The following is a 94,475-nucleotide window of genomic DNA, read 5'->3' as shown; positions in this document are numbered from 1 at the left end:
CAACAAGGTACCGACAGGGACCCCCGTGGTACCCGGCCCCGGCCAACAGCCACCCGACCCATTCGACCCACCCGGAACATGCGGCCTCCCGACAGGACACCGCACCCCCGGCGACACACTCACCGACAGCGACCCACCAGCCGACGGCCTCACCGACCCCGACGCACTCGGCGACGGCACCGCCGTCACCGACCCAGAAACACTCGGCGTCGGACGCGCGACGCTCGCCCCCTGCTGGTCAGCGTCCCCGCTCGCAGTGAACGCGAGGCTCAGCGCCACGACTCCGGAAACCACCGCCAGGCCGGCAACGGACAGCGCGACAAGGGTCCTGACCCGCCGTACGACCATGCGTGTCCCCTCTTTGGCCCGGTCGCGCCGGTCAGGTCCGGTCCCGAGCGTCTCGGTGACCAATCGTGCCCGACGGTGGGCTCGAGCGCTGACGGGAATCCGGCCATCCAATTGCTGCGAGTGGTGCCGGTCTCCGGCCGAATGCGTGATCGCCCAGGGGGATCGGCGATCGGTATCATGGCCAGGCGGTCTGCCCGAGACACCTTTGTGTCCAGGAAACCTGTGCGCGGGGCTGGAGCCGGTTGCAGACAACAGACAGCATTGCCGAGGCGCTGGCATACGCGAGGAGGCCCACGATCGCCACCAGCAAGGGCTTGCAGGTCCGGGTCGGCGACCGACTCGGCATCGTTCCGCGGGCCGATCGGCAGCCACGGGCGACGTGCCGCGACCAGTGGGTCGGCTGATGCGCGTCCTGTATTCGTTCCCGACCCGCCTCGGGGCATCGGGCATCGGCACGACGGCCTGGCACCAGGTGGCGGGCCTTGCCGAGCATGGCGCGGAGGTGACGGTCGTGTGTGCCACCAACGAACGCGCTCTGCCGCCCGGGGTCCGGGTCCTGGAGACACTGCGCCTTGCCGGTGTGAAGATCCCGTTCCGGGTGCTCGGCTTCATGCGAGCGGTCACGCTGCACGACCGCCGGACCGCGGCCATCCTGCGCCGGATGCGACAGGAGATCGACGTCGTCCATTGCTGGCCGATCCGTTCCGAGCAGACGCTCGCAGCCGCGCGCCGGTTCGGGATCCGAACTGTGCTGGAGCGTCCGAACGCGCACACGGCGTTCGCCTTCGACGCCGTGGAGCAGGTCTGCCGGGAACTCGGCATAGCGGTCGACCCTTCGAGCCCGCACGCTCGCCGAGCCGAGAAACTGGCGTACGAGGAACGCGAGTACAAGCTGGCGGACCGGCTGCTGTGCCCCTCCGACTTCGTGGCGGACACCTTCCGCGACGCCGGCGTGGCCCCGAGCCGGCTCCTGCGGCACCGGTACGGGTTTGACCTGGCGCGCTACGGCCCAGCGGGCCGGGTCGACGTGGACCGTCCCTTCACCGTCGGATTCGTCGGGCGCGGCGAGCCACGCAAGGGCCTGCACCACGCGCTGCGGGCATGGTTGCGCTCCGGCGCGGCCGAAGCGGGCGGACGATTCCTGATCGCGGGCGCGATAGAGCCGGGTTACCGGGCCGTGCTCGCGCCGCTCCTCGCCCACGAGAGCGTCGAAGAGCGCGGCCACGTCGCCGACCCGGCCAGCTTGATGCGCTCCTGCGACGTCCTGGTCCTTCCGTCGGTCGAGGAGGGCAGTGCTCTGGTGACGTATGAGGCGCGCGCCTGTGGATGCGTCCTCGTCGTATCGGACCGAACCGGGGCTGTGTGTGAAGACGAGGTCGACGGCCTCGTGCACCCCGCGGGCGACATCGAGACGCTCACCGCTCACCTGCGCTCACTCGCTGAGGACCGCGAGCGCCTTGAGCGACTTCGCGCCGCCAGCCTCAGGGGCGCACCCGACCTGACCTGGTCCGCCGCAGGTCGAGTCCTTCTGAACGCCTACTCGAAGGCGTTGAACGGCTAGTGCTCTGACCACAAACGTTGGCCGGGTTGGCCGGGGTTGGGGAAAGTGTCGTAGGGGTGGTGTTGGCTTCGGTTCGTGCCTCGCCGTCGGGATCCCGCCGCCCCGCGGGTCGTGCACCGCACCGCGCGCGTCGCGTTGCGGGTGACGGCTGGGCAGCGGCGGCGGTGTTTCGGGTTGCTGCGCTCGGCCGGTGATGTGTGGGCGTGTGTGTTGGAGGTCAACGCCTGGCGGCGCCGCCGCCGGGACGTATCCCTGTCCGGTTATCAGCAGTTGTGCCGGGAGCTGTCCGCGTCCGGGCCGGGCACGTTCGCCGAACTGGACTCCACGGGTGCCAGGTCGGTGTTGCGCCGGTTCTCCGATGCGTGGTTCGCCGCGGCGAAACGCCGCAGCGCCGGTGACGTGTTGGTGCGGTTCCCGCGTCGTCGGCGGGGGTTGGTGCCGGTGCGCTGGTATCACGGCACATTCACCCTCGACGGCCGCCAAGTGCGGATCCCCACCGCGAAAGGCACCCCGCAGCTGTGGGTGCGGCTGGCGCGCGACGTGCCGTATCCGGTCGAGCAGGTCCGGTCGATCACCCTGCTGTGTGAAGGCGGCCGGCTGTTCCTCGACGTGACCGCCGAGGTGCCGGTGACGGTCTATCCGCCCGGTGAGCAACCGGATCCTGGCAGGGTGGCCGGGGTGGACCTGGGGATCATCCACCCCTACGCCGTGGCCGGCCCCGACGGCGAGGGGTTGCTGGTGTCCGGGCGGGCGATCCGCGCCGAACACCGCATGCACCTGGCCGACACCAAGGCCCGGCGCCGTGCCGTATCGCGTCGGGCACCCCGGCCAGGGCAGAAGGGGTCGCGACGGTGGCGGCAGTACCGGCGTCGGACACGGCTGGTGGAGGGCCGGCACCGGCGCAGGATCCGTCAGGCCCAACACGAAGCCGCGCGCAGCGTCGTGTCCTGGGCGGTCCGGCAACGGATGGGTGTCCTGCACGTCGGTGACCCTCGCGGGGTGCTGGACCTGCCTGCGGGGCGGCGGCACAACCTGCGGCTACGGCAGTGGCAGATCGGCCGGCTCCTGCAGGTCCTCACCGACAAGGCCACCCTCGCCGGGATCACCGTCCGGCTGGTCGACGAACGAGGCACCTCCTCCACCTGCCCCGCCTGCCACCGCCGGGTACCGAAACCCCGCGGCAGGACCCTGTCCTGCCCGCACTGCGCATTCTCCGGCCACCGCGACCTCGTCGCGGCGGCCAGCATCGCCACCCGTGCCCCGGGCGGCGGATCCACCACCCCGGCAGCCGTTGTGCTGCCGGAGGTGGTCACGCACCGTCGAGCCGGCCGGCACCTGCCCGGTGCTGGCCGGTCCCGGCGTGACCCCCGCCGCCCACCCTGGGTGGCGCGAGGATCAGTTGGCCCGCGGAGGCCCGCCCCACCACCCGGTAGGGAGTCGCTCGCCCAAAAGGCGAGGATCCACAACACCCACCGCAAACCCGGTGAACGTTAGTGGACACCGCACTAGCTTGTGCCGCCGTCCCTGATGGCAGATCGATTCGCCGTCGGCGCGGAGCACCTCGGGTCCCGGAGTGCCGGGCACCCGGCGCCGCCCGGCTTGCTGCCTACTGGGGCCCGTAAACCTCGTCTTCAATGGTCTCCCGCGTGGCCCGCTTCGCCGCGTCCCACGGGGTTGACCGGATGCTGGCGGCGACGGTGGCGGGGAAGGGCCGGCCCGGCTGGACGGCCTCGCTCAGCGCATCGGCCAGACCACGGGCCGTCGGTGACGCCCAGCGCACGTACGGGTTGTCCATGCTCGTCTTCGCGTACTGGGACTCGGACACGACCGGAATGACGCCGCACGCCAACATCTCGTCGGGCACCAGCGACAGGTTGGTCAGCGAGATCGCAATCCCGCCGGCGCACCGGTTGTACAGCTCGCTCAGCTTCGCAGGGCTGATGACGCCGTGGTTTGTCGCCGGAAACGGCATGGTGACGGTGGGGTCGCCGAAAATGTGGATCTGTTGCTCCGGGTGACGGCGGTGGAACTCCCGCAGCGCGAGCACGCCGAGCATGAAGCCGCGGCGGGCACTGTCCCGCTTGGCGTAGAACACCACTCCGGTCCGCGGGGCGGGGTTGGTCAGCCGGTAGATGTCCGTATCACAGCCGAACTCGGCCACCCGCGCCTCGACTCCGAAGCGGTCTCGAAGAAGGTCCGCGAGCATCGGACCGACCGTGATGGATCGGAAGCCGAATCGATAGGTGTCCTCGGCCAGAACGTAGTGGGCGCCCGCCGGGTAGAACCATGGCTCGAAGTCCTGGATGAAGTAGAGCCGCCGGGTGGGCGGAGTGGGATGTGAGGCCAGCACGTGCGCCGTCTCCCACCCCGACGCGACGTACGCGTCCAGCGGGGCGAGGCCCGAAGCGACCGCTCGTACCTCGGCCCGCATGCCCGGCCAGTTCTCCCGGATCACCCGCTCGTGCCGGACAAGTTCACCGGAGTAGACATCGTGGATGTAGAGCACACATGTGTGACCGGCCGCCTCCATCCCCTCCACCATGCGGAACAGGGTGGTGTGCCCTCCGGAGCCTCGGCCGGGGGGCGTGCAGATCCAGCCGACCGTGAGCGGCGTGCCGGGGGCCGGGCGCTGTTGCGGGCTCGCGAGGTTCAGCCCTCGGGAGTCGGTGAGGTGGTCGAGATCCAGCAGGCCGTCCAGGTCCGACGCGCCGAGCCGCTGATAGGCCACCCGCGCCGCCCGCTGAGCGAGTCCGCGCAGCCCGGAGCGGCGCAGCACTCGCCAGACCTCGCGTTGGCGGGCCGAGGTGAGACGGACAGTCATATGCTCAGGATCCCCAACCGACGGGCCAGCCGAAGCGACCGATCAAAGACGAACAGACCAGCGACAAAGCTGACGAGGCACAGACCGGCCAGGATCGCGATCGACCAGCCCGGCGAGAGGCCGCCGGGCGGGGGATCGGTCATGAGGAGCTGGCGCTCGGCGCTGATGACGTACGAGTGCGGCACCAGGTAGCTGAGCCACCGGATCCAGACCGGCAGGACGTCGATCGGGAACAGAGCTCCGCCCAGCACCGCGGCGGCCAGGCTGTAGAGCGCGACCACGGGCTCGCCACGCTTGAAGAGCAGGATGAAGCTCGCGGCGAACGAGCCGAGTGCGTTGCACGCCACGATGCCCAGGAAGAGCACCAGCAGGGCCGCCGGTACGGCGGTCAGCTTGATCGGTGCGCCGAGCAGGCAGCCCGTCGCGACCATGACACAGGCCAGGACCGCACCTGTGAAGCTGCGCCAGATGTTCATCGCCACCGGAATCAGCGCCCACGGCACGGGTTCCACCAGGTACGTCTCGAGAGTTCCGCGCTCCATGGCGAAGTTGAGTCGGCTGGTGAGGCCGACCAGGGCGTCCTGAAGCCCGGCGATCACGGCCGTTCCGATGAGCATCATCATGAACAGCTGGTTGCTTATCTCCAGGAAGGTGCTCTGGAAGTAGTAGAGCAGGACCGGGAAGACCACCGACAGGTACCGCAGGATGGTCGACGCGGGGAACATCCGCTCCTCGACAAGGTCGATGCGGATGTAACCCTCCAGGGTGTCCAGCACCTTGCGGCCTCGGCTACGGTTTCGTGCCGTGACCGGGTATGCCAGGCTCATCGCGCATCTCCTCGCTGGTAAACCTGAGCTATCAAGTCGCGCAACGGCATCGGAATCTCCCGCACGTGCCGGATTGAGTTGGCCAGCGGCCCAAGTTGCGCCAGCACCGCGCCGACCCGGTCAGATCCCGTTGGGCGGCATCGGACAGTCACGCCGTCCACGTCGACCGGAATGCCTTGTGCGAGCAGGCCGTCCGCGATCAGGTGGGCGGTCGGGGAGTCGTCGAGCACGAGCTCCAGTTCCGGGCGTTCCCACTCGCGGCGCAGGCTGTCGAGGTCGCCGGAGTATCTCATTCTGCCACTGTCGAGCAGCAGCGCCTTTGACCGCAGCGCTTCGATCTCTTCGAGCCGGTGCGACGAGATCAACACGGCCAGCCGCTCCTGTTTGACCAGGTCCATGATCAGGGTGAGCAACCCGTGCGCGGCGATGGGATCCACCGCGCCGGTCGGCTCGTCGAGAATCAGCGCTCGGGGACCCGGCAGCAACGCGCGGGCGAGCCGGAGCCGCGCCCGCATGCCGGCGGAGAGGCCGGCCACCACAGAGTCGGTCTGGGCCGTGAGGTTGACGATTTCCAGCACGTACGGGATTCGCTCGGCGAGTTCGTTCCTCGGCATGCCCTGCAGGCGCCCATGCAACTGCAGGTTCTCCCGGGAGGTAGCCCGCATGAGCAGGCTGCGGTCCTCGGACGGCATCCACCCGATCACCTGGCGGACCTGTTCCGAATGCCGGCCGACGTCAAACCCCAGGACGGTACCCTGTCCGCCGGTGGCGGTGGTCAGGCCGACGATGATCCGGAACATGGTGGTCTTGCCTGCGCCGTTGGGACCCACGATCGCGCAGATCTCGCCGGCGCGGACCACCAGGTCGACGCCGTCCAGGGCCTTGACGGGCTTCTGCAGGTGGGAGCGGGCGAAGAGCCGCATCCAGGGCGGAGTCGGCTCGTACAGCTTGGTGAGTCCCGACAGGACAATGACGTCGTCGCTGTCGTCCGGCGCCCCGTGGTGTGCCGTGGTCATCAGCATGCCCCCGCCCCTACCTCGATACCCGTCCGCCGCCACCGCCGCCACCGCAGATGGCCGACGGCCCGATCGCGCAGCGCCAGCACGTGAGCCGGCACGAGTGGTCCTTTCCCTCGTCGCGCCCGCGCCACCAGGGTTTCGTACGAACGCCGGAGTCCGAAGGTGCGCGACTCCGGGCAGATCTGTTCTGCGAAGGCGACCAGGCGGGCCAGGACCTCGGCCTCCATCTCAGTCGGGCGGTCGCCCTGGTAGTAGGCCTGCAGGGCGATGAAGAGCGCCTCACGCGCCACCCCGCGGCGGGCGGCGGACCGCAGCCGCGCGACGTCGGCCAGCCGATCACCGTCCTCGTCGAACAGCACACCGAACGCAAGGTTGCGCTCGGTCAGATCGCGCAGGGCTCCCGGGTAGAGCTCCTTGTGCATGTTCTCGCCGTGCTGGCGGTAGTAGGCCAGATCCACCCCGTTGACTCGCCCGATCGAGCCCCGGGTGGCGGTGCGCAGCCACATCAGGAAGTCGGCGGCGTGCGGCAGCCGGGCGTCGTAACCGACGAGATCCTGGAGTGTCTTGGTGCGCATCACCGCCTCAGGCGTGTAGATCGGATTGCTGACGTGCCTGCACAGCAGGCCGAGCCACTCCTGGCCGGACCAGATCGACCAGGAGCGCGGGGAGACGCGGGCGGCCGGCGGCTCGTTGGAGAAGGACCGCGTGAAACCGTAGACGAGGCCGACCTCCGGATGTGCCTGCATCAGCGCGGTGGCATTGGCCAGCCCGCGTGGGGCGAGCATGTCGTCAGCGGAGAGCAACAACGCGTACTCGCCGGTGGCGCACGCCAGACCCTCGTTGTACGTGGCGATGTGGCGCTGGTTGACCTCGTGCACGACGATCCGTACCCGGCCGTCTTCGGCGGCGATCCGTCTGGCGATATCGGCGCTGTCGTCGGGCGACGCATCATCGATGATCAGGACATCGACGTCGACGTCCTCCTGCTCAAGGACGCTACGCACGCAGGTTTGCAGGAAATGCCCGTACTTGTAGCAAGGGATGACCACCGAAACGGTCGGCCGGGACCGCAGCGGCTGCGGTGCGGATTTGATCATTCGTTGTCAGCCAATCCAGCTCGGGCGAGCGCCTTCGGGCGCGAGCAGATACTAGCCTTTTGGAATGCACACCACGTCCTCCCAATAGGTGTGTTCGGACGACGACGATGGGAAGCGCCCTGGGCCCGTAGTTGTTGTCCGCTCCGCCCGTCGGTATGCATGGCGGCACCATCGTATGGCTGAAACCGAGTGCCGCCGGTATCAGCGAGTACTGCCCGACACTGGCGCGGTTGGACGGCGAGGTGCGTGGTACGGAAAGCAGGTTGCCGATGGCGAGAAATGCGTGTCGGATAGCAGACAATCTGCCGCGGCAGCCGAATCACTACTCGCCGCGCCTGGCCCGCCTAGTCAGATTGGAGATATTCGGACTGCCGACGTACGTACGACGTCCGAACGGTTCGTAGGGGATGGCTGAAGCGCCATACCGCTCCGCACAATCCGCTCATGAGCGCGAGCGTGAAGGCGAAGGTGGAGAAGCCCAGGGAGTCGAACGTCGCTGATACAACGATCGACGTCACCAGGGCGGAGATGAGCGCTGCGCAGAGGTGGCGATCCGCGGGACGCGTCGATCGACGCAGCGCGATGCTGGCCAACGTTATGCCGGTGACATGCAGCGCAGCGAACGCGGCAGCACCGACGATGCCGCAGGTGACCAGCGAGTACAGCCACTGACTGTCGAGGATCAGGTAGAGGTCCGGGATCAGCGTTCCTGGGCCGCGACCGAGCCAGGGGCGCTCGGAGAACCATTGGGCCACGTAGGCGTAGTCATCGGTACGGCCGGTGATGCTTGGATCATTCTCGGCCGTGGCGAACATGGACTTGAGCGTGCCGAGCAGGCCCGGCTTGACCACCATGAGTGCCGCGACGACGGCGCCGCCGACAATCAGCACGTTGTACCGGGTCCGCCAATCCCACGCGGCGAGGAACATGACGGCGATCGCGATGCCGAGCGCCAGGACACCAGTGCGGGAGATGGCGAACGGGATGGCGGCCGTCACGAGCACGCCGACGATCCCTGCCGCCAGTCGCGCGTTGCGGGTCGGGGCGAACCTCGCGAAGTGGATCGCGAACGGGACCGCCATCGCCATCACCGTGCTGAATTCGATGTAGTGGGTGGCTGTGCCGGCAACCCGGAACAGGCCACCGGCGCCGCGCGGCTGAAAATCGGCCACGTCGCTCTTCAACTGCAGTCCCGGGAAGGTCATGTACGCGACGATGTTGACTTTCAGGCTGGCCTGGAGCAACCCGACGACAGCCATGAAACCGGCCGACCAGAGGTAGACGCGCAGGACACCGTTGAGTCGTTCCCAGTTGGGGATGCCGTCCGCGGCCATCAGCACAACCCCGAGGAACTGAACCGTCACGATCAGCGTGAAGTCCTGTCCGTTCGCCTCGAGGGTGGTCAGCCCGCGCGCCAATCCGGCAAGGTACGACAGCAGGATCGACACCAGGTACGCGAACACCACCCAGCGCATCGGCTGTGGACCGACCATCACCAGGCGAGGGTTGAGCCGCGTCGTCAACCACCAGCACCACAAGGCAAAGGCCGTGAGGAGGGCCGGCCGCCCGGCGTACGTCAGTTCGGGCACGATCAGGGGTGCCGGCAGGCAGTACAGCAGGCACACCATCATGCTCATCACGGTCGCCGGGTCGACCACCGTCCGTCGACGACGGGTCGTGTAGGTGTGCCCCGTGAGCAGCGACGGTTCAAGGTCGACCGGGTGAAGCGCGGTAGCGCTCACCGGCCACGATCTCGCATGTCCTGTTCGGCCCAACGGTCGGCCGGCCGCGGCAGAATGATGGTTTCCTCAACCGCTGGCGGTCGAGCCACGGCGTTTCCGGTCGACTCCGCCGTCCGCTGGCCGTCGGCCCGCCGTGCGCCGTACACCGACCCGGGGCCGTCGCTGATCGTCCGCGGCGGCTGCTGACTGTAACGGGTGGAGTCCTCTCGGTCATCGCCGTCTGACAGCGGCGGTGTGGACCGTGGGGAAGCCGCGTTGGCGGGTGCGTCCTCCCGCTTTTCGTCCGACTGGGCCGGCTTCTGGTCACCCCGCTTCGCATGCTGGCTGCGGCGCCAGCGGAGCAGCGCATCGAGGCTGATCGTCCCCGCCGCGGTCAGCAGCAGCCCCACGCCCACGGTCACGATGAGGGCGCGCTTGGTCTTCGAGGTCACGGTCTCGACGTCGCTGCCGTCGGTCAGCGTCTGCGTGCCGATCTTGTCTTCGGCCAGCACGCCGTAGCGGTCCTGCTGCGCCTCGACGTCGGCCTCGAGATCCTTGATGACCTCCCGCACGGTGGCGGTGGCCTTGGTCGGCGTCTCCGCCACCGCCTCGACGATGAAGATCGGGGAGCGCTCATCCAGCTGAACCAGGACGCTGTCCGACAGACCCGCGTCCTTCAAGCTCGCCAGCGTCTTCTGGTTGACCACGTTGAGGATGGCCGCCTGGCAGAGCGCGTTGAACCCGAGATCGAGCCAGGGATTCTTGGGTCGGGGCTTGCCGGCGGGCTTTGAGGTTGAGGCAGCGGGGCCCGGAGCCGGGATCAGCACCACGTGACCTGTGGCGCGGTAGTCGGGCTTGACGGACTGCCCGACCAGCGCCGAGATGAGGATCGTCGCGAGCAGGATCGGCAGAGCGATGTACCACCGCCGGAAAAGCAGACGGGTCAGGTCCCAGAGATCCATCAAGGTCCTTCGACATTAATCGACCGATCATCCGTCGGTGGAAGTAGGGGGAGCTGGTGCGGCAGCTAGCGCCAGTATCCGGTCGCGTCTCACTGCTCTGCAAGCATGTGGTGGACGACGGGGGAAATCCTGTGCGGCGCGGCGGTCACGCCTCCGCCGATCGGGTGGCAACGCGCCGGCAGGTGGGCGCCGAACGACCGCGTTCGTCGCGTGGTCGGGGATTTCCGGCTGCCGGGTGTCGCTCATCGCACCACCGCCGGCGACCAGGCGTTCCGCACGAGCAGTTGTGCCGAGCCACTGCCGTCCGCCGGGACCTGCCAGATGTCGCTGGTCGCGGTGCCCTCCGCCGAACGGGGCAGGCCATAGATGAGGTGGTCGCTGTCGAGCCACTCGACCTGGTCGTCCACGCTGCGGGTCTCGGCGAGCAGCGTCTCGGCGCCGGTCGCGAGATTGTAGGTGGCCAGCCGCCAGCGGCCCGGGGGCAGGTCGCCGTGCTTCTTGAAGGCGATGCGGGTCCGGTCCGGCGACAGCGACGGGCATTCGGCGTCCTCCCGCAGTGCGGTGACCCGACGCGCGGCGAGGCTTCCCTCGACGAGCCAGGTCTTCCCGCCCGAGGCGGCGGTGGCGTAAAAGCGATCGTCGTCGGCGAAGGTCACCCCCCACAGGTTCCTGTCTGCCGCAGTAACCACCTTGCCGTCGACGTCGAGTTCGAACCGCTCGAGGTCACCGAGCACTTCGCCCTCGACCCGGCTGACCACGGTGCGGGTGGAGAAGTGCCCCGGGTTGGCGTACGAGTCCCCGAAGACGAACGTGGTGGTCGCCACCAGCGATCCGTCCCGGGACAGCCGGGCCCGGCTCGGTGTGCCGACCAGCGGCAGATCGCGCCGGGGTGCCCAGTCGGCGTCGAGCAACTGTGCGCGGTAGGTGGTCACCAGGCCCCGGTCGGCGGCGAGGCAGATCGCCTCGTCCCTGGTCGCGTAGACCCGCTCGCAGGACGCCCGGGTGACCGCGCGTGGCCCGGTCGGCGCCGCGAGCGGGACCACCGCCACCCGGCCGTAGTCGGCCCCCAGGGCGGTGTTCCGGAAGACCAGGTGTGGCACGCTGCGTACCGTGGCTAGGTCGCCGTGGGTGGGAGCCCCCGCCGCCGCCTGCGCCGTCGTCTGGTCCTGCCGGACCCGCCAGACATAGCTGCCCGCGCCGGCGACGGCGGCCAGCAGCACGACCGCCAGTGTTGCCAGCCGCGCCCGTGGGCCGAGCCCGCCCACCCAGTCGCTCATGTCGGCACTCCGTTGGGTACGGCTTCGGTGGGGGTGGGCGCGGCCGGGCGGTCGATGCCGCGCAGTAGCCAGGCGGCGACGGGTACGGCGCCGGCCAGCAGGGCAGCGAACAGCAGCAACGCCTGGCGCGGCCCCTGCACGCTCCACAGCAGCCCGAAGAGGACGGACGCGCCGAACCGGGCCAGCACCACCATGGTCTGGGCGGCGGCGATGCCGCTACCCCGCGCACCGGCTACCACCAGCCGACTCACAAGGGCCGCGAGCACGCCGTCGGTGGCGGCGTAGAAGGTGCCGAGCAGCAGCAGGACGATGAGCGTGAGGCCCACGCCACCGCCTGGCAGCGCCCCGACCAGATAGCTGCCCAGCAACGCCAGGTGACCGGCGACGAGCACCCGGCCGCGGCCGACCCGATCGGCCAGCCGCCCCAGGGGCACGGCCAGGGTCAGATAGGCGACGTTGGTTCCCACGTAGAGCAGCGGGAAGTAGCGGGCGGCGAAAGCGTCCCGGTCTTGAAGGGACAGATAGAGGAAGCCATCGCCGATCGTCAACAGGCCCAGCAGGGCGGCGGCCAGCAGCGGTCGCCGCAGGTTCCGTCCAGCGACTTCCGCGATCACCCGCCGCAGACCGGCGCGGGCTGTGCCGGCTGCGGTCGGCAGGTCGGGCACGAACAGCACCAGCACCGCAACCCCGGCGACCGCGAAGGCGAAAGAGACGACGAAGACGGAGTCGTAGCTGCCCGGCACGGCCGCGAGCAGGGCGAAGGCGACCAGCGGACCGATGGCGGCGCCGGTGGTGTCCAGCGTCCGGTGTACGCCGAACGCCCGCCCCAGCACGTCGGGCTGCGACGCCGCGGCGATCAGAGCGTCCCGGGGCGCGGTGCGCAGGCCCTTGCCCAACCGGTCCGCGGTTATCACGGCGGTGATCGCCGCGAAGCCCGCTGCCGGTAGCATGGCCAGGCGGCTGAGCGCGGATGCGCCGTACCCCGCCGCCGCCACCCATTTCGGTCGCTGGCCGCGGTCGGCGGCGTAGCCCCCGGCGACCCGGACCAGGGCGCTGACGCCCTGGTAGATGCCGTCCAGGAAGCCGTACGCGATGGGGCTCAGGCCGACCACGGCGGTGAGGTAGAGCGGCAGGACCGACGCCACCATCTCCGACGACACATCGGTGAGCAGGCTGACCGTGCCGAGCAGCACGACGGTTCCGGAGACGCGGCGCACGGCGATGCGGGGCCGCTTCGGGCCGTCATGGCCCGGCCGGTCCCGCAGCGTCACGTACATGTCTCCACCTCCCGGCCCGTTGCGGCGGGCGGTCCGCCGCCACCGGCCGGATCCTTTCGCGCCGGCCGTCCCATCCTCCGCGACCCGTCAGCCGGCCAGCGCGGCGGCCAGGGCCGCCACCACTGCCTCCTGTTGGTCGGTGGTGATCTGCGGGAAGATGGGCAGCGAGAGCAGCTCCGGCGCGATCCGCTCCGCGTGCGGGAACGCCCCCTCGGCGTAGCCGAGGCCGGCGAAGGCCGGCGTCCGGTGCACCGGCACGGGGTAGTGGATCGCCGCCCCGACGCCGGCCGCGTTGAGCCGTGCCAACACCCGGTCCCGTCGGGCCGGGGTGCGGTCGCCCGCGATCCGGACACAGTAGATGTGCCAGACGTGCTCGTTGCCCGGCAGGGTCACCGGCCGGATCACGTCGACCGGCTCCAGCAGCGCGTCGTACCGGGCCGCCGCGGACCGGCGCAGCGTGTTCGAGTTGGCCAGCCGGGCCAGCTTGGCGCGGAGGACCACCGCCTGGAGGCCGTCCAGCCGGCTGTTCACGCCGATGAGGTCGTGCACGTACTTCTTCAGGCCGCCGTGGCTGCCCAGGGTGCGGACCGCCGCGGCGAGGTCGGCGTCGGCAGTCACCACCGCGCCCGCGTCGCCGTACGCCCCCAGGTTCTTGCCAGGGTAGAAGCTCGTGGCGGCGATGCCATCGACACCGGCGCCGCGCCCGTGTCGGGTGGCACCCTGACACTGCGCGGCGTCCTCGACGATCGCGATGTCGCGCCCGGCCAGGCCGGCCCGCAGTCGCTCCACCGGCGCGAGCTGGCCGTAGAGGTGTACCGGGATGATCGCCCGGGTCGCCGGTGTGATCGCGGCGAGCGCCGCATCGACGTCGATCAGGTACGAGTCGGGTTCGCAGTCGACCAGCACCGGTCGCGCGCCGGCCCGGGCGACCGCCTCGGCCGTGGCGATGAAGGTGTTCGTCGGCAGGATCACCTCGGCTCCGGGCCCGACGCCGACGGCGCGCAGCGCCAGCTCGAGCGCGTCGGTGCCGTTGGCCACGCCGACGCAGTGCGGTACGCCGCTGAACGCGGCGTACTCCCGTTCGAACGCGGCCACCTCGGCGCCGCCGATGAAGGCGGTGTCGGCGATGACCCGCTTGAAGCCGGCTTCCACCTCCTCCGCGACCTCCGCGTGCGCGGCGGCGAGATCGACGAGCGGAATTCCCGGCATGACTAGCTCCCCACCAGCTTCGACATGGTCAATTCCTCGAACGGCGGCGCCGGCGTGTCGGCGGCGCGCAGTCGGCGGGCCGGGTTGCCGGCCCAGATCTCGCCGGGCGGTACGTCACGCAGCACCACGGAACCCATTCCGACCAGCGACCACTCGCCGACCGTCACACCCTCGCGGATCAGCGCCCCCGCGCCGACGTACGCGCCGCGGCGCAGCACCGCGCCGCCGCCGAGGCGGACACCGGAGGCGATGGTCGCGTGGTCGTACACCCGGTCGTCGTGGGTCAGGACGGCGTGCGGCATGACCGCGACATGCTCGCCCACGGTCACGTCCGCGGTGAGCACCACGCCGGCGAGCAGCACCGTGCCGGGACCGACCGAGCTACCGGCGCCGACGTCGGCGCTGGGATGGACGATCGTGGCGTACCGGTCGGTCGGTAGGGCGAGGCGCTCGACGATCCGCTGCCGCGCCACATAGTTGCGCGGATTGCCGACGCAGACGACGGCTGCCGTCTCCCGCATCTCGGTCAGCCGGTCGATCCCGCCGAGGATCGGCAGGCCGGCCCGCTCGGTGCCGTGCAGTGCGGGGTCGTCGTCGAGGAACCCGCGCAGCCGCCAGGTCGGCCGGGCATCGTTGATCGCGCGTACCGCCGCCGCGGTCTCCCGCGCGAATCCACCCGCCCCGACGATGACCAGGTCGCGCATCAGCTGACCAGTTTGCGCAGCACGCCGACGATGTGGTTCTGGTCGTCCTCGGTCAGCGCGTGGTGTAGCGGCAGGATCAGCGTGTCGCGGGTGAGCCGCTCGGTCACCGGCAGCGGCGCGGGCGTCACGTCCGCGTACGCCGGCTCCAGGTGGGCGGCCATGATGCCGCGCCGGGCCGACACGCCGGTCGCGGCCAGTTCCGCGAGCACCTCGTCGCGGCCCACTCCGTACTCCCGGTTGATCAGTACCCAGAACGACTGGAAGTTGGTCTCGCCGTATTCGGGGTCGCGGACCGGCACCAGGCCCTCGATGTCCGCGAGCAGTTCGTGGTAGCGCGCCGCGAGCGCCCGCCGGTGGGTCACCAGCTCCTCGAGCCGGCCGAGCTGCACCAGCCCGATCGCCGCCTGGATGTCGGTCATCCGGTAGTTGAAGGCGGTCTCCAGATATGCCTCCAGCACAGGCTGGGCGCTGGCGTGACGGTCGGCCGCGGAGACGTTCATCCCGTGTTCGCGCAACCGCCGGAGCCGGGCGACCCACTCCGGATTGTCCACGGTGAGCATGCCGCCCTCGCCCGTCGTCAGCAGCTTCCGCGGATGGAACGACCATGCCGAGATCGTCGAGCCGGAGCCGACCGGCCGCCCGTACGCCGTCGAGCCGGCGGCGCAGGCCGCATCCTCGATCAGCGGCAGCCCCCAGCGGCTCGCGGCGTCCCGCAGCGCGGCGACGTCGAACGGCACGCCGCCCTGGTGGACCGCGATTACCGCCCGCGTCCGGGACGTGCGTACGGCGTCGACCGTCGCCACCGTCAGGTTCCCCGTGCTGAGATCGACATCGGCGAAAACCGAGGTAGCCCCGACGTAGCGGACCGCGTTGGCGGTGGCGATGAACGACAGCGACGGGACGATCACCTCGTCACCGGGCTCCACCCCGACCGAGATGAGCGCGAGGTGCAGCGCCGCCGTGCACGAGCTGACCGCGACGCCGTGGGCCGCGCCGACGCCAGTGGCGAACGCGGCCTCGAACGCCGCGACCCGAGGGCCCTGGGCAACCCACCCCGAGCGGACGGCGTCCGCTGCGGCGAGGGCCTCCTCCTCGCCGAGCGCGGGCAGCATCACCGGGATGCGGCGGGGTGGCACCTCGGTGGTCACCGCGCCCCCTGGGACTCGCCGCCGGCGGGCTGCTCCGTCCGCCACCACTCGACCAGCTCCTGTAGGCCGTCCCGCAGGCCGATCTCCGCGCGGAAGCCGAGTGCCTCCGCAGCGGCGGAGGTGTCGGCGAGCCGCCGGGTGACTGAGTTGACCTTCCGCGCCGGGCCGTACTCCAGGGACAGGTCGCACTTCATCACTGAGAGAAGAGTGCGGGCGAGCTCCTCGAGGCTGGTCTCCACCGCGCTGGCGACGTTGAACACCTCGTCGGTGCTGGTGGACTCGGCGGCCAGGATGTTGGCCCGGGCGATGTCGACCACGTGGACGAAGTCCATCGTCTGGGTGCCGTCGCCGAGAATCAGCGGAGGGAGGCCTGCGCCGATGCGCTCCATCCAGCGGATGAGCACCTCCGTGTACAGCCCGTGGATGTCCATGCGCTGGCCGTACACATTGAAGTAACGCAGCGCAACGTAGTCGAGCCCGTACATGCCGTGGAAGCTGCGCAACATGCCCTCGTTGAACGCCTTCGCTGCGCCGTAGAACGTGTCGTTGTTGTACGGGTGGTGCCGTTCAGTGGTGGGGAACTCCTCGGCCAGCCCGTATACCGACGCCGACGACGAGGCGACCACCTTGCGGACGCCCTCGGCGGCCGCCGCCTCCAGCACGTTGAACGTGCCGTCGACGAGCACCTCATTGGCCAGCCGTGGCTCCTCGGCGCACTGCGTGATCCGGATGGCGGCAAGGTGGAACACCAGGTCCTTGCCCCGGCTGACCTCGCGGACGAGGTCCGCATCGCGGATGTCCCCCTCCACCACGCGCACCGGACCCTTCTGCAGAGCCCACCGCAGGTTTTCGCGCCGGCCGCGTACGAAGTTGTCGAGTACGACGACCTCGCTGGCACCGCTGTGCACGAGCAGGTCGACCACATGGGAGCCGATCGTGCCGGCTCCGCCCGTCACCAGGGCACGCGCATTCTTGACCGAAACCGCCGCACTCATCGTTCGGACTCTCCTTCCAGATTAACCATCACGCCGCCTTTGGCGAGACTGTGCGAGGCTGCCTGCAGGATCTGCAGCACCCGCAGGCCGGATCGGCCGTCGGTGAGCGCGGGCGACCCGGTGCGGATGGCGCGCGCGTACTCCTCGACCATGGTGCGCAGCGCCTCGCGCTCAGTCAGTGCCGGAGCCACCATGTCCCCCGAGCGGTACGACACCAGCATGTCGCGGCGCTCCTCGGCGCCGAGATCGTCAGGCGTCGCCACGTCGACGCCCCGATCGAAGATCGCCAGCCGCTGGCTGGGGTTCAGGTCGTCCCACACCAGGGTGCGCTTGGATCCACCGATGATGGCGGAGCGGATCTTGACCGGGGAGAGCCAGTTGACGTGGATGTGCGCTATCGCACCAGTGTTGAGCTGGAGCGTGAGGTATGCGACGCAACTGCGGCCGGCGCCGATGCCGTCGACGCCATGCGCGGCGACGGCCACCGGCACGACATCCGGCGGCAGCACGAAGTCCAGGATGGACAGGTCGTGCGGCGCCAGGTCCCAGATCACGTCGATGTCGCGCTGGACCAGACCGAGATTGATGCGAACCGAGTCGAGGTAGTACAGCTCGCCCAGATCGCCCGAATGCAGCAGCTCGCGGATGCGGAGGACCGCCGGGGTGTAGCAGTAGGTGTGGTCGCACATGAGGGTAAGCCCGCGCCGGTCGGCCTCCTCGACGAGTTGGCGGCCCTCGTCGTACGTGGCCGCGAGCGGCTTTTCCACCAGCACGTGCCTGCCGGCGCGCAGCGCGGCCAGTGCCACCGGTAGGTGGGTGCCGGCCGGGGTGGCGATCGCGACGGCCTGCACCGCTTCATCGGCCAGCACCGTGTCGAGGTCGTCGGTGACCTGCACGGTCGAGTAGTCGCCGAGCACGCGGCGGCCCCGTTCGACGTCCAGGTCACACAGCCAGCGGAGGCGGAAGGCGGTGGATCCTTGGAAGTTGCGAACCAGGTTGGGGCCCCAGTAACCGGCGCCGACCACGGCGATCCCGATGGGTTTGTCGGAGACGGCAGGTGAAGAAATCACGGCAGTCCGTTCGTCTACGGCGGTTCGTGGTAGGCGACCAGGGGGCCGAAGTCGACATCGAGTGGCGCCCGTTGACCTGATCCGCCGGAAAGCTACAGGCGGGTTTATTGCCCGGACAGCACAGTGTCGGATATCGGCGGGCGACTGCCGGGGAATCGGTACCTTCGGCCCACGTGCACCGGCTGTCGGTCGCGCTTTCTCCAACCGACGGTGCATAACACCAGCCGCCTTCACGGCGGCCGGCAGCCTGCGCTCGTTCCTGCAGTTACGGGAACCAAACTCGCGAAGAGGAATGAGAGATGATCGATTCTGCCGAGCCGCGCGGAGACGACGTGTTCGTCGCGCCCGGCGCTGATGTCGATGTACGCGCGACCATTCAGGCAGGCACCAAGATGTGATCGGCCGGGCCGAAGTGTCGCGTCGACACGGTGCAGCAGGGTGGAGCTCCGTGGAGCGGCACGTGAGCTGGTGGCGCACGGGCGGGGCGACCTACCTGTGCGCGGGTGGCCCGGGGCCGGGGCTCTACCGTTCGGGCTGGCTGAGGTGAACTTTGGCGTCCTCATAGCTGGCGCTGCCGGCCGGCTCGGCCGGGGCGTAGACGAGGTTCAGCACACCGGTCCTGAAGGTCTGCGACGAGATCAGGGCGAACGGGATTGGCGGGTCGCCCTCGTCGAACAGCCGCATGCCCTTACGGACGGCGATCGGATGCACCAGCAGGTGCAGCTCGTCCAGCAGCCCCGCAGCCAGCAACTGGCGGACAACGGCGATCGAGCCGCTCATCCCGATGGTGCCGTCAGCGGGCTCGTTCTTCAACGCGGTGACGGCCTCGATGAAGTCGCCCCGCAGTTGTTCGGAGTTCCGCCAGGTGAACTCGAGCTGCTGGTGCGACACGACGATCTTGCGGGCGTCGCCGAGCGCCTTGGCGAAAGGGGGCGTCCTCCCCACCGGCCGCTTCCCGCTCGGGCCAGGCCCCGGCGAAGCTGTCGTAGGTCTTGCGACCGAACAGCATGGTGTCGGCCGCACCGAGGGTGGCGTCCACGGCAGCACCCATCTCCTCGTTGAAATACGGGAAATGCCACTGGTCGGGCGCCTCGACGACGCCGTCGAGCGAGATGAACAGACCTGCGATGATCTTCTTCATGTTGCTTCTCCCACTCAGTCGCTGAACGTTCCGTCATTCACCAGAGGGGACCGGGGCCTTCGCCGAGCATATTGGTATTCGCCGCGGGTGCGCGGAAGCCACTGTGGAAGCTGGTCGCGTACCAAGTCAAGCAGTCCCTCACGCAGCTCACAGCGCGGGTGTACCGTTCCTCACCGGGTGGGCCGGCGGGCGCCCTTGAGGCGGCGGCCCAGCTCCCGGGCGATCTCCCGGTTGGCGTCCCGCTCGGCGATGGCCTGCCGCTTGTCGTACGACTTGCGGCCCCGGGCCAGGCCCAGCTCGACCTTTGCCCAGCCGTCGGCGAAGTACATCGACAGCGGCACCAGGGTCAGACCGCCGCCCTCGCGCAGCTTCTCCAGGATCCGGGCGATCTCCACCCGGTGCAGCAGCAGCTTGCGGGTGCGCCGGGGCTGGTGGTTGGTCCAGGTGCCGTAGCCGTACTCGGCGATGTGCAGGCCGTACAGCATGATCTCGCCGTCGCGCTCCTGGGCGAACGCGTCGACCAGCGACACCCGCCCCTCGCGCAGCGACTTGACCTCGGTGCCGGCCAGCACGATCCCCGCCTCGTAGGTCTTGAGGATCGTGTAGTCGTGGCGCGCCTTCTTGTTGGAGGCGACGAGCTTGCGCTCCGTGTCCCTGGACACCTCACCTCCTGCGATCCGCGCTGGCCGCTGCCGGCGTACACCCTATCCGACCTCGGGCGATGCCCAGGCGGTCGTGAGCAGCAGCAGCGCCGCGATGTAGGTCGCCATCACCAGCAGCCCCTGACCGGGCAGCGTGACGCCGGCCGCGCCCAGCCCGATCAGCAGGTCCGAGCCGAGGAAGAGCGCGCCGCCGATCGCCGCCCGCCGGGACACCCCGGCAGCGGCGGCGGCCATCAGGGACAGCGCCAGGCTGTAGCCGAGCACCGGCAGCCGCAGCGGCCCCAGCGCGCCCCACAGCAGCGCGTTGGCCACCGCCCAGAGCGCCAGGTACGCCACCACGGCCGGGACCGGCGGCCGGCGGCGCCGGAGGAACGCGGTCAGGAAGCAGAGCTGGGTGCCGAGGAAGCAGCCCATGCCGACCAGGAACGCCGTCCGCCCCGGCACCAGCAGCGCCACGTCCCCGGCGGTGGCGAAGACCAGCCCGACCGCCACCGGATCGACCCGCCGGCGGACGCTCCACAGGTACGCCAGCAGCAGCGGCGCCAGCAGCGGCTTGGCCAGCCACTGCACCGCGGTCAGGTCGAACGCGACGCCGACCAGCTCGACGGCGGCGACGACCCCGAACGCCCGGAGCCAGCGCCGCGTCACCGGGCCGGCTGCCAGCCGGGCCGGCCGAGCACGTACCCGAGCTGGTGTCGCCAGGACGTGGCCGCCCGGGCGTCGGCCCAGATCGAGGCGTACTCGTGGGTGGCCACCCGCAGCGGGTTGTAGGTGGTGATGTTCTTGGTGAGCCCGTACCGGACGGTGGCGCGTTCCGGCTCGAAGCTGCCGAAGAGCCGGTCCCAGATGATCAGGATGCCGGCGTAGTTGCGGTCCAGGTACTCCGCGTTGGCGCCGTGATGGACCCGGTGGTGCGACGGGGTGTTGAAGATCCACTCGATCGGCCGGGGCAGCACGGTGATCCGCTCGGTGTGCAGGAAGAACTGGTAGAGCAGGCTGACCGACTGCTGGAGGAAGATCATCCACGGCGGGATGCCGAGCAGGGCCAGGGGCAGCCAGAACGGCAGGGAGGTCATCGGCGTCCAACTCTGCCGCAGGGCCGTGGAGAGGTTGAAGAAGACGCTGGAGTGGTGCACCACGTGGCTCGCCCAGAGCAGGCGCACCTCGTGGTGCAGCCGATGGAACCAGTAGTAGGCCAGGTCGTCGGCGAAGAAGAGCAACGCCCAGGTCCACCAGTGGCCGGGGGAGAGGTGGACCGGCGCGAGCGTCCAGAGGGCGGCGTAGAGCCCGACGGTGGCCAGCTTCCACGGGAAGCCGATCACCTGGCTGCCGAAGCCCATGGAGAGGCTGGTGGTGGTGTCGCGCAGCTCGTAGCCGCGTTCGTCGTCGTCCGGCGCGAACCGGTAGGAGAGGGCCTCGACGATGATGAGCAGCAGGAACGCCGGGACGGCGTAGAGCACGGCGGGGATCATGCTCGGGATTCCCTTCCGGACGGGGTGGTGAGGGTGGTGACCGGGGCGGTCAGCAGGGATCGGGCGTGCCGGGCGGCGGCCGCGCCCTGGCCGGCGGCGATGGCCGCGGCGAGCCGACGGTGGCCGGCGATGTCGAGCAGCTCGGCGGCCCGGCCGTCCGGCGGGACGTCGCCCACGGCGAGCGTGCCGGCCACCAGGCTGTTGAAGGCCAGCAGGTAGGCGGTGTTGCCGGAGCCGCTGACGATCAGCCGCCACATGGCGATGTTGGCCGCGGCCATCCGCGGCAGGTCGGGGGCGAGCGCGGCGTACTCCTCGGCGGCCCGGACCACCGCGGCCGTGGCGGCCGGGTCGCCGCGCTCGGCACAGATCCGGGCCGCGTCCGTCCCGACGCAGGCCCGCATCTCCAGCATGTCGCGGACCAGCGTCTCCACCGGCAGTACGTCTCCCGACTGGGTCAGCGACAGCGCCAGGTCCAGCCCGGCGTGCACCCGCCAGTCCAGCACCCGGGTCGCGCCGCCCTGGCTGACCCGGACCAGCCCGAGCTGCTGCAACCGGCGCAGCGCCTCCCGGACGGCGTGCCGGTTGACCTCGAACGCGGCGGCCAGCTCCCGCTCGCCGGGGAGCGTCTCCTCCGGCTGGTAGCGACCGCTGACGATGGCGTCGCGGAGCTGGCCGAAGACGTGGTCGGAGACCGAGGACCGGGGTACGGGGGCGAAGGCCATGGCCAGCAGTGTGACCCCGAACACATCAACCCGCCAACTGGTTGTACCAGACCGTTTGGCCGCCACCCTCCGCCGCGCACGCGGGCACGGCTCGTATCCTTTCGCCGGAAGGTCCGCACGGAGGAAGGGAGTCGGTGTGAGCGACCGGGTTGAGACGTTGGAGTTCCAGGCCGAGGCCCGTCAGCTGCTCCAGCTGATGGTCCACTCGATCTACTCGAACAAGGACGTCTTCCTGCGCGAACTCATCTCGAACGCGTCGGACGCGCTGGACAAGCTCCGGCTGGAGTCACTGGTTGACAAGGACCTCGCGGTCGACACCGCCGACCTGCACATCGAGATCGAGGTCGACAAGGACGCCCGTACGCTCACCGTGCGGGACAACGGCGTCGGCATGACTCGCGACGAGGTGATCCGGCTGATCGGCACGATCGCCAAGTCCGGTACCGCCGAGCTGGTGCGCAAGCTGCGCGAGTCGAAGGACGCCAACGCCTCGCAGGAGCTGATCGGCCAGTTCGGCGTGGGCTTCTACGCCACCTTCATGGTCGCCGACAAGGTCACCCTGCTGACCCGTCGGGCGGGGGAGAGCGGCGGCACCCGCTGGGAGTCCAGCGGCGAGGGAACGTACTCGGTCGAGGCGGTCGACGAGGCACCGCAGGGCACCTCGGTCACCCTGCACCTCAAGCCGGTCGACACCGAGGACAACCTGCACGACTACACCGCCGAGTGGACGGTCCGGGAGATCGTCAAGCGGTACTCCGACTTCATCGCCTGGCCGATCCGGATGAGCGTGGAGCGGCCGGGTGAGGACGGCGCGACCACCCGCGAGACGCAGACCCTCAACTCGATGAAGGCGCTCTGGGCCCGGTCCCGGGACGAGGTCGACGAGGCCGAGTACCACGAGTTCTACAAGCACGTCAGCCACGACTGGGCCGACCCGCTCGAGACCATCCACATGCGCGGCGAGGGCACCTTCGAGTACGAGGCGCTGCTCTTCCTGCCCTCGCACGCGCCGCTGGACCTGTTCTCCCCGCAGGGCCGCCGGGGCGTCCAGCTCTACGTCAAGCGCGTCTTCATCATGGAAGACTGCGACGCGCTCATGCCCAACTACCTGCGCTTCGTCAAGGGCGTGGTGGACGCCCACGACCTGTCGCTGAACATCTCCCGGGAGATCCTCCAGCAGGACCGGCAGATCCGCGCCGTCCGCCGCCGCCTGGTCAGGAAGGTCCTCGCCACCCTCAAGGAGATGCCGGCCGAGTCGTACCGCGCCTTCTGGACCGAGTTCGGCGCGGTGGTCAAGGAGGGGCTGCTCGAGGACGCCGACAACACCGAGGCCCTGCTGGACCTGGTGCGGGTCGCCTCCACCGACGACCCGGCCGAGCTGACCACCCTGCGCGACTACGTGGCGCGGATGAAGGACGGCCAGTCCGAGATCTACCTGGCAACCGGCGAGTCCCGGAGCACCATCGAGAACTCGCCGCACCTGGAGGCGTTCCGCGCCAAGGGCTACGAGGTGCTGATCCTCACCGACCCCGTCGATGAGGTGTGGGTCGAGCGGGTCGGCCAGTACGACGGCAAGGCCCTGCGCTCGGTCGCCAAGGGCCAGGTCGACCTGGAGACCGACGAGGAGAAGGCGCAGGCCGAGGCGGAGCGGAAGGACTACGCCGAGCTGCTGACCTGGCTGACCGGCGCCCTCGCCGACAGCGTCAAGGAGGTCCGGCTCTCCTCCCGGCTGACCACCTCGCCGGTCTGCGTGGTCGGCGACGCGCACGACATGACCCCGACGCTGGAGAAGATGTACCGGGCGATGGGGCAGGAGGTGCCGCGGGTCAAGCGGATCCTGGAGCTGAACCCGAACCACCCGCTCGTCACCGGGCTGCGCATGGCCCACGAGCAGGGCGCCGACCCGGAGGCCCTGACCGAGACCGCCGAGCTGCTGTACGGCATGGCGCTGCTCGCCGAGGGTGGGGAGCTGGCCGACCCGTCCCGGTTCACCCGGATCCTCGCCGACCGGCTCGCCCGGACGCTGTAAAGGTCTGCCGTCGGCCGCGGCGCCCGCGCCGCGGCCGACGGACGGCCGCTACCCGCGGGTCAGTCGCTCCAGGTGCGCCGCTTCCTGGGCCGACGGCTCACCCGGCTCGCTGCGGAGCAGTCGCCACCGGGACGTCCTTCCATCAGGGCCGACCAGTTCGCCGCGGGCGAGGGCCCGGTCGATGTCGTGCCGCACGCCCGGTTCGAGGTGCGGCTCGGTGGCGAAGAGGATCCGCAGGCGCACCTCGTCGCCGCACCGCTCCGCCCGGGTGTGATGCGGCGCGACGGGGCAGGGCGGTTCGTGTTCCCAGTGGCCGCACAATCCGGCCGTGATGGCGGCCCCCGGGGCGGCCGGGTCGTCGTCCGGCGCCATGTCGAGGACCGCCTGGTGGGCGAATCCCTGTCGCATGCCGCCATTGTGCGCCCGCCCGCCCCGCGCGCGGCGGATCCACGGGGGGATCCGCCGCGTCGGCGGTCAGGGCAGCTCGGGATAGAGCGCGGCCACCCCGCCGGACAGGCCGGCGAGCACCCGCCGGGAGGTCTCGTCGGCGACGATCTCGTACCGGTCGGCCTCCAGCCCGTCGACGGCGATCCGGGCGATCTCGGCCGGGTCGGACTTCGGCCCGGACACCCGGGCCGTCATGTCGGTGTCCATGTAACCGACGTGCAGGCCGGCGAGCCGGACACCCCGGTCGGCGAGCTGCGCCCGCAACGCGTTGGTCAGCGACCACTCGGCGGACTTAGCCGCGCTGTAGGCCCCCACCTGCGGGAAGCTCACCCAGGACAGGGCGGAGAGGATGTTCAGGATCGTCCCGCCGCTGTTGGCGGCGATCCTCGGCGCGAACGCCCGCACCATCGACAGGGTGCCGAAGTAGTGGGTCTCCATCTCCAGCCGGATCGTCGCCAGGTCGGCGTCGAGCAGGTCCGCCCCGGTGCTGATCCCGGCGTTGTTGATCAGCAGCGTGACGTCGCCGGCCAGCTCGGCGGCGGCGGCCACCGAGCCCGGGTCGGTGATGTCCAGCCGGACCGGGGTGACGCCGGCCAGATCGACGCTGTCGGGATTGCGGGCACCGGCGTACACGGTGGCGCCCCGCGCCACCAGCTCGGCGGCGAGGTGGCGGCCGAAGCCACGGTTGGCCCCGGTGACGAGCGCCGTGCGTCCAGCGATCTTCATGTCCAGCTCCTGGTTCCTTCGAGGGGGTGTGTCGACGGGCGACCGGGTCAGGCGCGCAGCAGCCCCGGGCCCGGGAGGACGTCGATCTCGCCGGGCGGCACGTCGTGCCCCGCCTCGCAGCGCAGCCGCGCGTGCACGGCGGCGCCGCAGTCGTGGTGCGCCACGCGGACCGACGGGCCGGCCTCGTCGGCGGCCCAGGCGTCCCCCCACTGCCGCAGCGCGGTGAGCACCGGCAGCAGCTCCTGTCCCTTGCGGGTCAGCAGGTACTCGTCCCGGGTGCGCTGCCCCGGCTGGCGGTAGGGGCGCCGTTCGAGCAGGCCGTCGGCGACGAGTTCCTTCAGCCGCGCGGCGGCGACCGGCTCGCTGATGCCGACCCGCCGCGCGAAGTCGTCGAAGCGGCGGGTGCCGAACGACGCCTCGCGCAGCAGCAGCAGGGTGGACCGGTTCCCGACCGCCTCGACCGCCCGGGCGATGGAGCAGTTGCTGGTCAGCCAGGCGTCGCGCTGCGCGAGGAGGTCCGTCATGCCGGTGACGCTACTCGGCTGACTTAGGAAAACAAAAGTCAGCTATCTCACGTCGACCGGCGGGTGCCATCGGGAATGCCGGGCGGCTCCGCGCCGGCGGCCCTCACACCTGCCCGGCGTAGTAGCCGTACCGGGCCAGACGTGCCCGGCCGGCGCTGGCGGAGGCGTCGGGCGGTCGGACTCGTCCCACAGGCTCCGGTCGGTCAGCCGACCCCCGGATCCGGGGTGGCGGTGACGGCGAGGGTGCTCGCGCCGCCGGCCTCGACCACCTCGCGCTGCTCCTCGACGGCCTTCGCGCGGCTGCCGGGCTCGGCGCGTTCGGCGGCGACCAGCTCCCGCACGGCGGGCGCGACCTCCTGCGCGAAGAGCTGGACGGCGGTGGGGTCGTCGGCGCCGAGGATGAACGCGGACGTGCCGTGATCGAGGGCGAGACCGGCCAGCTCCTCCACCCACTGCTCCGGTGGCCCGACGAGGAAGCCGGAGGGGGACGGGGTGAACCGTCCGGAGAGGTTGAGCAGCCGCCGGACCGACCGGGGATCCCGCCTGGCCGCCTCCGCGCCCTCGTCGACCAGCGCGTTGAGCTCGGCCAGCTCCGCGGGGCCTTTGGGCAGGTACGCCAGCGACGGCAGCCAGCCGTCCGCCGCCCGCCCGACCAGCCGCAGCATCCGCGGCTTGTACGCGCCGACCCAGATCCCCACCTCGTGCGCCGGCGCGGGCCCGCGCTTCGCGCCGACCACCCGGTAGTGCTCCCCGTCGACGCGGACCATGCCCCGCCGGTCGGCGGCCCAGACCTCCCGGATGACGCGGATCGCCTCGTCCAGCGCGTCCACCGCCTGGCCGGGCGTGAGCCGGCGTCCCCCGGCGGCCTCGATCGCCTCCCAGAACGCGCCGGCGCCGAGGCCCAGCTCGACCCGACCGCCGGTGAGCAGGTCCAGGCTGGCCACGCTGCGGGCCAGCACCACCGGCTGGCGCAGCGGCAGGTTCAGCACGTTGCCGGCGAGCCGGATCCGATTGGTCGCCGCCGCCAGGTACGACATCAGCGTCCAGGTGTCCAAATGGCCCGGCTGGTACGGGTGGTCCTGGAAGGTGGCGAGGTCCAGCCCGACCTGCTCGCAGAGCTTGGCGAGGGCGACCACCCCCGCCGGGTCCTCGGCGGTGGGCGTGAGGAAGCCGCCGAAGATGAGCTCGTGCCCGTAGTCCGCCATTGTCCGCCCCGCCAGCTGTTCCGATCCCATGCCGCGTGTCGGTGAACCCGCCGCCGACCCCAGTCACCGTAACCTGGGGCGGCAGGGGACGTGCAGCGGTGGCGGTGAATCGGCAGGACCCTGTGCAGCTCCGGCCATCCAGCGATGTTAATCGATATCTGGGAGGCGCGTGCTCGCCACCGCCAAGCACTTGCAGGGCACCCGGGCCGCGGTCGGTCCGACCACGACGGTCACCTACCGCCGGCGCGGCACTGGCATCGACCGCAGCTACCGGGTCGCGATCGCGGTGGTCGGCGAGACCCCGTACGCGGAGGGACGGGGCGACCGGACCGGCAGCATGAGCCTGGACCGGGAGGACCTACGGACGATCTCGACGCTGCGCAACGCGGGCATGCCGGTGATCGTGGTCCTGGTCTCCGGCCGCCCGCTGGACATCGCCGCCGACCTGCCCCGCTGGGACGCGCTGCTGGCGTCCTGGTTGCCCGGTACCGAGGGCGGCGGGGTCGCCGACGTCCTCTTCGGCGTCACCAAGCCGACCGGCAAACCGCCGGTGACCTGGATGAACTCGGTCAGCCAGCAGCCCGTCGACCCGGTACTGAAGGAGCCTGTGGAGGCCGTCGGGCACCGGCGGGCGGGCTCCCTATTGCACCTTGGGGCATCTCGCAACTCGGAATCCCGCGCCTTCGCTCGGCCGGGTGAAGAACTTCACAAGAAGTGGGCGATCGTCCGAAACCGTTCCTAACGTCGTATGTGTTCGCGATCGCGGACACCACGGGCCGGCAACGCCTAATCCCGCCGCCGGCCCGGTGGTACCTGGACCTCAGGCGGGAGCGGGGGACCCACATGTTCCTCGGTGCTCGACACCTCGGGGTGAAGCCGCCAACCGGCGGCCGGGCTCCTCGGCCCGAACCCGACAGCTCACCTCGTCGGCGTGGAGGAAACCAAACATGGCAACTGAACACACCGCACGACACCGCCGGACCAGCCAGCGTCGGATCGCCGTAGGGGCGCTCGTCGTCGGCGCGGCCACCGGCGCCGCCGCGATCCTCGGCCCGGTCACTCCGGCCAGCGCGGCCAGCGTGAACTGGGACGCCGTCGCCCAGTGCGAGTCCGGCGGCAACTGGCACATCAACACCGGCAACGGCTACTACGGCGGCCTGCAGTTCTCCAAGAGCACCTGGAGCGGCTACGGCGGCCAGAAGTACGCCAGCCGGGCCGACCTGGCCAGCCGCGGCGAGCAGATCGCCATCGCCGAGAAGGTCCTCGACGGGCAGGGCATCGGCGCCTGGCCGGTCTGCGGCAAGAAGGGCGGCTCGACCAAGCACTACTCGTCCAAGTCGGACTCCCGAACGACCAAGAAGTCCCGCTCGGACTCCGGCTCGAAGTCGAAGGCCGCCTCGTCGGAGCGGTCCTCGCGCGGCGACCAGCCGGCCACCCGCAGCCACCGGCGTACCGCGCCGGCCGTCGGCGGCTCGGGCACCTACCTGGTGAAGCCGGGCGACACGCTGTCGATGATCGCCGACGTGAAGGACCTGGCCGGTGGCTGGCACGCGCTGTACGAGCGCAACAAGCGCGTGGTCGGCGACAACCCGGGCCTCATCTTCCCGGGTCAGCAGCTGCGCCTGCGCTGACGTACCACCGGGGAACGCCCGGCCGGTGCGCCGGCCGGGCGTTCCCCGTCCGGCACTTGCGTGGACCTTGCGACGGTGCGTGCGGCGGGCCGGGTCGCGGATTGCTATCGTCACGGTGCTCTGAAGGACGTGAAGAAAGCGCGGCTATGACCAACGAACCGTTCACCGCAGCCGCGACCCTCGATGAGTTCCTGACCCGGACGCAGCAGGCGTTGTCCGTCATGCGCTCCCGGCCCGCCGCGCACGCCGACGACGATGCGGACGAACTGCTCCGCGCCGACGGCACGGCGGCCGACGGGCTGGTGCGGGCCGTGGTGGTCCAGGGTGGGCGGCTGGAGTCCGTCACCGTCGACCCGGGGCTGTCGGCGCAGGGCATCGAGGCGGTCTGCGCGCACATCGTGGTGGCCGTCAACGCCGCCCTCGCCGACCTCGAGGCCCAGGTCAGCGCTTCGGCGCAGGCCGACGTGGACGCCCTGGCCGCCCGGCTGGGCGGTCTTCAGGAGCAGTCGAGGCGGCAGGTGGAGCTGTTCAGCCAGGCGATGGAGAGTGCCGCCGCCCGGTTGGGCGGCGGCCGGACGGGCTGACCCGCGTCGGTCGGTCGGCCGGCGTGCGTCGGGTCGGCGAAATGTCGGTGCCCCCCGTTCACGATCCTGGCATGGAGAAACCGCGGATCGTGACGGCCGAGCAGTGGCGGCAGGAGCGCAACGAGCTGCTCGAGGCCGAGAAGGAAGCCACCCGGGCGCTGGACGCGCTCGCCGCGCGGCGTCGCCGCCTGCCAATGGTCAGGTTCGCCAACGGGTCTACCGCACCCAGGCGCGGGGGGTGGACCGCCTGCAGTTCGTCAACAACGTCCTCGACCTCGCCCCGTACGGCCGCCAGGAGGACTGGGAGGAGACTCCCCGCCCGGCTGGCCGCAGCACACCACCTACGGCTGACACGGCGCAGCGGCCGGTCGTCGGGAGGACGACGACCGGCCGCTGCGTCTTCGGTCAGCTCAGGGTGAGCGCGGTGTCGTCGACGACGAAGGAGGTCTGCAGGGAGCTGTCCTCCACGCCGCTGAACGAGATGGTGGCGGTGGTGCCGGCCAGCGACGAGACGTCGAAGGACTTCAGGACGTAGCCGGCGGCGGCGTTCACGTTGGAGTACGTCGCCAGGGTGGTGCTGCCGGCCTTGACGGTCAGCTTGTCGTACGCGGTCGAGCCGGACTCGGCCGTGTCGATGTGCAGGTAGAAGGAGAGCGTGGCCCGGCATCCGGCCGGGATGCTCACCGACTGCGACAGCGTGTCGGTGTGGGTCGTGCCGTACCCGTCGAGCCACGCCTTGTACGAACCGCCGTGCGCGGCCTGGCCGGTCGAGTTGGTGATGACGCCCGAGGTGGCGGTCCAGCTCACCGCGCCGGACTCGAAGCCCGGGTTGGCCAGCTTCTGACCCGAGCAGCTGCCGGTGGGCGGCGGGGTGGTGGTGCCGCTGCACGTCGGGTCGCCGGACTGGGCCGGCACGCTGACCGCGTCCCAGGCGGCCTTGACCGTGTTGAACTCGGTGCAGCCGGTCGGGTAGAGGTTCTTGGCCGCCTGCAGCGTCCAGGTGCGGTACTTCAGGTACGACGAGGACGTCGTCTTGAGCAGCATCGCGTTGTACATGATCTTGATGGCCTTCTGGATGTCCAGGCCGGTCACGCTGCTGCCGTTGCAGGTCGTGCTGGCCGGCTGGCCGTTGGTCGGGCTGCTGCCGTTGGCCAGCAGGTAGAACCAGTGGTTGCCGGGGCCGGCCGCCGCGTGCACCTCGGTGGTCGGGATGCTGCTGGAGTAGCAGTTGGGGTCACCCAGCGCCGACGGGTTGTACATGTTGCGGATCGGACCGCTGCCGACCAGGTTGATCTTCTCGCCGACCAGGAAGTCGGGAGCGTCGTAGGTGGAGGGCTCGTTGGCGAACCACTCGGTCGCCGCGCCGAAGGTGTCGGCGACGAACTCCTGGGTCCCGTTGCCGGAGATGCCACCCGGGGTGTGGTCGTCGATGCCGTGGCCGATCTCGTGGGCGAGCACGTCCATCGAACCGATCCACTGACCGGCGGTGTTCTTGCCGATCTGGACCTGGGTGCCGTCGTAGTAGGCGTTCTGGTCGTTCAGGCCGACCCGGATCGGCCACGCCCCGCCGGCGCCGTCGGCGCCGTTGCGGCCGAGCCACTGGGAGAGCATCTTGTGCTCCGTCTGGGCGCCGAAGAGCGCGTCGACGCAGCCGGTCTCCTTGCTGGTGGCGGTGCCGTTGCCCCAGACGTCGTCCGAGCCGGAGAACGTCGTGTTGGTCGCGGCGTCCTGGCAGCTCAGGTTCGTGACGCCAGGGTCCTTCATCGAGTACGTGCTACCTGACAGCGTGGTGTTGAGGGTCAGCGGGCTCGGCCCGTTCCACGCGCCGGTGCCGCTGCCGTGCACGACGTGCTCCTGCTTGCGCAGCACCTTGCCGGTGAGGGCGTCCACGTCCACGGTGAGCCGGCTCGGGCCGTCCGCGGTGGTGCCCCGGACAGTGGTCTCCCAGGCCAGGGCGGGCTTGCTGTCGAGGGTGTAGACGACCAGCGTGGTGCCCTCGACGTTGGTCACGGTCTTCAGCTGGCCGCGGGCGGTCTTCTCCGCGGCGGTAGCCTTGAGCTTCGGCGTCGTGGCGAGGCTGCCGATGCTCTGCTGCTGGGCGACGGAGGCGTACTTCAGGTTGCCTGCGGAGTCGGTCGCCAGGACGAAGTCGCCGCCGGTCACCGGCAGGCCCTTGTAGGTACGCTCGTAGGGCACGTACTGGGTGCCCTCGGAGGTGATGACGGGCTTCTGGACGAACGCCTCGTCGGAGCTGGCGTGCAGGTACTGCGGGCGGCTGGCGACCAGCGCGCTGGCCGAGTTGGCGGCGAGCATGCGGGCCTGGGCGGCGTCGGGGGCGGGGCTGGGGGGCGCGGCCTGTACGGCCACGGCGGTGCCGGCGGCGACCAGGCCGGCCGCGGCCGCGCCGGAGAGCGCGACGAGGCGGGGTGAGAGCTTCAAGGGGGTCTGCTCCTGTTCCTAGGCGACGCGCGGAGCCCGGTAGGGGCGCGCGTCGCGGTCAAGCTGCGGGACGGGCGATGGTGGTCTCCGGAGCTGCCGGCGTGCCCCGGATCGACTGACCGACCATCCTGAGTCACCGGGGGTCAGTGACTCGTGGCAGCACGATCACATGGACAGGGGTGCAGATCAATGGGTGACCGAGGCAACCGTCTTGTTCCGGTCGCCCGGGCGACATCGGCAATTCAGGAAGCCATGATCTTCAATAGCCACTGATCAGCCCTTATGTTCTGCGCGGCGGAGGAAGGCGCGTCCGACTTGCGTTTAATGCCGCTATCCGCGCACCGTGCGTCTTCGCCCTCCTCTGATGGTGCCGCCCGCCCCGCCCCGTACGGGTCGTCGTTCCCTGCCGAATGGACCTTGATCATCCGCTGTCCCGGCGGACGCTCTAGTCGTTCGGGCGACGTCACGCGGAGATTTCCGGCCCGTGACGGCGGCGCGGTCCTGCCGCCGAGGTCACCGTCCCGCCCGGCTAATCTGCGGTCCGCGGATCAGCAGCGGGCGGGGGCGGCATGTCGCACGGGCGGATGCACGACGGCGAAGTCGCCACGGACGAGGCACTGGTCCGTCGGCTGATCGCGGCGCAGTTCCCGCAGTGGGCCCGGTTGCCCGTCGAGCGGATCAGTTCCGCCGGCACCAACAACGCCATCTACCGCCTCGGTCCGGAGCTCGCGGTTCGGCTGCCCCGGATCGCGGACGCGATCGAGCAGGTCGAGTTCGAGTACGCCTGGCTGCCCCGCCTCGCCCCGTACTCGCCGGTCGCCGTGCCGGAGCCGGTCGCGCTGGGTCAACCCGCCGAGGGCTACCCGTGGCGCTGGGCGGTCAACCGCTGGGTCGACGGCCGGACCGCGGTGGAGGACGACGCTGACCGCCCCGGCTTCGCGGTCGACCTCGGCGAATTCGTCGCCGCCCTGCGCAGGGCCGACGTCACCGGCGGCCGGCCGGGCTACCGCAGCGGATCGCTGCGCACCCGGGACGCGTACGTGCGGGAGTGGACCACCGCGGCGCGCGACGTCGTCGACACCGGCGCGGTCCTCGCCGCCTGGGAGGAGGCGCTCGCCGCGCCGGCGTGGGACGGCCCGCCGGTCTGGACCCACGGGGATCTCCTCACCGGCAACGTGCTGGTCCGGGACGGGCGGTTGGCCGGCGTCATCGACTTCGGCGCCGCCGGTGTCGGCGACCCCGCCTGCGACGCCATCCCCGCCTGGGCCGTCCTCTCCGCCGGCACCCGGGACGCCTTCCGGGCGGCGGCCGGGTTCGACGACGCGACGTGGGCCCGCGGGCGCGGCTGGGCGCTCACCTTCGTCGCCGGACTGACCTACTACCGGGAGACCAACCCGGTGATGGCCGGCATTGCGCGGCGTGCCATCGACGCGGTGCTGGCCACGCCGGCCTGAGCGGGCGCCGGCACCGGCGTCCCGTCAGGACGCCCGCCCGAAGGCCCTGGCCAGCGCGGTGACGAGCGCCGACGGATCGACGGCGACCGGGCGGTCGCTGACCTGACCGTCGCCGAGCTCCACCACCCGCCACCGTCCGTCGGCGTGCCGGGCCAGGTCCACTGTGGCGAACGGCAGGTCGAGCGGGGCGATCAGTGGGGCGAGGAAGCCCGGGTCGAGCTGATCGGCCAGCGCGACGTCGGGGGTGTCCGGATGCGGGCCGACGAGCGCGCACCCGCCGTCGATCCACCAGGTGCGCACCTCGGCGCCGGTGAACCGCTCGAACCGGCGCAGCACGAAGCCGCCGGTGAAGTCGTCCTCGCGCAACTCCAGCAGGCGGGCGGCGACGCGCCATGCGGCATCGCCGTCGGCGAGGTCCGGGATGAACGCCGCCTCGTGCCAGTGATGCTTGGCCGATTTCGTCCAGTCGCGCAGCACCGCCGGCCCGCCCCCGAGCGCCCGCCGGGCCGCATCGAACGCGGCCCGGCCCGCCCCGGTGGTCCAGACCGACTCGGGCGTGACGCTCCGTAACGCCTCGTACCAACCGGGCAGCTCGTGGGCGCGGCGGTACTGCTCCGGCGTCGTCCACAGCCGTACGTTCCGGGCGGCCAGGGCGTCCGCGAGGTCGGCGTACCGGTCGGCCGGCAACATCCATCCCCGGTAGACCGCGATCCCGGAGGTTCGTACGGCCGCGACCGCCCGCGCCGGGTCCTGACCGGAAACGAGCAGATCGTGGTCCACCACGGCGACCGGTATCCCGGCCCCCCGGGCGGCCTCGGCCTCTGCGGCGAAATGGTCGTCCGGGCGGCGCGGCCGCAACGCGTCGGCGGGGAACAGCAGCATCACCTCGCTCATGCTGCCGGACCGCCGCCATCACCAGCTCGACCGGATGGGATCGCCAGTCGTGCGGACCGCCGCCAGCTCAGCCGATCGGACCTGGTGATCCGCGAGCGACCGGAGGCGGGCGAACGAGACGGATCCGGTGCTGGAGCATGAAGCGGCCCGATCGCTGAGATCCCGCCCCACCAACCCATGGGGAGTCGTTTGCCCAACAAGCGAGGATCCACAACACCCACCGGAAACCCGGTGAGCGTCAGTGGACACCGCACTATGCTCCCGCCGTGTTCCGAAATCTCCTCAATCGTGGTCCGGAGTCCGTCGAGCCGGCCGCAGACCTCGACCCGGCCCTCGACGACCACGACCTGCGGGCCGCCCGCGACAAGGCGCTTAGCGGCGACTGGCAGGCCGCCCGGGACGTGGTCGAGGCCGCTGGCTCCGAGTGGGAACGCCGTGGGCGCCGGGTGTCGGCGCTGAGCGTGGCCGCCACGGACGACGGGGCCTGGCTCGACGCCTGGCGTGCGGCGATTCCGGACGACCCGGCGGCTGCGGCGATCTGGGCGTCGACCCTCGCGGAACGGGCGAGCCGCGCGCGCGGTGCGGCCCTGGCGGCCGACACCACCCGGGAACAGTTCGTCGGCTTCGCCGAGCTGTCGGCCCAGGCTGCAGCGGCGGGACGGCGGGCGATCACGCTGGCGCCGCACGACCCGGTGCCCTGGGTCGACGTGCTGTGGGCCATGTTCTCCGGCGGCCGCCGTCGGCACCAGGAGTTCGCCGAGGCGCTCGCCGAGGTCCGGCGCCGGGACCGGTTCAACTTCGCGGCGCACCTGGCGGCGGTGAGTTTCCACTGCGAGAAGTGGTTCGGCTCGCACGAGGACATGTTCGGGCTGGCCCGGGCGACCGGCGCCGCCGCGCCGCCCGGCGCCGCCGTGACCATGCTTCCGGTGTTCGCCCACTTCGAGTACGCGATGCGCGAGTTCAGCTGGGGCACGCCGACCCCGAAGGGTCTGCTCGCCTGCCGCCGGTACTTCCAGCGCCCCGAGGTGCAGCGGGAGCTCGACGCGTGCGTGGCGAAGTGGCGGGCGGCCGGGCCGCCCGCCCACGCCGACGCGATGGTGTGCCGCAACTGGATCGCCCTCGCCTATGCGCTCTCCGACCGTCGCGCCGAGGCGAAGGCGGTCTTCGACGAGATCGGCCCGTACGTCGCGAGCCCCGCCTGGTCCTACTTCTTCGGTGGCCGCAAGCACGGCTTCCTGTGGAACTGGCGGTGGGCCAACCGGCTGCGCTGAGGCCGGCGCCCCGCGGTCATCGTCACTGCGGCCCCTTGGTGCGGGACGGCGACAGGCTCGGCGAGGGGCGCGGCGACGGTGACCGCGAGGGCGGTCCGGTCGGCTTGCCGCTCGGGCTCGGGCTCGCGCTGCCGCAGGGCGCCGGGCCGCAGGTCGGTCGGGCGCTCGGCGTCGGCTGGACCGTCGGCGTCGGGGACGCGGCGGTCGGCTTCGGCGTCTCCGGGGGCGCCGGTGACGGGGTGTCGCCCGGGAACTCCGGGGTGCCGAACCGGTACTTGTCCGGGTCGAGCTTCAGCGCGGCCGTGGCCTGCTCCATGAACTGCCGCCAGATCGGCCCCGCGCCGGTGGCGCCGAACACCTGGTAGCTGCCGTCCTTCGTGCGCAGCGGCTTGCCGTCGGTGGTGCCGAGCCACACCGCGCCGGCCAGCGCCCCGGTGTAGCCGACCATCCAGGTGTGCACGTTCTGGGTGGTGCTCTGGCCGGCCTGCCAGGTCCCGGTCTTGCCGGCCGCATCCCAGCCGTTGTCCAGCTTGGCCGCCTTCACCCGGCTCAACGTCCAGTCGAGCTGGTTGACCGCCTCCTTGTCGAGCCCCACGTCGGTCTGCACCAGCCGCTCCTCGAACAGGCGATCGTCACCCTTGGTGACCGTCCGAACAAAGTGCTGCTCGGCCCGCTTCCCGCCGGCGGCGAACGTCGCCATCCCGTTGGCGTGGTCCTGCACGGCGATGCCGTACTGGCCGATGCCGACCTCGGTGGAGAACCGTCCCGCCACCTCCTCGGCCGGCTGGCCGCGCAGCTCGACCCGCTGCGACCGCGGGTTGCCCTTCTCGGTTGCCCACATCGAGTCGACGCCGGCCCGGGTGGCCATGTCGATCACCTTCGCCTTGCCGAGCTTCTCGGTCAGCTCGAAGTAGGTGACGTTGAGCGAGGCCACGGTGGCCTCCCACAGCGCGCAGTCCGGCTGGCACGGCGCGTGCTCGGCGTTGCGGATCGGGCCGGCGGGGCTGGTCTTGGTACGGCCCGACTCGGGGAACTCCTTGGTCTCCGGCGAGTCGAAGTGCTGCTTCACGGAGACCTTGTCGCGGACGGCGGCGGCCAGGTCGTACACCTTGAACGACGATCCCGGCGGGTGCTGGCCGAAGCCGCGGGCCGCCCCGTTCTCGTCGTAGTACCACCCGGCGTAGTCGGCGCCGCCGCCGTCGTTGCCGCCGTAGTAGCCCAGCACCCGGCCGGTGCCCGGCTCCACCGCCACCAGCGCGGCCTGCCAGTTCTTCGGCTGGCCGCGGACCGCCTCCGGCGCGCTGTCGCGCCGGATGTCGGCGGCCGCCTCGGCGGCGTCCTGGACCCGCTTGTCGATGGTGGTGACGATCTTGAACCCGCCGTTGCGGATGAAGTCGGCCGGCTTGTCCTTGAACGCATCGGTCTGCCGCAGCTCGCTGAGCACGTGGTTGACCACCAGACCGGTCGGTCGGTCCAGGCCCGACCGGCCGGCGTTAGGGTCGATCGGCTTCACGTCGTCGGGGTAGGCCAGGTTCGTCGCGTCCGCCGCCGACAGGTAGCCCAGCTTCACCATCCCGTCGCGGATGTAGTTCCACCGGTCGATCGAGTTCTGCCTAGCCTTCGCGTTGCGCCGCGGGTCGTAGCCGGGCGTGCCCTCGGGGTCGTTCGGGTCGGCCTCCGGCTGCTTCACCATCGCGCAGAGCACCATCGCCTCCGCGGGGGTCAGCTGATTGGCCGCGGGCGCGTCCCGGCTCACCGTCTTGCCGAAGTACGTCTGCGCGGCCGCCTCGATGCCGTACGCGCCCCGCCCGAACGGCACCGTGTTCAGGTAGAAGCCGAGGATCTCCTCCTTGGAGTACTTGTCGTCGAGTTTCCAGGCGATGACCGCCTCGCGGAGCTTCCGCGAATAGGTGACGCCGTTGAGGTCGGCGGCCACCCGTGCGTACTGCTGGGTGATCGTCGACGCGCCCTGCCGCTGGCCGCCGGTCACGTTCGACCAGGCGGCGCGGAGCACGCCGGAGAAGTCGATGCCCTTGTTGGTCCAGAAGCTGCGGTCCTCGGCCGCCACGATCGCCTGCTTGGCGGAGTCGTTCATCTGCCCGTACGGCACGATCGTCCGGTTCTCCGCGCCCAGCGTCGCCATTTTCGTACGGCCGTCGGCGTAGTAGACCGTGGTCGACTCCGGCAACTTGAGGTCGGTGGGGGTCGGCACGCTGTCGAAGTAGTAGCCGCCGGCCACCAGTCCGGAGCCGCCGAGCAGCGCGAACACGGCCAGGAAGATCAGAATGCGGCTGCGCCGACGCTTCCGTCCCGCGGGGGCGACCCGCGCTCCGGAACCGTCGGCGGCGTTGTAGTTGTCATCGTTAGGAAGCACCCGCACCCGATACCCTCCGACTGGTCGGCCGAATCGTGAGCCCGTTCGGGGTGCCACGCTATCAACGCCCCGTGCTCTACCGAGGGGGGTCGCCCGGTCACAGAGCGCGGCCGATCGGAATCGGGCGCGTCGGGTCCGGGCAGGAGTGGAAGTTCGCCCCGCTGGGTACCAGGGCGGCCATGAGCTCCAGCACGGTAGACAGCCCTACGGCCGACCCAGCCACCGCCCGGTCGGTGGGCACCGTCGCGGTCGTCGCCCACCTGAACAAGACCCTAGGCGGCGGCCTCGACGAGCTGCGCGCCAGCCTGGTCGCCGCCGGCGTCGGGCAGCTCCTCTGGTACGAGGTGCCGAAGAGCCGCAAGGCGCCGAAGCAGGTCCGCCGGGCGCTGAAGGAGGGCGCCGACCTGCTCCTCGTCTGGGGCGGGGACGGCATGGTGCAGCGCTGCGCCGACACCCTGGCCGGTACGGACGTCCCGATGGGCATCCTGCCCGCCGGCACGGCCAACCTCTTCGCCACCAACCTCGGCATTCCCGCCGACCTGCCCGAGGCGGTCCGGATCGCGCTGCACGGCCGACGCCGCGCGCTCGACCTCGGCCGCCTCAACGGCGAGCATTTCGCGGTGATGGCGGGCGCCGGCTTCGACGGGGACCTGATCCGGGACGCCGACCGGAAGCTCAAGGGCCGGCTGGGCCGGGCCGCGTACGTCTGGACCGGGCTGCGGCACGTCCGCGGCGAACTGGTGCGCACCCGCATCCGGGTCGACGGCGCCGATTGGTTCGACGGCGACGCGAGCTGCGTGCTCTTCGGCAACGTCGGCACGATCACCGGCGGCATCCCGGCCTTCGACAACGCCCGCCCCGACGACGGCGCCCTGGAGATCGGGGTGTCCACCGCGAGCGGCGCCGTCGACTGGGCCCGCACCCTGGGCCGGATGGCGGCCGGGCGGTCCGAGGAGTCACCGTTCGTGCGGATCACCCGCGGCCGCAAGGTGACGGTCCGCTTCGCGGCGCCGAAGATGTACGAGCTGGACGGGGGCGCCCGGACCACGGCGAAGCGGCTGAAGGTGAAGGTCGTGCCCGGCGCCCTGACGGTCTGCTGCCCCGATCGCCCGGCCTGAGCCGCCGCTGCCCGGGCCCGAGTACGGCCGGCCGCGGCGCGCGGGCAGGATGGCCGGCATGGACGACGAGACACGCGGCTACCTGGCCGAGTTGGTCGACCGGGCGCGGGGCATCCTCGGCGACGACCTGGTCGGTGCGTACGCGGCCGGCTCGGTGGGCATGGACGCGTACCAGCCGGGGCGCAGCGACGTGGACGTGGCGCTGGTCGTCGCGCGGACGCCGACCGGGTCGACGAAGCGGACGCTGGTGGACCGGCTGCGGCACGAGGCGCTGCCCTGCCCGGCGCGCGGCCTGGAACTGGTCGTCTACCGGCGCGACGTGGCCGCCGCCGGCACCCCCGAACCCGGGTTCGAGGTCGAGCTGAACACCGGCCCGGCCATGCCGTTCCGCGCCACGTACGCCCCGGCCGACCGGCCGGCCGCCGACGGACACTTCTGGTACGCCCTGGACCGCAGCATCCTGCACCAGTCCGGCCTGGCCCTGGTCGGGCCGCCCGCCGCCGAGGCCTTCGCCGACCTGGCCCCGGGCGAGCTGCGGCGGCTGCTGGCCGAGGCGCTGGCCTGGTGGCTGACGCTGCCGACCCCAGCCGGCGACGGCCCGGCGCCCGGCGCGGAGGACGCGGTGCTGGGCGCCTGTCGCTCGCTGGTGAAGGTCCGCGCCGGGCGCTGGCTGTCCAAGGTGGACGCCGGGCGTCGGCTGCTGGACCGGGGGGAGCACGGCGACCTGATCGGACGGTCGATCGCGGCCCGCCGGGGCGGCCCGCCGCCCAGCGGCCCCGAGGCGCGGGCCTTCCAGCGGCAAGCCCTCGCCGAGGTGGTGGCGGACGGCACGCATTGACGCCGATGGCGAGGCACCGGCCAAGTTCACCGGCAGCCTCTACCTCGCCTACGGGGGCAAGCCGCTGCCGGAATGCGTCGACTACGCCACCTCGATGCAGCGCGCCGCCGCGCCGTACGTGCAGACCGTCGCGCCCCACGGCGCGGGCGTCACGGCCGGCATGCTCGGGTTCATGTTCTGGGCGGCCGAACGCCCCTCGACCCAGGGCGTCGGCACCGTACCGCCGAACACCTGCGAGGGCGGGGCCGGCGCCGGGGCGACCGCGCTGTTGGTCCCGGTGCCGATGCCCGCCCTGCGGCAGAACTGACCGGCGGACCGCCCGGACCTCACCGCACGACGCGGGCCCCGGTCGGGCGGCAGCGGTTCGATACCGGGTCCAGGCGGGGGCACGCTCGACTTCGGGCAGCCGATCGCGATCATGCTGCTCGGCATCGTCAACCCGTTTGTCCGGCCCGGCTGCGGGTAGCCGGGCCGGAGAGATCGGCACCGACGGCGGGGAGGGGCCGTGGCACGGTACGCGGACGAGGTGGTCGCGCTGGCCGCGCCACTGACGGACGCGGGGGACCTCGACGTCCTCCTGGACCGGATCGGCGACGCCCGGGTGGTGATGCTGGGCGAGGCGACCCATGGCACCCACGAGTTCTACCGCTGGCGGGCGGACCTGACCCGGCGCCTGATCGCCGAGCGGGGCTTCTCGTTCGTCGCCGTGGAGGGGGACTGGCCGGACTGCGACCGGGTCGACCGCAGCGTCCGCTGCCGCGCCGACGCGCCGGAGGACCCGTACCACGCGCTCGCCGCGTTCGAGCGCTGGCCGACCTGGATGTGGGCCAACGAGGAGGTCGTCGACTTCTGTCGCTGGTTGCGCGGACACAACACCAGCGCCGATCCGGAGCATCGGGTCGGCTTCCACGGGTTGGACGTCTACTCGCTCTGGGAGTCGCTGCGGGAGATTCTGGTCTGGTTGCGGGAGCGGGAACCAGGGCTGGTGCCGGCGGCGTTGGCCGCGTACCGCTGCTTCGAGCCGTACCGGGAGGACCCGCAGGAGTACGCGATGGCCACCCGGCTGGTGCCGACCAGCTGCGAGAACGAGGTCGTCGACCTGCTGGTCGTGCTCCGGGCCACGGTTGGCGGCCCCGCGCGGGCCGACGGTGATCCGGGGTCGCGCTTCGCCGCCCGGCAGAACGCCGAGGTGGTCGTCGGCGCGGAACGCTACTACCGGGCGATGGTCGCCGGTGGGCGGCAGTCGTGGAACGTTCGGGACCGGCACATGGACGAGACCCTGGACCGTCTCCTCGGCCACTACGGCCCCGGCTCGAAGGGCGTGGTGTGGGCCCACAACACCCATGTCGGTGATGCCCGGGCCACTGACATGGTGGACGCCGGAGAAATCAACATCGGTCAGTTGGCCCGCGAGCGGTACGGCGCCGACCAGGTGGTGCTGGTCGGCTTCGGCACCCACCACGGCACCGTCGTCGCGGGCGGTGCCTGGGGCGCGCCGACCGAGTTGATGCCGGTGCCGCCGGCGATGACCGGCACCCTGGAGGACGTGCTGCACCGGTCGGCCCCGGAGCGGGCGCTCTTCGTGTTCCCTCGGGGCGACCGGCCCGACCTGCTCTCCGACGAGCTGGACCATCGGGCGATCGGGGTGGTCTACCACCCGGAGCGGGAACGGCTGGGCAACTACGTGCCGACCGTGCTGGGCGACCGGTACGACGCCTTCTGCTGGTTCGACGCCACTCAAGGGGTGCGGCCCCTGCCCACCGGCCGGGCCGGCGTACGGGAGCCGGAGACCTTCCCCTCCGGGCTCTGAGACCTCCCAGAACTGACCAAAGTGCTCAAGCTGCCGAGATTGTCGCCCGCGCCGATTCTGCACGAAGACGGGCCGTGACCGGCGGCAACGCCGGTCACGGCCCATCTTCTCAGGCGCGCCCGAAGGGAGCTCGCGCCTTTGATCAGTAGACCGTCACGCCGTACGCGCTCGCGGCCTCGGGGACGGGCTGGTAGAACGTCGTGCCACCGGACCGGCAGTCGCCACTGCCGCCGGAGGTGATGCCGAGCGCCTTGGTGCCGTCGTAGAGCGGGCCGCCGGAGTCGCCGGGCTCGGCACAGACGGTGGTCTGGATCATGCCCTTGACGGTGCCGCTGCCGGTGTACCGGACGGTCACGTTCAGCGCGGTGACGGTGCCGCTGTGGGTGCCGGTGGTCGACCCGGTGCGCTTCACCGCCTCACCGACGAACGCGTTGGCGGCGGTGTAGCCGCCGGGGTGAGTCAACGAGGTGTTGTCGTACCGGACCAGCGCGTAGTCGTTGCCCGGGAAGCTGGAGCCGATGGTCGGGCCGATGAGGGTGGTGTGGCTGGAGTTGGTGTACCACGTATTGGCCACGTCGCCGCAGTGGCCGGCGGTCAGGAAGTAGTAGACGCCGGACTTGACCGCGTTGAAGCCGAGCGAGCAGCGGTAGCCCCCGCCGTAGATGGCGTTGCCGGCGGAGAGCAGCGGGCGGAAGGTCCCGGACGCCCGGTCGACCCGGATCGCGCCGGCGTTGCGGCCGGCGGTCTTCGTGATCGTCGAGAGTTCCGCGGCGGAGACCGTGTCGTCGGCGGTCACCACCACCCGACCCGACTCCACGCGCCAGGCGATGCCCCCGACGCCCGAGGCGGCGACGGCGTGGTCGGCTTGGGAGAGCTGGCTGGCGCTCCAGCTCGGCGGGGCGGCCGAGGCGGCGCCGGGCGCGGTGAACGCGCTGGCGGCGACGAGGCCGACGGTGGCGGCGAGCAGGGGGGTGAACCGGCCGGGGGTGCGTCGGATTCTCACGGTCTCCTCCTTGGAGGCGGCGGGCGACCGGTGCGGACGGGCCCGTGAGGCGTCGCCGTGGTCCGGGCTCGGGGTGTTGACCTCGGCGAACGTGGTAGCGGCGAGTATCCACCAGGGTCGATCAGTCTGCAAGGGGTCCGCCGGCGACGGCCGGTCCGCCGCTAGGGTGTCAGCGGGGGAGGTATGCCATGACGTTGCAGTTGACCGGGGCCGCGCGCCGGCCCGTCCGCGCCACCGACGGGCGCCTCCGGTGAGCCGGACCGCCGACCCGGACCTGGCCGCGCTCGAAGCGGCGCTCCCCGGCGCCGTGGCGACCCGGGCGGCGGACCGGCTGCGGCTGGCCCACGACGCGTCGCACTACCTGCTGCATCCCCGCGCGGTGGTGACCCCGGCCGACGCCGGGCAGGTCGCGGCGCTGCTGCGGCACGGCCGTCGCACCGGGACGCCGCTGACCTTCCGCTCCGGCGGGACCAGCCTCAGCGGGCAGGCGGTCACCGACCAGCTGCTCGTCGACACCCGTCGGCACTTCCGCGAGCTGGCGGTCCTCGACGACGGCCGACGGGTCCGGGTGCAGCCCGGGGTAGTGCTGCGCCAGGTGAACAACCGGCTCGCCCCGTACGGCCGCAAGCTCGGCCCCGACCCGGCCAGCGAGTCCGCCTGCACGATCGGTGGCGTCGTCGCCAACAACTCCAGCGGGATGACCTGCGGCACGGAGTTCAACACCTACCGGACGCTGGAGTCGCTGCTGCTGGTGCTGCCCGGCGGGACCATCCTGGACACCGGCGTCCCGGACGCCGACGAGCGGCTGCGGGCCACCGAGCCGGAGCTGCACGCGGGCCTGCTGCGGCTGCGCGACCGGGTCCGCGGCAACCCCGACTCGGTCCGCCGCGTCCGGGCCCAGTACGCCATGAAGAACACCATGGGCTACGGGGTGAACGCCTTCCTCGACCACGACACTCCCAGCGACCTGCTGACCCGGCTCGTCGTCGGCAGCGAGGGCACCCTCGCCTTCGTCGCGGCGGCGACCTTCCGCACCGTACCGGTGCACCGGCACGCCGCGACCGGCCTGCTCGTCTTCGACAGCCTGGCCCGGGCGATGGCCGCGATGCCGGCGCTGGTCGCCGCCGGCCCGGCGGCGATTGAGCTGCTCGACGCCGCCGCGCTGCGGGTCGCGCAGCTCGACCCGCAGGCGGACGCCGCGCTGCGCGGCCTCGCCGTCCGGGAGCACGCCGCCCTGCTGGTCGAGTGGCAGGAGGCGGACCCCGATGCGCTCGCCGACCGGGTGGCGGCGGCCCGACCGGTGCTCGCCGACCTGCCGCTGTCCGCCCCGGCCCGGCTCAGCGGCGAGGCGGCGGCCCGGGCGGCGCTCTGGCACATCCGCAAGGGCCTCTACGCGGCCGTCGCCGGCGCTCGGCCCTCCGGCACCACCGCCCTGCTGGAGGACATCGCCGTACCGGTGGACGCCCTCGCCGACACCTGCGTCGAACTCGCCGACCTCTTCGCCCGGCACCGCTACGAGGAGAGCGTCATCTTCGGGCACGCCAAGGACGGCAACCTGCACTTCATGCTCAACGAGCGGTTCTCCGGCGGCGAGGCGCCGGAGCGGTACGCGGCGTTCACCGAGGAGATGGTGGACGCCGTCCTGGCCCACGGCGGCACTCTCAAGGCCGAGCACGGCACCGGCCGGGTGATGGCGCCGTACGTCCGCCGGCAGTTCGGCGACGAGCTCTACGAGGTCATGCGCGAGCTGAAGACGCTCTGTGACCCCGACGGCGTGCTCAACCCCGGGGTGCTGCTCAGCGGCGACCCCGACATCCACCTGCGCCACCTGAAGACCGTGCCGACCGTCGAACCCGAGGTGGACCGCTGCGTCGAGTGCGGCTACTGCGAGCCGGTCTGCCCCAGCCGGGATCTCACCACCATACCCCGGCAGCGCATCGTGCTGCGCCGGGAGATCGCCGCCGCGCGCGCCGGCGGCGACGAACGGCTCGCCCGCGAGCTGGAAGACGACTACGGCTACGACGCGGTGGACACCTGCGCCGTGGACGGCATGTGCGCCACCGCGTGCCCGGTCCTGATCAACACCGGTGACCTGGTGAAACGGCTGCGTGCCGAGCGGAACGGCGGCCTCGCCCAGACCGGCTGGCGGGGCGCCGCCGCCCGCTGGGGCACCGCCACCCGCGGTATGGCCCGCGGTCTGGACCTGGCCGCCGGCCTGCCATCCGCGCTGCCCGAGACGGTCACCCGGGCCGCCCGGGCCGTCCTCGGCGCCGAGCGGGTCCCGCAGTGGCGGCGCGACCTGCCCCGGGGCGGCGACGTCCGGCGCGCCCACCCGGTCACCGACCCGGACGCGGTGTTCGTCCCGTCCTGCCTGGGCACCCTGTTCGCCCCCGCCGAGGGCGGCCCGGGGGTGGCGGCCGCGCTGCTGACCCTCGCCGAGCGCGCCGGGGTCCGTTTGCTCGTCCCCGACGGGATCGCCGGCGTCTGCTGCGGCACGCCCTGGTCCTCCAAGGGCCTCACCGCCGGCTACCAGGCGGTCCGCGACCGGGTGCCGCCCGCGCTGCGGGAGGCCAGCCACGGCGGGACGCTGCCCGTGGTCAGCGACGCCGCGTCCTGCACAGAGGGCTTCGCGAAGCTGGTCGCCGACGGCGGCGACGCCGTCGCGGTGGTCGACGCCGTCGCGTACGCCGCCACCGAGCTGCTGCCCCGGCTGACCGTCCGGCGCCGGCTCGCCTCCCTCGCCCTGCACCCGACATGCTCGTCCACCCGGCTGGGGCTCGACGAGGCGCTGCGGACCGTGGCCCGGGCGGTCGCCGACGAGGTGGGGGTGCCCGACGGCTGGCAGTGCTGCGGCTTCGCCGGCGACCGGGGCCTGCTGCACCCCGAGCTGACCGCCGCCGCCACCCGGGCCGAGGCCGGCGCGGTGTCGGAGCGGCACTTCGACGGGTACGCCGCGGTCAACCGCACCTGCGAGATCGGGATGGCCCGGGCGACCGGTCAGCCGTACCGGCACCTGCTCGAACTCCTCGAGGAGGCGACCCGCTGACGGGCGTCGCCGGTCGGCGGCAGCTCAGAGCGGCCGGGTCAGCTCCGCGATGATCTCGGCCGCCGGGGCGGCCCGGGCGGCCCGCCAGCCGGTGCCGGCCCACAGGTGCAGCCGGTCGGCGTCACCGGCCTCGGCCGCAGCCTTCCCCAGCGGCCGGGTCAGGGGGGGCAGCGCCGGGTAGCCCAGCGGCGCGTCCGCCTCGTACCGGTCGATGAAGTCGTTGCGCAGCCCCCGCGCCGGTCGTCCGGTGAACGCCCGGGTGACCACCGTCCGGTCCCGCCGGGGGTCGGTGAGCGCCTCCCGGTGGGTACGGCACGCGCCGCTCTCGTCGGCCCGTAGCAGCAGCGTGCCGACCAGCACGGCGGTGGCGCCCGCGGTGAGTGCCGCTCGGACGTCCTCGCCACCGCCCACGCCGCCCGCGGCGAGGACGGGCAGCCCGGTGCGGGCGCCGACCAGGCCGACCAGCTCGGCCAGCGGCCGCACCGGCGGCGGGGAGGCCGGGGTGAAGGTGCCGTAGTGGCCGCCGGCGTGTCCGCTCTGGGCGACCAGCCCGTCCACCCCGAGGTCCGCCGCGGCGGCGGCCTCCGCCGGATCGGTGACCGTCACCAGCACCCGGCTCCCGGCCAGCCGCAGGTCGCGGACCACGGCTGCGGACGGCAGCCCGAAGGTGAAGCTGACCACCGGCACCGGATCGCGGACCAGCAGCGCGATCTTCTCCGCCCAGTGGTCGTCGTCCTCGGTCCGCGGGGCCGCCGCCAGGTCCAGCCCGTACGGCCGGCCCTCTTGGGCGATGCGGGCGGCGTAGCGGCGGAACTCCGCGTCGTCGACCGGCACCGGGGCCGGCGCGAACACATTGACGCCGAACGGCAGGCCGGTGGCCCGCGCCGCGGCGATCTCGTCCGCCGTCACCTGGGGCGGTTGGTAGCCGGCCGCCAGGAAGGCGAACGCACCGCACGACCCCACCGCCGCGACCAGCCGGCTGGTGGTGGGTCCGCCCGCCATCGGCGCCGCGACCACCGGCACGTCCACCCCGAGCAGTGCTATCCGTTCCCGGTCCACCCACCCAGTCTGCCCTGCTGGCCGGCGGGCAGGGGTACCGCCGGCACGTGGACGACGCTGTAGGCAGATCCGGCCCGGCCGGCTGATACCCGGCGTCGACCGATGCCGCCGGTCTATGTTGCAGGGGACGGCCGACACGCCGCGGCAGCTGCCGGGCGGCGGCCAGGGCAGCCGGGGCATCGGGTCGGGTACCGGGGCCGCGACGCGGAGGTGAGGCACGGATGTCCACAGCAACGCCGCCGGCGCGACCGCTCACCGGGCGGGTCGCCGTGGTGACGGGCGCGGCGCGGGGCGTCGGCCGGGCCGCAGCCGTCGCCCTGGCGCAGGCCGGGGCCGACGTGGTCGGCATCGATGTCGCCGGCCCGGTCAGCTCCATCCTCGACTACCCGCCCGCCACGGCGGAGGACCTCGCCGAGACCGGCCGGCGGGTGACCGGTGCCGGCGCCCGGTGGCGGGAACACGTCGTCGACCAGCGGGACATCTCCGCCGTCCGGGCGGCGGCGGCCGCCGCCGAGCAGGCCTGGGGCGGCGTGGACGTCGTCTTCGCCAACGCCGGCATCCAGGCGTTCCGGCCGCTGCTGGAGATGGCCGACGCCGACTGGCACGACCAGATCGACGTGAACCTGACCGGCACGGCGAACGTGCTGCGCGCGTTCGCCCCGCTGCTGGTCCGGCGCGGAGGAGGCCGGATCATCCTCACGTCCTCCACCCAGGGGCAGCACGGCACGAAGAACGGCGCGGCATACTCCGCGTCGAAGTGGGGGATCATCGGGCTGATGAAGTCCGCCGCGCTGGAACTGGGCGGACACGGGATCACGGTGAACGCGGTGATCCCCGGCCTCGTCGACACCGTGCTGACCCGGCACGAGGACCGGTACGCCCAGGCGATCACCGAGGGCGGGCGGACGCCCTCCGGCGACGTCGGCGAGGACGAGGGGACCGCGATCGACCTGCTCCGCGCGAAGACGCCGCTCGGCGTCCCGTGGGTGCAGCCGTCGGAGGTGGCGCCGCTGGTGGTGTTCCTCGCCTCGGACCAGGCCCGGATGGTCAGCGGCACCTCGTTCGCCGCGACCGGCGGCGACAGCGCCCACGTGACCGCCTGACCGGCGGGTCAGCCGGCCTGGGTGGCGAGGGCCGGTTGATGTGCCGCCGCCGGGGCGGGCGCTTCCGCCCGCCCCGGCGTCATGAGCGCTGCGTCACCGTTTCGCCTGCTGCTTCGCCATCTGCTTCGCCATCTGCGGATCCTCGCCCTTGCCGACCTGGTTGAGTGCCTTGCGCAACTCGCCCTCGGTCATCTTGGAGTTGCCCTCGATGCCCTTGTCGTGGGCCTGCTGACGCAGCTCGTGAAGTTGCTCCCGACCTGACATGGTCACCTCCGTGGTACTCGATCCGGAGCCCCACGCTTACCCGCCACAGCGGCGAACCAACGCGGCGGAGCCGGCCGGGTCACCCGGCGGCGACCGAGGCCAGGTAGCGGTCGGCGGCCTCCGGGGTCATGAACCAGTCAAAGAAGTCGTTCGGGTCGCTGAAGCCGTTGGCGAACCGGCGGGCGATCGCCGGATTGCCGGCGGCGGCCCCCAGGATCTGCTGCACGTGCGGCGGCAGCGGCTGCAACATCGCGTTGGTCCAGCCGGTGACCGCCTGGCCGACCCCGGCCCAGAACCGCTCGAAGGTCTGCGCCATCCACTCCCGGTCGAACGGCTGGTCGTCGCGCTCCAGAATGGATCCCAGGTATGAGTGGGCGCACTTCGCGGCGGTGTTGCTGCCCTGGCCGGTGATCGGGTCGTTGGCCACCACCACGTCCGCCATGCCCAGCACCACACCGCCCGAGGGAAGTTCCGCGACCGGGCGGCGCACGGTCGGGGTGTACCGGCCGGACAGGGTGGCCCGCCCGTCGGTCAGCTCGACGTCGAGGCACCGCTCGTAGATCCACGGCGTGTAGCGACGCGCCAGGTCGAGGGTCAGCTTGAGGTGCTCGGCGGGGTCCCGCCGCTCGGTCCACAGGTCCAGCGGCCCGTCGGGCACCGCCTCCCAGAACAGGATCTCGCACGGTCCGGAGCGGGTGAGGGCGGGAATGACGAACAGTTCGCCCAGGCCCGGCACGGCGTTGAAGCTGACGTGCGGCGCCGGCCACAGCGGGTCCGGGGTCATCCCGTGCACGTAGGCGACGGCCAGCCCCCGCTGCGGGGCGCGGTACACCGACCGCTGCGGGTCCCGGTCGAAGCACCCCACCAGGTCGCCCTTACCGGCGGCGACGACGGTCAGGTCGTACCGGCCGAGCCGGGTCAGCCCGTCCAGGTCGGCGGTGGTCACCCCCTGGTAGTGCACCGTCCCGCCCCGCTGCTCGAACAGCTCCAGCCAGCTGGCCATCTTCAACCGCTGGTCGGTGCTCTGCGCCGGCTCGTCCAGCGGACAGGGGATCCGCAGCGCCCGCTCACCGGGCGGGGCGGACAACGACACGTGCAGGCCGTCGATCCGGGGCGCCTGCTCCTGCCACAGGTCCAGTCCGTACCGGCGCTCGGTCCGCAGCGCGGCGCCGAACATCGCCTGGGTGCTCATCACCCAGCCCTGGCGGATCTCGTCCGGCGTGCGGGCCGACATGACGGTGACGTCATAGCCCTCGGCGAGCAGGCTCAGGCCGAGCTGCAGCCCGGACTGCCCGGCCCCGACGATAAGGATCTTGCGCATGGGTTCCTCCAGGTTGGGCTATCGGGCCGCGAGCGCGCCCGCGGCGGGTCGGGTGGTGCGGGCCATGGTGTGATCCACGACCGCCAGCAGCGCCCGGGCCACCGAGGACGGGTCGCGGGCGTCGCAGGCGATCAGCGGTACGCCGGCGGGCAGCGCGAGCGCGTCGCGGACGTCCTCCAGCGGGTGGTGCAGCACCCCGTCGAACAGGTTCACGCAGACCACGAATGGCAGGTCGCTGTCCTGCTCGAAGTAGTTGACCGCCGGGAACGACGCCGCCAGGTTCCGGGTGTCGGCGAGCACCAGCGCGCCGACCGCCCCCCGACACAGGTCGTCCCACATCGGCCAGAAACGCGGCTGGCCGGGCGTGCCGAACAGGTACAGCACCAGGTCCGCGCCGATGGTCAACCGGCCGAAGTCCATCGCCACGGTCGTGGTGGTCTTGTCGATGCCCGGGTCGAGCCGGTCGACCGGCTCGCTGGCCGCCGTCATCCAGGCCTCGGTGTTGATCGGCGGGATCTCCGAGATGGACCGGACGCAGGTCGTCTTGCCGACGCCGAAGCCACCGGCGATGACGATCTTCGCCGACGTCAGCAGGGGATTGTCAGGCAAGTCGGCGGAGGCCATCGCGCAGTCTCTCCAGGAGGCGGAAGTCGAGGGTGGGGGTGTCGGCGTGGATCTGCAGTCGGTCGGTGGCGGCGAGGTCGTCGACGACCACCCGGGTCACCCCGAGCGACATCCCGCACACCGCGGACAGTTCGGCCACCGACCGGGCGCGGCGGGCGTGCTCGTACAGGGACCGGGCCTCCGGCAGCAGACCCGAGGCGAAGGCGGCGTCGTAGTACGGCACCGACACCAGGGTGTGCACCAGCAGTGGTTGGCGGGTGCGGGTGCGACCGGAGGTCAGCACGTATGGCCGCACCTTCCAGTACGTCATCGGCATGGTCAGCCTCCTCGGCTCCGTCGGGTCAGCGCGGCTGGCTGGCGGTCATTCGATGCAGCTCGTGCCGGACCTGCGGAGTCAGGGCGTGCCACACCGCGCCGACGAACTGGGTCATCCGGTAGGAGACGACCCGCAGGTCGCAACCGGGTGCGGCGGCGACCGCCAGGCCCGCCGACTCGCCGACCCGCATGAAGAGCAGGTGCCCGCGGGGCAGCCGGACGGTCAGGTACTCGGAGGCGCCGAGGTCCAGCAGCGAGGCGCTGCGGTCGGCCATGCTCAGCAGGCCGGCGGTCAGCGCGGCGAGCTGGTCGCCGAGGTCCCGGGTGACGTCCCGGGAGGCGGCGAGCTGGAGGCCGTCCAGCGACACGATGAGGGCGTGCGTGACACCCGGTACGTCGTCGGCGAACTGGCGGACCAGCCAGGCGCAGTCCGGCAGCCCGTGCGCCGGGGCGGCCGCGCCGTTGCCGTTGCCGGGGAAACCGTGGGTCATCGCAGCTGTCCTTCGTCGGTGTTCGGGGTTGTCTGGGCCTCGTCGACACCGGCGGCGAAGGCCGCCGTCTCGTCCGGCCAGGCCTCAGGAGGTGATCCGGCCTCGGGCGGCCCGGGCCGGTGCGGGGCCGCGGTGCCGGGCCGGTGCGCCGTGGCGGTGGGGTTCTCGACGCGCACGCTCTCGGCGACCCGGCGGGGCAGCCCGCCCCCCGTCGTCGGTCGGGTCTCGTCCGGCCGGTCGGTGGGCTGGCCGCCGATGGTGGCGAGGCGGACGGTGGGCGCGTGCGTGCTCTCCTGGGCCGGGGTCATCTGCGTACTCCATTGGTGGACCCGGCCCCCTTCGGCCGGCGGCGGGGGCGGCCAGGCCGCCGGTGGCGCGGACCCGGCCGGTCCGGTGACGTCCGGCCCCGCCGCGGCGGTGTTCTCGCAGAGCAGCGCGCCGGGGACGAGGACCGTCGCGGTCGTCCCGCCCGAGGGCCGGTTGGTGAGGGTGACCCGTAGGTGGTGGGCGACGGCCAGGTGGGCCACGACGGCGAGGCCCAGGTGGGCCGCGGGGTCCAGGGTGACCGGCGTGAGCGGGCGGCCGGCGAGCAGGGCGTTGAGGGTGGGCAGCTGGTCGGGGTGGATGCCGACGCCGGCGTCCTCGACCCGCAACAGGACGCTGCCGTCCTCGGTGATGTACGCCGACACGATCACCGACGAGGTGGGCGGGGAGAAGCGGGTGGCGTTGTCCAGCAGTTCGGTCAGCACCCGGATCACGTCGTCGGCGGCGAACTCGACCACCGCCAGGTCCACGACATGCCCCACCCGGATGCGCGGGTAGTACTCCACCGCCGAGGCGGCGGCCCGGACGACGTCGACCAGGGTCACGGTCTGCGGGTCGGCGTCCTCGACCCGGCGGCCCAGCAGGACCTGGAGGTTCTCCGCGTGCCGTCGGATGCGGGTGTTCGCGTGGTCGATGCGGTAGAGCCGCTCCAGGCGTTCCGGGTCCTGCTCGTCGGCCTCCACCGCCTCCAGGTGGGAGCCCATCTGGTACGCCGAGGCGAGGATCCGCATCGCGAACTGTTCGCAGATCGCCGGCCACGGGCCGGCCGGGGGTTCCTCGGGCGGTGGGGGAGGCGGCGGGGGTGTCTCCTGTGGTGCGACGGCCCACTGGGCGACCGTGGGATCAAGCCAGCGCGCCGCTCGCTGGCGCCAGGTCATGCGACGTCGACCCGCCAACTGAACTGGGGTGATATCGGCGTTTCTCACGAAAATACCGACCTGTCAGTAATCACCGGCTGTGGCATGGTGCAGCAGTCAACCACCGTCTTGTGCCGATAGCAACGGTCAAGGTCAACTTAGGATAGTTTTCACACCCGTCCCGGCACCGTCGCGTGCGGTCCGCGCCCACCCGTCGCCTGGCTCTCACGGATGCTTCATCGGCCTGGGCCGCCGAAACGCAACAGTCGGACGCGTCCGGGACCGGCGGCGCCCCGGGATCCGCCCGGCGGGCCCGGATGTGACGTCGGCCGCCCGAGCCCGGCGCGGTGGCCGCGCCTCAGCCCGGGTCGGGCAGGTCGAGTTGCACGGTGGCGATCTCCCACGCCCGTAGCGGCAGCCGGACCAGGTTGTCGGCGTCGACCGGCAACGGCTCGCCCGCCCGGCCGACCAGGTCGGCCCGCCACGCGCCGCGTACACCGCGGCCGGCCCCGATGACGGCCCTGGTGTCCCGCGCGGCCACCATCCGCAACTCGACCCGGCCGTCCCGGTCCCGGACGCTGGTCAGCAAAACGCCGTCCCCGTCGACCGTCAGGCCGGTCACCGGCGCCGGCAGCCCGCCGGAGGGCTCGCCGGCGCCCGGAAAGTCCAACAGCTCGTGCCGGTACGCCTCGGCCGCCGCCAGCACCCCGGCGGAGTCCCAGTCGCCCCGGAACGGCAGCACCGCCAAGTCGACGCTGCGCTCGCCCCGACACTGGGCCAGCGGCGTGGGAAGCTGCGGGCCGGCGGGTTCGTCCCGCAGGGCGTGCCGGTTGCGGGACAGCATCCCGATCGCCCGCAGGACGGTGACGGCGAGTTCCCGGCCGGAGTCGGTCAGCTCGTACTCGGTCGGCTGGGTCAGCAGGACGGCGAGCGACCCCTCGGCGCCCCCGGCGGCGACGAACCCGGAGGCGGGGAACGTCGGCAGCGGCACCTCACCGCCGCCGCCCTCGGCGGTCAACCCGCGTTCGACGACCGCGAACTGGCCCTCCGCGTAGGACGAGCGGGCCGGTGCCGGCAGTGGCAGGTGCAGGCGGACCCGGTGGTCGTCGCAGCGGTTGTCGAAGCTCAGCCGCAGCCGGGCGAAGGGCTCACCGGCCCGCAGCTCCACCCGGGTGGTCACGGTGACCGCCTCCCGGTCGACCCGGCGCGAGCCCGCGTCCACGTCGGCGCCGACCGGCCAGCGGTACTCGCGGACCACGTCGAGGACGGCGACCACCGGGCCGTCGTGCACCACGACGGTCCGCACCGCGCGCGGCTTGTCGACCAGCTCGTCCGCGGCCGGCGGGGCGTAGTTGTAGCTGTCGCCCACGTCGCCGCCGTCGACGAGCCGCGCCAAGCCGTCCACGCTCAGGCCGTCCGGTGTGGACAGCCGCAGCGTGCCGTCCTCGGCCACCTCGACGCGGAGCAGGCCGTTGTCGACGGCCCGGTCGACGACCGTCACCGACGGCGTTCCGGCCTCCGCCGGTCCAGGCGCGGCGCCGCTCGCCCGCGCCGTCGGGCCGTCCGCGGGCAGCGCCACCGGGCGGACCGCGGCGAGACCGAGCGCCGGCACCTCGACCAGCGCGGCGACGGTCAGCCGCGGGGCGGCGACGATCCGCACCCGCCACCGGTCCGGGCCGCCCTCGGCGGCGAGCGCCAGCCGTACGTCCTCGACGTCGAAGGTCGGGTCGCCGTGCCGGGCCACCTCGAAGGTGAGGGTGGCGTCGTCGGGCGACACCGACCAGGCGGTGATCTCCTGCCCGTACAGCTCGCGCCCGTGCACCCGGGTGAGCACCGCCGGCAGGTCGGCCGCCGGCACCAGGTCGTCGGCGAGCAGCGTCCGAGCCCGGTCGAGGACCTGGGCGGGCGCGACCCGGCCGTCGGCGCCGACCAGCCCGACCGGCCCGTCCGCGGGCGCCTCGACCTCCAGGCGGACCAGGGCGGTCCGGGCCGCCGGGGTCGGGTTGAACAGCAGGTGCCCGTCGCGCGGCACCGCGCCGGCCAGCCGCGCCCCCACCAGGTCGCAGACCGCCCGGCCGAGCTGGTCCGCCTCGGCCAGCCGGGCGGCCACCTGCTCGGCGGTCTCGTCGCAGCCGCACCCGGTCACCGAGTCGTGGCAGCTCGCGTCGATCAGGCGGGTCCAGGCCATGTCGAGGAACCGCTGCACCGACGGGTCGTGGAAGAGCGCGGCCAGGGGTTCGGCGTACCGCTCGACCCGCCGCTCCGCGCGGCCCATCGCCTGCTTCAGGTGGGCGCGTACGGAGATCACGCCGGGCAGGATGTTCGCCCGGGCGTGTGAGCGCAGCTCCCCGGTGACGGTGGGCAGGCCGTCCACCGTGGTCGGTTGGGTGGCGAAGTACTCCGCGAGGGTGCCGAGCCGCAGGTGCACCCCGTCGACGCCGGCGGCGGCGAGGAGGTCCGGGGCGTCCGGCGCGGGCGCGGCGTGGTCGGCGCCGTACATCGCCAGGATCGGGGTGTCGTCGCCGTCGGGCCGCCAGCCGCGCAGTCGCTCGGCCAGGTCGGTCGCCCGGCGGGTGACCAGGCGCGGGTCGTCCATCAGCCCGGCGGCGTTGCCGTACCCGCCGGGCAGGTACTCCGTGCGGACCGTGGTGCCGTCCGGCGCCCGCCAGGCGAACGCGTGGGACCGGACCCGGTCCGGTACGCCCCGGAACACGCAGGCGTGGGCCAGCCCGGCCCCGGCCAGCAGCTGCGGCATCTGCGCGATGTGGCCGAACATGTCCGGCAGGTAGCCGACCGGCATCGCCCCGCCCAGCGCCGCGCTGCGGGCCAGCCCGCGTTCCAGGTTGCGGACGATGTTCTCCCCGGAGCAGAGGAACTCGTCGAGCAGGATCTGCCACGGCCCGACGGCCAGCCGCCCGGCCCGCACCAGCGCGACCACCTGCTCCCGGCGCTCCGGCCGGACCTCCAGGTAGTCGTCGACCGCGGCGAGCTGCCCGTCCAGGGTGAACCGCTGGCGTTCGTCCTGCGCCATCCGGTCGAACACCTCGTCGAGCAGGGCCACCAGCCGCAGCCGGAACCGTTGGAACGGCTCGTACCACTCGCGGTCCCAGTGGGTGTGCGGCACCACGATGATCTCGGTCGGTCGGTCCATCAGCTCGCCGCCTCTCCGCCGATCGCCGCCCCGGTCAGCTCCCCGTAGCGGCGTACCACCTGTTGGCTGGTCCGTAGGTCGGCCGCGCCCTCGGCGATGCCGGTCAGCGGGGGCGCGCCCGCGGTCACCATCGCGTGGAAGGCGACCAGCTCCTGCTCGAAGGCCTCGGTCACGGACCGGAACACCGTCCGCCGTTCGCCGCCGCCGTGCCGGTCCACCGCGGTCAGCGTGGTCGGCGCGTTGAGCAGGTACGGCGACGGGAAGACCAGCTCCAGCGCACCCCGGGCGTGGTGCAGCGTCACGGTTTCCCGGTAGGCCGGGCAGTCCGGCAGGTTGAGCCACCGGATGCCGTACCGGCCGCCGGCGGGCAGCCGGCCGGAGATCTCCACCGACGGCTCGGCCGGCCCGTCGGGCGCCAGCGGCCAGGTCACGACGTGGTCGACCGTGGCCGGCGCGCCGGTGAACAGCCGCAGCAGCGACAGGTCGTGCGAGACGCTGTTGATCAGGATCTGGTAGAGCGTGCGCGCCCCGGCGTCCCCGCCGACCGCCGCGTCGAGCAGCCGCTCGTCGGCCTCCCGCAGCCGGGCCAGCTCCGCGGCGGGCACGTCCCGCGGCGCGGGTGGCAGGTGGGCGAACGCGAGCTGCCGGTCCCCGGCGGCGTGCAGGACGGTCACCTCGACCGCGTGCACCGCCGCCGGGCCGCCGATCTCGTCGAGCAGCCGGGCGGCCTCGACCACCGCCGGGTCGTACTGCTTCATGTAGCCGACCATCAGCGCCGCGCCGGAGCCGGCCAGCCGGTCGGCCTCGGCGACGGTGTAGGCGAGCGGCTTCTCGCAGAGCACCGGCAGGCCCCGGCCCAGCGCCGCGGCGGCGAGTGCGCCGTGCGAGCCGGAGGTCGCCAGCAGCACCGCGTCGGAGCCGCCACCGGCCAGCATGGTCGCCGCGTCCGCGTACCGCCGGGCCGGCTCGACCCCGTAGCGGTCGCCGAGCTCCGCCAGCCGGGACGGGGACAGGTCGCTGAGCGCGACGATGTCGAACAGGTCGGCCCGTCGCCGCAGCAGCGGCAGGTGCACCGTACGGGCGATGACGCCCAGCCCGGCCACCGCGATCCTCACCCGCTTGCCCGCCTCGGTCATCGCAGCGCCTGCGCCAGCCACCGCCGGCTGCCGTGCTGGTCGGCGCGGATCCGGTCCAGGTCCCGGCCCTGTGCCGGCGCGTCCTGCTCGATCACCAGCCAGCCGGCGTAGCCGATCTCGTCGAGGCCGCGCAGCACCCCGGCGAGGTCGACGTCGCCGCTGCCCAGGGCGCAGAAGCCGCCGGCGGCGACCACCTCGGCCAGGCCGCCCCCGGCGTCGCGGACCCGCCGGTGCGCGGCCAGGTCGCCGTCCTTCAGGTGCACCTGGCCGATCCGGCCGGACCACTTGTGGACGGCCGCGACCGGGTCGCCGCCGGCCAGCAGCAGGTGCCCGGTGTCCAGGCAGACCGCGACGTCGGTCAGTTCCAGCAGCCGGTCGGCCTCCGCCTCGGTCTCCACGTCGGTGCCCAGGTGGTAGTGGAACACCGGTTCCAGGCCGTGGTCCCGGCAGCGGTCGACGGCCCGCTGCACCCGGGCGGCGAAGTCCGGCCAGGCGCTGGCCGGCAGCGCGGAGGCCAGGTCCGGTGGGGTGCCGGGGCGGGCCATCCGGGCCGGGTTGCCGGGGCAGGCGAGGGTGGGCCGGGGCGCGAAGCGGGGATCGTCGACCGGCGCGGCGGTGAACACCGCCAACGCCGCGTCGAGCTGGGCGAGGTCGTCGGCGAACCCGTCCGGATCGGCGAAGCGCAGGTCGACCCAGCCGCCGGCGAGCCCGATCCCGGCCCCGGTGAGCCGCCGGGCCAGCGCCTCGCCGGTCCCGAGATAGCCGATCGGCCCGGAGTCCACGCCGGTGTAGCCGTCCGCGGCCAGCGCCGCGAGCAGCTCGTCCGGACCGACGAACGGGTCGGTCGCCTGGTAGATGCCGTAGTTGACCGGGGCTCCGGCCACTCTGGTGCGTTCGGTCAGCGGCACAGTGCGATCACCTCCATGCGGTGGGACTCCAGGACGTGCAGACCGTCGGCGGCCGGCAGCAGGCACCGGTCCCCGCGGACCACCCGGTGGCGGCCGTCCGGGTAGCCGAGCAGCGCGCCGTCCGCGTCGAGCGCCAGCAGTTCGTCGCCGAGCCGCAGCAGCAGGGGCGCGTCGGGGCCGGCGGAGACGGCCGTACGGCCGGCGGCCAGCGCGTCGCGGACCGCCGCCTCGTCGGTCGGGTCGCCGTCGACGAGCACCCAGGTGGTCGGCGCTCCGGGCGGCGCGTCCGCGCCGGGCCGGTGGAAGTCGCTGCCGCCGACGGGTACGACGTCCGGCCGCCACGCCTGCGCCCACGCCAGCGGAGCTCCCCAGGTGCGGTCCCACCAGCCGGAGTGCCACACCTCCACCAGCCGGGTGCGGGTGGTCACCGGCTGCCGCCAGGCGCAGTCCCCGCCCAGGGGATGGTTGACCGACAGCAGCCCGCCCGCCCGCTCCGCCGCGGCGAGCCAGTGGTCGGCGGGTTCCCGGAAGTCGATCCAGCCCACCGGGCCGAACACGTTGGCGTGCCCCCGGTCGGTGGTCACCTCCTGCCCGGGCACCAGGGTGATGCCGTACCGGCGGGCCGACCCGGGCAGCCAGGGATGGTGGCTGACCGTGTTGTGGTCGGTGACGGCGAGGAAGTCCAGGCCCCGGGAGACGGCGAGCGCGGCCAGCTCGTCGATGGTCTGCGCGCCGTCGCTGTGCACGGTGTGGGCGTGGAGGTCCCCGGCGAGCCAGCGCCGGCCGTCGACGTCCGGCACCGCCGGTCGGGGCGGGCGGTCCGGCCGGGGCGGCGCGACGGGCGTGGGTCCGGGTACCGGTGAGGTGGCGCTGGTGGTGGCGGTGACCTCGAATTCGAGGCCGTCAGGCGGGATCCGGTGCAGCCGGAGCAGCACCTGCCACTCGCCGGGCTCCAGCTCGCCGGGCAGGTACCCGGGGGTGGCCCGGTCGGCGGCGATGGTGAAGCCGTCCCGGGCCCCGCCCGACCAGCCGCGGAAGCCGGCCGGCCCGACGCAGCCGAGGTCCAGCACGCCGGCCGCGCGCGGGTAGTCCAGTCGTACGGTGAGCGCGGCGGTGCCCGGCGCGACGGTCACCGGCAGGGCCCGCAGCACGTCCTCCGCGCGGTCCCGCAGCGTCCACCTGCCCCGGTGCGTGACCATGGCTCAGGCGTCCGCCCCGACCCCGGTACGCGGCGCCGGCAGCGGTGGTGCCGTCGCGCCGCCGACCAGTTCGCCGTCGCGGTAGACCAGTGAGCGGCCGGGCCGGGGCACCACCCAGCCGGTGTCGCCGGGCTCCGGTTCCCGCCCCTCGGGCCCGACGACCTGCACGCTGGTCGTCGTGTCGTCCTCGGCGGGCACGTCCAGCGACACCAGGGAGAAGCTGCCGAGGTTCTCCACCACGACGACCTGGCCGGTGAGCGCGCCGGGGACCGGGTCGGGGGAGTGGTCGAGATATTCGGGGCGGATCCCGTAGACCACGGTCTCCCCGTCGGTCAGCGCGCCGCGGGCGTCCTCGGGCGCCGGCAGCCGTACCCCGGCGACGGCGAGTTCGTCGCCGTGCACGCGGGCCGGGACCAGGTTCATCGGGGTCGAGCCGATGAACCCGGCGACGAAGGTGTTGGCCGGGCGGCGGAACACCTCGGTGGGGGTGCCGACCTGCCGGATCCGGCCGCCCTCCATCACCGCGATCCGGTCGGCCAGGGCCAGCGCCTCGGCCTGGTCGTGGGTGACGAAGACGGTGGTGACGCCGAGCTCGCGTTGCAGCCGCTTGAGGAAGGTCCGCGCCTCCAGCCGCAGCCGGGCGTCCAGGTTGGACAGCGGCTCGTCGAGCAGGAAGACCTGCGGGTGGCAGGCCATCGCCCGGGCCAGCGCGACCCGCTGCTGCTGGCCGCCGGAGAGCTGCCCGGGCCTGCGGTCCAGCAGCGCCGACAGGCCCAGCTCGTCGGCGGTGGCCGCGGCCTTGTCCTGCCGGGCCGCCTTGCCGACCTTCTTGATCCGCAGCGGGTACGCGATGTTGTCCCGCACGGTCATGTGCGGGAAGAGCGCGTAGTCCTGGAAGACCATCGCCACGTCCCGCTGGCCGGGCGGCAGGTTCGTCACGGCGCGGTCGCCGATGCGTACGCTGCCGCCGGAGGCGAGTTCCAGCCCGGCGATGGTGCGCAGCAGCGTGGTCTTGCCGCAGCCGGAGGGACCGAGCAGGGCGAAGAACTCGCCGTCGGCGATCTCCAGGTCGAGGGCGTCCAGGGCGCGTACCCCGTTGGGGTAGACCTTGGTCAGCTCGCGCAGGGTGATGGCGGACATCAGCGCTTGATCCCTCCATGGAAGCGGAATCCGTACCTGCTGCTGACGAAGACGAACATCAGCGCCACCGGCAGCGAGTAGAGCAGTGAGAAGGTGGAGAGCAGCCGCAGGTCGGCCTGGCCGCCCTCGGTGTAGAGGGTGTACATGATCACCGCGGCGGGCGCCTTGTCCGGACCGCGCAGCAGCAGGAACGGCACCAGGAAGTTGCCCCACACGTTCGCCACCGCCCACACCCCGACGGTGGCCAGCCCGGGCCGGACGACCGGCACCACGATGTGCCGCATGATCTGCAGTGGGCTGGCGCCGAACACCCGCGCGGACTCCTCGTACGACGTGGGTGTGGCGTCCATGAAGTCCTTGAGGATGAAGATCGCCGCCGGCAGCAGGCCGCCGGTGAGGATCAGGATGACCCCGAGTCGGGAGTCGATCAGGTGGAGCCGGAAGGCCAGCTCGAACAGCGGCACCATGGTGGCCGTGCCGGTCACGATCGACGAGAGCAGCAGCAGCCCGTACAGCAGCGCGTCACGCCCCGGTACCCGGACCCGGCTCAGCGCGTACGCGGCGAGGGCGGCGAACGTCACCACCAGGACGGCGGTGCCGCCGGCCAGCCATACGGAGTTGACCAGTGAGGTCAAGGCGTACGGGTTGTCCAGCAGGGCGCGGAAGTTGTCGAGGGTGAAGTCCGGCAGCGAGGTGCCGATCGTCGGGGTGTCGTCGAACGGCGCGGTGGCCAGCCAGAGCAGCGGCAGGGCGAAGAAGGCGAGCACCAGGCAGAGGAAGACGTAGCGGCCGGTCCGGGCCAGTAGATGGCGTACGGCGAGCCTCGACGTGTCGTCGGTCCGGGTGCCGTCCGCCGTCGTGGTCACGGTGCTCATGCCCGCTCCTTCCGCCGGCCCAGCATCCGCAGGTAGATCAGCGCGATGACCAGGTTGATCAGCAGCATGATGAACGAGATGGCCGCGCCGAAGCCCAGCTCGCCGCCGGAGAGCGCGACCTTGTAGACGTAGACCGCCAGGATCTCGGAACGCTGCTCCGGACCACCGGCGGTGATCAGGAACGGCGTGAAGTCGTTGAACGTCCAGAGGCTGATCAGCAGCAGGTTGGTCAGCACGTGGCCGCGGATGCGGGGGAACACCACGTCGCGCAGCTGCTGCCAGGTGGACGCGCCGGCCAGCCGGGCGGTCTCCAGGTGCGACCGGGGCACGTTCTCCAGCGCGGCGGCGTAGAGCATCATCGAGAACGCGGTGCCCCGCCAGGTGTTGAAGATGATGATCGACAGCATCGGGTGGTCGAGCAGCCAGGCCATGCCGGGCGTGCCGAGCAGGGCGTTGAGCGTGCCGGCGTCCCGGTCGAGCAGGGCGATCCAGAGGAAGGCGACGACCGAGCTGGGCAGGATCCAGGACAGCAGGATGAACGCCTCGACCACCCGGCGCAGCGGCCCCCGCCGGTCGCGCAGCGCGAAGGCGATGGCGAAGCCGAGGCCGGCCTGGCCGATCACCGCCGAGCCGAGCACGAACTGCAGGGTGAGCAGCAGCGAGCTGAGGAACCGCTCGTCGCCGAGGGCGTTGGTGTAGTTGTCCAGTCCGACGATCTCCGGGTGGGCCGCGGCCAGGCCGGTGAGCCGGTAGTTGGTGACGCCCAGGTAGATGGTCCAGGCGGCCGGCACCACGAGGAAGAGCAGGATCAGCACCATGCTCGGGACGAGGAACCCGGCGGCGCGGGCCCGGCCCAGCCCGGCGGCGTCGGGGGCGGGGGAGGCGCCCGGAACCGGGCGCGCTCCCCCGACCGTCTCGTCAGGACGAGACGTTACCTGGACCACCGACGATCCCTTCGACCTTCTTCTGGTACGCCGCGGCGGCCTCGTCGGCGCTCTTGCCCGACGCCGCGGCGGCGGTCGCCTCCTGCAGCGCCACCGACACCTGCGGGTAGACCGCCAGCGGCGGCCGGTACGCGGTCAGTGGCAGCACCTTCTCGGCCACGAAGTTGAGCATCGGGTCGCCCGCGAGCACCTCCTTGTTGACGTCCGTCCGTGAGGTGATCCGCGCGGCGCCGGCGAGCTGGGCCTTGGTGGCCTCCGCCGAGTGCATGAACGCGAGCAGCTCGAACGCCTGGGAGGGGTACTTCGAGTTGGGGTTCAGCATGTCGACGCCGCCGCCGGACATGCTCACGAAGTCCTGCCCCCGGATGCCGGCGCCGGGCTGCTTGGCCGGGATCATCGCGTACCCGACAGTGCTGTCCCGGTCGGGCATCTTCGCGGTGCCGTCCTTCGGGTTGATGACGCTGCGCCAGAAGTAGTCGCCTTCGCCGAGAATGCCGATCTTGCCGGCGGCGAACTCCTCGAAGGACTTGTCCCGACCCTTGGCCTCCTGCTGGAGCTTCGGGTCGCCGAGGCCACCGCCGTAGATCTTGGTGTAGAGGTCGAGCATGTCCTTGACCGGCTGGTTCGCGCCGGCCCACTTGCCGTCCTTCCAGATCTCCCCGCCGGCGCCGACCAGCAGCGGCAGCGCGCCCTGCATGGTGGTCGCCTCGCCCATCGCCGTGCCGGCGTTGAGCTGGATCGGGGTCAACCCGGGCAGCGCCTTGAGCTTGGTGCCGGCGTCGAGGATCTCCTGCCAGCTCTTCGGTTGCCAGTCGGCGGGCAGGCCGGCCTGGGCGAAGAGCTTCTTGTTGTAGTAGAGGACCCGACCGTCGGTGCCCTGCGGGATGCCGTACCGCTTGTCGTCGAACGTGCCGAGGCCCTGCACGCTCTCCGGGATCTGCGACCAGCCGTCCCACTTGTCGGACTGGTCACCGGCCACCTCGGACAGTGGCTTGAGGTAGCCGGCCTGGGCGAACTCGCCGACCCAGATGCCGTCGATCGACACCACGTCGGCGCCGCCCTTGGAGCGTAGGTCCAGGGCCAGCTTGGTCTTGTACTGCTCGTCGTCGACGCCGCTGGGCACGAACGACACCTTGGCGGTGACGCCCTTCGCCTTCTGGGCCTCGACGAACCGGGGGATGACCCACTTCTCGATCCACTCGGCGCCGGTGGCGTTCTTGCCGCCGGCGATGGCGTTGGCGGCGATGGTGAGGGTGATGTTCTTGGCGTCCTTGCCGGCGGGCTTCGAGTCGCCACCGCAGGCCGTGGCGGCGAGGGTGACGGCGGTGAGCGCGGCGAGCACACCCGTGACGCGTCTCGGTGTGACTGACATGGTTTGTTCCCTTCGCAAGGAGTGACTTCGAAGAGACTCGCGGGTCGCCGCCGGCCGAAGATCCATGCCGGCGGTGCTTGTCGGCCACAATGTCATGACAGCCTGACGACGTAAATACCTGTCACTGAAATCAGCGTGAAACAGACGCGTCACCGCTCGGCGACGGTCACCTCCAGCGCGTACCGGGAGGCCCGGTAGATGTGCGCGCCGTGCTCGACGATGCGGCCCTGGTCGTCGTACGCCGTCCGGGTCATGGTCAGCAGCGGGGCGCCGCGCCGCTCGCCGAGCATCTGCGCCTCCGCCGCGGTCGCGGCCCGGGCCCCGATCCGCTGCTGGGCGCCGCGCACCCGCAGGCCGGCCGCGCGCAGGATCGCGTACAGGCCCCGGCTCTGCAGGCCGTCCAGGGTGAGCCGGACCAGGTCGAGGGGGAGCCAGTTCTCCATCACCGCGAGGGGCTCCCCGTCGGCGAAGCGCAACCGGCGCAGGTGCTGCACCTCGCCGCCGGCGGTGACTCCGAGCGCGGCCGCCACCTCCGCCGGGCAGGCCACGGTGGCCAGTTCGAGCACCGAGGTGGACGGTTGCCGCCCAGCCCGGGCGAGGTCGTCGTGCAGGCTGGTCAGCTCGACGGCGCGGCGCACCTGGCCCCGCACCACCTGGGTGCCCACGCCGCGGCGGCGGACGATCAGTCCCTTGTCCACCAGGTGCTGGATGGCCTGCCGGACGGTGGGCCGGGACAGTCCCAGCCGGTCGGCGAGCTGCAGCTCGCTGTCCAGCCGGTCGCCGGGCGCCAGGTCGCCGCGCTGGATCGCGGCGCTGAACTGCTCGGCGACCTGGAAGTAGAGCGGAACCGGGCTGCTCCGGTCGACCACGATCTCGGGGTCGGTCACGGGGACCTCCTCGTCACAAATGCCCAGGGGGTCGGGGGCGCGATGATGGGCGCCACTGTACCGAAGCGGTTACCGAGCGAGCCCGCCGGATGTCAGGACAACACATTGACACAACTCCCGGCCACTGTTACCAATCAGGGACCAGGATCGAGCTGGCGGTCACGCCGTCGCCGGCCCGGACAAAGGACGCCGCATGCTCGATGTGCTCACCATCGGCCGGGTCGGGGTGGACATCTATCCGCTGCAGATCGCCACGCCGCTGGCCGAGGTCGAGACCTTCGGGAGGTTCCTCGGCGGCAGTGCCACCAACGTCGCGGTCGCCGCCGCCCGGTACGGGCTGCGGGCCGGGGTCATCACCCGCACCGGCGCCGACGCGTTCGCCGACTACGTGCACCGGGCGCTGCGGGACTTCGGCGTCGACGACAGCCAGGTACGCCCCGTCGCCGGGCTGCCCACCCCGGTGACCTTCTGCGAGATCTTCCCGCCGGACCACTTCCCGATCTGGTTCTACCGCACGCCCACCGCCCCGGACCTGCAGATCCGTCCCGACGAGCTGGACCTCGCCGCCATCGTGGACGCCCGGGTCTTCTGGGTCACCGGCACCGGACTCTGCCAACGGCCCAGCCGGGACGCGCACACCACCGCGCTGGCCGCCCGCGCCGGCCGCCCGCACACCGTCCTGGACCTCGACTACCGGGCGACGTTCTGGCCCGACCCGGCCGCCGCCACGGCCGCCTACGCCGAGGCGCTGCCCCGGGTCACCGTCGCCGTGGGCAACCTCGACGAGGTCGAGATGGCGGTCGGCGTCCGGGACCCCGAGCGGGCCGCCCGGCTGCTGCTCGACCGCGGGCCGCGGCTCGCCGTGGTCAAGCTCGGCCCGGACGGGGTGCTGGCCAGCACCGCCGAGCAGACGATCCGGGTGCCGCCGGTGCCGGTGGAGGTGGTCAACGGGCTCGGCGCCGGGGACGCCTTCGGCGGCGCGCTCTGCCTGGGCCTGCTGCGGGACTGGCCGCTGGAGCGGACGCTGCGCTTCGCCAACGCCGCGGGCGCGATCGTCGCGTCGCGGCTGGCGTGCTCGTCCGCCATGCCCGACGAGGCCGAGACCGAGGCGCTCGCAGCCCGGGCGGAGCCGGCCCCCGCGACGGAAGGAGACCGTTGAGCACCGAGTACGAGGCGTTGACCCTCACCCGCGCGTACCGGCCGCAGGCGATCGCCGAGGCCGCCGCCGGGCGGACCCGCCGACGCTGGCCGGACCACGGTCGGCCGCTGTTCCTCATCGCCGCCGACCACCCCGCCCGGGGCGCCCTCGGCGTCCGGGACCGGCCGATGGCCATGGCCGGGCGTACCGACCTGCTCGACCGGCTGCGACTCGCGCTGTCCCGGCCCGGGGTCGACGGGGTGCTCGGCACCCCGGACGTCCTGGAGGACCTGCTGCTGCTGGGCGCGCTGGAGGACCGGCTGGCCATCGGCTCGATGAACCGCGGCGGCCTGTTCGGCACCGCGTTCGAGCTGGACGACCGGTTCACCGCGTACGACGCCGACAGCATCGCCGCGATGGGCTACGACGGCGGCAAGATGCTCTGCCGGATCGACCCGGACGACCACGGCACCGCCTCCACACTGCAGGCCTGCGCCCGGGCGGTCAGCGCCCTCGCCGCGCACCGCACGGTGGCGCTGGTGGAGCCGATGTGGGTGGGGCGCACCGACGGGCGGGTCCACGTCGACCTGACCTCCGAGGCGGTGATCAAGAGCGTGAGCGTCGGGCAGGCACTCGGCACGACCTCGGCGTACACCTGGTTGAAGCTGCCGGCGATCGACGAGATGGACCGGGTGATGGCCGCGACCACCCTGCCCGTCCTGCTGCTCGGCGGCGACCCGACGGAGACCCCCGACGTGGTCTACGCCCGCTGGCAGCGGGCGCTGCGCCAACCCGGCGTCCGCGGGCTGGTGGTCGGCCGGGCGCTGCTCTACCCGCCGGGCGACGACGTGGCCGCCGCGGTCGACCTGGCCCACTCACTGCTGCCCGCCAGGCAGGAGGCATGACCGGCGACCTGCATCTGCCCTGGGGTACGACGGCCCGGCCGCCCTGGGCGCTGGAGCTCACCCCCGGACGGGCCGGCTGGACGTACGCGGGCCTGCGGGTGCTCGTCCTGCCCGCCGGCGGCGTGGTCACCTTCGCCACCGGCGACGAGGAGATGCTGGTCCTGCCGCTGGCCGGGGCCGCCACCGTCCACTGTGACGGGCTGAGCCTCAAGCTGACCGGGCGTGCCTCGGTCCTCGCCGCGGTCACCGACTTCGCCTACCTGCCCCGGGACGCGACGGTGACGGTCCGCGGCGAGGGCCGCTTCGCCCTGCCCTCGGCCCGGGCCACCCGCCGGTTGTCGCCGAGCTACGGCGCGGCCCGGGACGTGCCGGTGGAGCTGCGCGGCGCCGGGTCGGCCAGCCGGCAGGTCAACAACTTCTGCGCCCCGGAGACGTTCGACTGCGACCGGCTGGTCGCCGTCGAGGTGCTCACCCCCGGCGGCAACTGGTCGTCCTACCCGCCGCACAAGCACGAGGACGACCGGGTCCACGACGACGGCCGGGTCGAGGCGGCGCTGGAGGAGATCTACTACTTCGAGGTGTCCGGCGCGGCGCCGGGCGACGGCGGCGGCCCGGTCGGTTACCAGCGGGTGTACGGCACCGACCGGCGGCCGGTCGACGTCCTCGCCGAGGTGCGCAGCGGTGACCTGGTGCTCGTCCCGCACGGCTACCACGGCCCGTCGATGGCCCCGCCCGGCTACCCCCTCTACTACCTCAACGTGCTGGCCGGGCCCGGCCCGGACCGCACCATGGCGTGCGTGGACGATCCACGGCACGGCTGGATCCGGGGCAGCTGGGCCGACCAGCCGGTCGACCCGCGGTTGCCGCTGACCGGACCTCCGACGGGAGGCGACTGATGCCCAGGCTCACGGTGGCGCAGGCCCTGGTGGCCTTCCTCGCCCGGCAGTGGTCCGAACGCGACGGTCAGCGACGCCGACTGATCCCGGCCTGCTTCGGCATCTTCGGCCACGGCAACGTCGCCGGGCTCGGCGAGGCGCTGGCCGGCGCCGCCGCCGCGGGCGTCGACCTGCCGTACCGCCTGTGCCGCAACGAGCAGGGGATGGTGCACACGGCCGCGGCGTACGCCCGGATGACCGACCGGCTCAGCACCCTGGCCTGCACCACCTCCATCGGCCCGGGCGCGACCAACCTGGTCACCGGCGCCGCCGGCGCGACGATCAACCGGCTGCCGGTGCTGCTGCTGCCCGGCGACATCTTCGCCACGAGGGCGGCCAACCCGGTGCTGCAGGAGCTGGAGGACGTCCGGTCCCACGACGTCAGCGTCACCGACGCGCTGCGGCCGGTCTCCCGCTACTGGGACCGGATCAACCGGCCCGAGCAGCTTCCGGCGGCGCTGCTGGCCGCCATGCGGGTGCTCACCGACCCGGCGGAGACCGGCGCGGTCACCCTCGCCCTGCCACAGGACGTGCAGGCCGAGGCGTACGACTGGCCGGAGGAGCTGTTCGCCGAGCGCACCTGGCACGTGCCGCGCCCCCGCCCCGACGAGGGGGCCGTCCGGCGGGCCGCCCGGATCGTCACCGCGGCCCACCGGCCGGTGCTGGTGGCCGGTGGCGGCGTCATCTACAGCGGCGCGACGGACGCGTTGCGCCACTTCGCCGAGCGGCACGGCGTGCCGGTGGTGGAGACCCAGGCGGGCAAGGGCGCCCTGCCCCACGACCATCCCCTGGCCGCGGGGGCGGTCGGGGTCACCGGCAGCGCCGCGGCCAACGAGGTCGCCGCGCACGCCGACGTGGTGATCGGCGTCGGCACCAGGTACAGCGACTTCACCACCGCCTCCGGCACCCTCTTCGGCGACGCCCGGTTCGTCAACCTCAACATCACCGGCTTCGACGCCGCCAAGCTGTCGGGCGTGCAGGTCGTCGGGGACGCCCGGGAGAGTCTGACCGCGGTGGGCGCGGTCTGCGCCGACTGGGCCACGCTGCCTGCGTACCGGTCGACGGTCGCGGACCTGGGCGCCCGGTGGGCCGCCGTGGTGGACCGCGCCCGGCAGACCGACCCGCAGGCGCCGCCGACGCAGGCGGCGGTCATCGGCGCGGTCAACGACGCCGCCGGCCCCCGGGACGTCGTGGTCTGCGCGGCCGGGTCGATGCCCGGCGACCTGCACCGGCTGTGGCGCAGCACCGACCCCAAGGCCTACCACGTCGAGTACGGCTACTCCTGCATGGGCTACGAGATCGCCGGCGGGATCGGGGTGAAGCTGGCCGCGCCGGACCGGGAGGTCTTCGTGCTGGTCGGCGACGGTTCCTACCTGATGCTGCCGAGCGAACTGGTCACCGCCGTGGCCGAGGGCGTCAAGCTGGTCGTGGTGCTGGTCGACAACCAGGGTTTCGCCTCGATCGGCCGGCTCTCCGAGAGCGTCGGCGCGCAGCGGCTCGGCACCGCCTACCGGGACCGTGCCGGTGCGCCGCTGCCGGTCGACCTCGCGGCGAACGCGGCGAGCCTGGGCGCGGAGGTGATCCGGGCGACCAGCATGGCCCAGCTGCGGGCCGGACTGGACGCCGCGAAGGCGGCGCACCGCACGACGGTCGTGTACGTGTCGACGGACCCGATGGAGGCCGGGCCGGACGGTGGCGCGTGGTGGGATGTGCCGGTCGCCGAGGTCTCGGCCACCGCGGCGGCGCAGACCGCCCGGGCCGCGTACGAGACGGGTCGCAAGGCGCGCCGGGCGCACCTGCACCCGTCCTGACCGGCGGCGTCGCGCATGTCGGGTCACCCGGTGTACGGGAGGGCGACCTTCGACCGGTTGCCGGTGCGGGACGGCCTCAGGCGGCCGACGCCACCGCCGCCCCGTCGCGCCCGGCGGCGGACACCGGCTGCGTACCGTGGGACGTGGCCGGCAGCGCGCCGGTGGTCGGGCGCGCGGCCGCCCGAGCGGCGTGCATTGCCTCCTGCGCGTTGTTCCAGGCGGCGCAGGGCCAGGCCGCGCCGACGCAGCTCGGGCTGACGCAGGCGCCGTCCTCGTCGGCCTGGTGGGCGTCGGCCACCGCGGTGGCGAGGCCCCACAGCAGCGGGTCGGTCACCTCGGCCGGACGGTCGGCGCGGTCTGTGCTGGCTTCGGACATGAATGGTCCCCCTTTTTTGCGCGGCCCCCACCATTTCCAGCTCCGCTGTCGATCAAACCTTCGCCCGAGATTTTTTCGACGCCCGCGCCGATCGGACCCCGCCGCGCGACGGCATAGGCTTACCGGTGTGGCGAGGTACTACGACCTGCATCCGGACAATCCGCAACCCCGCGTCCTCCGGCAGGTCGTCGACCTGCTCCGCGGCGACGGCCTGATCGCCTACCCGACCGACTCCTGTTACGCCTTCGGCTGCCAGCTCGGCAACCGCGGCGGCCTGGACCGGATCCGGGAGATCCGCCGGCTCGACGACCGACACCCGTTCACCCTGGTCTGCCGGGACTTCGCCCAGCTCGGCCAGTTCGTGAAGGTCAGCAACTCGGTCTTCCGGCTGGTGAAGGCCTGCATCCCCGGCAGCTACACCTTCATCCTGCCGGCCACCGCGGAGGTGCCCCGCCGGCTGCAGGACCCCCGCAAACGCACCGTCGGGGTGCGGGTGCCGAAGCACACCGTCACCCAGGCGCTGCTGGCCGAACTCGGGGAACCGTTGCTCTCCAGCACCCTGCTGCTGCCCGGCGAGGAGGAGCCGATGACCCAGGGCTGGGAGATCAAGGAACGGCTCGACCACCTCGTCGACGCCGTCGTCGACGCCGGCGACTGTGGCCTGGAGCCGACTACCGTGGTCGACCTGTCCGGACCGGAGCCGGAGATCCTGCGACGCGGGGCCGGAGACACCTCCCGCTTCGAGTAGTCTCCCCGCCAATTACCCGGTTCGACCGCGCGTTCCGCATCGGCCGTACCACCATGTTGGGGCGGCGGCGTACACCTGATCCTTCCCCCGCCGCGGCGGCGGCGATCGGGTGACGGGAGTGCCACGTGAGCGTGCTCGTGCTGATCGCGGTGCTGGGCGTGACGGTGCTGATCGGCACCACACTCGGCGGCCGGTACAGCGTCGCGCCGCCGGTCCTGCTCATCGCGATGGGCGCCCTGCTCGGGCTCCTCCCACCCTTCCGGCACGTGGTGCTCGAACCGGAGGTGGTGCTGCTGCTCTTCCTGCCCGCGATCCTCTACCGGGAGAGCCTGGTCATCAGCCTCCGCGAGATCCGGGCCAACCTCGGGGTCATCGCCCTCCTGGCGGTGGCCCTGGTGGTGCTCACGACCATCGCCGTCGCGTACGCCGCGCAGGCCCTCGGCGTCGACCGGGAGGCGGCCTGGGTGCTCGGCGCGGTCCTCGCACCGACCGACGCCGCCGCGGTCGCCGGCTTGGCGAAGCGGATGCCGCGCGGCATCCTCACCACGCTGCGCGCGGAGAGCCTGATCAACGACGGCACGGCCCTGGTGCTCTTCGCCGTCGCCGTCGGGGTGATCGCCGGCGGCGCGGTGCCCGGCCCGCTCGGCCTGCTCGGCCGGTTCGTCGGCTCCGCCGTCGGCGGAGTCGCCGCCGGCCTGCTGGTCGGTGGTGCGGTCATCCTGATCCGTAAGCACCTCGACGACCCGTTGCGCGAGGGCGGCCTGAGCATCCTCACCCCGTTCGTCGCGTTCCTGCTCGCCGACGCGGTGCACGCCAGCGGCGTCCTGGCGGTGGTGGTCGCCGGCCTGGTGCTCTCGTACGCCGGGCCGAAGGTCATCCGAGCCCGCTCCCGGATCACCGCGTACGCGTTCTGGGACCTCTCCACCTTCATGATCAACGGCAGCCTCTTCGTGCTGCTCGGCATGCAGGTTCCGCGCTCGCTGCGCGGCATCACCAGCCACTCGCCGACGCAGTCGTTCGGCATCGCGGCGGCGGTCACCGCCGTTGTCCTGGTCACCCGGATGGGGTGGCTGCACCTCGCCATCCCCGCCCTGCAGACCCTCGACCGCCGCGAGTCCCGGCGCGGTCGCCAGTTCGACTGGCGGGTACGGACCGCCGCCGGCTGGGCGGGCTTCCGCGGCGCGGTCTCCCTCGCCGCCGCCGTCGCCGTCCCGGTGGCGACCAGCGCCGGCACGCCCGTGCACGAACGTGACCTGATCGTCTTCGTCACCGTCATGGTCATCGTGCTGACCATGCTGATTCAGGGCACCACGCTGCCCGCCGTGGTCAGCTGGGCCGGTCTCACCGGGGACGTCGAGCGGGAGAACGAGATCCGGCGGGCCCGGATCCGCGCCACCGAGGCCGCCCTGGCCGCCCTGCCGCAGATCGCCGTCGACCTCCGCGCCTCGCCGGACATCGTCGACCGGCTCCGCTCCGACTACGAGGAATACCTCGACGACATCCGTTCCGCCGATGACCAGGGGACGGCGGAGGAGCGCGAGATCGAGCGTCGACTGCGGGTCGGCCTGCTCCATCACAAGCGTCGCGAGATCACCCGGCTGCGCGACACCACCGAGATCGACGACGCGGTGCAGCGGGAGGTGCAAGCGGCCCTCGACATCGAGGAGCTCCGGCTCCTCGGCCCGACCACCGAGGATTGACCCGCGGGCTACTCGCTGCCGGGGACGGCCATCTCGCCGAGCCGGGACCAGTCGTCCTGCGGGATGGTCATGTTGACGATCCGGGGCGTCTCGGCGAGGTGGGGCGGCAGGGTCCGCTGCGCCGCGCGGAAGTGGTCGGACCGCACGTGCGCCGCGCCGGCCTGGTCGTCCCGGAAGGCCTCGACCAGCACGTACTCCGTCGGGTCGTCGATGCTGCGGGACCAGTCGAACCACAGGCAGCCGGGCTCGGCGCGAGTGGCCGTGGTGAACTCCTCGGCGATCTGCGGCCACCGGTCGGCGTCCTGCGGCAGTACCCGGAACTTGGCGGTAATGAAGATCATGGGTGGAGGCTACCCAGCGGGCCGGCGGTCGGCAGCCGGCCGCGCCTCGCGCGTGCTGGAGGAACCGACCCGGTACGACTGCGCGTGCGGCTCACCGCGAGGTAACGGTGATGGCGACCTTGCCGAGCGCGCCGGAGAAGTCGGCGAGGGCCCGGGGCGCCTCGGCCAGCTCATGGCGATGGCTGACCGGCAGTCGCAGCCGGCCGGCCGCGACGTCGCCAGCGAGCCGGTCAAGGGTGGCCGGTTCCGGGTTGGCCATGACGGCGGTGGCGGCAGGGTGCTGGTCCGGACCGAAGCCGAGCAGGGAGGCGAGCCGCCCCCCGGCTGCGAGCAGCCCTGCCAGTTGCGCACCGTCACCGGCGAGATGCAGCACAGCGGGTACGCCGTCCGGAGCGATTGCCCGGACCTGGCCGACCAGGTCCCCGGTGTAGTCCACCACGTCGGTGGCGCCCAACTGCCGGACGAAGTCCTCGGCGCCGGGACGGGCGGTGGCGATGACGCGGGCGCCGGCCGCGGCGGCGTACTGGATCGCGATCGCGCCGACACCGCCGGTAGCGCCGGAAATCAGCACGGCCTCACCCGGCTTCGGCGCGACCGCCTTGATCGTGTCCACCGCGGCGGTGCCGGCCAGCCCGAGCGCACCTGCGGTGGGCAGGTCGAGTCCGTCCGGCACCCGGGTGATGCCGTATTCCTCGCCGACCACCAGGTACTCGCCCCATGCGCCGTCGCCGAGGTAGGGCCTCATGACCACACCGAAGACCGGGTCGCCGATCCCGAACCGGGTGGCCCCGTCGCCGACCGCCTCGACCGTGCCGGCGAAGTCCTTGCCGAGCACCACGGGGAACCGGTACTCCATCGCGCCTTTGAACATTCCGGCGGCGGCAGCCTTGTCGAACCCGTTCACCGAGGACGCCCCGACCCGCACCAGCACCTCACGGGGGCCCGGGTCAGGCCGGGGCGGTTCGGTCAGCGCAGGGGCGGCCCCGAAGTCGTCGATCGCGATCGCACGCATGCGACATCCCCTTTCCCAGACGTCCCGTCCGAACCGCCATCGGAGTCTGCCCGACTCCCGTGGTGCCGGTCGTGGCCCGACTTCCCGCCCCGCCTGGTATCAAACCGGGCACGGCTGACACATCATCAGGAAGGCGTCCACGTCGACGCGGCTACCTGGTGGACAGGCCGTTGCGGTATGGGTCAATCGCTTCCGCTCCGTCGCTCGCCGTCCGCCGGATGGCGTTCACGGGAAATCCGTTCGAGAGAAGCTCTGCTGGTCTGTCACCGTGGCGGGATGCTGCTCACGCTGACGGGGTCCAGTTGTTCGGGCAAGTCCACGCTCGCCTTCTCCGTCGCCGACCGGCTCCGGCGGGTCGCCGTGCACGACTTCGACGAAGTCGGTGTACCGGAGCGTGCCGATCGCCGCTGGCGCAACCGCATGACCGAGCTATGGGTGCGCCGCGCGCTGGAATACCAGGGCCGCGGGATCGATCTCCTGTTGACCGGGCAGTCCCCGCTGGGTGAGGTCCTGGCCGTTCCTTCCGCCACGTTGCTGGACGGGATCGCGGTCTGTCTGATCGACGTCGCCGACGAGGTCCGGCGCGACAGGCTCGCCAGGCGTGATCCGGGCCGGTGGGAGGCCCACGCGGTTGACGCCTTCCTCGGCTGGGCCGCCTGGCACCGCGGGCATGCCCACGACCCCCGCCACCGGCCTGACGTCATCATGGGTGACAGTTGGCCGGAGATGGCCTGGCACCGCTGGGCAGGGTGGGCTGTCGATGATCCACGATGGCGAACCCACCTGCTCGACACCACTGACCAGCCAGTCGCGCGTTCCGTGGACGAGGTCGAGCAGTGGATCACCGAACAGCGCGACGCACACCGGTCCGGCCAGATCCCCTTGATCCGCGGCTGGACGGAGAAGAGGCACGACTCCTGATCCACTGTCCGAACGGGCCGTGGGCGCGTGCGTGGCGCTGCACGTGTCGCCGTCGCGGAGGCGTCGCCGCTGCTCTCGTGGGCGGCGAAGAAGATTGTCGACCTGCGCGAAGGTCCGTCAGTAATCGCGATCGTCCAGCGGCGCGGCTGCTCGCTGCACTGCTTCCGCGCTCGGACCCGGGCGTTAGCCGTCAACCAGTAGTACGAAGGTGGTCGGGCCTGGCCGGTCCGCGTGGTCGACGCCTCAGTCAGTTAGGTGGAGCTCGAGGAGTTCGCGCGGCGAGGCGAAGCCGCTTCGGCGGTACAGCGGAATCGACCGGCCGCTCGGCACCGGCTGCGAGACAGGCGGCACGTCGACCCCGGAGTGGCTGCGGCTGATCAGGTCGTACCGGCTCGAGGGTGAGACGCGGGTGCTCCTGGACGGCGGGGGCAAGCTGGTCGCCCGGCTGCTGCCGGGCGCGAAGCCCACCGCCGGGCCGAACCTGGCGGCGTCGGAGGTGGCACCACCGGAGGTCACTGACGAGGTGCGGCGGCAGTTCGCACCCGCCGCCGCGCTGTCGGCGATGCTGACTCCCGCCGACGGGAACCGGCTCGTCGGGAGGTGGGTGCCCGCTCCGGGGCCCGAGACGGCGTACGCCGAGTTCCGCGCCGACGGCGAGTGGCGTGGCTCCGACGGTTGCAACGGCCAGGCCGGGCGCTGGATCGCCGGCCGGGGGGAGCCCTCCTCGCCACCACCGGCATCAGCACGCTGATCGGCTGCGACCGCGCGCCGGTCGGGGCGTGGCTCTCCTCGTCCTGGCGGGCCGGCCTGGACGGCGAGACGCTGGTGCTCCTCGACGCCCGAGGCGAGGAGGCCGGGCGGCTGCGCCGGGCCGGCTGAGCGCCGGCCCGGCGCTGGTGATCGGGCCGCCGTCCACGTTTCCGGGGTTGCCGCTCAGGAACACCACCGCCTCCCGGATGCTGCCATGGTCAACTCCCGCGAGGTGATCCGATGAGCCTTGCTCTCGTCTCCGGCCGGCTCCTCATCGGCGCGCCGCCCCCGTCCGGCCGCACTCCGGGGTCGCGGTCATCGTCGAGCGATGCCGCCCCGCCACGCCGTTTCCGGCCCGTTGGGCGGCGCCGCTCAGAGCCAGGGCAGCGGGTCCACGGCCCGACCGCCGAGGCGCACCTCGAAGTGCAGGTGGGGGCCGGTGGAGGCACCGGTCGACCCGACGAGCCCGATCACCTGTCCGGCGCGTACCCGCTGGCCGGGCGAGACCAGCAGCTTCGACTGGTGGCCGTAGCAGGTGGACAGTCGCTGGCCGTCCGCCCGGCCGTGGTCGAGGCAGGTGTAGTTGCCGTAGCCGCCGTACCAGCCCGCCCGGGCCACCCGTCCGTCCGCCGCCGCGACGATCGGGGTGCCGACGGGGGCGGCGAGATCCACGCCCGGGTGCAGCTGCCAGACGTGGAAGTACGGGTCGAACCGGGTGCCGAACCTGCTGGTGAGGCGTCCCCGCAGCGGACGGCCGAGCTTGCCCCCGCCGGCTGCCGTGGCGGTGCGGGCCGGTGGCGCCACGGCGGGCACGGCGCGGACGCGGCGGTTGATCTCCTGCCGCAGAGCGGCCTCCTCCCGCTCGCGGCGGGCTAGTTCGGCCTGACCGGAGGTGATCGCACCGGACAGGGCGACGGCCCGGCCGGTGGGGGTGTCGACCACGTCCGCGGAGTCCGCCACGGCGAACGGCGCCGCCAGGTCCGGATCCCCGCCGGCGGTCAGCGCGGTCAACAGCTGCAGCACCGGATCCGGTGCGCGCCGCACCCGGGTCAGGTCGTCGCGGGTGCGGGCGAGGACGTTGTGCAGGTACTGGATCCGGTGCTGGACGTCGGTGAGCGCGGCGACCTGGCGGGCCTGGGGCGTGCCGGCGGCGTCCACCGGTGGCTGGGGATACAGGTCGGCACCGGGGTCGGCGGCGATGAGCGCCGCGGCCGATCCGGGGCTCGTCGGGTCGTCGCTGCCGGTCGGGCCCGGGACGCCCGCTTGCGCCGGCGTGCGGGCGGTCGGTGGGGTCGTCGTCGGCTGCGCCGTCTGTCCGGCCGACGCAGTGGCCGACGGGACGGTCGGCGGCTTCAGAGTCGGCGGCTTGACCGAGGGCGGCTTCATGGGCGGCAGCGTCACCGTCGGCGGTGTCACCGGCGGCAGCGACGGGCTGGGCAGCGTCGGCAGGGGCAGCGGCCCCTGCGCGGAGGCCTGTGTCGCGGCGGTCGCCGTCCCGACATCCAGGCAGAGCGACGTCATCACGAGCGTCGCCGCCCCGGCCATGGCCGCCAGCGTGGCCCGCCTCCACCACCGTCGATCCATGCCGTACTCCTGCCGCCGACGCGGTGTCCCGTTCTCCTGCTACATCGGTTCCCGGTGTCTGATCGTTACAGGCCGCCGTGCGGTGGGCCGGGCCGCCGCCGGAGCCGCCGACGCGTCAGCAGCGCACCCACGGCGACCGCGCCGGCCACCACCATCGCCGCGACGGCCGGCACCCGCATCGACCGTCCGCGCGGCGTGCCCTCGGTCGCCACGGCCGTCGACTCCAGCGGCGGATCGGTCGGCGTGGCCGTCGACCCCGGGAGCAGATACGCGTTGCTGGCGAGCTGGGCACCCGTCGCGGTGGACTCCACCGAGGTGAGACTGACCCGGTTGCGGACCACCGTGCCCGGCGGCACACCCGGGCGGACCCGCCCGGTGATCGTTATCCGCGGCACCGACCCGGCGGTGCCCAGGCGCAGGTCGCCGAGCTCGCAGACGACGGTACGAGGGGACGCCGTGCACTGACCCGGTTCGGCCCGGGCGGTGACACCGTCGAGATCAGCCGTGGTGGTGAACGTGACCCGCGCGTTGGTGAGGGTGCCGTTACCGGAGATGGTGACGACGTGGGTCACCCGCTGCCCGGGCAGCGCGCCGAACGGTGTCGACGTCAGCACGGGCGCGGCGTCCACCGGAGGGGCCGGTGTCGGCGTCGGGGTAGCCGCCGCCGCGGCGGCCATCAGGCCCACCATCGGTGCGGCAACCGACTCCCACATTCCCACACTGTAGGTCCACCGGCGGGCGTTCGCCCGGCGTTGTCCCTCCCGTACCTCTTGCGGGACTCATCGACGTCGGCCGTTGCGCCGGTCCCCGGGCGACAGCCGGATGGATCGTCAGGCGCCCGACCACCGTTGGTTGGCGCCGCCGGTCGCTCTCGCGACGAAGCATGTCGATGTCTCGAGCTTCTGTCAGGAACGTTGCCAATAGTGCTGTCTCGCGGCGGGCGCGCCGGTCGGCGACCTGGTCGTCGGGCCGTTCTCTTGTCGGCAACCACGGCCGACGTCGATGTCAGCGCCTCGCGTCACTTCGGCGGAACGGCGCCTGCCATGTCAGCTGACCGTGCGGCCGGGCCTCGTCAATGTCCCATGTCGGGCTGGTAGGCGGGCACGTCGAGCAGTTCATCGACGGTGACGAAGCGAAATCCTCTCGCCAGCAACCCCTCGGTGGTCAGCTTGACCGCTTCGACAGTCTGGCTGCGGTTGCCGCCTCGGGCATCGAATCCGTCGTGGAAGATCAGGATCGTGCCGGGCCTTGTCTTCGCGATCGCTTCGCGGGCGATCGCCGCCGCGTCGATCTGCAATACCTCGAGAGCGTGGCAGAACACGCCGGACACCGGCTGCAACGCCGCTGCTCGCAGCATCCGCAGCAGCGGGGGATGCCGCCACAACCAGGGAGAGCGGGCCAGCGCGGGTGCGCGGCCGACGTACCGGCGAAGGACCTCCTGCGTCCGGTGGACCTCCCATTCATAGCGGCCCGGCCGAAGGTAGCTGCTGAAGCGGTGGGTCAGCGAGTGGTTGCCAATGACGTGACCGGCGGTAACCATCCGCCTGGTCGTGGCGGGGTACCGCTCCACGCAACTGCCCACCTGGAAGAAGGTGGCGCGGATGTGCCGGCTGTCGAGGTAGTCGAGGATCTGGGAGGTGTACGGCTCGTTAGGGCCGTCATCGAAGGTCAGCGCGACCACCCGCTTGGTCGAGGCTCCCCGGTAGGGGTAACGGCCGAACAGTTGGCAGTAGGGAGACAGGAATGCCCAGTAGCCAGCGACGATGATGGCGACGAGGAGCAGCCCACCGGCAAGCCACCTCATCGGTGCCTGTCCTGGCCTGCGCTCACGCCGATGTACCGCAGGAACGAATGGTAGGTGTCGGCCATTCGCCCCGCCGGTGCCATGGAGGGAATCACCAGCAGCGCCGCGGCGGTGATGCTGCCGACGATGCGCCAGTGGTGCGTGGCGGTACGGCGGCTGGTGCGGAAGGCGGGTGCGGATCCGAGGACGCGGCGACCGAACAACCGGTTCAACAGGTACGCCAGCAGATAGTGCACGAGCAGCGTGACGAACAGGTTGTAGACCAGGCCGCGGGTCAGCCGTCGCCCCGAGCTGTGGCTGGGATTGCTTCGGTCATACACCACGCGACCCTGCCGGCGTAGCCTGCGCAGCAGGTCCAGCTCGTCGCCACCCTGCGTCAGATTCGTGTCGTAGCCGGGAAAGTGGTCCCGGCGGATGGCAATGTTCGTCGCGGTCACGTAGAACACCCGCCCAGTCAGCCGGTAGGCCAGGCCGACGAGCGCGAACAACAGCCGGGCGTACAGCCGTCCCCAGCGCGGACCGTCCTTGTACCGGCACGGGCCGACCACTCCCACCACCCGCTTGTCCGCGGCGAACGCATGGTGAATCTTGTCCAGCCAGTCCGGGGCATAGATGGTGTCGGCATCGGCCGATACGATGATCTCGCCGCGACTGGCCAGGGCGCCGCGCTGCCGGGCCGCGCAGACCCCGCGCTCGTTCTCCGTCACCACTGTCGCCCCGAGGTTCCGGGCTACTGTGGCGGTGTCATCGGTGCAGTTGTTGTCCACGACGATGATCTCGTAGCCGCCCACGACGCGTTGGGCTTGTAGCGATGCGATTGTCGCAGCGATGTAGTCGGCTTCGTTGAAGCACGGGATGACCACACTGAACCGTACGCCCACTCCGTCACCTTCCGCTTACTCCAGGGCGCCTCGGTGCAGCTCCGACGGACGGCCGCCAGCAGCCACCTCGCTCGGTTGTTCGCCCGCGACGCAACGCGGCCCACATGATCGACGGTGCCACCTGAGAGCGAGCTGATAAAGAGACACGGCGCGCGGGCGGTGAACGTGAGGAGACGGTCCGGGAAGGGCCGGGACGTCAGGGCTGGGGGCGCACGGCGCGGCCCTAAAGGCCGGACTTGTTCCACTGATTTAGCCAGGCTAACCTAACTCTCGTCTCTGTTCCCGTCGTCGGAGTGAGCCGTGTCCGCGTCCCAGATTGCCCTGCTCGGTGCCATCGCCGGGTTCACCATCTTTCTCGGCCTGCCCATCGGACGGCTGCGCAGTCCAGCGCCGCGGATGCGAGCGCTGCTCAACGCCACAGCCATCGGCATCCTGCTGTTCCTGCTGTGGGACGTCCTCACGCACGCGTGGGAGCCCCTCGACGAGGCGATCGGCAAGCAGAGCTACGGCCTGGCTGTCGTCGACGGGGTGGTACTGGGCGGTGGTCTCGCGGTCGGTCTGCTCGGGCTGGTGTACTTCGACCGCTGGATGGCCAGCCGCCGCGCGCGAATGAGCCCCCCGGTGGCTGCCGTGGTGAGCCCGCCGGTGCCCGTCAGCGTCGGCGCGGGTGACGCCGCCCCGGCCGCCGAACGCGGCGCCACCACTCTCGCGCCCGAAGCTGGTACTGGTGCGGATCGGGGGGCCTGGGGCAGCCACGCCCGGCAGCTCGCCCTGCTGATCGCGGTCGGCATCGGGTTGCACAACTTCGCCGAGGGACTGGCCATCGGCAACTCGGCTGCCCAGGGGGAGATCGCCCTGGCCGTGCTATTGATCATCGGGTTCGGGTTGCACAATGCCACCGAAGGTTTCGGCATCGTGGCGCCCCTGGCTGCTGCGGGCACACGCCCGTCCTGGCGCTACCTGGCTGCGCTCGGCCTGATCGGTGGCGGGCCTACCTTCCTGGGCACGCTGATCGGGCAGCAATTCACCAACGACCTCATCAGCGTCGCGTTCCTGGCGCTGGCCGCCGGGTCGATCCTGTACGTGGTCATCGAGCTGCTCGCCGTCGGTCGCCGGATGGGCCCCAAGCACATCTTCACCTGGGGTCTGCTGGCCGGGCTGCTGCTCGGCTTCGCCACCGACGCGATCGTCACCGCCGCCGGCGTGTGACCCTCGGCCATGCGGCCAGACCCATCTCGGCTTCCGCAATGCTCGGCAATGGCAAGCAGGATGCCCGGCCGTAGCCGTGGGCCGGGTGAGCGCTACCTGGTCGGGGGCGGTGCTCAGGCGATCAATTCCTTCAGGGTCACGGCGTGCAGACCCCGCTGGCGGAGCCCGTCGAGGATCGGCCCGATGGCGGCCAGCGTGCTGCGGTGGCCGAAGTGCAGGCTGACGATCGAACCTGGCTGGACCTGACTCAGGGTCGTCCGCACCACTGAAGGCGCGCCGGGGTCGGTGTAGTCCAGTGAGTCCACGTCGTAGGACACACAGGTCGGGTAGCCCACCCGGCTGGCCTGGGCGCGGATCAGCGTGTTGGCGTGCTGGGTCTGCGACGGCCGGAACCAGGTGCCGATGGTGCCGGTGAGTTTGCTGATTCGCTGGGCGCACATGTCGATCTCACCGAACGCCTCGGCCGGGGTCATCCGGCTGATGTCGAGGTGATTCTCAGTGTGGTTGCCCAGCTCATGACCGCCGTCGAGGACCCGCCGGGCCATCGCGGGCTGCTCAGCCAACCAGGTCCCGACGGCGAAGACGGTGACCCGGGCGCCGCCGCGCTCGAGCTCGGTCAGCAGTTGGCGGGCCAGCGCGGCCTCGCCTTGGCCATGAAAGGTCAGCGTCACGTTCGGTCGGTCCCGGGGCCCGGCATCGACCTCCGGCGGCAGCGGCGTGCGGCCGGGGGCGGGTCCGATCGACCTGGGAAGGGCCGGCACGGGCGATGCGGAGCTCGCCTCCGGCGTTGCCGACCGGCCGGCCGACGGTCGGCTCGGCGAGTCACAGCCGCTCAGTCCGACGAGCCCGGCGGCGACAGCGGCGGCGGCGCTCAGGGCGCTGCGGCGATCCAGAGGCACGCTGCGATGTTAAGCCGCCGCTGGAGCGGATGAGCTGGAACCGCCTGGGTTCAGGAGGGCATTGGGGTGATCTTCAGGTCGGTGCGGTTGGTTAGCATGCCCGGCGATGATGATTCTTTTTCGCTCCCTGCGGCTACGCCGCGCCGCCCGTAGGCACTTCGGCTGGCAGAAGCTGCGCGCTACCCAACTGCGCGCGATGCGCGCGCTGCTCGCGGGCCGCGACACGCTGGTCGTGCTGCCAACCGGTGGCGGGAAGTCTGCCGTCTACCAGGTTCCCGCCACGCTGCTGCGCGGCCCCACGGTGGTGATCTCACCGCTGCTGGCATTGCAGCAGGACCAGATCGGCAACCTCAACGAGCGGGGGGATCCTGCCTTGCGTGCGGTTCGGATCAGCTCCGCGGAGAGCCCGAGCAAGCAGGCCGCCGCGCTGGCCGAGCTTCGCTCGGGTGCCGCGAAGTTCCTGTTCATCACGCCGGAGCAGCTCAGTTCGCCGGAGCGGCTGGCCGAGGTCCGCGCGTTGCGTCCGGCGCTGGTGGCGGTTGACGAGGCGCACTGCATCTCGTCATGGGGGCATGATTTTCGCCCCGACTACCTCACCCTCGGTCACCTCATCCGCGGCCTGGGCCGCCCGCCGGTCGTGGCGCTGACCGCCACGGCATCGCCGCCGGTGCGCGAGGACATCACCGCGCGACTCGGCATGCGCAAGCCGCGGCTGGTCCTGTCCGGATTGGACCGTCCGAACCTCTTCGTGGCGGCCGTGCACTGCCCCAGCGAGGACTACCGCTGGCGTAGGCTGCTCACCCTGCTCAAGGAGGCCGACCCGCCCGGCATCGTTTATGTGCCGACCCGGCGCGCCGCCGAGGAACTCGCGGAACGGCTTTCCGACGCGGGTTTTCCCGCGCAGGCCTACCACGGCGGTATGGCGGCCGGGGTGCGTCACCGCCGCCACGAAGACTTCCTCGCCGACCGGGTGCCGATCATGGTTGCCACGTCGGCGTTCGGCATGGGCATCGACAAGCAGAACATCCGCTGGGTGGCACATGTGGCGCTGCCCGACTCGCCGGACAGCTACCTGCAGGAGATCGGGCGGGCGGGGCGCGACGGTGAGCCGGCCCGGGCGTTGCTGCTCTACCGAGCCGAGGACATGGCCCTGCAACGCTTCTTCAACGGCGGCGCGCCTGAACTGGCCGAGCTGCGAGCGGTCGCCGCGGTCCTGCACAACGGGCCGGTGACGCGCAGCGCGCTGGCAAAGGCCACCGGCCTGGGACAGCGCAAGGTCGCCAGCCACATCAGTCTGCTGGAGCAGGTCGGTGCGGTGGCGACAGGCACCAAGGGTGAGCTCAGCGTCCCTCGGCATGCGCCCCTGCCCGATCAGGCGGCTCGGGAGGCGTTGGCCGAGTACGCCCGCTATCAGGCCGGGCAGCGTTCCCGCACCGACATGATGCGCCGCTTCGCCGAGAGCCGGGGCTGCCGTATGCAGTCAGTGCTGGGCTACTTCGGAGAGCAGCTGAGCCACCCCTGCCGGCACTGCGACAACTGCCGCGGCGGCACCTCCGAGGTGCTCCCGGCGGACGGGCCGTACCCACTGCACAGCACCGTCCGGCACGCCAAATGGGGATCAGGCATGGTCCTCGGGTACGAGAAGGACCGGATGACCGTGCTCTTCGACGATGTCGGGTACAAGACCCTGTCGGTCTCCGTCGTGCAGGCGCAGGGCCTGCTGGCGCTCGAGGCGAATCGCCGCTGACGCTGCGGACGGGCGGTTGACCGGCCGAATGCCGTGTAGGGCGCGGCGCACCGGGTAAGCGAGCGCGGCGAACAGTCGACGGGACGGCAGGTGCCGGTGGAAACGACGGAGTTGCGGGTACCGGGCGTCGGCGGCTCCAGTGCGGAGGAGACACTCGACCGACCGATCGTGACCAGGGTGGCCGGCGACGAGAACGCCGGATTCTTCCGTCCCAGGGCGGGCTTCGGCGAGCCGAGGGGCCCCGGCGGGGTGCTGATCGAGGCCTACCGCTGGGGCAACCTGACCGGCGGCAGAGCCACCCGGGCCTTCGCCCTGATGCTGCTGCTGCCGTTCATGCTGAGCAACATCGCGATCTGGATGCTCCCGCCGGGAGCGGCTGGCCCCCGGGCGGTCGCCCGGGCGACCTGCTGGCTGCTCGCCGGGACCCTGACCGCGATGTACGTGCTGTCGGTGACCGGCGTGGCAGTCGACCTCGTCGCCTGGCAGTGCGCCGCCGACCCGCGTTGCACAGACGGCCGCTGGTCGATCTCCTGGCTGTCCGGCGTGCAGCCGGGTCAGCGTGTGGCGCTGCTCGCCCTGGTGCCGATCGCCGCCGTCGCGGTCATCTGGTGGCTCGGGGCGCGGTCGTGGCGGCTGCCCGAGGACGCCTCCGCCGAAGCGGTGCCTGGGGGTCTCGGCGCCTTCCGGCTCGACGACCACGAATTCTGGGACAACCGGACCTTCCTCCGCCGGCTGCGGGCACTGCACGTCGCGATCGCGGTGGGCACCGTCGACGTCGTCGTGCTCGGCGTGGTCGCCCCGCATGACGATCGGACCGTCGGCTACGGCCTCCTCGCCCTCACCATCGCCATCATCGTCGCCGCCACGGCGCTGCTCTGCCGTCCGGCCTGGCCCGGCCACCCGCAGGACCGGCGGCTCGGAGTCGCCAGCCGGGCGGTACTGGTGGCCATGCTGGCCCTCACCGCGCTGACGCTCGGTTACGCCGCCCTGCCCCGGTCCCGGTGGATCCCGGGGCCCGAGTTGCCCAACTACGGCGCGCTGGTCGCCTGGCTCTATCTGAGCCAGGTGGTGCTGCTGTTGATTCTCAGCGCGGTCGTGGTGTGCCAGCCGAGTCGGACGAGTACCCCGGCGTTCCTCGGCGGCCTGGGCGCCCCCGTGGTCATCACCTTCGCCATCGGCCTCGGGGTCGCGTTCTCGTCCGCCATCGTCTACGCGGCCTCTGATTATCTCGACCGGGACGTCGAGCCCACACCGGCGCCGTCTGTTGCCTGCCGGGGTCCTGCCACTGTTACCGCCGCTGGCGTACCGGTGGGCCGCGATGGGCTTCTTCGTGGCCCTGCTGGTGACCGCGGTCGCCGCCCTCCTGCGCAGCCGGATGACGATATGGCAGCGGCGCCGGGCGGCGATGGAAATCCTGCGCCACGACTTCCCGGACGCCCCGCCGGAACCGCACCCTCGGGTCCGCGCGGTGCGCAACGCAATCGCCCGGGCGCAGTTGACCGACCGGAGTTGGCCGCTGCCCGCCGCGTACGCGATCATCTTCGTGCTGATCCTCGGCTCCGCCGGACTGTCGCTCGCGGGCATCGGGCCGAGAGAGGCCGGCCGCGACATCGGCGGAGAGCCGCTGGCCCGATTGACGGTGTTCATCAGCCACCTGGGCACCACCCTGACTGGGCTCTTCGCCATCGCGATGGCGGTCGCGGCCCTGTTGACTCACCGGCCGACCGCGCGTACCCGCTTCGTCGGAGTGCTGTGGGATCTCGCCACGTTCTGGCCGCGCGCCGCCCACCCGTTCGCCCCGCCCTGCTATGCCGAACGCGCCGTGCCCGAGCTCACCCGGCGGATCCGGTACCTGACCAGTCAGGGCGGAACCCTGGTTTTCTCCGGGCACAGTCACGGCGCAGTCCTGGCGGTGGCGACCGTGCTGCAACTGCAGCCCGCGTGCCTCGACCGGATCGCGCTGCTGACCTCTGCCTCTCCCCGCCTCTACAGCAGGGTCTTTCCGGCGCACCTGGGCCCCGCCACGCTGTGCGAAATCGGCGACCGGGTGAGGTGGCGCTGGCTCAACCTGTGGCGGGACACCGATCCCATCGGTCGCTGGGTCTTCTCCCCGGACCCGGGCCGCTCGGTCGCCGGGAGGCCGACCGACCCGGCTGATCCAGCGAACGGGGTGGATCGGCGGCTGCGCGACCCGCACGGGCTGGTGGCTCCGCCGGACGACACCGTGCCCCCACCGATCCAGAAACACCGGTTCAGCGCCGACGACGGCTTTCAGGCCGCCGTCCGCCACCTGGTGGCGCGGCTGCGGGCTGACCTACCCGGGACCTGAACCCGTAGGCGCCCCCTCCTCGACCATCGCGGGTGCTGACCGGATGCCGCCTGACCGGACACCCTCCTGGAGTTTGTCGCGCCCGAGCCGGGGAAAGGGCAGCGCGCGGGGTGGGAGAGGAGTGCCGGGTGCCGGTGGACGTGGACCCTGGGTGCGAGCTGTGCACGGGGAGTCTGCCGGCGGGCTGGGTGTTGGCGTACCGGAACGGTGACGCGCCGGGTGAAGGTACCCGGGAGACGATGCTGACCCTGGGCAACGGGTACCTGGCCACGCGGGGGGCGGCTCCGGAGGCGTGGGCAGACGGTGTTCACTATCCCGGCACCTACCTGGCCGGTTTCCACAACCGGCTCTCCGGCACCGGCCTGCCGGACGGCACGGAGAGCATCGTCAACCTGCCGAACTGGCTGCCGTTGACGTTCCGTCCCGCCGGCGGCGACTGGTTCACGCCGGGGCAGGGGCGGCGCGAGCACGAGCACCGGATGCTGGATCTGCGGCGCGGGGTGTACCTGCGGGAGCTGCTGGTGGTCGACCGTGATGGGCGGCGGACCCGGATCCGGCAGCGACGGCTGGTGTCGATGGCGAATCCTCCGGACCCATCTCGGCTTCCGCAATGCTCGGCAGATGGCACGGCAGGATGCCCGGTCGTAGCCGTGGGCGCGCTGCCTGGTCGGGGGTGGTGCTTAGCGCATGATCCCGGTGTGGCCGAGCGAGTAGCGGCCGGGCTGCGGCCAGACCAGCAGGCCGTGCGGCTCGGCACCCACCGCGATCTTCCGGATCAGGTGACCGTCACGGGTGTCGATGGCGTAGACGACGCCGTCGTAGCGGCCGGACATCCACATCACCGTGCCGTCGGCGGACAGCCCTCCCATGTCGGGGCTGCCGCCGGGGATCCGCCATTTGGCGACCAGCTTGCCGGTGGCGAAGTTCAACAGGGAGATCGAGCCCTCGCCCCGGTTGGTGATGTACAGGTATTTCGAGTCCCGGCTGACGTAGAGTCCGTGCGCGCCGGCGCCGGTGGCCAGGAACCGGGGCTGGGTGAAGGCGTCCCCGTTGAGGATCCAGATGCCCGAGGTGTGCATGTCGGCGACATACCAGGTGCGGCCGTCGGGGGAGATCTTCACGTCTTGCGGCATCGGGTGCGGGGCCGTGAGGTGCAGTTGGCCGATGACCTGTTCCTTTGCCGTGTCCACCTTGATCAGGTCACCGGAGTATTCGCAGCTGGCGATGAAGTAGCGCCCGTCGCGGGAGAAGTCGACGTGGTTCACCCCCTCGCAGCTGACCGGCACGGTCTTGTGCACGGCCATGGTGTGCGCGTCCCGGAAGACGATCTGGTGGGCCGCCTCGGACATCACGATGGCCCATTTGCCGTCCGGGCTGAAGTAAAGGTTGTACGGGTCGTTGACCGGCACGGCCCGTCCGAAGCGGCCGGTCACCGGATCAATCGGGGTCAGCGTGTTGCCTCGGTCGCTGTTCACCCAGAGCGTCCTCAGGTCCCATGACGGGACGACGTGCTCGGGGCTCACCGCGACCTTCACCGTCTGGATGACGGTGAAGGTCGCGGGGTCGATCACGGAGACGCTGGAGCCTCGGTTGTTCGGAACGTAGATCCGAGGAAGATCGTTACGGACCGCGTCGGACAGCAGGTTGGGTCGGTCGGCGGCGTAGAGGTCGTGCGCATCCAGCGGCGGCGGCATGCCCGGCAGCAGGCTCTCGGGTGCCGTGCTCGCGGACGGCCAGGCCGTCGGCGTCGGGGTCATCGGCGCCATGGTGGCCATGGCGGTGTCGTCACCGCCACGGGCGCCCGCCGGCTTGGCACCGCTGCAGCCGGTGATCAGCATGAGTGCGGTCAGGGTCGCCGCCGCCAGGAGCCGACGGCGCCGCGGGACGACGAGCATCAGGCCATCAATTCCTTCAGTGTCACGGCGTGCAGACCCCGCTGGCGCAGCCCGTCGAGGATCGGCCCGACGGCGGCCAGCGTGCCGCGGTGGCCGAAATGCAGGCTGACGATCGAACCTGGCCGGACCCGGCTCAGCGTCGTCCGCACCACTGAAGGCGAGCCGGGGTCGGTGTAGTCCAGTGAGTCCACGTCGTAGGACACGCAGGTCGGGTAGCCCACCCGGCTGGCCTGGGCGCGGATCAGCGTGTTGGCGTGCTGGGTCTGCGACGGCCGGAACCAGGTGCCGATGGTGCCGGTGAGTTTGCTGATTCGCTGGGCGCACGCGTTGATCTCACCGAACGCCTCGGCCGGGGTCATCCGACTGATGTCGAGGTGATTCTCGGTGTGGTTGCCCAGCTCGTGACCGCCGTCGAGGACGCGCCGGGCCATCGCGGGCTGGCCGGCCAACCAGGTTCCGACGGCGAACACGGTGACCCGGGCGCCGCCGCGTTCGAGCTCGGTCAGCAGTTGGCGGGCCAGCGCGGCATCCCCCTGGCCATGAAAGGTCAGTGCCACGTTCGGTCGGTCCCGGGGCCCGGCATCGACCTCCGGCGGAAGCGGCGTGCGTCCGGGGGCAGGTCCGGTCGACTTGGTATGGGCCGGCAAGGGAGATGCCGGGCCCGCCTCCGGTGTTGCCGACCGGCCGGCCGACGGTCGGCTCGGGGAGTCACAACCGCTCAGTCCGACGAGCCCGGCGGCGACAGCGGCGGCGGCGCTCAGGGCGCTGCGGCGATCCAGAGGCATCCTGCGATGCTAAGCCGCCGCAGGAGTGGAGGGGCTGGGACGACGCCGGCGCAAGTAGCCGTTCAGCCTGGTCTCAGGCTCTGTCGCCTACCGTTGATCGCGTCCCTCCGATCGTTCTCCGCCTCGCGCCCGGACACGTCGAATTCTCGGCGTGTCCCCGCTCGCCCGTGCCGTCCCGTAGGCAGGAAAGAGTGGCCTAAATCACTCAGTGCGTGATCGGACTGGCCGGTGCCTGCCGTACCTCCATTCCTGGGTTTGTCGCGCCCGAGCCGGGGAAAGGGCAGCGCGCGGGGTGGGAGAGGAGTGCCGGGTGCCGGTGGACGTGGACCCTGGGTGCGAGCTGTGCACGGGGAGTCTGCCGGCGGGCTGGGTGTTGGCGTACCGGAACGGTGACGCGCCGGGTGAAGGTACCCGGGAGACGATGCTGACCCTGGGCAACGGGTACCTGGCCACGCGGGGGGCGGCTCCGGAGGCGTGGGCAGACGGTGTTCACTATCCCGGCACCTACCTGGCCGGTTTCCACAACCGGCTCTCCGGCACCGGCCTGCCGGACGGCACGGAGAGCATCGTCAACCTGCCGAACTGGCTGCCGTTGACGTTCCGTCCCGCCGGCGGCGACTGGTTCACGCCGGGGCAGGGGCGGCGCGAGCACGAGCACCGGATGCTGGATCTGCGGCGCGGGGTGTACCTGCGGGAGCTGCTGGTGGTCGACCGTGATGGGCGGCGGACCCGGATCCGGCAGCGCCGGCTGGTGTCGATGGCGAATCCTCATCTGGCGGCGCTGGAGACGAGCATCGTCGCGGAGAACTGGTCAGGCCGATTGGAGATCAGGTCGGGCATCGACGGTCAGGTGGTCAACGCGAACGCGCCAGCGGAGGCGGGTAGCTGCGGCCGCCACCTCACCGATGTGGCCACCGGCGGGGACGACGCGGACACCGTCTGGTTGACGGCGTCGACAACCAGCTCTCGGCACGAGGTGGCCGTCACCGCGCGCACCAGAATCACCGACGCCCCCGTCGCCCACGGCAGGCAGGCTGCGATCCACGGGCCGGACGACGTGACTCAGGTGATCGGGATCGACGTGACGCCCGGGGAGCGGGTCCGGGTGGAGAAGACGGTCGCGGTGTTCACCACCCGGGACCGAGCGGTGCCCGAGCCGTTGGCGGCCGCTCGCGAGGAGCTGCGGCACGCGGGGGCGTTCGGCGTCTTGCTGGCCGCGCACGTCGCCGCGTGGGCCCGGTTGTGGGACCGGTTCCGGCTCGATGTCGGCGAGGAGCACGCCTGGCAGTTGCCGGTACGGGTGAAGACCTTCCATCTGCTGCAGACGCTGTCGCCGCACACCGTCGACCTGGACGCCGGTGTGCCCGCGCGGGGGCTGCACGGCGAGGGCTACCACGGGCACATCTTCTGGGACGAGCTGTTCGTCTATCCGTACCTGAATCTGCGGTTGCCGGAGCTGACCCGGGCCCTGCTGGAGTACCGGCACCGGCGGTTGACGGCGGCGCGTCGGCAGGCGGCCGAGGCGGGAATGGCAGGCGCCCTGTTTCCCTGGCAGAGCGGCGACAGCGGCCGGGACGAGAGCCCCAGTAGTTCGCCGTCCCCAGTGACCGGGGAGTGCGTGGACGACTACACGGGCCGGCAGCAGCACGTCAACCTGGCGGTGGCCTACTGCGTGTGGCGGTACTGGGAGACGACGGGTGACCTGTCCTTCCTCGCCGGCTCTGGGGTGGAGTTGCTGACCGAGACAGCGCGGTTCTGGGCCGGACTGGCCACCTACCAGCCGTCCGACGACCGGTATGACATCCGCGCGGTGATGGGGCCCGACGAGTATCACGACGGGTACCCGGGCCGGCCGGGCCAGGGGCTGGACAACTCCGCGTACATCAACGTGATGGTCGCCTGGGTGCTCGGCCGCGCCGAGGAGGCCAGCGCGATCCTCAGCCGGCATCCGGGGGCGCTGCCGTGGCGTGAGGTCACCGCCACTGACGACGAGCGCCGCCGGTGGCGACACATCGCGCGTCGGCTGCGGCTGGCCTTCCTCGACGACGGGGTCCTCGCCCAGTTCGAAGGGTACGGCGATCTTGCGGAACTGGACTGGGACCGCTACCGGCGGCGGTACGGCGATCTGCGGCTGCTGGGGTCGCTGCTGCAGGCCGAGGGAGATGACCCGAACCGCTACAAGATCTCCAAGCAGGCCGACGTGCTGATGCTGCTGTACCTGTTCGGCGCCGACGAACTCGCCGGGCTGGTGCGCGGCCTGGGGTACGAGTTCGACCCGGCCTGGATCCCCGCCACCGCCGATTACTACCTGTCCCGCACGGCCCACGGCTCCACCTTGAGCCGGATCGCGCACGCGTGGGTACTGGCCCGGACGGACCGCCGTCGGTCCTTCGAGATGCTGCTGGCCGCGCTCGGCACCGATCTCGCCGATCCGGAGCACAGCTCGACGCGCAACGGCATCCATCTCGGCGCCACCGTCGGAACGCTCGACATCCTGCAACGGTGCTACACCGGACTGGAGGTCCGTGGCGACGTCCTGCGGCTCAACCCGCTGCTGCCGGAAGGGCTGGACGGGCTCGACTGCGTCATCCGGTACCGCCACCAGTTGATCTCCCTGCATGTGGATCACGAGCGGTTGCAGATCACCGCCGTCCCCGGGTCGGACCAACCCGTCCAGGTGGCCGTCCGGGACCGGTCCTTCCAGCTCGCCCCCGGCTCGACCGTCACCGTCGCGCTGCACCCTTTTGCCGCGCCAGCGGATCAACCGGATCACCGCGACCGGCGAGGGCGGGTCGACGAATGACTGGTGTCTCGCCGGGTACGCGGGCTCCGACACGCGAGGAGAGCGACATGACCCAAACCGTTCCCGACGTGATTGTCCGCTACTACGAGTTGACCGCCGAGCCCGACATCGACGCCTTCGTCGGCTGCTTCACCGACGACGCGATCGTCGCCGACGAGGACCGGACCTACCAGGGCCCGGCGGCCATCCGGGCCTGGCGCGAGCGGACCGCGGCCGAGTTCGACTACAAGTCCGTACCAGAGGCGGTCGAGGAGGAAGCCGGTGGCAACCTGGTGGTGACGACGATGGTCTCGGGCACGTTTCCGGGTAGCCCGGTCCGGCTGCGCCACCGCTTCACGCTTCGCGACCGTCTGATCGGCGCCCTGGACATCCGGCCGTAGCAGAGCGGTAGGCGATTGGCCGGAGGTGCCGCGTGAGCCGACTGTCCCGGGCCGCCGGCCTGCTGGGCCTGCGCTACCCAGGCCGGCCGGAGCTGAACGAGGAGCGTCACGCCACCTGGCTCGAACTCTTCTTCGACCTGGTATTCGTGCTGGCCATGCTCGGCGTGACCGCACGGTTGGACACCCGGACATCGCCGAGCGCAGCACAGCTCGGCGCGGCCATCGCGCTCTACGTGCTCATCCAATGGGCATGGATCGGCCAGTCCTTCTACGACACCCGCTACGACCCGGACGACACTCTGCACCGACTGCTCGTGCTGACCGCGACGGCCGGCGCGGGCGCCATCGCCCTCGGCGTGCCGCATGCGCCGTCCGGCCTGCTGTTGCCGGTCGGGTACCTGATCGTGCGCGGCTGTCTGCTCCTGATGTACCTGCGGCTCCGCCGCGATCGCGGCGCCGGCCGCCGCGCCTGCGCCCACGAAGGGACCGTGCGCGTACACGCCGACGCCGGACGAGCCGGCGGCCCGGCCGGTGCCGCTGCCGCCGGACCCCCGGCACACGCCCGACCACGGCACGGTCCGGGTCACCCTGCGGACCAGCCAGGGCCCGATCGGGCTGACCCTCGACCGGGAACAGGCCCCGTGCACCGTGCAGAGCTTCCTGCACCTGACCCGGAAGAAGTTCTACGACCGGACCCCCTGCCACCGGCTCACCGCCTACCCGACGCTGAAGGTGCTGCAGTGCGGCGACCCGTCCGGCACCGGCGAGGGCGGCCCCGGCTACCGGTACGCCGACGAACTCCCCACCGACCTGCCGCCGGCGCCGACCGACCCGACCGGGGTCCGCCGGCTCTACGCCCGGGGCACCCTGGCGATGGCCAACGCCGGCCCGGACACCAACGGCAGCCAGTTCTTCCTGGTCCAGTCCGACTCGGCGCTGCGCCCCAACTACACCGTCTTCGGCACCATCGACGAGGCCGGGCTGGCCACCCTGGACCGGATCGTGGCCGGCGGGATCGCCGCCACACCGGAGGACCCGGCGCCGGTCGACGGCGCACCGGCCCTGCCGGTGGAGATCTACCGGGCCACACGGGGCCGCTGAGTTCCTTACCCGGCGGGGCGGCGGTCCGCCCCGCCGGGCGAGGTCACTTCAGACGGCGTTGCCCGCCGGCAGCGGCCGGCCTTATCTGATCATTAAGTAGCCGCCCACCTGGTTCACCGGCGAGCCGCACCGGGCAGACTGGGGCAATGCCCCCCGCCGACCCGCCCGCTCAGACTGCCCACCGCCGTCGTATCCAGGCGCTCGTCGCGGTGGTCGCCGTGCTCGCCGTGGCGGTCACGGTCGGCGCCTGGTCGCTGCGGGATCGGGTCGTTGGGGACGGCGGGGCACCGGAGCGGGGTGGCGTGGCCGCCCTGCCGGACGGCACCCCCACCTGTGCCGGCCGGGCGGCCCGGGCGCCCCGTGAGCTACGCGGCATGTGGATCACGACGGTGAACAACATCGACTGGCCGAGCCGGCGCGGGCTGCCGGCCGAGACGGTGCGGGCGGAGTTCCGGGGCTGGCTGGACCTGGCCGTGCGGCGCAACCACAACGCGGTCTTCGTGCACGTGCGGCCGAGCGGGGACGCGCTCTGGCCGTCCAAATACGCGCCGTGGTCGGAGTGGCTGACCGGGCGCCGCGACGGCCGCGACCCCGGCTGGGACCCGATGGAGTTCATGGTCGCCGAGGCGCACGCCCGCAACCTGGAGTTCCACGCCTGGTTCAACCCGTACCGAGGCGGGCAGCCGGCCACGGTGGGCGGGCCCGGCCCGAAGCTGGACCAGCTTGCGCCGACACATCCGCTGCGGCAACACCGCGACTGGGTGGTGACCTACCCCAGCGCCGACCGGCCCGGCAGCCGCCTCTACTTCAACCCGGGCGTCCCGGAGGCGCGCACATTCGTCGAGGACTCGATGCTGGAGGCGGTCCAGCGGTACGACGTCGACGGGGTGCACTTCGACGACTTCTTCTACCCGTACCCGGAGGCCGGGCAGGACTTTCCGGACGGCGCGGCGTTCGCCCGGTACGGCCAGCGGTTCGCGGACAAGCACGCCTGGCGACGGGACAACGTGAACACGCTGGTCCGCGAGATGAGCGAGCGGATCAAGGCGATCAAGCCGTGGGTGAAGTTCGGCATCAGCCCGTTCGGCATCTGGCGCAACAAGCGCACCGACCCGGCCGGCTCGGCGACCGCCGGTTTGCAGAGCTACGACGACATCTACGCCGACACGCGGCTCTGGGTACGGGAGCAGTGGTTGGACTACGTGGTGCCGCAGCTCTACTGGCACATCGGGTTCGGCAAGGCCGACTACGCCAAGCTGCTGCCGTGGTGGGCGGCCACGGTGAGGGGCACCCGGGTGCAGCTCTACATCGGCCAGGCCGACTACCGGGTGGGCGAGCGCGGCGCCTGGCGCGACCCTGCCGAGCTGGACCGCCAGCTCGCCCTCAACCGGCAGCACGGGGTGAGCGGGAGCGTGCATTTCAGCGCCAGCCAGGTGCGCGCCGACAAGCTCGGGGCGGTCAGCCGGTACAGCGAGGCGCACTACGCAGGCCCGGCGCTGGTGCCCGCGATGGCGCAGCTACCGGCGGCGCCGCCGGCGGCACCGGCGGTCACCGGCGCGCGGCGGGAGAGTGCCGGCGGGGTGGCGTTGACCTGGCGCGGGGACGGCGCGGCGAGCTTCGCCGTCTACCGCGTGGACGGCGAAGCGGCCCGGCTCGTCGGCACCGTCCGGGGCGCCGGCTGGGTCGACCGCGGAGCCCCGGCCGACCGCCCGCTCTCCTATTGCGTGTCCGGACTGGACCGCAGCGGGAACGAGGGCCCACTCAGCGCGCCGATGTCCGCCGCCGCGCAGTAGGACTATCGCGACATCGCGCGAAGCATGTCAACGACGAAGCGGTGGTCTTCCAGTTGCGGAAGCCCGGAAACGCCGAACCATCCCACCACGCCGGTGCCGCGAACGCGCAGTGGCACCGCGCCCCCGGCGGCCGCATACCGCGAGGCCGGCAGTCCGAACCTCTCCGCCAGCGTCACCTGCTTGTCCTGGCAGAGCCGTGCCATGTACAGCGACGAGTGCTCGAACCGCATCACCACACGTCCCTTGCGACGCAGCCACGCGTCGTTGTCCGACGTCGAACCCGGCAGGCCGCAGTGGAACAACTGGCGCCCGGCCCGCCACACACCCACCGCGATCGGTAGCTGCTGTTCCCTCCCGGCGGCAACGGCCAGCATCCCCAACTCGTACGCGTCCGACTCCGACAGGCCCGGAAGTTCCAGCTCGCCCTCCTCGTGCAGCAGCTCCTCCAGCGTCGGCCACGGGTCATGGTCAACTGGCATACGCACCTCTTCCTCGTCGCGTGGCGGACTGTCCGGGGTTCCGTGGAGTGTGTTGGTGGACTCAGGCTACGGACGTGATGAACTGGTGGAGCGTCTCTGGTTCCCTATGCGATCCTCGGCAAGCCGGACATCCGGCTGGCGCTGCCGTCCCGGTCGGTTACGGGGGTGGCATGCACGTGGCGGTGGAAGCCGCGGCCGAGGACTGCCCCGCGGACCCGGTGAGGGTGTCGCGGTGCGGTGGTGGGAACCGTGTGCGGCACCTGGCTGACCGGCCTTGATGGGTTGGTCTCCTGGGGTGTCCGTCCCGCCGGACGCTGACCGGCAGATCGCAATGGGGCGTCTGCCGGGGCGGGAACCTGCCGTCGCAAGGGCAGCAGGCGTGAGGTCTTGACCGTTGCAGGTCGGGTCTGCTTCGGGGTGGGTACGGTTTTGCGCCGATCCCGCACCGGCCGGGTCGTGGCGGCTCGGGTTGGTCGACGTGCCCGGTGACGGGCCGGTGTGTCGGTGACTGTCCGGATCGCGGTGTTGCCGTTACGGCCGCGGCGGGTTTTGGCCTGGTTGGCTAGGCCCCGGGCGGCGATCCGTTGCGCCGCGGCGTGGTCACGGTCCATCGACAGGCCGCACGAGCAGGTGGCCCACCGGTACCCGGCGACGCTCCGCTGCGGCGTTTTGACGTGCTTGACCGCACCGCCGCAGCGGGGACAGCCGGACGAGGTACCACGCGCCGGCACAGTGACGACTGCGGTATCTACT

At 72.1% G+C, this 94,475-nt stretch carries 85 protein-coding genes, 2 pseudogenes and 1 riboswitch; of the genes and pseudogenes, 32 read left to right on the top strand and 55 right to left on the bottom strand.

Translation table 11 applies throughout. The annotated features are described in order from the left end of the window. Positions 1-751: 751 nt before the first annotated feature. Both SLP03_RS10335 and SLP03_RS10330 read left to right on the top strand, forming a co-directional pair. Positions 752-1,909 (top strand): glycosyltransferase family 4 protein, encoded by a 1,158-nt coding sequence (locus tag SLP03_RS10335; RefSeq protein ID WP_319460326.1) that lies wholly within the window; start codon positions 752-754, stop codon positions 1,907-1,909. Between the two features lie 75 nt (positions 1,910-1,984). After that, positions 1,985-3,403 carry a transposase gene (locus SLP03_RS10330; RefSeq protein ID WP_319460325.1) on the top strand — a complete coding sequence of 473 codons (1,419 nt, stop codon included), beginning with the start codon at positions 1,985-1,987 and terminating at the stop codon, positions 3,401-3,403. A gap of 112 nt (positions 3,404-3,515) precedes the next feature. Here SLP03_RS10330 and SLP03_RS10325 read toward each other — a convergent pair whose 3' ends face one another. From SLP03_RS10325 to SLP03_RS10235, 19 genes are all read right to left on the bottom strand, one after another. Then, positions 3,516-4,730 (bottom strand): hypothetical protein, encoded by a 1,215-nt coding sequence (locus SLP03_RS10325; protein ID WP_319460324.1) that lies wholly within the window; start codon positions 4,728-4,730, stop codon positions 3,516-3,518. Then, positions 4,727-5,557 (bottom strand): ABC transporter permease, encoded by an 831-nt coding sequence (locus tag SLP03_RS10320; protein WP_319460323.1) that lies wholly within the window; start codon positions 5,555-5,557, stop codon positions 4,727-4,729. The genes SLP03_RS10325 and SLP03_RS10320 overlap by 4 nt, the downstream gene beginning before the upstream one ends. Next, positions 5,554-6,579, bottom strand: coding sequence for an ABC transporter ATP-binding protein (locus tag SLP03_RS10315; protein ID WP_319460322.1), 1,026 nt, complete (start codon positions 6,577-6,579; stop codon positions 5,554-5,556). The genes SLP03_RS10320 and SLP03_RS10315 overlap by 4 nt, the downstream gene beginning before the upstream one ends. Then, entirely contained in the window at positions 6,573-7,673 is a 1,101-nt protein-coding gene (locus SLP03_RS10310; RefSeq protein WP_319460321.1) for a glycosyltransferase, read from the bottom strand. The genes SLP03_RS10315 and SLP03_RS10310 overlap by 7 nt, the downstream gene beginning before the upstream one ends. 344 nt (positions 7,674-8,017) lie before the next feature. Beyond that, the gene (locus SLP03_RS10305; RefSeq protein WP_319460320.1) at positions 8,018-9,415 is read right to left on the bottom strand and encodes an O-antigen ligase family protein; all 1,398 of its coding nucleotides are present in this window, start codon (positions 9,413-9,415) and stop codon (positions 8,018-8,020) included. Then, a complete protein-coding gene (locus SLP03_RS10300) occupies positions 9,412-10,356 on the bottom strand; it encodes a hypothetical protein (RefSeq protein ID WP_319460319.1) in 945 nt (314 codons plus the stop codon). The genes SLP03_RS10305 and SLP03_RS10300 overlap by 4 nt, the downstream gene beginning before the upstream one ends. A gap of 242 nt (positions 10,357-10,598) precedes the next feature. After that, positions 10,599-11,633: a hypothetical protein gene (locus SLP03_RS10295; protein ID WP_319460318.1), complete on the bottom strand. Its 1,035-nt coding sequence runs from the start codon at positions 11,631-11,633 to the stop codon at positions 10,599-10,601. Continuing rightward, positions 11,630-12,910: an MFS transporter gene (locus SLP03_RS10290; RefSeq protein ID WP_319460317.1), complete on the bottom strand. Its 1,281-nt coding sequence runs from the start codon at positions 12,908-12,910 to the stop codon at positions 11,630-11,632. Before SLP03_RS10290 ends, SLP03_RS10295 begins: the two co-directional genes overlap by 4 nt. An 87-nt stretch (positions 12,911-12,997) precedes the next feature. Continuing rightward, positions 12,998-14,119, bottom strand: a complete 1,122-nt coding sequence (locus SLP03_RS10285; protein ID WP_319460316.1) for a DegT/DnrJ/EryC1/StrS family aminotransferase — start codon at positions 14,117-14,119, stop codon at positions 12,998-13,000. Positions 14,120-14,121: 2 nt separating this feature from the next. Next, complete coding sequence (locus tag SLP03_RS10280; RefSeq protein WP_319460315.1) at positions 14,122-14,823, bottom strand: acetyltransferase; 702 nt, start codon at positions 14,821-14,823, stop codon at positions 14,122-14,124. Continuing rightward, entirely contained in the window at positions 14,823-15,971 is a 1,149-nt protein-coding gene (locus tag SLP03_RS10275; RefSeq protein WP_319460314.1) for a DegT/DnrJ/EryC1/StrS family aminotransferase, read from the bottom strand. The genes SLP03_RS10280 and SLP03_RS10275 overlap by 1 nt, the downstream gene beginning before the upstream one ends. Continuing rightward, positions 15,968-16,966 carry an NAD-dependent epimerase/dehydratase family protein gene (locus tag SLP03_RS10270; protein WP_319460313.1) on the bottom strand — a complete coding sequence of 333 codons (999 nt, stop codon included), beginning with the start codon at positions 16,964-16,966 and terminating at the stop codon, positions 15,968-15,970. Before SLP03_RS10270 ends, SLP03_RS10275 begins: the two co-directional genes overlap by 4 nt. Further along, complete coding sequence (locus tag SLP03_RS10265) at positions 16,963-18,036, bottom strand: Gfo/Idh/MocA family oxidoreductase (RefSeq protein WP_319460312.1); 1,074 nt, start codon at positions 18,034-18,036, stop codon at positions 16,963-16,965. The genes SLP03_RS10270 and SLP03_RS10265 overlap by 4 nt, the downstream gene beginning before the upstream one ends. 522 nt (positions 18,037-18,558) lie before the next feature. Then, complete coding sequence (locus SLP03_RS10260) at positions 18,559-18,927, bottom strand: dihydrofolate reductase family protein (RefSeq protein ID WP_319460311.1); 369 nt, start codon at positions 18,925-18,927, stop codon at positions 18,559-18,561. After that, positions 18,830-19,177 carry a hypothetical protein gene (locus tag SLP03_RS10255; RefSeq protein WP_319460310.1) on the bottom strand — a complete coding sequence of 116 codons (348 nt, stop codon included), beginning with the start codon at positions 19,175-19,177 and terminating at the stop codon, positions 18,830-18,832. The genes SLP03_RS10260 and SLP03_RS10255 overlap by 98 nt, the downstream gene beginning before the upstream one ends. A gap of 170 nt (positions 19,178-19,347) precedes the next feature. After that, positions 19,348-19,839, bottom strand: coding sequence for an SsrA-binding protein SmpB (gene smpB / locus SLP03_RS10250; RefSeq protein ID WP_319460309.1), 492 nt, complete (start codon positions 19,837-19,839; stop codon positions 19,348-19,350). Positions 19,840-19,881: 42 nt separating this feature from the next. Continuing rightward, positions 19,882-20,487, bottom strand: a complete 606-nt coding sequence (locus SLP03_RS10245) for a lysoplasmalogenase family protein (protein WP_319460308.1) — start codon at positions 20,485-20,487, stop codon at positions 19,882-19,884. Beyond that, positions 20,484-21,311: a sterol desaturase family protein gene (locus SLP03_RS10240; protein WP_319460307.1), complete on the bottom strand. Its 828-nt coding sequence runs from the start codon at positions 21,309-21,311 to the stop codon at positions 20,484-20,486. The genes SLP03_RS10245 and SLP03_RS10240 overlap by 4 nt, the downstream gene beginning before the upstream one ends. Continuing rightward, the gene (locus SLP03_RS10235; protein ID WP_319460306.1) at positions 21,308-22,033 is read right to left on the bottom strand and encodes a FadR/GntR family transcriptional regulator; all 726 of its coding nucleotides are present in this window, start codon (positions 22,031-22,033) and stop codon (positions 21,308-21,310) included. The genes SLP03_RS10240 and SLP03_RS10235 overlap by 4 nt, the downstream gene beginning before the upstream one ends. Positions 22,034-22,169: 136 nt before the next feature. Here SLP03_RS10235 and htpG point away from each other — a divergent pair, with 136 nt between their 5' ends. After that, positions 22,170-24,062: a molecular chaperone HtpG gene (gene htpG / locus SLP03_RS10230; RefSeq protein WP_319460305.1), complete on the top strand. Its 1,893-nt coding sequence runs from the start codon at positions 22,170-22,172 to the stop codon at positions 24,060-24,062. Between the two features lie 48 nt (positions 24,063-24,110). Here htpG and SLP03_RS10225 read toward each other — a convergent pair whose 3' ends face one another. The 4 genes from SLP03_RS10225 to SLP03_RS10210 form a co-directional block, all read right to left on the bottom strand. Further along, the gene (locus SLP03_RS10225; RefSeq protein WP_319460304.1) at positions 24,111-24,470 is read right to left on the bottom strand and encodes a hypothetical protein; all 360 of its coding nucleotides are present in this window, start codon (positions 24,468-24,470) and stop codon (positions 24,111-24,113) included. Between the two features lie 66 nt (positions 24,471-24,536). Beyond that, positions 24,537-25,235, bottom strand: a complete 699-nt coding sequence (locus tag SLP03_RS10220) for an SDR family oxidoreductase (protein WP_319460303.1) — start codon at positions 25,233-25,235, stop codon at positions 24,537-24,539. Between the two features lie 47 nt (positions 25,236-25,282). Beyond that, positions 25,283-25,759 carry a helix-turn-helix domain-containing protein gene (locus tag SLP03_RS10215; RefSeq protein WP_319460302.1) on the bottom strand — a complete coding sequence of 159 codons (477 nt, stop codon included), beginning with the start codon at positions 25,757-25,759 and terminating at the stop codon, positions 25,283-25,285. 203 nt (positions 25,760-25,962) lie between these two features. Further along, positions 25,963-26,994, bottom strand: coding sequence for an LLM class flavin-dependent oxidoreductase (locus SLP03_RS10210; RefSeq protein WP_319460301.1), 1,032 nt, complete (start codon positions 26,992-26,994; stop codon positions 25,963-25,965). Positions 26,995-27,133: 139 nt separating this feature from the next. Here SLP03_RS10210 and SLP03_RS10205 point away from each other — a divergent pair, with 139 nt between their 5' ends. From SLP03_RS10205 to SLP03_RS10190, 4 genes are all read left to right on the top strand, one after another. Beyond that, complete coding sequence (locus SLP03_RS10205; protein ID WP_319460300.1) at positions 27,134-27,706, top strand: glycoside hydrolase family 3 C-terminal domain-containing protein; 573 nt, start codon at positions 27,134-27,136, stop codon at positions 27,704-27,706. A gap of 31 nt (positions 27,707-27,737) precedes the next feature. After that, positions 27,738-27,911: riboswitch (cyclic di-AMP (ydaO/yuaA leader) on the top strand. Beyond that, positions 27,912-28,595 carry a transglycosylase family protein gene (locus SLP03_RS10200; protein WP_319460299.1) on the top strand — a complete coding sequence of 228 codons (684 nt, stop codon included), beginning with the start codon at positions 27,912-27,914 and terminating at the stop codon, positions 28,593-28,595. Positions 28,596-28,741: 146 nt separating this feature from the next. After that, positions 28,742-29,179, top strand: coding sequence for a YbaB/EbfC family nucleoid-associated protein (locus tag SLP03_RS10195; RefSeq protein ID WP_319460298.1), 438 nt, complete (start codon positions 28,742-28,744; stop codon positions 29,177-29,179). Positions 29,180-29,220: 41 nt separating this feature from the next. Continuing rightward, positions 29,221-29,598: a DUF899 family protein gene (locus SLP03_RS10190; RefSeq protein ID WP_319460297.1), complete on the top strand. Its 378-nt coding sequence runs from the start codon at positions 29,221-29,223 to the stop codon at positions 29,596-29,598. Here SLP03_RS10190 and SLP03_RS10185 read toward each other — a convergent pair. Continuing rightward, positions 29,585-31,618: a M4 family metallopeptidase gene (locus SLP03_RS10185; RefSeq protein WP_319460296.1), complete on the bottom strand. Its 2,034-nt coding sequence runs from the start codon at positions 31,616-31,618 to the stop codon at positions 29,585-29,587. The two genes, SLP03_RS10190 and SLP03_RS10185, sit on opposite strands and share 14 nt — an antisense overlap. Positions 31,619-32,202: 584 nt before the next feature. Here SLP03_RS10185 and SLP03_RS10180 point away from each other — a divergent pair. Further along, the gene (locus SLP03_RS10180; RefSeq protein WP_319460295.1) at positions 32,203-33,072 is read left to right on the top strand and encodes an aminoglycoside phosphotransferase family protein; all 870 of its coding nucleotides are present in this window, start codon (positions 32,203-32,205) and stop codon (positions 33,070-33,072) included. Between the two features lie 24 nt (positions 33,073-33,096). Here SLP03_RS10180 and SLP03_RS10175 read toward each other — a convergent pair whose 3' ends face one another. Beyond that, on the bottom strand, positions 33,097-33,966 hold the full coding sequence (locus tag SLP03_RS10175; protein WP_319460294.1) for an ATP-grasp domain-containing protein: 870 nt from the start codon (positions 33,964-33,966) through the stop codon (positions 33,097-33,099). Between the two features lie 266 nt (positions 33,967-34,232). Between SLP03_RS10175 and SLP03_RS10170 the strand changes: the two genes are divergently transcribed. Further along, positions 34,233-35,237 carry a hypothetical protein gene (locus SLP03_RS10170; protein ID WP_319460293.1) on the top strand — a complete coding sequence of 335 codons (1,005 nt, stop codon included), beginning with the start codon at positions 34,233-34,235 and terminating at the stop codon, positions 35,235-35,237. Between the two features lie 22 nt (positions 35,238-35,259). On the opposite strand, the gene SLP03_RS10165 is transcribed toward SLP03_RS10170, so the two are convergent. Continuing rightward, positions 35,260-37,617, bottom strand: coding sequence for a transglycosylase domain-containing protein (locus tag SLP03_RS10165; protein WP_319460292.1), 2,358 nt, complete (start codon positions 37,615-37,617; stop codon positions 35,260-35,262). Positions 37,618-37,790: 173 nt separating this feature from the next. Between SLP03_RS10165 and SLP03_RS10160 the strand changes: the two genes are divergently transcribed. The 4 genes from SLP03_RS10160 to SLP03_RS10145 all read left to right on the top strand — a co-directional run bounded on the left by SLP03_RS10160 (position 37,791) and on the right by SLP03_RS10145 (position 41,377). Then, positions 37,791-38,729: a diacylglycerol/lipid kinase family protein gene (locus SLP03_RS10160; RefSeq protein WP_319460291.1), complete on the top strand. Its 939-nt coding sequence runs from the start codon at positions 37,791-37,793 to the stop codon at positions 38,727-38,729. Positions 38,730-38,787: 58 nt separating this feature from the next. Then, positions 38,788-39,567: a nucleotidyltransferase domain-containing protein gene (locus SLP03_RS10155; protein ID WP_319460290.1), complete on the top strand. Its 780-nt coding sequence runs from the start codon at positions 38,788-38,790 to the stop codon at positions 39,565-39,567. A gap of 94 nt (positions 39,568-39,661) precedes the next feature. Further along, on the top strand, positions 39,662-39,874 hold the full coding sequence (locus SLP03_RS10150; protein ID WP_319460289.1) for a hypothetical protein: 213 nt from the start codon (positions 39,662-39,664) through the stop codon (positions 39,872-39,874). Between the two features lie 198 nt (positions 39,875-40,072). Further along, complete coding sequence (locus SLP03_RS10145; RefSeq protein ID WP_413644493.1) at positions 40,073-41,377, top strand: erythromycin esterase family protein; 1,305 nt, start codon at positions 40,073-40,075, stop codon at positions 41,375-41,377. A gap of 142 nt (positions 41,378-41,519) precedes the next feature. On the opposite strand, the gene SLP03_RS10140 is transcribed toward SLP03_RS10145, so the two are convergent. Beyond that, complete coding sequence (locus SLP03_RS10140; RefSeq protein WP_319460288.1) at positions 41,520-42,380, bottom strand: S1 family peptidase; 861 nt, start codon at positions 42,378-42,380, stop codon at positions 41,520-41,522. Positions 42,381-42,630: 250 nt separating this feature from the next. On the opposite strand from SLP03_RS10140, the gene SLP03_RS10135 reads away from it, so the two are divergent. Next, on the top strand, positions 42,631-45,426 hold the full coding sequence (locus tag SLP03_RS10135) for an FAD-binding and (Fe-S)-binding domain-containing protein (protein WP_319460287.1): 2,796 nt from the start codon (positions 42,631-42,633) through the stop codon (positions 45,424-45,426). A gap of 24 nt (positions 45,427-45,450) precedes the next feature. Here the strand turns inward: SLP03_RS10135 and SLP03_RS10130 are convergent, their stop codons facing one another. Beyond that, entirely contained in the window at positions 45,451-46,485 is a 1,035-nt protein-coding gene (locus tag SLP03_RS10130; RefSeq protein WP_319460286.1) for a nitronate monooxygenase, read from the bottom strand. 221 nt (positions 46,486-46,706) lie between these two features. Between SLP03_RS10130 and SLP03_RS10125 the strand changes: the two genes are divergently transcribed. Next, the gene (locus SLP03_RS10125) at positions 46,707-47,588 is read left to right on the top strand and encodes an SDR family NAD(P)-dependent oxidoreductase (protein WP_319460285.1); all 882 of its coding nucleotides are present in this window, start codon (positions 46,707-46,709) and stop codon (positions 47,586-47,588) included. Positions 47,589-47,681: 93 nt separating this feature from the next. Here the strand turns inward: SLP03_RS10125 and SLP03_RS10120 are convergent, their stop codons facing one another. From SLP03_RS10120 to SLP03_RS10050, 15 genes are all read right to left on the bottom strand, one after another. Continuing rightward, entirely contained in the window at positions 47,682-47,852 is a 171-nt protein-coding gene (locus SLP03_RS10120; RefSeq protein WP_319460284.1) for a hypothetical protein, read from the bottom strand. A 79-nt stretch (positions 47,853-47,931) separates the two neighbouring features. Continuing rightward, positions 47,932-49,173 carry a styrene monooxygenase/indole monooxygenase family protein gene (locus SLP03_RS10115; protein ID WP_319460283.1) on the bottom strand — a complete coding sequence of 414 codons (1,242 nt, stop codon included), beginning with the start codon at positions 49,171-49,173 and terminating at the stop codon, positions 47,932-47,934. Positions 49,174-49,191: 18 nt separating this feature from the next. Beyond that, entirely contained in the window at positions 49,192-49,797 is a 606-nt protein-coding gene (locus SLP03_RS10110; RefSeq protein ID WP_319460282.1) for a GTP-binding protein, read from the bottom strand. Beyond that, complete coding sequence (locus tag SLP03_RS10105; RefSeq protein ID WP_319460281.1) at positions 49,775-50,113, bottom strand: DUF742 domain-containing protein; 339 nt, start codon at positions 50,111-50,113, stop codon at positions 49,775-49,777. The genes SLP03_RS10110 and SLP03_RS10105 overlap by 23 nt, the downstream gene beginning before the upstream one ends. Before the next feature lie 25 nt (positions 50,114-50,138). Next, positions 50,139-50,603: a roadblock/LC7 domain-containing protein gene (locus SLP03_RS10100; protein ID WP_319460280.1), complete on the bottom strand. Its 465-nt coding sequence runs from the start codon at positions 50,601-50,603 to the stop codon at positions 50,139-50,141. Then, complete coding sequence (locus tag SLP03_RS10095; RefSeq protein WP_319460279.1) at positions 50,600-51,805, bottom strand: sensor histidine kinase; 1,206 nt, start codon at positions 51,803-51,805, stop codon at positions 50,600-50,602. The genes SLP03_RS10100 and SLP03_RS10095 overlap by 4 nt, the downstream gene beginning before the upstream one ends. A 337-nt stretch (positions 51,806-52,142) precedes the next feature. Next, positions 52,143-54,935, bottom strand: a complete 2,793-nt coding sequence (locus SLP03_RS10090) for a glycoside hydrolase family 38 C-terminal domain-containing protein (protein WP_319460278.1) — start codon at positions 54,933-54,935, stop codon at positions 52,143-52,145. After that, positions 54,935-56,071 (bottom strand): Gfo/Idh/MocA family oxidoreductase, encoded by a 1,137-nt coding sequence (locus SLP03_RS10085; RefSeq protein WP_319460277.1) that lies wholly within the window; start codon positions 56,069-56,071, stop codon positions 54,935-54,937. Before SLP03_RS10085 ends, SLP03_RS10090 begins: the two co-directional genes overlap by 1 nt. Further along, positions 56,068-56,979 carry a sugar phosphate isomerase/epimerase gene (locus SLP03_RS10080; RefSeq protein WP_319460276.1) on the bottom strand — a complete coding sequence of 304 codons (912 nt, stop codon included), beginning with the start codon at positions 56,977-56,979 and terminating at the stop codon, positions 56,068-56,070. The genes SLP03_RS10085 and SLP03_RS10080 overlap by 4 nt, the downstream gene beginning before the upstream one ends. Further along, positions 56,970-58,178, bottom strand: coding sequence for a CehA/McbA family metallohydrolase (locus SLP03_RS10075; protein WP_319460275.1), 1,209 nt, complete (start codon positions 58,176-58,178; stop codon positions 56,970-56,972). The genes SLP03_RS10080 and SLP03_RS10075 overlap by 10 nt, the downstream gene beginning before the upstream one ends. A gap of 3 nt (positions 58,179-58,181) precedes the next feature. Continuing rightward, positions 58,182-59,318: an ABC transporter ATP-binding protein gene (locus SLP03_RS10070; RefSeq protein WP_319460274.1), complete on the bottom strand. Its 1,137-nt coding sequence runs from the start codon at positions 59,316-59,318 to the stop codon at positions 58,182-58,184. Continuing rightward, a complete protein-coding gene (locus SLP03_RS10065) occupies positions 59,318-60,193 on the bottom strand; it encodes a carbohydrate ABC transporter permease (RefSeq protein WP_319460273.1) in 876 nt (291 codons plus the stop codon). The genes SLP03_RS10070 and SLP03_RS10065 overlap by 1 nt, the downstream gene beginning before the upstream one ends. Further along, positions 60,190-61,137: a sugar ABC transporter permease gene (locus SLP03_RS10060; RefSeq protein ID WP_319460272.1), complete on the bottom strand. Its 948-nt coding sequence runs from the start codon at positions 61,135-61,137 to the stop codon at positions 60,190-60,192. The genes SLP03_RS10065 and SLP03_RS10060 overlap by 4 nt, the downstream gene beginning before the upstream one ends. Beyond that, a complete protein-coding gene (locus tag SLP03_RS10055; RefSeq protein WP_319460271.1) occupies positions 61,112-62,509 on the bottom strand; it encodes an extracellular solute-binding protein in 1,398 nt (465 codons plus the stop codon). Before SLP03_RS10055 ends, SLP03_RS10060 begins: the two co-directional genes overlap by 26 nt. Before the next feature lie 149 nt (positions 62,510-62,658). After that, positions 62,659-63,396 carry a GntR family transcriptional regulator gene (locus tag SLP03_RS10050; RefSeq protein WP_319460270.1) on the bottom strand — a complete coding sequence of 246 codons (738 nt, stop codon included), beginning with the start codon at positions 63,394-63,396 and terminating at the stop codon, positions 62,659-62,661. A gap of 193 nt (positions 63,397-63,589) precedes the next feature. On the opposite strand from SLP03_RS10050, the gene iolC reads away from it, so the two are divergent. Genes iolC through iolD form a run of 4 tightly spaced genes read left to right on the top strand, consistent with a single transcriptional unit; the run spans position 63,590 to position 68,185 of the window. Further along, the gene (gene iolC, locus SLP03_RS10045) at positions 63,590-64,555 is read left to right on the top strand and encodes a 5-dehydro-2-deoxygluconokinase (RefSeq protein ID WP_319460269.1); all 966 of its coding nucleotides are present in this window, start codon (positions 63,590-63,592) and stop codon (positions 64,553-64,555) included. Continuing rightward, positions 64,552-65,439 carry an aldolase gene (locus SLP03_RS10040; RefSeq protein ID WP_319460268.1) on the top strand — a complete coding sequence of 296 codons (888 nt, stop codon included), beginning with the start codon at positions 64,552-64,554 and terminating at the stop codon, positions 65,437-65,439. The genes iolC and SLP03_RS10040 overlap by 4 nt, the downstream gene beginning before the upstream one ends. Next, positions 65,436-66,335: a 5-deoxy-glucuronate isomerase gene (iolB, locus tag SLP03_RS10035; protein ID WP_319460267.1), complete on the top strand. Its 900-nt coding sequence runs from the start codon at positions 65,436-65,438 to the stop codon at positions 66,333-66,335. The genes SLP03_RS10040 and iolB overlap by 4 nt, the downstream gene beginning before the upstream one ends. Then, the gene (gene iolD / locus SLP03_RS10030; protein ID WP_319460266.1) at positions 66,335-68,185 is read left to right on the top strand and encodes a 3D-(3,5/4)-trihydroxycyclohexane-1,2-dione acylhydrolase (decyclizing); all 1,851 of its coding nucleotides are present in this window, start codon (positions 66,335-66,337) and stop codon (positions 68,183-68,185) included. The genes iolB and iolD overlap by 1 nt, the downstream gene beginning before the upstream one ends. A 76-nt stretch (positions 68,186-68,261) precedes the next feature. Here the strand turns inward: iolD and SLP03_RS10025 are convergent, their stop codons facing one another. Then, positions 68,262-68,561: a hypothetical protein gene (locus SLP03_RS10025; RefSeq protein WP_319460265.1), complete on the bottom strand. Its 300-nt coding sequence runs from the start codon at positions 68,559-68,561 to the stop codon at positions 68,262-68,264. 127 nt (positions 68,562-68,688) lie between these two features. Between SLP03_RS10025 and SLP03_RS10020 the strand changes: the two genes are divergently transcribed. Further along, positions 68,689-69,309 (top strand): L-threonylcarbamoyladenylate synthase, encoded by a 621-nt coding sequence (locus SLP03_RS10020; protein ID WP_319460264.1) that lies wholly within the window; start codon positions 68,689-68,691, stop codon positions 69,307-69,309. Positions 69,310-69,434: 125 nt separating this feature from the next. After that, the gene (locus SLP03_RS10015) at positions 69,435-71,009 is read left to right on the top strand and encodes a Na+/H+ antiporter (RefSeq protein ID WP_319460263.1); all 1,575 of its coding nucleotides are present in this window, start codon (positions 69,435-69,437) and stop codon (positions 71,007-71,009) included. An 8-nt stretch (positions 71,010-71,017) separates the two neighbouring features. On the opposite strand, the gene SLP03_RS10010 is transcribed toward SLP03_RS10015, so the two are convergent. Further along, positions 71,018-71,350: a putative quinol monooxygenase gene (locus SLP03_RS10010; RefSeq protein WP_319460262.1), complete on the bottom strand. Its 333-nt coding sequence runs from the start codon at positions 71,348-71,350 to the stop codon at positions 71,018-71,020. 91 nt (positions 71,351-71,441) lie between these two features. Next, the gene (locus SLP03_RS10005) at positions 71,442-72,362 is read right to left on the bottom strand and encodes an NADP-dependent oxidoreductase (protein ID WP_319460261.1); all 921 of its coding nucleotides are present in this window, start codon (positions 72,360-72,362) and stop codon (positions 71,442-71,444) included. A 276-nt stretch (positions 72,363-72,638) separates the two neighbouring features. Between SLP03_RS10005 and SLP03_RS10000 the strand changes: the two genes are divergently transcribed. Together SLP03_RS10000 and SLP03_RS09995 are read left to right on the top strand one after the other, a co-directional pair. Next, positions 72,639-73,283: a hypothetical protein gene (locus SLP03_RS10000; protein WP_319460260.1), complete on the top strand. Its 645-nt coding sequence runs from the start codon at positions 72,639-72,641 to the stop codon at positions 73,281-73,283. A 409-nt stretch (positions 73,284-73,692) separates the two neighbouring features. Then, on the top strand, positions 73,693-74,034 hold the full coding sequence (locus SLP03_RS09995) for a hypothetical protein (protein WP_319460259.1): 342 nt from the start codon (positions 73,693-73,695) through the stop codon (positions 74,032-74,034). 371 nt (positions 74,035-74,405) lie between these two features. On the opposite strand, the gene SLP03_RS09990 is transcribed toward SLP03_RS09995, so the two are convergent. From SLP03_RS09990 to SLP03_RS09975, 4 genes are all read right to left on the bottom strand, one after another. Beyond that, the gene (locus tag SLP03_RS09990; RefSeq protein WP_319460258.1) at positions 74,406-75,617 is read right to left on the bottom strand and encodes a M23 family metallopeptidase; all 1,212 of its coding nucleotides are present in this window, start codon (positions 75,615-75,617) and stop codon (positions 74,406-74,408) included. A 65-nt stretch (positions 75,618-75,682) separates the two neighbouring features. Then, the gene (locus SLP03_RS09985) at positions 75,683-76,330 is read right to left on the bottom strand and encodes a hypothetical protein (RefSeq protein ID WP_319460257.1); all 648 of its coding nucleotides are present in this window, start codon (positions 76,328-76,330) and stop codon (positions 75,683-75,685) included. A gap of 359 nt (positions 76,331-76,689) precedes the next feature. Beyond that, positions 76,690-77,421 (bottom strand): polysaccharide deacetylase family protein, encoded by a 732-nt coding sequence (locus SLP03_RS09980; protein ID WP_319460256.1) that lies wholly within the window; start codon positions 77,419-77,421, stop codon positions 76,690-76,692. Continuing rightward, a complete protein-coding gene (locus SLP03_RS09975) occupies positions 77,418-78,302 on the bottom strand; it encodes a glycosyltransferase family 2 protein (RefSeq protein WP_319460255.1) in 885 nt (294 codons plus the stop codon). The genes SLP03_RS09980 and SLP03_RS09975 overlap by 4 nt, the downstream gene beginning before the upstream one ends. A gap of 300 nt (positions 78,303-78,602) precedes the next feature. Between SLP03_RS09975 and SLP03_RS09970 the strand changes: the two genes are divergently transcribed. After that, positions 78,603-79,511, top strand: a complete 909-nt coding sequence (locus tag SLP03_RS09970) for a ZIP family metal transporter (protein ID WP_319460254.1) — start codon at positions 78,603-78,605, stop codon at positions 79,509-79,511. Positions 79,512-79,624: 113 nt separating this feature from the next. Here the strand turns inward: SLP03_RS09970 and SLP03_RS09965 are convergent, their stop codons facing one another. Beyond that, a complete protein-coding gene (locus SLP03_RS09965) occupies positions 79,625-80,272 on the bottom strand; it encodes a polysaccharide deacetylase family protein (protein WP_319460328.1) in 648 nt (215 codons plus the stop codon). Positions 80,273-80,516: 244 nt separating this feature from the next. On the opposite strand from SLP03_RS09965, the gene SLP03_RS09960 reads away from it, so the two are divergent. From SLP03_RS09960 to SLP03_RS31585, 3 genes and pseudogenes are all read left to right on the top strand, one after another. After that, complete coding sequence (locus SLP03_RS09960) at positions 80,517-82,157, top strand: RecQ family ATP-dependent DNA helicase (protein WP_319460253.1); 1,641 nt, start codon at positions 80,517-80,519, stop codon at positions 82,155-82,157. A 1,318-nt stretch (positions 82,158-83,475) separates the two neighbouring features. Continuing rightward, on the top strand, positions 83,476-84,486 hold the full coding sequence (locus SLP03_RS09955; RefSeq protein ID WP_319460252.1) for a hypothetical protein: 1,011 nt from the start codon (positions 83,476-83,478) through the stop codon (positions 84,484-84,486). 32 nt (positions 84,487-84,518) lie between these two features. Then, positions 84,519-85,061, top strand: a pseudogene (locus SLP03_RS31585) (hypothetical protein); the annotation flags it as partial. Positions 85,062-85,166: 105 nt separating this feature from the next. On the opposite strand, the gene SLP03_RS09950 reads toward SLP03_RS31585, so the two are convergent. Together SLP03_RS09950 and SLP03_RS09945 are read right to left on the bottom strand one after the other, a co-directional pair. Further along, a complete protein-coding gene (locus SLP03_RS09950) occupies positions 85,167-86,381 on the bottom strand; it encodes a YncE family protein (RefSeq protein WP_319460251.1) in 1,215 nt (404 codons plus the stop codon). Next, positions 86,381-87,166, bottom strand: a complete 786-nt coding sequence (locus SLP03_RS09945) for a polysaccharide deacetylase family protein (RefSeq protein ID WP_319460250.1) — start codon at positions 87,164-87,166, stop codon at positions 86,381-86,383. Before SLP03_RS09945 ends, SLP03_RS09950 begins: the two co-directional genes overlap by 1 nt. 310 nt (positions 87,167-87,476) lie before the next feature. Here SLP03_RS09945 and SLP03_RS09940 point away from each other — a divergent pair, with 310 nt between their 5' ends. From SLP03_RS09940 to SLP03_RS09925, 5 genes and pseudogenes are all read left to right on the top strand, one after another. Beyond that, on the top strand, positions 87,477-89,969 hold the full coding sequence (locus SLP03_RS09940; RefSeq protein WP_319460249.1) for a glycoside hydrolase family 65 protein: 2,493 nt from the start codon (positions 87,477-87,479) through the stop codon (positions 89,967-89,969). Positions 89,970-90,016: 47 nt separating this feature from the next. Beyond that, a complete protein-coding gene (locus tag SLP03_RS09935; RefSeq protein ID WP_319460248.1) occupies positions 90,017-90,349 on the top strand; it encodes a nuclear transport factor 2 family protein in 333 nt (110 codons plus the stop codon). A gap of 155 nt (positions 90,350-90,504) precedes the next feature. Then, positions 90,505-90,762: pseudogene (locus tag SLP03_RS31580) on the top strand (low temperature requirement protein A); the annotation flags it as partial. Between the two features lie 34 nt (positions 90,763-90,796). Beyond that, positions 90,797-91,450: a peptidylprolyl isomerase gene (locus tag SLP03_RS09930; protein WP_319460327.1), complete on the top strand. Its 654-nt coding sequence runs from the start codon at positions 90,797-90,799 to the stop codon at positions 91,448-91,450. 146 nt (positions 91,451-91,596) lie between these two features. Next, the gene (locus SLP03_RS09925) at positions 91,597-93,243 is read left to right on the top strand and encodes a glycoside hydrolase family 10 protein (RefSeq protein ID WP_319460247.1); all 1,647 of its coding nucleotides are present in this window, start codon (positions 91,597-91,599) and stop codon (positions 93,241-93,243) included. Positions 93,244-93,245: 2 nt separating this feature from the next. Here SLP03_RS09925 and SLP03_RS09920 read toward each other — a convergent pair whose 3' ends face one another. Next, positions 93,246-93,722 (bottom strand): heme-degrading domain-containing protein, encoded by a 477-nt coding sequence (locus tag SLP03_RS09920; RefSeq protein WP_319460246.1) that lies wholly within the window; start codon positions 93,720-93,722, stop codon positions 93,246-93,248. Positions 93,723-93,826: 104 nt separating this feature from the next. Continuing rightward, the gene (locus tag SLP03_RS31575; protein WP_413644494.1) at positions 93,827-94,453 is read right to left on the bottom strand and encodes a zinc ribbon domain-containing protein; all 627 of its coding nucleotides are present in this window, start codon (positions 94,451-94,453) and stop codon (positions 93,827-93,829) included. Positions 94,454-94,475: the final 22 nt, after the last annotated feature.

This window comes from Micromonospora sp. RTP1Z1 (assembly GCF_033804685.1).
Lineage (GTDB): Bacteria > Actinomycetota > Actinomycetes > Mycobacteriales > Micromonosporaceae > Micromonospora.
The sequence above is the reverse complement of the archived record's forward strand: the minus strand, read 5'-3'. Positions and strand labels throughout refer to the sequence as shown.

Excerpts from the sequence above, each read along its gene's own strand:
- SLP03_RS10120 (WP_319460284.1), bottom strand. The coding sequence starts at position 47,852 with ATGTCAGGTCGGGAGCAACTTCACGAGCTGCGTCAGCAGGCCCACGAC.
- SLP03_RS10085 (WP_319460277.1), bottom strand. The coding sequence starts at position 56,071 with ATGACCGAGGCGGGCAAGCGGGTGAGGATCGCGGTGGCCGGGCTGGGC.
- SLP03_RS10190 (WP_319460297.1), top strand. The coding sequence starts at position 29,221 with ATGTCGGTGCCCCCCGTTCACGATCCTGGCATGGAGAAACCGCGGATC.
- SLP03_RS10210 (WP_319460301.1), bottom strand. The coding sequence starts at position 26,994 with ATGGGATCGGAACAGCTGGCGGGGCGGACAATGGCGGACTACGGGCAC.
- SLP03_RS09985 (WP_319460257.1), bottom strand. The coding sequence starts at position 76,330 with ATGTGGGAGTCGGTTGCCGCACCGATGGTGGGCCTGATGGCCGCCGCG.
- SLP03_RS10255 (WP_319460310.1), bottom strand. The coding sequence starts at position 19,177 with ATGAAGAAGATCATCGCAGGTCTGTTCATCTCGCTCGACGGCGTCGTC.
- SLP03_RS10175 (WP_319460294.1), bottom strand. The coding sequence starts at position 33,966 with ATGAGCGAGGTGATGCTGCTGTTCCCCGCCGACGCGTTGCGGCCGCGC.
- SLP03_RS10325 (WP_319460324.1), bottom strand. The coding sequence starts at position 4,730 with ATGACTGTCCGTCTCACCTCGGCCCGCCAACGCGAGGTCTGGCGAGTG.
- SLP03_RS10215 (WP_319460302.1), bottom strand. The coding sequence starts at position 25,759 with ATGACGGACCTCCTCGCGCAGCGCGACGCCTGGCTGACCAGCAACTGC.
- SLP03_RS10320 (WP_319460323.1), bottom strand. The coding sequence starts at position 5,557 with ATGAGCCTGGCATACCCGGTCACGGCACGAAACCGTAGCCGAGGCCGC.
- SLP03_RS10270 (WP_319460313.1), bottom strand. The coding sequence starts at position 16,966 with ATGAGTGCGGCGGTTTCGGTCAAGAATGCGCGTGCCCTGGTGACGGGC.
- SLP03_RS10300 (WP_319460319.1), bottom strand. The coding sequence starts at position 10,356 with ATGGATCTCTGGGACCTGACCCGTCTGCTTTTCCGGCGGTGGTACATC.
- SLP03_RS10200 (WP_319460299.1), top strand. The coding sequence starts at position 27,912 with ATGGCAACTGAACACACCGCACGACACCGCCGGACCAGCCAGCGTCGG.
- SLP03_RS10310 (WP_319460321.1), bottom strand. The coding sequence starts at position 7,673 with ATGATCAAATCCGCACCGCAGCCGCTGCGGTCCCGGCCGACCGTTTCG.
- SLP03_RS10110 (WP_319460282.1), bottom strand. The coding sequence starts at position 49,797 with ATGGCCTCCGCCGACTTGCCTGACAATCCCCTGCTGACGTCGGCGAAG.
- SLP03_RS10240 (WP_319460307.1), bottom strand. The coding sequence starts at position 21,311 with ATGATCCCCGCCGTGCTCTACGCCGTCCCGGCGTTCCTGCTGCTCATC.
- SLP03_RS10295 (WP_319460318.1), bottom strand. The coding sequence starts at position 11,633 with ATGAGCGACTGGGTGGGCGGGCTCGGCCCACGGGCGCGGCTGGCAACA.
- SLP03_RS09980 (WP_319460256.1), bottom strand. The coding sequence starts at position 77,421 with ATGAGGTGGCTTGCCGGTGGGCTGCTCCTCGTCGCCATCATCGTCGCT.
- SLP03_RS10055 (WP_319460271.1), bottom strand. The coding sequence starts at position 62,509 with ATGTCAGTCACACCGAGACGCGTCACGGGTGTGCTCGCCGCGCTCACC.
- SLP03_RS10160 (WP_319460291.1), top strand. The coding sequence starts at position 37,791 with ATGAGCTCCAGCACGGTAGACAGCCCTACGGCCGACCCAGCCACCGCC.
- SLP03_RS10225 (WP_319460304.1), bottom strand. The coding sequence starts at position 24,470 with ATGCGACAGGGATTCGCCCACCAGGCGGTCCTCGACATGGCGCCGGAC.
- SLP03_RS10155 (WP_319460290.1), top strand. The coding sequence starts at position 38,788 with ATGGACGACGAGACACGCGGCTACCTGGCCGAGTTGGTCGACCGGGCG.
- SLP03_RS09925 (WP_319460247.1), top strand. The coding sequence starts at position 91,597 with ATGCCCCCCGCCGACCCGCCCGCTCAGACTGCCCACCGCCGTCGTATC.
- iolC (WP_319460269.1), top strand. The coding sequence starts at position 63,590 with ATGCTCGATGTGCTCACCATCGGCCGGGTCGGGGTGGACATCTATCCG.
- SLP03_RS10105 (WP_319460281.1), bottom strand. The coding sequence starts at position 50,113 with ATGCCGATGACGTACTGGAAGGTGCGGCCATACGTGCTGACCTCCGGT.
- SLP03_RS10290 (WP_319460317.1), bottom strand. The coding sequence starts at position 12,910 with ATGTACGTGACGCTGCGGGACCGGCCGGGCCATGACGGCCCGAAGCGG.
- SLP03_RS10090 (WP_319460278.1), bottom strand. The coding sequence starts at position 54,935 with ATGGACCGACCGACCGAGATCATCGTGGTGCCGCACACCCACTGGGAC.
- SLP03_RS10220 (WP_319460303.1), bottom strand. The coding sequence starts at position 25,235 with ATGAAGATCGCTGGACGCACGGCGCTCGTCACCGGGGCCAACCGTGGC.
- SLP03_RS10125 (WP_319460285.1), top strand. The coding sequence starts at position 46,707 with ATGTCCACAGCAACGCCGCCGGCGCGACCGCTCACCGGGCGGGTCGCC.
- SLP03_RS10285 (WP_319460316.1), bottom strand. The coding sequence starts at position 14,119 with ATGCCGGGAATTCCGCTCGTCGATCTCGCCGCCGCGCACGCGGAGGTC.
- SLP03_RS10075 (WP_319460275.1), bottom strand. The coding sequence starts at position 58,178 with ATGGTCACGCACCGGGGCAGGTGGACGCTGCGGGACCGCGCGGAGGAC.
- SLP03_RS10280 (WP_319460315.1), bottom strand. The coding sequence starts at position 14,823 with ATGCGCGACCTGGTCATCGTCGGGGCGGGTGGATTCGCGCGGGAGACC.
- SLP03_RS10070 (WP_319460274.1), bottom strand. The coding sequence starts at position 59,318 with ATGTCCGCCATCACCCTGCGCGAGCTGACCAAGGTCTACCCCAACGGG.
- SLP03_RS09945 (WP_319460250.1), bottom strand. The coding sequence starts at position 87,166 with ATGCCTCTGGATCGCCGCAGCGCCCTGAGCGCCGCCGCCGCTGTCGCC.
- SLP03_RS10235 (WP_319460306.1), bottom strand. The coding sequence starts at position 22,033 with ATGGCCTTCGCCCCCGTACCCCGGTCCTCGGTCTCCGACCACGTCTTC.
- SLP03_RS10000 (WP_319460260.1), top strand. The coding sequence starts at position 72,639 with ATGCTGCTCACGCTGACGGGGTCCAGTTGTTCGGGCAAGTCCACGCTC.
- SLP03_RS09950 (WP_319460251.1), bottom strand. The coding sequence starts at position 86,381 with ATGCTCGTCGTCCCGCGGCGCCGTCGGCTCCTGGCGGCGGCGACCCTG.
- SLP03_RS10115 (WP_319460283.1), bottom strand. The coding sequence starts at position 49,173 with ATGCGCAAGATCCTTATCGTCGGGGCCGGGCAGTCCGGGCTGCAGCTC.
- SLP03_RS10065 (WP_319460273.1), bottom strand. The coding sequence starts at position 60,193 with ATGAGCACCGTGACCACGACGGCGGACGGCACCCGGACCGACGACACG.
- SLP03_RS09960 (WP_319460253.1), top strand. The coding sequence starts at position 80,517 with ATGATGATTCTTTTTCGCTCCCTGCGGCTACGCCGCGCCGCCCGTAGG.
- SLP03_RS10335 (WP_319460326.1), top strand. The coding sequence starts at position 752 with ATGCGCGTCCTGTATTCGTTCCCGACCCGCCTCGGGGCATCGGGCATC.
- SLP03_RS10180 (WP_319460295.1), top strand. The coding sequence starts at position 32,203 with ATGCACGACGGCGAAGTCGCCACGGACGAGGCACTGGTCCGTCGGCTG.
- SLP03_RS09990 (WP_319460258.1), bottom strand. The coding sequence starts at position 75,617 with ATGGATCGACGGTGGTGGAGGCGGGCCACGCTGGCGGCCATGGCCGGG.
- SLP03_RS10025 (WP_319460265.1), bottom strand. The coding sequence starts at position 68,561 with ATGTCCGAAGCCAGCACAGACCGCGCCGACCGTCCGGCCGAGGTGACC.
- SLP03_RS10010 (WP_319460262.1), bottom strand. The coding sequence starts at position 71,350 with ATGATCTTCATTACCGCCAAGTTCCGGGTACTGCCGCAGGACGCCGAC.
- iolD (WP_319460266.1), top strand. The coding sequence starts at position 66,335 with ATGCCCAGGCTCACGGTGGCGCAGGCCCTGGTGGCCTTCCTCGCCCGG.
- SLP03_RS09935 (WP_319460248.1), top strand. The coding sequence starts at position 90,017 with ATGACCCAAACCGTTCCCGACGTGATTGTCCGCTACTACGAGTTGACC.
- SLP03_RS09920 (WP_319460246.1), bottom strand. The coding sequence starts at position 93,722 with ATGCCAGTTGACCATGACCCGTGGCCGACGCTGGAGGAGCTGCTGCAC.
- iolB (WP_319460267.1), top strand. The coding sequence starts at position 65,436 with ATGACCGGCGACCTGCATCTGCCCTGGGGTACGACGGCCCGGCCGCCC.
- SLP03_RS10195 (WP_319460298.1), top strand. The coding sequence starts at position 28,742 with ATGACCAACGAACCGTTCACCGCAGCCGCGACCCTCGATGAGTTCCTG.
- SLP03_RS09955 (WP_319460252.1), top strand. The coding sequence starts at position 83,476 with ATGGGCTTCTTCGTGGCCCTGCTGGTGACCGCGGTCGCCGCCCTCCTG.
- SLP03_RS10005 (WP_319460261.1), bottom strand. The coding sequence starts at position 72,362 with ATGCGTGCGATCGCGATCGACGACTTCGGGGCCGCCCCTGCGCTGACC.
- SLP03_RS10095 (WP_319460279.1), bottom strand. The coding sequence starts at position 51,805 with ATGACCTGGCGCCAGCGAGCGGCGCGCTGGCTTGATCCCACGGTCGCC.
- SLP03_RS10100 (WP_319460280.1), bottom strand. The coding sequence starts at position 50,603 with ATGACCCACGGTTTCCCCGGCAACGGCAACGGCGCGGCCGCCCCGGCG.
- SLP03_RS10315 (WP_319460322.1), bottom strand. The coding sequence starts at position 6,579 with ATGCTGATGACCACGGCACACCACGGGGCGCCGGACGACAGCGACGAC.
- SLP03_RS10150 (WP_319460289.1), top strand. The coding sequence starts at position 39,662 with ATGCAGCGCGCCGCCGCGCCGTACGTGCAGACCGTCGCGCCCCACGGC.